Source organism: Romboutsia maritimum (assembly GCF_002251085.2).
In the GTDB taxonomy this organism is placed as follows: domain Bacteria; phylum Bacillota; class Clostridia; order Peptostreptococcales; family Peptostreptococcaceae; genus Romboutsia_B; species Romboutsia_B maritimum.
In genome coordinates, this window is the sequence record NZ_NOJZ02000006.1 from 1 (window position 1) to 115,343 (window position 115,343).

The window sequence follows — 115,343 nt, forward strand, 5'->3', positions numbered from 1 at the left end:
ATACTCCACCTGTGGATCCTAAACTAAAATAACCTATGATTGGTAAGTATATATTTATATTTCCTATGATATATCCTGCTGTGCAGGCTATTGTAAATCCTAACATATCAAATTTAGTTTCTTTTAATTCTTTTACTTTTATTAATTTTTTAGCTTCCTCTAGCTCTTTTCTATAAGCTATTCTCTCTTTTTCTACATCGATTTTAAATATAGATGGGAAAAAATTAACTGCTAGTATTACTATCAATACTCCAAATGGATAACCTATTGCATGACCTGCACCTATACTAGCTTCTGCATTTTTTATATATTGTTCACAAATTTCACTTGTAAGTTGTAATTCATTTACATCTTTAGGTATATCTGTTTCTTTAATTCCTGCCATTTTTAAAAACTTAACTTTCTCATTTGATGTCATTGAATTATAAATACTTACTCTCTCAGCAGCATGACTTCTCGCTGTTTCTATAGCTGCAGCTAATCCTGGAGAACTAGTTAATGCTCCTGTATAAACCCCTGATACTTCATAGGGATTTGAGTCTTCACTAAATAAAGTTGCTCCGTATGTTGTCATTGCGCTTACTAATGTTATTAAAAGGCCTAAAAAAACAAACTTTGAACCATACTTTTTAAGAACAATTCCCATATCTTTCGCTGCTAAAAGGCCAACTGCACAAACAAATAGTATTAAGAACATATCAAAGAAGTTTCCTGGTATTACGCCTGAATTAATTAGTTTTTGAGATGCTAAAAAAGACTTGTGTCCCTGTGGTATATTAGATGAATATTTAAATGCTGCCCATCCAATAAAAAGTCCTGTAAATAATGCTCCTGATATACCAAAACGAAATCTACCAAATTTTATTCTACCAAACAATAATCCCGTCACTATAGCTAGAAACATTAACATAAAAGGACTTAAAAATACGTCTGCAAACTCAAATTGCATAATATTCCCCCTTCACTAATTTAAGATTTTTATAACTTATCTTTGTTAAATTATTATAAATCTTTAATTAAATTGTAATGTTGCTATTATATATTTGTATAATATATAATAAGGTATATATCTATACATTGAAGTATATAAATATATCTTTAACAATCGCATACATCATTATAATGTTGTTTATTTAAGTCTAGCTATATCTTAAATAGACAAAATATTCACAATTTGAACATTATTTTACTTTTTAGTTTAATTTAATCTATTTTTATTTTTTTAGGGTAAATTTTATTAAGTTATAAATAGGGGGGTTATTAATGGAATTGCTACAGCTAAAATACTTTTTAACTGTTGCTAGAACAGAACACATGACAAACGCTGCAAAAGAATTGCATATTGTACAGCCTGCTTTAAGTAAAACTATTTCTTTATTAGAAAAAGAACTTGGTTTCAATTTATTTGATAGGAGAGGAAAATATATAAATTTAAATGAAAACGGCAAATTTTTCTTTAGTCGGGTTAATGAATCTTTATCTATTTTAGATGACTCTATAAAAGAATTAAAAGATAAGAATTGTAAAATACAAAAAGAAATCAAAGTCCTCGTTTTATCTGGCTCAAAATTAATAACAGACATAATCATAGAGTTCAAAAAAATTCATCCTGAAATAATACTAAATACAACCCAGAATTTATATAATACATCTTCTTATACTCACGATTTATGCATCTACTCTTCTGAAGAATTTCAAACCGATAAAGACTCAATTTTACTATTGAAAGAAAATATTTTATTAGGTGTTCCTATAGATCATCCACTTTCATCAAAAAAATCAATTAAATTATCCGAAGTACACAATGAAAAATTTATCACTCTTAATCATGGAAATTTTAAAAAAATTACTGATTCTTTTTGTAAATCAGCAGGATTCACTCCTAATATCACTTTTGAAAGTAATAATTCTTACGTTGTAAGAAATTTAATACAAGCTGGTCAAGGAATAAGCTTTATTCCTGAGAAGTCTTGGTGCTTTGATAAAGATAATTCTATTAAAATGATAAAAATCACTTCACCTAAATGCGTTCGAAATATAAATTTATCAATTCCTAACGATAGGTATTTATCTAAAGAAGTTATATTATTTAAAGATTTTTTAATAAACTCTTTGAAAAATCTTAATTAAATAAAATTAGCTACGCTTATAATAGCGTAGCTAATTTTTTGACTTAGTTAATTTTATTTTTCAACTACAATCTTAATGTATATTAATAAATATATATTTTACTGATTTATTTTTATGATTTCATTTATTCTTCATAATAATCTGGTGAATATTCATAATCCATTTCATTTTCATATTCTATACTTAATAAATCTATACTATAATCCATATACATATCCTCCTCATAAAATATACTCTTTAATTTTCAATTATGAAAGTTTTAATTTATATATTTCATATTTAAGATATTATATGCAAGTTAATAAAAAAAATTTACATAAATTACAATATTGTAGCCAAATTTATAGATTATATGCTAGATAAAATTCTCACTCTTGCATCTTCATCTAATTTATTGAACATAGATACACTATTAGCATCATCGTCTGTTATAGAATAAGCTTGTAAATAATCACTTAGTACTTTTAATGTTGCATAGTCACTTCTATTTATAAAATAATCATTTAAATTTCTTATATATTTTAAATAGCATTTATTAATTTTAACTTCTGCGTATGGTAAACTCGTTGACTTTCTTGAATCTTGGAATAGTTCTTTAAGTCTCATATAAGCACATGCTGAATCTTTCGTCAATGATAAGTCACTTAATCTTTCATCTAATGCTTCTTCTATATTTGAAATTGCCATTCTATTTACAAACATATCAATATAATAAGAACTCTTACTGTATTTAAATTGATAAAAATCAGTTATCATGGTCATAACAACGCTCCTTATATTTCATATCTGGTTTTATTCCTCTTAATATTATTTTCAATATTGTATGTTAATTATACATATTTAAAATTTAATTTTTAAAATAATAAGATGAGCTGTTTCAACGTATAAAAATTTGAAACAGCTCATCTTATTATTTATATTCTATAAAACTCTTCTAGCATTTACATATGCATTTGAGTAATAAGTATTATTTAATTTTGATATTATCACTTTACCTGCTCCAGATGAAGCATGTATTACATCATTATTACCCATGTAAATACCAACATGGCTTACATATCCATTATTTGAACCTTCAGTATCAAAAGCGATTATATCTCCTTTTTGTAACTCACTTCTATTTACATATTGACCAAATTTGCTTTGTTCTCTAGATACTCTTGGTATACTAACTCCAGCAGATTTTTTAAAAACATATTGTGTGAATCCTGAACAATCAAAACTACTTGGACCTTCTGCTCCCCATACATATGGTTTTCCTAAAAGCGTTTTTGCAAATTCTATAACTTTATCAGTTGTTTGACTTAAATTCGAATTTAAAGATCCTTGATCTGATAAATATTGACTTGATACATAACCTATCTTACCATTGTAATTTATTTTTGACCATCCATTTGATTGTGATATAAACCCTACTTCTGTTTTATAACTTAAACTTGATATTTTTGAATAATTTGTCCCTGGTCCTGTTCTAAAGTTTAATGAACTAGTATTTACTACTTTTGTTGATTTTACTGCATTATCTGTATATGTTGAACCTTGGTCTTTATCTTGTAAATACATACTTGACATATATCCTATCCTACCATTGCAATTTACCTTTGACCATCCATTTGATTGCGATATAAATCCTACTTCTGTTCCTTTTGATACTGAAGCTATTTTTGAATAATTAGTTCCAGCTCCCGTTCTAAAATTTAGAGAAGATGTCGTTACTACTTTTGTTGATTTTATAGTATTATCAGAATTATTTTCTGATTCATTTAACTTTGATACATAGTCTTTATGAACGTATCCTACTTTACCATTATATTTTACATTTATCCAAGAACCACTCGTTCCTAAATATTCTACTTTATATCCATTATTTAACTTACTAATTGATAAATAACTTGTACTTGGGCCTGTCCTAAAATTCACTAAATCTGCTGTTATTGTTCTATATTCTACACTTTTTGATTGTATGTTATTTTCATCTGCATAAGATATATTCATAGCCATAGGTACTAACATAGATGTAGCTAACAAATTGGCTGCGATTTTTTTTGTGTTAAATTCCATAAGTTTTATTATAGCCTAATAGACTATAAAATTCTCAACTCCTCTCTTTGTCGCTAATATTAACATAAGATTTTCTAAAATTTCATTATTAGAAAACCTTATGTTAATATTATTACAAATTTGTAACTTTTTGTCTATAAAAATCGCTTTTTGGGATATTTTACTATATTTTTTAATGTAAACCGTTATAAAAAATATATTTTTCATTATATCTTTTTGCATTTAATTAAAATTAATTTAGTTCTATGTATTTATGCATTTTTATTAAAATTAGTATATTACTAAATATCCATTTATTTTTGCTTAAATAGCTTAGTACTACATTTAATTAAGAAGGGATAAGAAGTTCATGTATAGAATATAAATTCATATTGAGTATTTTAAATTTTCATTTTAAAATGATTTTAATTAAGGAGGATTATTATGAATAATTTATCTAGTTATATTCAATTACTACCTATCCCTTGGATGAAACAAAAGCTAGAAAACATCTATAATATGAACTTATATGGTCATTTATATATCATGTTTGATAATGCTGACTATGTTAATTTAAATAGCTTAGTTTTAGAAAATTTATTAGAAAAAAATAATATCTGTATAGACAAACAACATCCTTTATATTTATATATTCCAATTGATATTAATAAATTTTACAAAGACCTTATACTTTTATGTAAGTCTTTATTTAAAGACAATATATACATTATCTTAGGCGGTTATAAAGAAGATCACCCATCATCAACAGATCTTGATTATATAGTTAAAGCATATATAAATTTTCCTGAATTAAAAGATACTATAAACTTTGCATATTTAATTGATAATTCAAAATGCTATGAAATTTTCACATCTCTATCTGATACTCAACAAATTTTAATAGAACCTTTTACAGCCTGTACGCTATGTGGTCCAACTTTAAATTATCATATTAAAAATGCTAATCCTAATAACACCTATCATATTTCATTTGTAAGCCTACTTAACGATTCTTTAAAAAGTAATTTTGTAGATTACTATATAAAAGGTTTAACAAATAATAATAATAATTTCAATTTTAATTTTTAGACTGCTTGCAGTCTTTTCTTTTTATGTGATAAGATAATTAGTGGTGCTTTTAAAGGAGGTATATATGAAAATCATATTAGCGGAAAAACCATCTGTTGCAAAAACTATAGCCTCTTTCTTAGGGGCAAAAAATAGACAAGATGGATATTTTGAAGGAAATGGATATATAATAACTTATGCTGTTGGCCATTTAGTATCTTTATTTGATATGAAAGACTATAATAAAGATAAATACTCTGGTTCATGGAAAATGGATAATTTTCCTTTTATTCCTCAAGATAAATTCAAATTTAAAATAGACAGCTCTAAGAAAAAACAATTTGATATAGTTAAAAATCTTTTACATAGAGAAGATATTGAATACATAATAAATGCAACAGATAATGATAGAGAAGGTGAACTTATATCCTTTTTAATATTTTTATTGGCTAAAAATAAAAAGCCTGTAAAAAGAATTTTAGTTAATGAATGGACTCCCCAAGATATAACTAGGGGCCTTAGCAATTTAAAAGATGATAGTGAAATGAGAAATTTACAAGCAGCTGGATATACTCGACTTATTACTGATTGGTTAATCGGTATTAATTTTACATCTATTGCAACTTTAAAATACGGAAATGGTAAATTACTTAATATAGGACGTGTAATACTTCCAACAGTTAAATTGGTTTACGATAGAGATATGGAAATACTAAATTTTATTCCTAAAACATATTATGAAATTGAAGGATATTTTAACTGTCAAAACGGTAAGTACAAAGGTAAATATATAAAAGGTAAAGAAAGTAAATTTGATACTATTGAAGAAGCAAATAAAATTATAGAAAGTATAACTTCTACTTCTGGTAAAATTTCAGATAAAAAAGTTACTTCATCTAAAGAATATGCACCCAAGCTTTTTAGTTTAACGTCTCTTCAAGGATATATAACATCAAAATACACAAACTTCACCTCTGACAAAGTTTTAAGTGTGTGTCAATCACTTTATGAGGGTAAAGGTAAAGGTGGTTATATAACTTATCCTAGAACGGATTCTGTATATTTAGAAGAAAGTTTAACTACAAAAGTTTCTCAAGCATTGGACAAACTAAAAGTAGGTCTTGAGTATGAAAACAAGATAAAATTCTCAAAATCTAAAAGGGTATTTGATTCTTCTAAGGTAGATAGCCATAGTGCCATAATACCTACTTATATTATTCCTAGTAAACTCTCTAATGATGAACAGATTGTGTATAATGCTATTAAAGATAGATTTATCGCAAACTTTATGCCACCCGCAGAATTTGAAAATACAGAAATCAAAACTAAAGTTGATTCTCATATTTTCTTAACTAAGGGTAAAGTACTTAAAACAAAAGGATATTTAGAAGTTTATAATAAAGAAGAAAAAAACGACTTACTTCCAATGGTAAATAAAAATGATATTGTCAATATTTTAGATATTAAAGCTTTAACAAAACAAACAACACCGCCTAAATCTTATACAGAAGATACTTTACTTAAAGCAATGAAAAACTGTGGTAAAAATGTATCTGAAGACGATACAACAGTTTTATCTGGGTATTCAATAGGGACATCTGCTACACGTGCTGATGTATTAAAGAAAATCCTTCAAGTCGGATATGTTGGAAAAAAAGGTAAATCTTATTTTATAAGTGATTTAGGTAAAAATCTAGTTGAAATATTTCCTGTAAAAGATTTATTTGATATTGATTATACAGGTAAACTTGAAAAAAGCTTAAGTGATATACAAAAAGGTAAATATACTAGAAAAGAATATTTAACTCATATAATGAATTTTGTATTCCAAAATGTTAATTTAATAAAACATGATTCTAATAAAAATATTAGTACAGAAAATTATATATATAATGCTAAAACAAAAAAATATTCTAAACAATCTCCAACTAATAAAGAAACTTCATCTAAATCAAATACATATAAAGATGAGTCACTTGGTAAATGTCCAATTTGTCAAAATGATATTATTGAGATTGATAAAGGATATATATGTACTAATTATAAAGAATGTAAATTTGGTATTTGGAAAAATGATAAGTTTTTAGAATACTATAAGAAAAAACCAAATAAAACTATGGTCAAAAGTATTTTAAAAACTGGACAAGCAAAAGTTAAATCGTTAACATCTAAGCAGGGCAATAAATTTGATGCTATTTTAAAATATACTAAAAAAGAAAATGGTTACTTTGGATGGGATATACAATTAGATAATGCTATAAAAAAATAAATCCTGTATTTTAGCCAAGTCAAAGATATAAATTCTTTTAAATTTTTATAGAACTTATATCTTTTGATCTTTGCTAGTTATACTATAAATTTATTTAATTTATACAAATTCTTTAACATTATCATGATATAAGTAATCAAGTATTTTTTTTGTATCAACACACTCGTTATTAAATTCTCTTATTTCATGATTTTTTATTGCTATTATTTTTTTTGCGACTTTACTAATAACACTTATATCGTGAGATGCTATTATTATAGTTATGTTATAATCCAAATTTAGCTTATTTAAAATATAATAAAATTCTTTTTTTTCATCATCACTAATTCCTACTACTGGCTCATCTATTATAAGTACCTTAGGATAATCTATTATATCATTACATAAAAAGAAGTTATGATTTTGAACTATTTTTAAATTTTTTATTACTTTATTTTTGTATTCTAGAAATTCAACTTCTTTTAAAATTTTCTCCAATTCTATTATGTCTCTATTTTTATTATGTCTATATAACCCTAATTTTCTTGATAAATTTCTTGGTATAGTTTCCCTAGTTGATATAAATTCTTTTACTGTCATAGGAAATGTAGCCCTAAACGAATGTGACTTTTGATTCATATAATTCATCTTATACCATTTATTAAATTCTTCTATCCTTTTACCAAATAAAAATATTTCTCCTTCTGTTGCTTTTTTTTCATTTATTATTAATCTTAAAAGTGTGCTTTTTCCTGCACTATTTGCTCCAACTACTCCTATATAATCCCCTCTCTTTATATCAAGATTTATATTTTCTAATATTATTTTATCATTTTTTAAAAAACTAACATTGTCTAGTTTTATCACTGTTTCCACATTAACACCTTCTTAAATATATACATAAAATAAAATTTATATATATAATTGTACCACATTTTTTTATTCTTTATCTTCATAAAAAGTTTCATCTATTTTATTTCTTGCCATTCTAACCAACTCCGAAAGTTTATAACCTCTTAATTTACATCCACATTTTGGACAATATTCTAACTTTTTAGATACCACTGCTCTACAGTTTTGCTCTGGACATCTAATTTTCATATTATTTTCAGAAACCTTCAGTCCACATCTTGGACATATTGTACCTGGTCTAGATGAAACTTCCTTACCGCATCTTGGGCATTTTAACATAACTATCTCCCCCCAAACATTTTTTAATCAAAAAATACTCCTTTATTAATCTATGCATTTGAAATCAAATTCGTTTCAAGTACATTAGATAATAAAGGAGTTTTTCTTTTAAAATCTAAATTGTCTAAAAGTTATCTAGGATTTTTTATTGAAGCTTGTGCTGCCGCAAGTCTTGCAATTGGTACTCTAAATGGTGAACAAGATACATAATTTAAACCAGCATTATAGCAGAATTCTACTGAAGATGGTTCTCCTCCATGTTCTCCACATATACCTAATTTTATTTGTGGCTTAGCAGATTTACCTAACTTAACACCCATTTCAACTAATTTACCTACACCATTTTGATCTAGTACTTGGAATGGATCTTTTTCTAATATTTCTTTATTTACATATTCACCTAAGAATTTACCAGCATCATCTCTTGAATATCCAAATGTCATTTGAGTTAAGTCGTTAGTTCCGAAACTAAAGAAATCTGCAACTTCAGCTATTTCATCAGCTGTTAAACAAGCTCTTGGTATTTCTATCATTGTTCCTATTGTATAATCTACAGTTACGCCTTCTTCTTTTATTACAGCGTCTACAGTTTCTTTTATTAAATCTCTTATAATCTTAAATTCTTTAACTTCTCCTACTAAAGGTATCATTATTTCTGGAATTACTTTTATACCTTGTTTTGTAGCTTCTATAGCTCCTTGCATTATTGCTTTTGCTTGCATTTGACTTATTTCTGGGTATGTCACACCTAATCTACATCCTCTATGTCCAAGCATAGGATTGAATTCATCTAAGTCAACTATTCTTTTCTTAATTTCACTTATTTCTATTCCCATAGTTTTAGCAAGTTCAGCTATAGTTTCATCATCATGAGGTAAGAATTCATGTAATGGTGGATCTAATAATCTTATATTAACTGGTTTTGAATCCATAACTTTAAATATTTCTATAAAATCTTCTCTTTGCATTGGTAGTAATTTATCTAATGCAATTAATCTTTGATCTAGTGTTTTAGATAATATCATTTCTCTAACAGCAGGTATTCTATCTTCTTCAAAGAACATATGCTCTGTTCTACATAATCCTATACCTTCTGCTCCAAATTTTATAGCCATACGAGAATCTCTTGGGTTATCTGCGTTTGTTCTAACCATCATAGTTCTATATTTGTCTACCCAAGTCATTAATTTATCAAAGTTTCCTGTTAAAGCTACTTCTGTTTTTTGAACTGATCCTACATATATACATCCTGTAGAACCATCTAAAGAAATATATTCGCCTTCTTTTATAACAATATCTTCAGTTCTCATTTCTTTGTTAAATTCATCAACTTTTATTTCTCCACATCCTGCTACACAACATTTACCCATACCTCTTGCAACAACTGCTGCATGAGATGTCATACCACCTCTAGCTGTAAGTATACCTTGAGCACGAATCATACCTTCTATATCTTCTGGTGATGTTTCTAATCTAACTAATATAGCTTCTTCGCCTCTTTCAGCTGCCTCAACAACATCTTCTGCGTTAAAGTATACTTTACCACTACTTGCTCCTGGTGATGCTGGTAAACCTTTAGATATAATTTTTGCTTCTTTTAAAGCTTTATCTTCAAAGTTTGGATGTAAAAGTTGATCTAATTGATTTGGTTCTATTCTCATTATAGCTTCTTTTTCATCAATTATTCCAGCTTCAACTAAGTCTACAACTACGTTTATAGCCGCTTTAGTTGTTCTTTTTCCATTTCTAGTTTGTAGTATATATAATTTTTCTTTTTCTATAGTAAACTCTATATCTTGCATATCTTTATAATGATTTTCAAGTATAGAAGTTATTTTCACAAATTCATCGTATGCACTTGGCATTACATCTTTAAGTGTTGATATGTTTTGAGGTGTTCTTATACCTGCAACAACATCTTCACCTTGAGCATTCATTAAGAATTCTCCAAATAATTTATTTTCTCCTGTAGATGGATTTCTAGTAAAGGCTACTCCTGTACCACTAGTTTCTCCCATATTACCGAATACCATTGACTGTATATTTACAGCTGTTCCTAATTTATGTGATATATCATTTAATTTACGATATACTATTGCACGAGGGTTATTCCAAGATTTAAATACAGCCTTTATAGCAAGCATTAACTGCTCTTTTGGCTCTTCTGGGAACTCTTCTCTTACTTCTTTTTTGTATATTTCTTTATATCTTCTCACAACTTCTTTTAAGTCTTCAGTTGTAAGATCTGTATCTATTTTATATCCTTTTGCTTCTTTTATGTCATCTAATACATTTTCAAATTTATACTTAGGCACGTCCATAGCTACATCAGAAAACATTTGTATAAATCTTCTATAACTATCATATGCAAATCTTTCATTTTGAGTAGCCTTTGCTAATGCTTGCACACTTATATCATTAAGTCCTAAATTAAGTATTGTATCCATCATTCCAGGCATTGAGAATACCGCACCAGAACGAACTGATATTAATAATGGATTTTTGCTACACCCTAAATTTTTGTCTAATTGTTTTTCTAGTCTTTCTAAATGTTCTTCTATTTCATTTACTATTTCATCGCTTATAACTTCATTTTTATCATAATAATCATTACAAGCTTCTGTTGTAATAGTAAATCCTGGAGGCACTGGTAAACCTATTTTTGTCATCTCTGCTAAGTTAGCTCCTTTACCTCCAAGTAAAGATTTCATTTCTTTTGAACCTTCATTAAAACTATAAACATATTTAGCTTCCATTACTTAAACCCCCGTTAATTTTATTTTGGTTTTTGTTTATATGTTAATATATTTTATATATATTATTTTTCACTATCTTTATATATTTTAATCCCATTTTCTTTTATTATATCTAAAATAATACCTGCTGTTTCTTCTATTGCTTTACTAGAGACATCTATAACTGGACAACCAATTTTTTTCATAACACTTTCTGAATAATCTAATTCTTGAAGTATTCTCTCTAAGTTTGCATAACTTGCATTACTTGATAAACCTAAAGCTTTAAGTCTCTCTTGTCTTATTGTATTTAGCTTCTCAGGAGTATTTGTAAGCCCTATAACTCTTTTTGAATTTATTTCAAATACTTCTTTTGGTATTGGAATTTCTGGAACAAGAGGTACATTTGCAACCTTTATATTTTTATTTGCTAAGTACATACTTAATGGAGTTTTAGAAGTTCTAGATATTCCAACTAAGATTATATCTGCTTTAAGTATTCCTCTAGGATCCTTGCCATCATCATACTTAACTGCAAATTCTATAGCTTCCACTCTTTTAAAGTATGTATCATCTAATTTTCTTATGATTCCTGGTTCTCTTTTTGGTTTTAATTTTGTCTTACTAGCAATTTCATTTAAAAGTGGACTCATTAAGTCTACTTTACTTAAATTTTCTTTTTCACAGTATTCTCTTGTGAAACTAGATAAATCTTCATCAACTAAAGTGTATACTATTATAGCTTGTTCATTTTTACCACTATTTAGTATATCTAATAAAAATTTCACATCTGTTACATAAGGGAATCTTCTTATTTCATAATCTTGCGTTATTCTAAATTGAGATATAGCTGCTTTTGTAACTTGTTGAGCTGTTTCTCCTACAGAGTCTGATATCACATATATAATTAAGTTCTCCATATATATTCCTCCTTAATTGTCTACAATTTCTAAAAATAATTTTGTTATATTAGTTTTAGAAATCCTTCCTATAACCTTCATTAGATTTTTGTCTTTTTCATCATATTCGACTACTGGTATGGAATCAACTTCATGCTCTATTATTTTCTTAGTAGCTAATAAAATACTGTCTTCTTTATGAGTCACAACTACATTTGGTGTTCTAGTCATTATCATCCCTATAGGAATTTTATTTATATCTGCTCCTCCTATAGTTGCTTTTAATAAATCTTTTCTAGAAACTATACCACATAAGTTTTCATTTTCATCTATGATAAATATACTTCCTACATCTGATAAAAACATAGTAACTATAACATCATATATATTTATATCCTTAGTTACCACTACTGGTAAACTCATTATTTCTTCGACTGTTTTTTCTTCTATTTTATTGCCTACTAAATTAATTTCGCTGATTCCCGAGTAAAAATATCCAACTTTAGGTCTTGCATCTAAAATACCTGTCATAGTTAATATAGCTAAATCTGATCTTAGTGTAGCACGAGTTACATTTAAGTTAGCGGCAATACTTTCACTTGTTATTGGCTCATTTTCTTTTACTATATCAATTATTTTTAATTGTCTTTGGTTAAGTTGAATAATAATCACCTTCTTTCATTGTGCTATACTTTTTCTTTCTTTATTCTTTATATAGTATATTATATATGCTTATGTGATATTCTGTAAATACATTTTTCATATATTTATCAACATTTTTTCTAAATAGGTATACTTATAATATATTTAGTGTACATTAATGGGGGTTAAATCATAATTTATTGTAGCTAATTTATTTATTTGTATATCTTATTATAATACATATTTATGTATATTAGACTATTTTTAGTTATTTTTTTACCTTTATTGTATTTGTATGTATAATATTAAAAAGCGAGGTATAATATGATTATTCCTCGCTTTTTATTCTATTATTTATTTTATTTATATACAATTTTAGATAAATCACAGATTTTTAACATTGTATCATATATTTGTCTAAGTAATCCTAATCTATTATTTTTTATAGATTCATCTTTATCCATTACCATAACAGTATCAAACATATTATCTACTAAAGGTCTTAATGAAGCAAATGCATCTAGTGCATCACTATACATCTTATCTTTAAGTAATAACTCTACTTTTGATTGTATCTTTTTAAATTCATTATATAAATCAACTTCAGCTTTTTCTTTTAATAAAGTTTCATCAACTTTAATAGAATTAGATTTTTGAGCTAATGTAGATACTCTGTTAAATGCAGTTAGCATTTCTACTAATTCATCTTTTTGTAACCATTTATTAAGTTCCACAGCTCTAAGATGCATATCACTTATATCATTTATATCAGAGCTTAATACAGCATCTATTACATCATATCTTATTCCTAATTCTCTGAATAAGTTCTTAATTCTTTCTCTAAAGAATTCAATTATTTGAGATGTAACTTCTTCTTTATTAAATTCTAAATTAGAATAGTTATCTAATGCATGTCCAACTAATTCTTGTAAGTTAACTTCTAGTTTTTTATCCATTAATATACTTAATATACCTAATGCTTGACGTCTTAGGGCATATGGATCCTGAGATCCTGTTGGTTGAATTCCTATTGCAAAGAATCCTGCTATAGAATCTAATTTATCAGATATAGATAATGCTATTCCTGGATTTGTTTGAGGAAGTATATCTCCTGCAAATCTTGGTAAGTAATGTTCAAATATAGCTTCACTTACAGCTTCATTTTCACCGCTTACTTTTGCATACTCTTTACCCATAATACCTTGTAACTCAGTAAATTCAAATACCATGCCAGTAACTAAATCAGCCTTAGCTAACTTAGCAGCTCTTTTAGTATCTTCTTTTTCATTAGATAACCCTAATGTATTAAGTATATCTTCGCTTAGTTTCTCTATTCTTAATGTCTTATCAAATACTGTTCCTAATTTAGCTTGGAATACAACTGTCTTTAGTTTTTCTATGTACGTTTCTAAGCTTTTTTTAGTATCTTCTTTATAGAAGAATAAAGCATCTTCTAATCTAGCTACTAAAACTTTTTCATTTCCAGCTTTTACTTTATCTATTCTATAATCATTACCATTTCTAACTGCGATAAAATTAGGTAATAATTTTCCATCTTTTGATACTGGGAAGTATCTTTGATGTTGTTGCATAGGAGTAGTTACAACTTCTTTTGGAAGTTTTGCATAATTTTCATCAAACTCACCATAGAAAGCTGTTGGATATTCAACTAAATGAGTTACTTCTTCAAGTAAATCTTCATCAAATTCAACTTCTCCTCCTAATGAATTTGCAACTTCTATACATTGTTTTTTTATAATTGCTTTTCTCTTATCTTGGTCTAATATAACAAAGTTTTCTTCTAATTTATTTAAATAATCTTCTAATGAATTTACTTCAAATTCACTTTGTCCTAGGAATCTATGTCCTTTTGTTACATTAGAAGATTTTATGCCCTCTAAATCAAATTCTAATACTTGATTATTTAATAATGTTACTAGCCATCTTATTGGTCTAGCAAATCTCATGTTTTTTCCTCCCCAACGCATAGCTTTAGGGAATGTAACTGATTTTACTGCTTCTGGTAATATTACTTTTAAAACTTCACTAGTTTCTTTACCTTCTTGTCTTATTGTTCCGAATACATATTCATCTTTACCTACCTGCTTAAAGTATACATCACTTTCTTTAAGATTTTTACTTTTCATAAATCCTAAAACTGGCTTAGTAAAGTTTCCATTTTCGTCAACTGCTATTTTCTTAGCAGGTCCTTTTACTTCTTCTTCTAAGTTACTTTGTGTTTCACTTATTCCTTTAACTATAAAAGTTAATCTTCTTGGTGTTCCATAAGTTTCTATATTATCAAAAGATATTCTATTTTCATTAAATAATTTAGTTAAATTATTTTTTACCTGATCTAATGTACTGCTAACAAATCTTGATGGTAATTCTTCAACACCAACTTCAAATAAAAGGTAGTTATTCATTATCTATCACCTTCCTTTAAAAGTGGGAATCCCATTTCTTCCCTTTGCTTTACAAAAGCTGCTGCAACATTTCTAGCCATATTTCTAACTCTTCCTATAAATGAAGCCCTTTGACTAACACCTATAGCTCCTCTTGCATCTAGTGTATTAAATGTATGAGAACATTTTAATACATAATCATATGCTGGTACTACAAGACCTTTGTCCATAAGTTTTAAGCCTTCTTTTTCATATATATCAAATAAGTTGAATAACATTTCTGCATCACATTCTTCAAATGCATATGTAGAGTTTTCATATTCAGCTTTTTTGAAAACATCTCCATAAGTTATATTATCATTCCATTTTAAATCATAAACACTATCAACTTCTTGTATGTACATAGCTAATCTTTCTAGACCATATGTTATTTCACCTGTTTCAAGTTCACATTCTATACCTCCAACTTGTTGGAAATATGTAAACTGAGTTATTTCCATACCATCTAGCCATACTTCCCAACCAAGTCCCCAAGCTCCAACTGTAGTTGATTCCCAGTTATCTTCAACAAATCTTATATCATGTTCACTTGGATCTATTCCTATCTCCTTTAAACTAGCTAAGTATAATTCTTGTATATTATCTGGAGATGGCTTTAATATTACTTGGAATTGGTGATGTTGATATAGTCTATTTGGATTTTCACCATATCTCCCATCAGCTGGTCTTCTAGATGGTTCTACATAACAAACCTTCCATGGTTCAGGACCTAAAGATCTTAAAAAAGTATTAGGATTCATAGTTCCAGCACCTTTTTCAACATCATAAGGTTGCATCATGATACATCCTTGCTTAGCCCAATAATTTTGCAATTTTAGTATCATATCTTGAAAATTCATAAGAATACCTCCTATATTTAAAATTCGCTTTGCTAATCGCTCTAACGCATCGAACTTACTTTATAATAGTTCTTGTTTAGTCGCTTTAATAATAATAAAGCCTTTCGTTTATACGAAAGGCCTCTTAACAGTTCTTTTCTAACTTTTAGAATATCAAATCCTACAAAATTTGTCAACATAGATGATATTACATCTATTTATATTATTTATTTTCCTTATCTTGTTCATCAAATTCTTTTATTAATTCATCCGTTATATCTTTATCATCCTTCTTTTTATCTACAACTACATCTTTTACTTCTTTCGCTGTATTAGTTAGCATTTCTTTTAACATGTTCAATTTTTCTTCGTTTAGTTCACCTAAATCAACTATAGTACCATCATCTTCATTTTGAACTTTTATACGATATTTGCCTATAACAGCAGCTGAAAGCCCTACTAATGTAACTAATGGTCCTAATGCTAACCCTATAACACCTACTGTTAATGGTATATTCATAACTATTTTATCATTTTTCTCAACTATAATTCTTATTACACTACTCTTTTTAATAAGATCTTTTAATTGTTGTTTTACTTCTTCTCCATCTTTTGAAAATACATCTTCCATTGTTTTTTTAGCTTGCTTAACTTTACTAGTATTATTCTTTTTTTCTAGAAGAATAATTGCTTCAACAACATCTCCATCACATTCTAAAAGCGCTTGTTTAGCTTCTGAGTAAGTAGCACTTGGTATTCTTTCAAATACAGCATCTACATCTTCAATAGTTATTTTATTAATCACCCTTATCAACTCCCTTATAATCTTGCATACTTTTTAATAAGTTTAATGATTTAAAATTAATATTGTCAATATAAACTTTTAAATACCTTTTCAAAGTATTTTCAAGTTCATACAATATATACTTTGATACTTTTGCTTTACTACATTTTAGTATGTCATTACTTAATATATATTCCATAAGCTTTATTGTTGTTAAGTCTATTTTAAAATTATGTTCAAAATGACTACTACACTTACTACATAATGTACCACCTTCATATACATTAAAAACTGAATTATTTAAATTTTTACTTTGACAGCTAATACATTTTGTAACAATAGGTTTAAATCCTATGTAATCTAAAAACTTTAATTCAAATGCTCTTGTTACAAATTTTTTGTCTATATTTTCTTGTGTATACAAATATAATGTTTGAGCAAGTAGTATAAATAATCTATTATTAGTTTGATTTTCTAACGTAGAGCCTTCTACTAATTTGGTGATGTAAGTAGCATATGAAAATGCTTCTAAATCATACGATAAATCATAAAAACTTTTTATTATGTCACTTTGAGTTATTCTATACATTGATCCTTGTTTTTTTAAAGTGTAATCAGAATATGCAAAAAGCTGTGATGATGATAGTAAGGAGCTTTTGTTACTTTTAGCTCCTTTAGCTATTACAGCTATTTTTCCAAGCTTTCTAGTAAACAAGGTTAATATCAAATCATTTTCTTTATATCTAATAGATTTAAGTACTATCCCCTGGGTGTTTAAGATTATCATAGTTATTTTCTATCTCCCTCATATCTTCATTTTCTTCATGCAAGTTTTTACAGTCACGCAAATATAGAAAAGCTTCTATACTTCCCGTCTTTTTAAAAACTTCCCAACAAATATTGTTCATTTTTAAAAAACCCCCTTCTTACGGTTATAATTATATTTTTAGTAAAAAGGGGGTAAATAATACATGAAGTTATTAAACAATTTTTGACAATAACAAAGTTATTGTTATGAAGTATACTATAACACCTGTTATATCAAGTACCGTAGATATTAATGGTGCTGAAATTATGGAAGGATCTACATCTAATTTTTTTAATAAAACTGGCATAAATGCCCCTATCATCGACCCAACTATCATATTTATAAATAAAGATATAGATACAACTAATATTATACTAATATCCTTTATAAATATAAAAGCAACTAATATTATTATTATGCTACATAATATTCCTATTATAAATCCTACTATACCTTCTCTTACTACACTGTTAAAATCTAAATCCTTATTAGATAATGCCATTACTGTAAGCGCTGATGATTGAGTACCAATATTTCCACCCATTCCTATTACTACAGGAATGAAAAATACTAATACGTCATACGTAGGATTCATTATAAAATCTAAATTTGAAAGTATTAAAGTAGATAATAACCCTCCTATTAATGTTATAATAAGCCATGGAATTCTAGCTCTTACAGAAGAAATTATTTGCTCTTTTGGATTAGGATTCACCTTTTCCACTGCTTCTCTTTCATGTTCAGAAGTTCCTGCAAATTTATACATATCCTCTGTTGCTTCCTCTTCCATTACATCAATTATATCATCTACAGTTATTATTCCTTTTAGCTTTTGTTGTCTATCTATAACTGGTATTGCTATTAAATTATACTTTGACACTAATCTAACAGCTTCTTCTCTATCTTCATCAACATAAACAGAAATTATATTTTCACTCATTAAATCTTCTACAATAGTTGCATCTCTAGATGTTATCAATTCTCTTAAAGATAAAACACCTACTAATCTATCTTCATTATCAACTACATAGATATAATAAATAGTTTCTGCATCTTCTGCATTTTCTCTCATATGTTCAATAGCTTCTTTAGCAGTTACATGCTTATTAATGGCAATATAACCAGTTGTCATTATACCTCCAGAAGATTCTTCTTCATAAAATAAAAGTTCTTTTACATCATCTGCATCTTCTTGACTTAAAAGTTCCATTATTTCTTCTCTTTCATCTTCTTCTAATTGACTCAATATATCCGCCATATCATCAAGAGACATTAATTCCAAAATATTTCTTTTATGATCTATATCTATTTTTGATATTATGGCACTAAAAAACTCTACATCACTTTCTTCTAATATCGATGCTGCCATATCTATTGGAAGAACTTCAAATAATTTTATTTTCATGTCTTCGTCTAGATGTTCCATTATGTCAAATATATCTATTATATGATATTCTTCTAATAATTCTCTTAAATCTAAAATTTTATTATTTTCAATTAAAATTTTCACTTCGCTCAACAAATCTTTGGAAGCATCCTCTTTCCTATCCATACAATCCACCTTTATTTATCAGTATATCCAAAATTACTTACGTAATTTTGTAAGTTTCTCCAGTTTTCTTTTACTTTAACCCATAACTGAAGATTTATTTGTGATCCTAAAAGCAGTTCCATATCTTCTCTAGCTGCCTTACCTATACCTTTTAATTTTCTACCATTTTTCCCAATTATAATACCTTTATGTGAATCTCTTTCACAATAAATCACTGCTGAAACATCAACAATTTCTTTATCTTTTCTTGATTTCATTTTTTCTATTTCAACAGCAACACCATGAGGTATTTCATCATGAACATAATGAAGAACTTTTTCTCTTATTAATTCTGATACTAATACTCTTTCTGGCTGATCAGTAATCATATAGTCAGGGAAGTATTTTGGCCCTTCTTCTAAAGAATTTTGTATTACTTTTAGTAATTCTTTTACATTTCTACCTTTTAATGCAGATATCGGTACTATTTCTTTAAACAATTTTTCTGAATGATACATTTTCATTAAATCAAACAAATCAGATTCTTCTAATTGATCTATTTTATTTAAAACTAAAACTATAGGAGTGTTTATATTTCTTAAGTCTTCTATTATCTTTCTATCTCCAGGTCCTATTTTTTTAGATTCATCTACAACAAATAATACTAAATCTACATTTTTGAATGCATCTGTAGCAGATTTCACCATAAACTCTCCTAGTTTATTTTTAGGTTTATGTATACCTGGTGTATCTAAAAATACGATTTGACACTTTTCATCTGTATATACTGCCTGTATTGTATTTCTTGTAGTTTGAGGTTTATCACTCATTATAGCTATTTTTTCTCCTACTACATTATTCATAAGAGTAGACTTCCCTACGTTTGGTCTTCCTACTATACTAACAAATCCTGATTTAAACATTTATGATTCTCCTAACTTCTTCTTGTGTAATTATTCTATTTCTTTAAAGTCACTTCCTGAAAAATAATTTGGTATTAAATCACTTATTTTACATTCAATTATTTTTCCTTGTGTATACCCAGTTATAATTCTTATATCTGGACCAAATTCTATTATTACCTGTCTACATATTCCACATGGATATGTTGATTCATCTTTTTCTGAATTATCACTAGCTATAGCTATAGCCTCAATTTCTTTTTCACCTTCTGATATAGCTTTATATATAGCAGTTCTTTCAGCACAATTAGTTCCACCGAAAGATGCGCATTCTATATTACAGCCAGTATAAACTTTACCATTCTTTGTAAGTAATGCTGCACCTACTCTAAATTTTGAATATGGGACATAAGAATTTTTTCTAGCATTTTCTGCTAATTTAAGTAAACTTTTATTATCCATATTATGCCTCCTATATATTTACATCATACTTTTTAATTTATATCTCTTTTTTAATATCTATAAATCTATATTATAAAAAATAGATATTAAATATTCTTATTTTCAATGTAATTTATTTTTTATTTATATTTTGGTTTAGTATATTACATTATAACATAAAAAAAGAAGTCTTGCAGACTTCTTTTCAAGCTGACGTCTACTATATAAGCTAATCTAAAACTAATTAAGTAAATCATCAATAAAAATTTCCTATTTGGAATACTAACATAGCCACTAAAACACCTAATAACGCTCCTGCTACAGTTTCCCAAAATGTATGTATCTTTCCTTCTATCCTACTTTGTGCTACTAAAACCGCCATTAAATACGCTAAAGTATACGCTACTACTCTCTCTGTCATAAATGTAATAGCTGTAGCCATCGCAAATGCTAAAGCTGCGTGACCGCTAGGCATACCTCCTTTTAAAGGAGTCCCTGTTGAAGTCATTGTTTTAACAACTACAACTGCAATTAATACTAATACTATACAAATTAAAGTTATATGGGGCTCTGACCTTCTAATTGTGTAAAGTAATGATGTAGATAAATCTGTTAATTCATCATAAAATAATATATATCCTACAATAACAGAATTCAAAGCTGCTATTAATACGCCTCCAGCTGCTACATCTTTTGCTATTTTCGCAAGAACATGATATTCATCAGTTATCATATCAATAGTTTTCTCTATGGCTGTATTAAACATTTCTGATATTACTACTAAACTTATAGAAAATATTAATATAAGCATTTCTACCTTGCTTAAATCAAAGAATAAACTACCTAAAAATACTAATACTGCTACAAAGTAATGTATCTTCATATTTCTTTCAAATTTAAAAGTATATAAAATTCCTTCTATTGCTGCATTAAAAGCTTTTACTAGTCCCTGGCGAGTTTTTCCTGTTTTCATAAAACTTACTCCCTTGTTATGCTTAACTTATTTAATATATGTTCTTCCTTTTCTCTCATTTCTTTAGTATTTTCTTCTGTATCATGATCATATCCTAAAAGATGGAACATACTATGACATACTAAAAAGCATACTTCTCTTTCAAAGCTATGATTATATTCTTGACTTTGTTCAAATGCTCTTTCTAAAGATACAACTATATCACCTAAAGATTCTTCTTCTAGCTCAACATCAAATTCTTCAGTTAAAAGAGGAAATGATAATACATCTGTTGGTCTATCTACACCTCTATAATCTCGGTTTAGTTCATGTATTTCTTTATTATCTACAAATGATAAACTAACTTCATAGCTATCATCATATCCTTCATAATCTAAGCATTCTACTATTATATCCTTTATTTTTTCTAATAATTCTTCACTAACCTTCATCTTATCTTGTCTATCATCTAATATCAATTCCATTTATTGCACCTACTTCTTCCTTAGTTTACTTATTTTTTGTATTACTTATTTTATCAAATTCTTCATATGCTCTTATTATTCTTTGAACCAATTCATGTCTTACAACATCTCGTTCTGTCAACATTATAGAGCCTATTCCTTGAACATTTTTAAGTATTTTTGTAGCTTGTAAAAGTCCACTTTTCTTCTTTTCTGGCAAATCAGTTTGAGTTAAGTCTCCTGTTACTACAGCCTTAGATCCAAATCCTAATCTAGTTAAAAACATCTTCATTTGTTCTGGTGTTGTATTTTGTGCTTCATCTAATATTATAAATGCATTATCTAAAGTTCTCCCTCTCATAAATGCTAAAGGTGCCACTTCTATAGTTCCTCTTTCTAGGTATTTATTAAATTTATCTGGACCTATCATCTCAAATAACGCATCATATAGTGGTCTTAAATATGGATCAACCTTATCTTTTAAATCTCCAGGTAAAAATCCCAAACTTTCTCCTGCTTCTACAGCTGGTCTTGTTAATATAATTCTACTTACTTCGTCTCTTTTAAATGCCTTCACTGCCATAGCAACTGCAAGATATGTTTTACCTGTACCTGCAGGACCTATTCCAAATGTTATATCATTTGAATTTATAAGATTTATGTACTCTTTTTGCCCCAAAGTCTTAGGTTGTATAGATTTTCCTTTTTGAGTTACAATAATTGTACCTTCTAAATCTTTTATTTTTTGTTCACTTCCCTCACATAATAAAGATAAAGAATAAGATATACTTTGCTTATCTAAACTATTTCCTCTAGATACAATTTTATGTAGTTCATTCATAAGTTTTATAGCTGAATCTACATTTTTTTCTTCACCCATTAAGACTATATTTCCTTCTCTTAATATCACATCTATGTTTAAAGTTTTTTCTATAAGTTTTATATTTTCATCGAGTTTACCAAACAATTCCTTTTCAAAGTTTTCTTCTGATACAACAAATTTTTTTTGTATTATCAATTGAATTCTTCCTCCTTAAGTCTTTGTTATTAATTTTGTTTGTTATCTGTTTTTCCAGTATCATTATTTTGCTCTTTAAATTCATTTCTTATATCATTTTTAGGTATTTTTTCAGGATTTGAAGGTAATACTTCTTCTTTATCCTTTGGAATACTTTGTTCTTTAAGAATTTGCTCTGCCTCTGCCTTACTTAAAGAATAAATTTTAGCTATATTTTCACTTGTTTGAACTGTCACTACATATTCTAACACATTTTTATTAACTTTGTAGTTGTGTTTAACATCAACTATTCTAGCAGCTGGCGGAATTTTATACTCCAAGTCTTTTAATGCTTGTTTTTCTAATTCTGTTTTAAGTTCTTTCTTATCTTTTTCTACTTTAATATCTTTAGTTTCATAAAAAATACTCTTATTTATTTTTAAAGGAAATGTATAATTGCCTAATTTCAATTTTATTTCTTTATTTTCTATTGAATAATCATTATATTTTATATTTCTTCTAATTGTAAATTTTTTATCATAAAAACTTATTGTATATATATTTTTACTATCTCCTGTTTTCTCTTTTTTAGTATTTAAATAGCTTGAACTTTTTTTAGATTCATAAAAAGTACTTGCCCAAACTTCAGGAATAGATTTTGTATTTGAACCATTAACTAAAACATCACCTTTTTGTACTATATCTCCAGTATCAACAGCAGAATTACCACTTCTTGGTATGACCCTCTCTATTATACCATCTTTCGAAGCAATTATATTACAATAATTTGACTCTTCAGTTGATTTTAATGATTCCGCTTTTTTAGTTATAGTTACAAATACATTAGTCCCCTTTACATTTATAGATACATATGCAACTTCATCAAACTTAGACATTACATGATCTCTTACTTCTTTTCTATCTATACTGTTTTTATATACCCCTGGTTTGAGTCCTACTTTATACAATTCCTTCCTTACTTCTTCCTTTTTTATACCTTCAGGTATTTGTATGTATATATCAGTTGTAAATTGTGATGTCATCATTAATAAAATCAAAGATGCCAGTGCACAAATCCACATTCCTTTATGCTTGTATATCCTTTTTACAACAAAAGGTATCCCTGTTTTTTGTTTAATTTTAACTTCAAATTTACTTCCTCTATATACTTTCTTAAAAGCTTTTATATCTAATCTGTCTACATAAAATTGAATTTTAGTTTGACTTATTCTACTTACATTATAAACATTTATTTTATTTCTTATAAGATGATTTAAAAAATGTTCAGTCCCTATTCCCTCAACAGTTATAATGTAGTATCCTCTTATATAGCTTATCACTTGTATCTCCTCCTAATCTATATATTCAATACTATATATAATTCCTTTTATCCCAATTTCACTATCTGTAATATATTTTAATAGTAATTTGTCTCCCGATATCTTTATTGACTTAATTTTTGTTTTTATTTTTATTAAGTTAGTATCATAAGTTATTATAGATAAGTAATTTTCTATACTAATAAATGTATTTCCTATAGTAGTCACAGTTGGTTGGTTTACTTGTAAATCCGTTGATATATCCACCATACATATACCTCCTTACTATATTTTATGTTTTTAATTTCCTTAAATTACTTTTTTTAAATTTTTATATCATCAGCCTGGAAACTTATAAAACTATTTAGAATAAACTACATATATATGTTTTAAATATTATTATAAGAAAGGATGAGTCTATGAAAAATATGTTTATAAGCATAGTTCAAAAATGTATATGTGTAGATTTCTTACTTAATGCATTATTAAGGTCAAATTCTTATAACTATTTCACATTATTGTCTACTATAAAAGAGGAAAATTTAAGAAACATAAAAATCATCTGTTATTTATATGAATATTTATTTAAAGATGTGTTAGTACTTGATAATATAAGTTCGATAAAGATTGATAAACTCCATGAAAATAGATTTAACTCACTATTAGAACTTTATTTAAAAATAATCTCAGAACTTAATACCATATACAACTATAACTTTAATTTTTTCTATCGACAAATTGTAAGAAGCCTTACAAACAGTTATTTTAACTTAGTTTCTTCTATTCATTATTTATGTTATACTCAACCTAGTGATAATCATTACAGAAATAAATTTAGTTTTTTTAAGCCAGATGAAAATTATGGTATTGGAAAAAAATCTAACGAACTTACTGTTGATGAAATGAGAAATATAGCAGCTATATGCATAAATATTTTTTTTGATTATTCATTATCAGATGAAGATATATATAATGGAGGGTATGAAGTTTTTTTTGAAAATGATACAGAAAATAAATTTTATCAATTTTTCTTTAAATGTAATGATATTTTTTTTAAAGTCAGAATATTAAGTAAAGATTATACTGTATTTTATATGTACCAATCTTTAGATAATCCTTTAGAAATTTCCCCATCCATTACTAAAGATGACGCTAAAGTTTTTGCAGATTCTTATCTAAAAGAAAAGTTAAAAGATGATTTTAATAAATTAATATTTGATAAAGACTACTTAAATATATATTCTTATATGAATATTCCCGAATCATATAAATTTAAATATAACTTTAAAGATGAAAATGCTAAAACAAATTTTAATAAAGGTATATATATATCCATAGATGCTAAAAACTTCTTTGTTCAGGAAATTTCATTATTATAACTCAATCAAAAATACTGAGAATTTTACTTCTCAGTATTTTAAAATGGTTAAGATTACTCATGTTCTATTACACCATAACCTCTAGTTTTTCTTTTGTACGCTATATTAATTTCATATGTATCCTGATTTCTGAACATATAGAAATTGTGTCCTAACAATTCCATTTGTAATATAGCCTCTTCTACGCTCATTGGTTTTACATTAAATTTTTTTCTTCTGTCAATAAATATTTCTTTTTCAAATGAATCTTCTTGTTCATTTATTTCTTCTTCCATTTCTATATTATCTAATCTTATACTTTTTTTACTTTGAGATTTATCTTTTAATCTATTCTTATATTTAACTATTTGTCTAGTAAGCTTATCATATACAATATCTATAGCTGAGTATAAATCAGGTTGAACTTCTTCAGCTCTTACTATAGGTCCTTTTATAGGTATTATAGTAACTTCTATTTTTTGTCTTTCTTTTTTTGCTCTCACTGTTACTTTTATTTCTGATTCAGGTTCAAGGTATTTCTCTAATCTATTTATCTTGTCATTTATATAGGATTTTATCCCTTCTGTTAACTTCATTTGTCTTCCAGATATTATTAATTCCATAATAACCTCTCCCTTCAAACCATTAGATGAAATTTCTAGTTAATGCTATATTTTTTATTTATTTTAACATTATTGTATATGAAAATATTCAAATTATATAGTCTATTTATTTTCTTCTTTATATGCTATCATTAAAATTAAAGGGTCTTTTTTAATACACTATTTATTCATTACCCATATAAAATAATTCAAAATTAAAGCACATAATAACCAAATTAAATATGGTACATTCAGATACATTGCTCTTTTGTCTAATTTACAAAATTTAAACATCATGATAATTACTACAAATATTAAAATAACCAAGTCTATTAATGCTGTAAATCTTAAATCTAATCCAAAAAATAATATGCTCCACATAAAATTTAAAAATAACTGTAACCAATAATAGAACATTGCATCTTTTACCTTAGCTGAGTCATAACCTTTTTTTAAGACTATATAAGATGATATTCCCATTAATATGTATAAAATTACCCAAACTACCACAAATACAAAACTAGGTGGTGCAAATCCCGGTTTTATAAGTTGTGAATAATATGTAGATGTGTCTATACCTGCTAGTTTAGTAGCTATTAGTCTACTGCTATAACCTACGAGTAATGGTATTAACACACATATTAAAAATTTTCTAATTTCTTTAACTGATATAATCAAATTTTTCCCCCTCTTTCAATTTCCTCTTTAGTTAATAAGTATGTACAAAAAGGAGTCATTATGATTATTTATAATATAAAAAGCCTAGAGAATATTCTCTAGGCTTTTAATCTATTGTAAGTTTTTTTTAATTAACTCATTTATAAGTTTTCCATCAGCTCTACCTTTTGTTTTCGGCTTTATAGCTGACATGATTTTTCCCATATCCTTCATTGAAGTAGCTCCTACTTCAGATATAGTATCTTTTACAATTTCATTTAGCTCTTCTTCGCTTAACTGTTGAGGTAGGTACTCTTTTAAAACTTGGATTTCAGCTTCTGTTTCTTTTACTAAGTCTTCTCTACTAGCTTTTTGGAATTCAACTAAAGCATCTCTACGTTGCTTCAATTGTTTAGCAATTATATCAATAATGCCTTCCTCTTCAAGTTCAACTCTATTGTCAACCTCAAATTGCTTTATAGAAGCTCTTATCAAAGTTACTACAGATTTTCTAACTGTATCTTTGTTTTTCATTGAAGACTTTAAATCTTCTTGTAACTTCTCTTTAAGGGACATTCCCCTCACCTCTTTATTCTTTTTACTATTTCTTAGCGTTTTTTCTTCTTGCAGCTTCAGCTTTTTTCTTACGTCTAACACTTGGCTTATCATAGTGCTCTCTTTTTCTAACTTCAGACATGATGCCAGACATTGCACATGAACGCTTAAATCTTCTTAAAGCGCTGTCTAATGTTTCATTTTCTCTTACTCTTACTTCTGACATTTCTTTTTCCCTCCCTCCGATAGCGCGAATTATGCTGGGACTGTAACTACGATTATATCTGCATAATATGCATTACAACCTCACACTTTTTTTATTATAAACTATGTTCTTATTTTTATCAAGTATTTTTCATCAAGATTAAAGCTAAATTTGGAATTTAAATTATTTTTGTTCTGCTTCATACATTGGTAATTTTTTTCCAGCCAATACATGGTAATGAATATGCTTTACTTCTTGACCTCCATCTTCTTTACAATTGTTTATAATTCTAAATCCAGTTTCACTAAATCCTTTTTCCTTAGCTATTTTATTTATAATACTATGAATATGTGACACAATTTCCATATCTTTATCTTCTATATCTAATACACTTTCATAGTGTTTCTTAGGTATAATTAATATGTGATATGGAGCTACTGGATTTATATCATTAAAGGCTAAAACCTTATCATCTTCATAAACTTTATCACATGGAATTTCTCCATTTATTATTTTACAAAAAATACAACTCATTTATAACACCTCCTATTCTATTATAAGAGTTATTATTTCTACACTTTACACCAAAATTCCTTCTACATATTCGTGTTTCACATCAGTTATCTTTACTTTTAATATTTTACCTTGTATATCTTTATCACTTTCTGCAACTACTCTTATATAGTTAGGAGTTAAACCTTCATACTTATTATCTGCTATGTTTTGTTCAAATAAAATTTCCACTTCAGTATCAATAAATTTGCTTGCAAATTTATTAAAGTTTTCTTTGCTTAAATTTAAAAGTTTTTCACTTCTAAATTGCTTCATTTGGGGATCTATTTGATTATCCATAGTAGCTGCTGGAGTTCCTTTTCTTGGTGAATACTTAAATATATGCATTTGAGAAAGTTCTATGTCCCTTAAAAATTCATATGTTTTGTTGAACTCATCATTAGTTTCTCCAGGGAATCCTACTATTACATCAGTAGTTATTGCTACATTAGGTATTTTTTCTCTTAATCTCTCAACTATTGCCTTATATTCTTGTGTAGTATATCTTCTATTCATTCTTTTTAAAGTTTCATCACATCCACTTTGTAAAGATAAATGATAATGTGGACAAACTTTTTTCATTTCAGTAACTTCTTTTACAAATTCGTCTGTAAATAAAATTGGCTCCACTGAACTTAATCTAATTCTTTCAATTTTTTCAATTTCATTTATTTCTTTTATTACATCTAGTAATCTAATTTCTCTATCTCTTAAATCTTTTCCATAAGATGCTACATGTATACCTGTTAAGACCACTTCTTTATACCCATTATCAGCTAATTTTTTAACTTCTGATACTATACTTTCAATTTCCCTACTTCTAACTCGACCTCTAGCATGTGGAATTATACAGTAAGTGCAGTATCTATCACATCCATCTTGTATTTTTAAAAATGCTCTAGTTTTGCCGTTGGTCTGGCTAATTTCTATTTCTTCAAATGCTTTTACCTTCATTATATCATCAACTGTACTAGACTTTTTAGTTGAATCTATTTTTTTTATTTCTTCAACTATTTTTCTTCTATCGTTAGTACCCATTACTAAATTTACTTCTTCTATTTCAAGTATTTCTTCCGGCGATACTTGAGAATAGCATCCTACTACTGCTATTATTGCGTTAGGATTTTTCTTTTTAACCCTTCTTATATACTGACGTGATTTTCTATCACTCATATGTGTTACTGTACATGTATTTATAACATAAACATCTGCATACTCTTCACTATCTACTTGTTTATATCCATCTTTTTCAAACAACTCAAGCATAGCTTCTGTTTCATATTGATTTACTTTACATCCTAATGTGTAAAAAGCTACTTTTTTCAATTTATTCATCTCCTCCTAGGTCACTTAGTTCATATAAAGCTATGGAAGAAGCAACAACTGATGCTGTTTCTGTTCTTAATATCCTAGGTCCTAGAGATACTACCTTTGCTCCTATGTCTTGGATTTTTTGTATTTCTTCCTCTGCAAACCCACCTTCTGGCCCTACAAATATTCCTATACTATTTACGCTAGCATTTTTTATTGCGCTTTTTATTGATATTGTTCTTTCATTTTCATATGGGCATATATTCACATCGTTATTTTCCATTTCTTTTAATGCCTGTTCAAAAGTAATAACACCATTTAATTTAGGTATTTTTCCTCTTTTACTTTGCTTTGCAGCTTCATATATTATTCTTTCCCAACGATCAATTTTCTTGTCTTCTTTTTTATCATCAACTTTTGCAACACTTCTTTTCGTTTGAACTAATATTATTTCATCCACACCTACTTCAGTAAGTTTTTGAAGTATCATTTCCATCTTAGGACCTTTAGGTAGTCCTTGGTATAGTCTAACTTTTAAATCAGATTCTCTATTTATATTTACTTTTTCAAGAATATGTAAGCTAACATTATCTTTATCTATATCTGTTATCTTGCATATATATTCATTATTTTCTTTATCACAAATTTCTAATTCTTCTCCAATTTTACATCTTAAAACTTTAGAAATATGTTTTACATCTTCTCCTTCAATAACACAAGTTCTATTTTCTATATTAATTTTATTTTTCTCAACAAAAAATCTATCCATATTTTCACCTACTTAAGTTTAGAAACTATTGCTGCCCATTCACCTAGTCTTTGAACTTCTACTATTTCAAATCCATTTTCTATTAAGCTTTCTTTTACTTCATCAACTTTTGCTAATATTATACCTGAAGATATAAACACTGCATTTTCTTTCATAAAGTTGTGAACATCTTTTGCTAATATTTTTATTATATCCGCAATAATATTTGCTACTACTACATCTGCTTTATCTTTTACAACATCCATTAAATTTCCATGTCTTACTTCTACTGAATCTGATACATTATTTTCAGATACATTTTCTCTAGATACTTTTACAGCCACCTCATCTAAATCAACTGCTAAAACTTCTTTAGCTCCTAATTTTGCTGCTGCTATAGCAAGTATTCCACTTCCACAACCAATATCAAATACTTTAGAATCTTCTTTAACGTATTTTTCTAATTCTCTTATACACATTGAAGTTGTCTCATGAGTTCCTGTTCCAAATGCCATACCTGGATCAAGTTCAATTATTAAATCTTCTTTTTCTTGCTTATAGTCTTCCCATGTAGGTTTTACTACTATTCTATTACCTATTTTAGTAGGTTTATAATACTTCTTCCATTCATTAGCCCAATCAGATTCATTAACTTGGTCTAAAGTTACACTTCCTTCTCCTATATCTATACCAAAACCTTTTAAGTTTAAAACTCTTTGTTTTATATTTTCTACAACTTCTGGTACGTTTCTTTCTTCTGATATGTAAGTTTTTATTAAAACTCCATCATTTCCACTTTTTTTAAAAACTTCTTCTTCTACATAATCCCAATCTAGTTCATTTTTCTTTTGGAATAAAAAATCTTTAGGATCTTCTATCATTACTCCACCAGTTCTTTCTTCATCTAATATATTAGTTATAGCTTCTACAGCTTCTGTAGTAGTTTTTATAGTAACTTCAATCCACTTCATATGTAAATACCATCCTTCGCTTTAATTTTCCTATTTTTTCGTAACTTTTATTATATCATAATTATTATCTTTTATAATATTGTTTTATACTCTTTATTTACTTATTATTTATATTTCTATTCTTTAAACATTTTATTACAATAAATAAATCTTATTTATCTTATATTATTTTATTTTTTATAAAGAACTATTTTTTTATAAAAAACATATATTATATTAATCTTCTATACTTTTTAAAAGGAGTTGTATATATGATTAAGAATAATTCAAAATCACAAGATGAATTTTATAATTATATCCTCCAGTATCTAAATAAATACGTAGAAGTTTACACTTATTTTAGCAACAATCTTTTATACGGAAAGGTTATTGAAGTAACACCATTTTATATCACTATTAGTAATGAACATACCATTAAAAACAGTTCATCAAACAGTGAAATTTCAACATTTTATTTACCTCTAAATTCTATAATAAGCATTAAAAAATTATAACAATAAAAAAAGATTATTTAACTGACAACTATCGGTTGTCAGTTTTTTTGATAAAAAATTAGCTGTCTCAAAATAAAATTTAAAATTTCATCTTGAGACAGCTTTTATTTTTTATTTCTTTTTTAATAAATCCTCTAATTTTTTGGTTAACCCACGTTTTTTTTCATGAACTTCTTCGCCACACTCTTTAGCAAATTGTCTTAATATATCCTTTTGCTTATCATTTAGCTTTTTAGGTACATCAATTACAACTTTTACGTATTGGTCTCCTCTTGAATTTCCTCTAATTCTAGGTATACCTTTTTCTCTTAATCTAAAGATTGTTCCTGTTTGCGTTCCTTCTGGTATCGTGTATGAAACCTTTCCATCTAATGTAGGTACTTCTATCTCATCACCTAAAGTAGCCTGAGCAAATGTTATTGGCATCTCAATATAAACATCATTTCCCTCTCTAGTAAATATAGAATGTGATTTTACACTTATTACTATATAAAGATCGCCTCTTGGTCCACCTTTTGAACCTAATTCTCCTTGACCACTTAATTTTATCATTTGTCCATCATCTATACCTGCTGGTATATCAACTTCAATAGTTTTAACTTTTCTAGTACTTCCTTTTCCACTACACTTATTACATGGAGCTTCTACTATTTCACCTTCTCCATTACATGTACTACAAGGTCTTGAACTAGCTATGTTACCAAATGGAGTTCTTTGGACAGTTCTCACTTCACCTGAACCATTACATGTAGGACAAGTCTTTTTAGATGTTCCTGATTTAGCACCAGTTCCATGACATTCACTACATTCTTCACTTCTGTTTACTTTCATAGATGCTTTTTTACCAAAAGCAGCTTCTTCAAAAGTTATAGTTATACTTTGTCTTATATCTGCTCCTCGTTCTGGACCTCTTCTTCTAGCTCTACCGCTACTAAATCCGCCTCCAAACATATCTCCAAATATATCTCCAAATATATCTTCAAATCCTCCGAAACCTTGACCACCAAATCCACCTTGGCCTCCAAATCCACCTTGACCATTTAAGCCATCATGCCCAAATTGATCATATGTTTGTCTTTTAGTTTCATCAGATAATACTTCATAAGCTTCATTTATTTCTTTAAATTTTTCTTCTGCTTCATTATCTCCAGGATTTCTATCTGGATGATACTTCATAGCTAATTTTCTGTATGCTTTTTTTAGTTGTTGTGCATCTGCATTTTTATCAACACCTAGGATTTCATAATAGTCTCTTTTCGTACTCAAGTTTGTCACCACCTTAATCTTACAAAACAATAGCTTGTAGAATATCTAACTACAAGCTATTATTAATTATTTAAATAAATAAATATTCTATATTAATTATATACAACTATGTCTAATTTTGTAACCTATTTTTCGTCATTTACTTCTTTAAAATCAGCATCTACTACATTATCATCTTTTGGTCCTTCACTTTGACCTTCTTGTTGTTGTTCAGCACCTGCTTGTTGATACATTTCTTGAGATACTTTATGGAATTTATTCATTACTTCATCCATAGCTTTTCTTATTTCTTCACCTGTAGAATCTTCTTTGTCTTTTATTTCTTTTAAATCTGCTATTGCTTTTTCTATAGCACTCTTATCATCAGCACTAACTTTATCACCAAGTTCATTTAATGTTTTTTCTGTTTGGTAAATTGTAGATTCTGCTTGATTTAAAGCTTCTATTTTATCTTTCTTTTGTTTATCTGCTTCAGCATTCATTTCTGCTTCTTTTACTTTCTTTTCTATTTCATCCTCAGATAAATTAGTTCCTGAAGTTATAGTTACTTTTTGTTCTTTTCCTGTTCCTAAATCTTTAGCAGTAACATGAACTATACCATTAGCATCTATATCAAATGTAACTTCTACTTGAGGTATTCCTCTTGGAGCTGGTGGTATATCTGTTAATTGGAATCTTCCTAAAGTTGTATTGTCATAAGACATACTTCTTTCACCTTGAAGAACATGTATATCAACAGCTGTTTGATTATCTGCTGCAGTTGAGAATACTTGAGACTTCTTAGTTGGTATTGTAGTATTTCTTTCTATTATCTTAGTGAATACATTACCTAATGTTTCTATACCAAGAGATAATGGAGTTACATCTAATAATAATAAGTCGTTAACTTCTCCTGTTAAAACTCCTGCTTGTATAGATGCTCCTGCTGCAACACATTCATCTGGATTTATACCTTTATGAGGTTCTTTTCCTATAAATTTCTTAACAGCTTCTTGCACAGCAGGTATTCTAGTAGATCCCCCTACTAATAATACATCATCTATTTCAGAAGTAGATAAACCTGCATCTTGTAATGCTCTCTTCGTTGGTTCCATAGTTTTTTCTACTAAACCAGCTGTTATTTCTTCAAATTTAGCTCTTGATAAATCTATATTTAAATGTTTTGGTCCTTCAGCTGTAGCAGTTATAAAAGGTAAATTTATGTTTGAAGACATTGTTGAAGATAATTCTTTTTTCGCCTTTTCAGCAGCTTCTTTTAATCTTTGAAGAGCCATATTATCATTTTTCAAGTCTACACCTTCAGCTTTTTTAAATTCAGCAGCTAAATAGTCTATTACAACTTGGTCGAAATCATCTCCACCTAGCCTATTGTTACCTGCTGTAGCTAAAACTTCAAAAGTACCATCACCTATTTCAAGTATAGATACGTCAAAAGTACCTCCACCTAAGTCAAATACTAATATTTTTTTATCTTGGTCTAATTTATCCATACCATAAGCAAGAGCCGCTGCAGTTGGTTCATTTATTATTCTCTTAACATCAAGTCCTGCTATTCTACCTGCATCTTTAGTTGCTTGTCTTTGAGCATCTGTAAAGTAAGCTGGAACTGTTATAACAGCTTCTGTTACAGGTTGACCTAAGTAACTTTCAGCATCTGCTTTTAATTTTTGTAAAGTTATTGCTGATATTTCTTGTGGTGTAAATTTCTTTCCATCTATGTCTACTTTGTAGTCTGTTCCCATATGAGTTTTTATAGATGTTATTGTTCTATCTGCATTTGTAACAGCTTGTCTTTTAGCTGGTTCTCCTACTATTCTTTCTCCATCTTTAGTGAAAGCTACTACTGACGGAGTAGTTCTCATACCTTCGTTATTAGCTATTATTTGTGGTTCTCCACCTTCTAATACAGCTACACATGAATTAGTTGTTCCTAAATCTATACCTATTACTTTTCCCATGATTAAAATCCTCCTTGAGTATTTTATTTTATTTTAGTTATATTACTTTCTATATTTAAAGTTAGCGAGAAACTACAACCATAGATGCTCTTATTGTTTTAGTTCCAAGCTTATATCCTTTTTGGAATACCTTAATTATTTTATTTGATTCTACCCCATCTACATCTTCTTCCATAACTGCTTGATGTAAATTTGGATCAAATTCAACATTTTCAGTTTCAATTTCTTCTACTCCAAACTTAGCTAGAGTATCTTTAAGTTGTTTATATACAAGTTCTATACCTTGATACATTGTATCTTCCTTATTTGTACAAGCTTCTAATGCTCTTTCCATATTATCTATAACTGGTATTAACTCTGTTACTAACTTTTCATTAGCAAATAGTCCTATAGTTTCTTTTTCTTCTTGAGTTCTTCTTCTATAGTTTGAATACTCAGCTTGAACTCTTTGATATTTATCATTAGTTTCTTCTATTTCATTTTTTAATTTTTCAACTAATTGTGCATTTATATATGTTATATTTTCTTCTTGATTAGAATTTTCTTCAACTGTTTCAGTTTCTTGTTCTTGAGTTTCTAAATTTTCACTATCCAGATTATCTTTATCTGTTTTCAGTTCTTCTTGTTCCATGTTCTTTCCTTCCAAGATATCACACCTCTCACTTCATTTTTTTCGCTAAAACCTACTTTTTATTCAGTAATAAACTCATATAGTTTACTATAGAATAAATTCTCGCGTAGTCCATCCTTGTAGGACCAATAAAACTTATACGTCCTACTAAATCTTTATCTATGTTATATGTTGCGGTAACCACACTACAATCTTTAGCCAACTTACAGTCATTGTCACTACCAATTATTATATTTACATTGTCCTTTTGTATTCCTTTAGATTTAACCATACTAGCTATAGTTTCTTTTTCTTCTAACATATTTAAAAACGACTTGGCTTTTAATACATCATTAAATTCAGGATAACTAAATATATTAGTTGCTCCATTTAAAGAAACTAAAAAATCATCTTCTGATATATTAAAGTTTAATGCATCTATAAGCTCATCTATAAAAACTGAATACTCGCTTATTTCATATTTTATAAATGCTATTAGTCTATCATCTAAGTCTACTATGCTCTTTCCTGAAAGTTTCTTAGTTAGATTATCAGAAATTAGATTCAGCTTAGATTGTTCTAAATAAACATTAGTAGAAAGGTTCGCCTTCTTTATATCACCTTTATCTGTTACTACTATTAATAAAATATTACTTTCATCCATATGAACTAATTGTATATATTTTATAACTCTCTGATTTACTAAACTTTTAGTAACAGCTACTGTTGTATAATTAGTAAGTTGAGATAATAACTTAGAAGTTTCATGAATCAATTCATTTATATGGCTTACATTTTCTTCTACACATTGTTCAATTAACTTCTTATCTAACTCATTTAATTCACTTTTATTCATAAGTAAATCAACATATAGCTTGTATCCCTTTTCAGAAGGTACTCTACCTGCTGATGTATGAGGTTGAATTAAATAACCTAATTCTTCAAGATCAGCCATCTCATTTCTAATAGTAGCAGCACTAACTCCAAGATCATGTTTTTTAGATATCGTTCTTGATCCTACAGCTTCTGCTGTTTCTATATAATCTTTGACTATAGCTTTGAGGATTTTTAATTTTCTTTCATTTAATTCCACCTTTAAGGCCCCCTCGCTGTTAGCACTCATTTATTTCGAGTGCTAAAAAGATTATATATATTATATATCATGATATTTTTATTTTGTCAACACCTTTTAAGCTTTAATCTATAAATTCTATAAAAATACTATTTGATATTTCCCTACCTTTTTGAGTTAATTTTATTCCACTTTTATCTTCTAGTATAAGTTGTCTTTCCCTTAATATGGCCAATTGTTTATTATATTTTTTTCTAAAATCAATATTAAATTCATTTTTAAAATCATCAAATTTTATACCTTCATTCATTCTAAGACCCATAAATATTTTTTCTTCTATTTTATCTTGAACACTTAAAAGTTCTTTACTTAATATAGGTTTTTTATCACCCGATAATAACTCATTGTATTCTTGTATCGATTCTACATTATTATATCTGATATTATTTACATATCCTGATGCCCCTGGACCTAGACCTAAATAATTTTTACACTTCCAATATAATATATTATGTTTGCATTCATATCCTTCTTTTGCATAATTAGATATTTCATATTGATTGTATCCTTTTGATTTTAAATAATCTATTGTATAATTATATAAATTTATATCTGTATCCTCATCTATAATTTCAAATTCTTTTCTTTCATACATATTATATAATTCTGTTCCCTCTTCTAATATAAGTGAATATGCCGATATATGTGAAGGATTTAGTTTTGTAACTTTTTCTAACGTTTCTTTCCATTCATCAATATTTTGATTAGGAAGACAATACATTAAATCTATGTTTATATTTTTAAACCCAACATCAATAGCCTGTTGATAGTTTTTTACAAATTCTTCATAAGTATGTATTCTTCCTATAGCCTTTAAATGATAATTTTGTGTAGCTTGCAACCCTATGCTAATACGATTAATTCCTATTTCTTTCATTATTTTAAGCTTTTCTAAATTAAGAGTTCCTGGATTACACTCCATTGTTATTTCTGCATCTATTCTTATTTTAAAATTTTTTCTTATATTATAAAAAATTTCTTTTATTTCTTGTGAATTTAAAATACTCGGAGTACCCCCTCCTAAAAATATACTATCTATTTGCTTATCTTCCAATTCTCCTTTATAAATCTCCATCTCTTTTTTTAAATTATTTAGATACAATTTTTTTGACTTTTCATCTATTTTATATGAATTAAAATCGCAGTAATTACATTTTTTCACACAAAAAGGTACATGTATATATAGTCCTATCATATTTTTTCCTCTTTCTATTTCTAATTATTTTAAAATATATTTTAATTTATTCCCAATATACTAACTTTACAATCTTTAATTTAACATGTTTATATTTTTTTAACAATTTAAAAATTAAAAATCTCCACTTAAATTTAAGTAGAGATCTTTAATGCTATATATATTTAATTATTTTAAGTTCTTTTTATACGAATAAACTGGAAGCCCTATTAATGTTATCATTATTCCTCCCAATGAAATAGCTGTTGATGTTATTATTTGATTAAATACAACAAATAATCCTCCAAGTATAGCTATTATCGGAATTACTGGATATAATGGAACTTTATATGGCCTATATAAATCTGGTTTTTCCTTTCTAAACTTCATAACTCCTATAAAGGTAAGAACATAAAATATCCATACTGTAAATATAGTTAAATCTGATAATAAGTTAAATTTACCCGATAATGCATATATACAAGATAATATTGCTATTAACCATACAGAATTATAAGGAGATCCTCCTTTATTCACTTTTGATAAAATTTTATCACCTGGTAAAGTTCCATTTTTAGCCAATGTATATGGTACTCTTGGAGCAGTCAATAAGTATCCATTTAAACTACCAAATACAGATATCATAATACCTATTGTTATTATTTTTCCTCCGATTGATCCAAATAGTCTTGTAGCTACAAGACCTGCTGGTGATACAGCTACTGCAAGTTCATTAGCCGGAGCAACCCATAAATAAGCTATATTTATTAAAATATAAACTAACATAACTATAGATAATCCTCCAACTATAGCTTTAGGTAAATCTTTGCCTGGGTTCTTCATTTCTCCAGCTATAGTACCTACATTAATCCATCCTTCATATGCAAATAATGTTGCTATTAATGTTTGCCCTAATGCACTTGATACTGTTGCTTTTGGCCCTACCATTGGAGTAAAAATAGCTATGCTATTACCTTTTATAAATCCAAATACTATGATTAATACTAGTGGTATCAGTTTACAGATTGTAGCAATAGTTTGAATTTTTCCTCCTAAAGATGAACCTACTGTGTTTAAAATAGCTAAAAATAAAATTACACCTATAGCAATCGGTAAAATTACAGTTAAATTTTCAGGGTTTTGTCCTAAAAGTTCAGCTGCTTGCTTAGAAAATATTACAGCCAACGCCGCTGTTGTCCCTGGGAAAAATAAAAAAGTTTGCATCCAGCCTGCTAAAAACCCCATTTTTTTTCCATAAAATTCTTCAATATGAACCATCATTCCACCAGTTTTTGGTATAGCAGCTGAAATTTCAGCTGCTGTAAGACCTCCTGTTATAGTTACAAGTCCACCTATAATCCATGCTATAATTCCTAAACCAGGAGCACCATCTGTAGCTGCATAAATTGCTTGCGGTTTAAAAAATACACCTCCTCCTATAACCAATCCAACAACAGTTGAAAGAGCTGCCAAAAATCCGATATTCTTTTTTAGATCATTATTCATAATCAACCTCCTAACGACCTATGAATAAAAATTTATCATTTTTTAATTTTATAACTTTATTATTCTCAGGTTGTATTTATTCAAATTTAATTTTTTATGTATTTTAATTTTATAACTTATGATAACCCAAAAAATAAAAACGCACTAGAAATTTTATAAATTTCTAATGCTTTTTTCTATTTTTTTCATTTTACTCATCTAATTTTAATACAGACATAAATGCCTTTTGAGGAACTTCAACTGACCCTATTTGTCTCATACGTTTCTTACCTTCTTTTTGTTTTTCAAGAAGTTTCTTCTTACGAGATATATCTCCTCCGTAACATTTAGCAAGAACGTCTTTTCTAAGAGCACTTATTGTTTCTCTAGCAACTACTTTATTTCCAACAGCTGCTTGTATAGGTACTGCAAATTGATGTCTTGGTATTTCCTTCTTTAATTTTTCACACATAGCTTTTCCTCTATAATAAGCACGACTTTCGTGTACTATGAAACTAAGTGCATCTACTTGCTCTTTATTTATTAAAACATCAAGTTTAACAAGCTTAGAAGGTTGATATCCTTTTACTTCATAATCTAAAGATCCATATCCTCTTGTTCTTGATTTTAAAGCATCAAAGAAATCATAAACAACTTCATTAAGTGGAAGATCATAGTGAAGCATAACTCTTTTATCATCTATATATTCCATGTTTATCATAGTTCCACGTCTTTCTTGACAAAGTTCCATTACAACACCAACATAATCTTTAGGTACTATTATATCACCCTTAACTATTGGCTCCTCTATCATTCTTATTTCTGATACTTCTGGTAGATTTGCAGGATTTTGTATCATAACAACTTCATCATCAGTTTTAGTTACTCTATATATAACTGATGGTGCAGTTGTTACTAAGTTAAGGTCATATTCTCTTTCTAATCTCTCTTGTATTATTTCCATGTGTAAAAGACCTAGGAATCCGCATCTAAATCCAAACCCTAATGCAGCTGAAGTTTCTGCTTCAAACTCAAGCGCAGCATCATTTATTTGCATTTTTTCAAGTGCATCTCTTACATTTTCATATTTTTCGCCTTCTCCTGGATATATACCACAATAAACCATAGGTGTAGCCTTTTTATATCCTGACATTGGATTCTCTGTTGGATTATTAGCATCTGTTATTGTATCTCCCACATGACAACTTCTCATATCTTTTATACTTGCAGCTATATAACCAACATCTCCTGCTACTAATTCATTAAGTTCCTTTTGACCTGGAGCCATAACACCAACTTCAGTTACTTCAAAAGTCTTATTAGTATTCATCATTTTTATAGTCATACCTTTTTTAACTGTACCTTCAAATACTCTAACATAAGCTATAACACCTTTATAAGCATCATAATAAGAGTCAAATATTAAAGATTTTAAAGGTCCTTCTTTGTCTCCCTTAGGAGCAGGTATTTCTTTAACTATCGTTTCTAAAACATCTTCTATATTTAAACCACTTTTAGCTGATATAAGTGGAGCTTGACTTGCATCTAATCCAATTATATCTTCTATCTCTTGCTTTATTTCATCAGGTCTAGCACTTGGAAGATCTATTTTATTTATTACAGGAACTATTTCTAAATCTTGATCTAATGCTAAGTAAACGTTAGCTAATGTTTGAGCCTCTACACCTTGCGCTGCATCTACTACTAATAATGCCCCTTCACATGCAGCTAAACTTCTCGAAACTTCATAGTTAAAGTCTACATGTCCTGGTGTATCTATAAGATTTAAATAATATTCATTTCCATCCTTAGCTTTATAAACTAATCTTATATTCTGTAACTTTATAGTGATCCCTCTTTCTCTTTCAAGATCCATGTTATCTAATAACTGATCTTTCATCTCTCTATCACTAACAAGTCCTGTTTTCTGTATTAATCTATCCGCTAAGGTAGACTTCCCGTGGTCTATATGCGCTATTATACTAAAATTTCTAGTTCTACTTTGTTTATTGTCCACCTTGTTTCCTCCTTTTTATTATTATCATAGCTTTTATTTTATAATATATCCTCTTTTATGTAAATAAGAGTTATTTTATAAACATAAAAAAGGATTATGTCAAAATGAAATTTTCATATTTTGACACAATCCTTTTTATAAATTATTTTTTGAATTTTTCAATAGTAGTATTTGTAATTTTATTTAAATTTTTATAAATTTCATTTGCTACATTTTTCGTTTTATTTATATAATTATTTAAGTTATATCCTTCTTTACTTAACATATTTTGTGCATTTTTATCTACTATAAATACACATATTGCAATATTAAAAGACATCATCATTATAAATATAATTCTAATTAAAAATTTAAACTTTTTTTTCTTTATTTTTATTTCTTTATTTTTATCTAATCTGCTCATAATAGACTCCTATATTTAGCCTATTGATTTTGTTTAAAGTACTCATCTAAAACACTAGCAATATATTTTGCAGTTGCTCTTGATTCTTGAATACTAGTTGAATTACTTCCTACTTCTATTAACATGTGATTTTTTGCTACAAACTGATTATATTTACCATATTTTTTTTCTACTAAAGGCAATGCAATCCCAGGATACTTTTTATTTGCCAAATCTGTTATATTTTGAGCTTGTGTCTTTATTTGACTTGCATTAGTGTTTCTAGCTCCTATTACGAATAAGAATTTAGCAACTCTTTCTCCATTTATAGTTGTTGTATATTCATCATGATATGATTTTTTCATAGAAGAATCAGCTAAATCTCTACCATCTCTATGTAAATCAATTGCTATGTCTATACTATTATATTTAGGTATTATCTCTTGTATTGTTTTTAAACTGCTTTGATAAGAACTATTATAAGATGGATAGTCATGATATTTAGTACTATGTACTACTCCCCACCCTTTTTTGCTTAATTCAGTAGTCAATAAATTTCCAACTGACATTACAGAATTAGTTTTATCTTTTGAATGATAATTTCCCTCAGGTGAGTTTGAGTATGTCTCACATCCATGTGTGTGATATATTAATATCCTTGGCTTTTTATTTGTTACTAATAAATCATCTTTATATTGTGAATCAGTTATCTGTTGCTCTTCATTAGGTGAATTTGAGTTTATTTTCGGTATATTTTCTTCCCCTACATAAACTTTTATATAATCTTTTTTATTTTCTTTTTTATTTATACTACTATTATTTTCCTTTTTGTTATTATTTTGACTTATATCTTCACTCTCTTTTTTACTACTTTCTGGATATGAAGAATTTATTAAAAATCTCATAAATTCTTCTTTATTTATAGAATAAGATATACTAGGTAAAATACAAATCAACACACAGGCTGTAGTTATAGCCTTTATGCGCTTTTTAAACATTATTTCTCCTCCTTATTTGGTGATCCTACCTGGATGAAGCGACCTATTTAATCCTTCACTTATTATTATTGATAGATTTTCAATAGTTTCATCTATATCTTTAGGTGTTACTATTAAATTTTTATCATACGGATCTAGAGAATCCTTTATAAGTTGGTATTTTTCTTCTTCTTTTAATTTTTTTAACATATTATAAAAATTTTCTGATTCCTCTGATTGAGAAATCAAATTATCAATAGCTAAATCTAATACATCATTAGTTAAAGTTGCTGCATCTACCACTGTAGGTACTCCAATAGCTATTACATCTACACCCAGATAATCTTTGTTTAATGCCTTTCTCTTATTACCTACTCCACCTCCTGGAGCTATTCCCGCTGTTGAAACTTGAATTGTTGAATTAACCCTTTCCATCTTTCTTGATGCTAATGCATCTATCGCTATTACTCTATCTGGCTTTATTTTATCTACTATAGATTTTACGATTTCGCTAGTTTCTATTCCTGTAAGCCCCATAACACCAGGGCTTAAACCTGATACTTCTGTAAAATCATCATCATAATCCTTATTATAATTTTTGAAAATATGTCTAGTCACTAAAGTTTTAGATACACTTTTAGGACCTAATGCATCTGATGTTATGTTCCAATTTCCAAGACCTATTACTAAAGTTTTTTTAGTCTTATCACTTCCTAAAATATCTACTAATTCATCTTTTAAATATGTGATTATTTCTTCTCTTGATTCATCATCATCAAACTTCATTAAATTACTTTCTAAAGTTACATATTTACCAATCCCCTTATTCATTATTTTAGAGCCTTGCTCATCTATAATTTCAACTTTTGTTACTGTGCATTTATCTAGTTCTTTCGTTTCAATTTCTACTCCAGGTATTTCACCACTATTTTGATCTTCTTGATACATTTCTCTAGCTTCTAGAGCCAAATCTGTTCTTATATTAATCATCATAACCTCCAAGTATAAATTAAATGATATATATAAGTGTTAACAATTTTTAGTATTTTATAACAAAAAAATATATTTTTACAAATCTTTGAATATTTTATTTGTATGTTGTAAATTATTTTTATATAGGTTATAATCTAAAAAGTCAAAAGTAATAGATATTCAAAAAATAATAGATATTATATAAGGTTATAAATAATTATCCTTGATTTTTAGATTTATTTCTGTTAAAATCTAATATGTTGACGATGAATATACTAATTAAATACACGAGGGGGTGAACTAAGATGGCAAACATAAAATCAGCTAAAAAGAGAATAAAAGTTATCGATAAGAAAACTGCTTTAAATAGAGCAAGAAAATCTCAAATAAAAACTGCTATAAGAAGATTCGAAGAGGCAGTAGTTGCAGGAAACAGAGAAGAAGCTGTTGCAAGATTTGAATATGCTCAAAAGAGAATATCTCAAGTAGCTTCTAAAGGGACTATACACAAGAACGCTGCAGCTAGAAAAGTAGCTAAATTAGCTCAAAAATTAAACGGTATGAACGCTTAATACTCGTTTATATTTCTGGATAGATACTAGCCCTTGATTTTTTTCAAGGGTTTTTTATTTTCTATTAAAAAACCACCTCAAAACATTTAGTTTTTGAAGTGGTTTTTTAATATTTTTTTCTTTTATACAATTTTTCTTTGACAATATCTACTTATTAACATTTCTAAAGCTAAAGTATCCCTTACTAATCCATTTTTTATCTTATAATCACTTTCTAATATATAATTCAACATATCTATAATAATATCATTATTAAAGTTATTCGCTTGCTTCAGCGCTTTTCCAACTACAAATGGATGAACTTTTATTTTTTCAGATATTATTTTGTTTGAATATCCCTCCGTTTGTAATTCTCTAACTTGAATAACAACCTTAAACTGCTTAGCTATCATAGCAAATATTCCAAGAACAGATTCTCCTTCTTGTATCATATCATTTAAAATTTTCATAGCACTAGAGGAATTCTTTTCTCCTATATAGTCTATTAACTTAAAAATATCATTTTCAACTTTCTTTTGTGAAAGTTTTTCTATCACTTGATTTGTAACTTTTTGTTCTTTACCTACAAATGAACTTATTTTGTTTATTTCATTTTGTAAATCAGATAAAGTCTTTTCACTACTTTTATCTCTATATCCTTCTAAATCTATAAAATGCATTACTTGTGCGTTATCTATTACAACTTCACTGTCTTGAAACCTTTTCTTTACCCATTTAAATAAATCCATATCCGAAAGCTTATCACAATTAAAGACTAATCCATTTTTATCAATTTTTTTTACTAAAGATTTTCTTTTATCTATATCTCCATATACTACGAAAACTAAAACCGTTGTATCTGGGATATTATTCAAATGTTCTATTAAATATTTTTCTTCTGCATCATTAAAATTTTTCTTCTTTCCTTTTAATAGTTCAAAATCTTTTATTATTACTATTTTTTTATCATCCATAAAAGGAAGTGTCTCTATTGAACTTATAACTTGGTCTAGTGTGATTTCTTTACCATCTATTACATCTAAGTTAAAATCAATCATAGACTCATTTAAGCTATTCTTAAGTACCTTTACTGCATTTTCTATAAGATAATATTCTCTACCATAAAAAAGGTACATATTTTCAAATTTTCTATCTTTAATATTGTTTATAATATCCCTGTAGTTCATTCGTTTGCTCCTTCATAACCTTCAATTCTTTATAAATCATATATGAAAATACAATACCATAATAAATTATAACATATTGTATTTTAGGATTTTCTACTTCAACATAAGTAAAATCCAATCTACTAAGTATATTTAATAAAAAGTAGATAGAATCCATTATTATTATATTAAAATAAGCCACTACTTTTGCTACCCATACATTTATATTAAATAAAATTATACTTATAATACTTAAATACATTATAACACCTATAAATGGAACTATTATTAAATTACCTAAAATAGAATTTATAGTTACTAACTTAAAATTATAATATATTATTGGTAATGTTAGTATATTCGCACATAATGTAATTGATATAATTTCTATTTTTAAAATATTATTTATATAGCCATAGAAATATATTATAGACAATGTAGCTAAAAAAGACAATTGAAAACTTATATTATGTATAATATATGGATTATTTATTATAAAAAATATTCCAATTAGAGATAAAGTTGATATTCCATCCTTTTTTTTATCATAAAATATAGACAAATATAAAGCTATAATAAATAATATAGATCTTACTATAGATGGTGATACTCCGACCATAATACAATATAAAGATAATATTACTGATAGTATTATTAATTTATAAAATTTATTTATACTTCTTATAATTAATATAACTAGTGTGCAAAGTATTCCTATATGGAGTCCTGATATGGCTATTATATGACTGGTTCCCGTTTTACTAAATATTTCTTTATCTTCCTGTGTTAAATTTTCTTTAGCTCCTAATAATACTGAATTTAAAAAATCCGAATTTTTTTTGTACAAATATCTAAAATTTTTTATAAGTTTAGATTTTAATTTTCCTAGATTTGTATATAAAAAACTTTCACCGATTACTTCATATTTATTTATATATATAAGGCCTTTATATCCACAACTCTTTATATATTTACCGTAATCAAAATCTTTAAATTTCATATCTTCTAAATTTTTTAACTTACCTATTACTCTTACTCTTTTTCCTATTGCTATTTTTTTATTTTTACTATAATCATTAACTAAGAACTTACTCACTTTATATTGATGATATTTTTCTTTTTCTATTTTATCCATTACTATACCTTCTATGGTTATAGTTTTATCAGTGTATCTATTGTTTAGAGGCTCTTGATTAGTCTTTATAAATGCTACAAATAATATAAGAACAAATATTATTAGTAATGGTCTTCTCATCTTTCCTCCTAAAAATCTTTTTTCTATTATTATATTCTTATTTTTGAATATTTAATCAAAAGCACTTGATATCAAAATACTTTCCTTGTTATACAGTCAAATACTTACGAAAACATATTTTTTAATCACTTATTTAATAATATAAAAAAGGAGTCATATAAAAATAATTAAAAACCTTTTATATGACTCTTTTACTTATTTTATTATTTCATTTTATCCCATCTATTTATAAACGTACTCATCATAAAAGCTATTATGATTCCTAGATATCCATACGTAGAAATAAATTTCAATACTTTATTTTCCATATTTTGAACTTCATTCTCATACTCTACTTCCTCAACAACTTCTACTTTTATTTCCTTAGTTGACGATTGACCATAACTATCAGTCACTTCATAACAAACGTTATAAGTTCCTAATTTTTTAGTATTTACTGTATTTTTAGTAACAACAATCTTTTTAGTTAAATCATTTCCTTCTTTATCTTGAGCTGTTACACCTTTTAATAAACTAAATTCTTTATTTAATAAAATAGTTTGATCTTTAGCATTAATAACAGGTTTATTTATTATATTTTCAACTACTGAATTAGTTACATTTAATACTAGATTAGTTATAGTTAATTTATCATTTTCTAAATACGAACTTGTATCTTTATTTTTGTTAAACAATAATGTAAATCTAGGATCATCTTCTTTAGTTAATCCTTTAGCTACATTAACATTAGATTTTGCAAGGCTTGTTATAATCTTTGTAGTTTCATAAGAATTAAATATATCTTCAGAGTTATAAATATTATTATCTTCATTTAAATCAATTTCATTTTTAGACGTTTTAACTTTCATAGTTTTTAAATTAATACTATCTCCAGATGTTAAATAATTCAACTTTATATTTGTTGCTTCAAATTCACTCTTATCTTCTTTATTAAAATTCGCATAAGATGTATCTATAATAAAAACTCCATTATTACCTATTACATAACCTTCATTATTTTTTATCATTATAGCTGATTGCTCATTTATTCCTATACCACATTTCTTGTTATTATTCTTTAAAGTAGATATAACTCTTCCTAATCTTCCTCTATTATCAAAATCCGAATCCACTATAATATCATTTGATAAATTTCCAAATCCATCTACTATTAAACCATTATTAAGAAATTCTTGATTTCCAAATTTACTATCTTTTAAATATTCATAACTATTTCCTTTTCCTATCATAATTTCTGACTGAATATTACTTCCTAGACCTACTCCTAAAATTAATCCACTGCTTGACTTTAATTGTTTTATAGCAGTTATATTGTTTTTATTTTGTAAAAACATATTATTATATCCTTGAATATTTCCATCTAATAAAATTAGTGAATCACATTTATTTAATATATATTCAAACTTTTCATTAGATAAGTCTTGTAATCCATTAATAAATACAGGCTCAAATCCATTTAAAGCATATTTACTTATATATTCCGACTTATTATCTATATCTTCATCAAGAAAAGCTATTATACCTATTTTAGGCGTTTTTCCTCCTGATGATATTCTCAACTCTTTATTTATAGTATCATTTTGTAATATACTTTTATCTTCACTTTCACCATTTCCTCCAGCTAATATAAATTTATCATCTTTCATAATTTTATTTCCACTAGAATCACATACATCATCTTTATAATATGGTTTTATATAATCACCTTGTTTAAATTGATATTTTAAATTAAATTCTATATAATTTTCTTCTTCATTCCAATTTATACTTTCATCTTTTAAATTTATTGTTTTTTGTAATTCGTTACCATTGTATATTTCAAGCTTATAAAGAATTTCTGATGCCTTAGTAGCTTTATTAGTATAATTACTCATAATTTCATTGAATCTAATTCTGACCTTACTAGATTCATTCTCAGGAACATATATTTTTCCTAGAGGATTAATTTCATCTTCTTTTGCATTTTGTGAATTTAAATCACTCGCTATATTTTCATCCACATCAGTTACTATACTTTTATACTTTATACTTATATTTTCTCCAGCTTTTACGTTTAAAGGCTTCTTTAAAATTACTTTTGCAATTTTATTATCTATCCACTGTACTGTGTTTTCTTTATCTTCAAAATCAATTTTTTTATTCCCTAAATAAAATTCATCAATAAAATCATTTGCATCAGATAAATTTGTAGTATCTCTGCTAAGATTTTCATCAAATGATATAATTAATGACTTTAACATACCTGACTCTAATTCTACTAATTTAGATTTAGGTCCCTTAGTATCTTTAATACAAACATAACAACTGCCATAAGAAGTTATTTCATACCCACGCGTTATTACATATCCTATTTTTACCTTGCCAGGATTTTGCGGTGTTATCTCTCCACTATTTTTATTTATAGTAGCTATATCCGTATCATAACTAATCCAATGAATTTGTTCATTTTCTTTCAATTCATTATAGCCATCTAGCTTATATGTTCTTCCTATTAATAACACTTCTTCTAAACCTGATAAATTATTTCTTTTATCTGATTTTATAGAATCCATAGCTAGAGTAAATATTTCACTATATATATTAAAACTACTTACATTTTCTTCCTTAATTTTTATAAGCGTTACAACAGCCTCTTTTTCTTCTTTGCTTAAATTTTCAAATCCCATTACATTTATCTTATTATATACTTTTATAATTTCATCTAATGAAAGTTCTTTACAATTATTTTTTGTATATACAAAATTCATTATCATACTTAATTTCGAAGTGAATATATATGAATCTTTAAAATTATTTTTTTCTTTAATTTCAAATAATTCTTTAGATATATCATCTAGATTCATATCATCTTTAATTTTATCCCATCCAGGTTTTTTAAATTTATCTAAAATTTCTTTTACTTTTTCCTTATTCTCAGCTAAATTCAATTGATTCATGACGTCTATAATTTCACTATTTTCACTTTCCTCAATTGATTTATTAGCCTCAGAAATTCCTAATATTCCACTTTCACCTATAGATGCCACATAAATATGATTATCATCTTTTGATGAATCTGATTTTTCCCCATCTAAAATATCTACTTGATTCTCACTAAAAGATGTTACTATATCTTCAGTATCTTCTAGGGTAATAATTTTCACTTTACTTTCATTTTCTTTATTAAGATTTAATATATCTTCATAAGTTAAACTTTTCAATTTATCCTTTATTGTAAACATATTATACTTTGAATAAAATAATATATATTTTGTTATATTTTCTACTTTATCTGGTTTTGAAAATTCTATTGATTCTTCACTTTGTATAGGATTATCTTTTAATATTTTTATATTCTTAGGAGAATATTCATTATCCTCATTAACTAATTCATTTTCCGTTTCTTGAGCCATTGTATACATTTGTTTTATCATACTTGTTGATGATGATAAAAATAATCCTAACACCACAAGAATGGACATTGTTTTTTTAATTTTCATCTTTTCCCTCTTTTTATCTTTTTCTACCTCTTTTTATATTATATATACGTATCTTACTTAATTATATTAAATTTTACATTTTTTTTAAATAGATTTATTATAATACTCTAATTCATAATGCTTATTAAGCAAAAAAACTGTATCAAAATAAAAAATTTTGATACAGTTTTTATACATATTCATTTATATAATTATCTTTTTTAGTGAAAATAGCACTAAATACTTTAATTATATTATCATTTATGTTATTTTCATTTATATTATTTAAAATGCAAGCTTCTTCAATATTTATATAAGAAAAAGCTAATTGCGTTATAATATTTATATCAAATGATATATCATGATTAGATTTTACTTTTTTGGCACTAACTAAACCATTTTTAATCATAATTTCAAATACCCCATTATTTTCTTCTATAAAATCGTCTTTTATAAGAACGTTAACTGAATTATTTACTTTTGTGTCAATAATTAATGTGTTTATATATTCCTTGAAATTTATTATTCTTCCCATCATAAATGGTTTTAATCTAATTTTGCATGTCTTAGGATTATCTAAAACAAATCTTATTTTATCATTTATTGGTGCAGTTATAATTACTTTCCTACATTGAGTATTATGATTATATATAAACTTTAACATAGATTTTAATGAATCTATATTTTTGTAAAAAATTTCTCTTACAAACATTTTGTCATCTTGTAAAAAATAAATTATATATCCTTCACTTTCATGTATATATATATGTCCTTCCTCACTCTTTATTTCTTCAAATAAATTTCTATAATACTTCTCATCTCTTGCTATATTTCCATTAACATCTTTTAAAAAAGACTCTTGTATGTCAATTAAATTATATACATTAGAATCATCTACTTTTTTTATTTTCCCAATAATCTTAAATTTTTTCAAATCATCTATGTTAATTTCATATTCTAATTGATCATAACAATGCTCATATCCATATTTTCTATATAATCTATAGTCTATTGGCATAAGAATTGATACAAGTTGTCCTCTATTATATAGTTCTCTTAACGTAAAATCCATAATATTTTTCATGTATCCCATTCCTCTAACTTGAGGAAATGTAGATACTCCCACTACATATGAAGTATCATATACTTTATTATTTAATCTTATTTTGTATTGGTTTAATTGTAATGATGAAACTATATCATCTTGATCATTTACAACAACAGTATTACCTCTACTATATTTATTCTTAAAATAATATTCCATAAATTTAGGTCCATCATTAAAGCAATAATTCCAAATTTCTTTTATGCTACTTTTCTCATTTTCTCTAGCATATCTTATGTTCATACTATACCTCCCTAATAGTATATTTTTCAACAAATTTACATGGATGATAAGAAAGTTTTGCTTTTCTAAGACCTTCTATCCCTAAATCTTCTTCTCTATTAACAAAATCAACATCACTAAATTCATTTTGTAAGAACTGTTGATTTATAAAAGGATATAATCCTCTTATATCTGGATTTGCCTTTTCTATATGAATTAATGCCATATTTTTATTTAAGTATTCTCCTATAGTAAATGCTTCTAACTTTTCATCAATATATATTCCAGCTATTTTTATTTTATCTTTTAATTCATCATAATCATTAAATATTTTATTTATAGCTAAAAACTCATCATCCATTCCTTCGTTGAAATCATTTTGTTCTTCTTTGTTATTTGTCCAATCTTTAACAATTTCTAAACACTCATCAAAATTCTCCTTATTCAATAAAGTGTATTTGTATCTTCCTTCATACTCTTTTAAAAACGAATTTATGTGATTTCTCTTTTTTTGATTCTTTCTCCCAGCTAAAGTTCTCAGACCCTCAGCTTCATATATATAATCAAATAAATCTCTCTCCTGTATATATTCAAACCTACTTGGATATTTTTCTTTAAGTATATCTACAACCTCTTTAGTAATACCTCTAAAGTAAACTTTTTTATTTTTATTTTCAAAACAATTTAATACAAAATCAATAACTTCATCTAATTTGTCCTTATAAGCTAATGGTAAAATAGAAAAACTATCTCCTTCATATTCTCCCACTATAATTGCAAAATCATCTCCTATATAATATCCCGTTTTATAAGCATGTTGCCACATATATAATGTAGTAAAACAATACTCACAAGCCTCATAATCTACCATATCAAAGTAAGCATCTAATTTTTTTTTTGCATTTATATCTATATTTTTAAATAACATAAAATCCTCCTGTTGCTTTTGCTATATTTAATACTTTATTATAAATATTAATTTATTATTTCTCAATCAATAACGCTTATTCATAAACTTCTATCTCATTTTATTATCAAAGTAAAATTTTAACTGAATTAAATAAAATTTTATGGTTAAAATATAAGTCATATCTCTTTTATATTACCCATCTTATATTTTATATAAACATGAAAAGAATGGAGTGGTTTTTAGATTGAAGTTTTACAAGTATTTACCAATAATTATTATAATATCACTTTTGATAGGTTGTGACAAAGACAAACTTCTATCTATTCATATAATTGATGTAGGTCAAGGCGATAGTATTTTGATTCAAACCCCAGGTGATAAAAATATTTTGGTCGATGCAGGAGACGAAAATAGCGAACGTGTTGTTAAAAGTTATTTAAAAAGAAATAAAGTCAAATCATTAGATGTAGTAATTGCAACTCATCCAGATAGTGATCACATAGGAAGTCTTGACAATGTAGTTAATGATTTTAACATAAAAAACATTTATATGCCTGAACAATCTACAAACAGCGAGTCATTTAAAAATCTTATATCATCTTGCAATGATAAAAAGTTAAAAATAAACTATTTATATAAAGGTGATAGTATTTCAATTGAAAATAACCTAAATTTACTTGTTTTAAATCCCTCTTTCATCCAAAATGACAACAACTTAAATTCCATAGTTTTTAATTTGACATTTAAAAATAAGTCTTTTTTATTTACTGGAGATGCTGAATATGAAAATGAATTAGACATTATAAATTCTTTTGACATTGAAAATATTGATTTTTTAAAAGTAGGACATCATGGAAGTAATTCTTCTACTAGCTTAGATTTTATAAAGTCAACAACTCCAGATATTGCAGTTATATCTTGTGGATATAAAAATCAATATGGTCATCCTCATAAAAAAACCTTAGACACACTAAAAAATAATAATGTTTTAACTTATAGAACTGATATAAACGGCGATATGATTTTTTATAGCGATGGCCAAATAATATTTTCAAAAAAAAATTACAAACTCATTTCTTAACAGTCAAAATAGCTGTCTTAAAATCAAATCTTAAGACAGCTATTTTTAATTTATTTATTTAATAAATCATTTATAACTACTGACGCTATTATTAAGCCTCCTACAGATGGTACAAATGATATACTTCCTGCAGTTAATTTTTTACCATTCATGATTTTTTTGCTTAATTCTACAGGTTGTTCTGTAGAATAAACTACTTTTAATTTTTTTATCCTTCTATCTCTTAATTCTTTCCTAATAACCTTAGCCAAAGGACAAGTATGTGTTTTATGTATATCTGTGACTTCAATTTTAGTAGGATCTAATTTGTTACCCATCCCCATAGAACTTATTATATTTAAATTTTTAGCTTTACAAGTTTCTATTAAGTGAATTTTAGAAGATACCATATCTATAGCATCTACAACATAGTCATACTCTTGTGATAGCATTTTATTGCTTGTTTCTTCATTGTAAATATCTCTGATTGCTTCAATTTTTATATCAGGATTAATATCTAAAATTCTTTCTTTCATAACTTCTACTTTAAATTTTCCTACTGTTGAGTGAAGTGCTGGAAGTTGTCTATTTATATTTGTTATATCTACATCATCAAAATCTACTATAGTTATTTTACCTACTCCTGCTCTAGCTATAGCTTCAGCTACAAAACTTCCTACCCCTCCTACTCCAAAAATTATTACATTTGATTTCTGTAACTTTTCTATTCCTTCATCTCCTATTATTAAACTCGTTCTTGTTTTAAAATTCTTTTCCATCTTCACCGTACTCCTTAAGTCATTTATTTAAAACTAACAGAATATATTTTTATATAAAAACCTAAATTTTTTAAGGAGGTTTTGTTTTGAAAAATATAATAACTCTGTTAAAATTTTTTATTATAATAAGCATATTAATTTTTGTTAACTTACTATTTTATAAACCAAATAGTGTTAATCTATTTTTTACATCTTATGCTAAAACTTGTAAACTTAATGATAATTATAATTTAATTTTATCTATTTTAAAAGATTCTAATAAAATTAATCTTCTACCTTATGCAGATTATATAGAATTAAATAAGATTACTTCAATACCAAATGATACTGAAGGTAAAATTGCTTTTACCTTATCTTTACCTCAACAACTTTCTTTTATAGTCATTTATGAAAAAATAGATGAAAATAATTATAAATTTGAAGCTTCTATTGATAACTTAGCTTCTATTAACAATTTTTATTTCTATAAAAACTTTTTAGTCATTGAGCAAAGTGAATCCAAATGTTCTAAACAAAGAGATTTTTTTCAAGTATTTCTTAAAAAAAATAACAACTACATATCTGTATTTAATAAAAATATATACAATGAAAAAATTATAAATCAACACGCTTCTCAAGATTTGATTAAAGAAATTGAAACTTGTTCAATAGATTTTTTAGATGGAGACTCTCCTCGAATCCTATGCATTTATACTTTAACTAAATATAAAAGTTTTTATACATTAAGCCAAGAACAAGAATTTAGAGAAATAAAAAAAACTACTAACAAAGTAGTTTATGAATGGGATTTTAATAATCAAAGTTTTAAAATAAATTAAACAATTGGCGGGAATGTGTGGGAATCGAACCCACCCAAGAAGCTCCTAACCCCTCATACTAGTTTTGAAGACTAGAGGACACACCAGCACCCATCCACCCCCAAAGCTTTAATTATATTATCATTTTCATGATAACATCTTTTTTAAATTTTTTCAATAATTTTAAATACTATCAATTTACAATTCTAACTATTTCTCATCAAAATTAACTTTTAAATAAAGTAAAAACAGTGTATTTATATAATGCTCTAGTAAATACACTGTTTCTTTTAAATTTTTATCCTAATATTTGGATTTCTATAGTTTGTCTTCCCCAACTATTAACAGAAGACTCATCACCCATATATATATCTATTTTATTTCCTTTTATAGCACCTCCGCAATCTTCTGCTATAAAGGTTTTATTAAGGCTAGGTATATATACTTTAGATCCATAAGGTATTACACTAGGGTCAACTGCTATTGTGCCCCATTTTGGAATAGTACCTGTTGATGTCACTGAGTGCCCTGTATATGCTGTAGCAACTACACTAATTGTTTTATCCGTTCTTGGTGTAGATTTTACACTAGCTGTAGTAATAGTTCTTGTATTTTCTCCTCTTGAAGATGCAACTTGAACTTCTTCCTTAGTACCTTTTTTTACTATTTTATTTGAAGGTTTAATAGAAACTAATTCTTCTACAAATTTTTTCTCAACTTTTTTCCCATTATGATATATAACTTTATATACTAATTCATTTTTACCCATTCTTCCTTCATTTTGTACACTTGTTTTTCCTTTATCTAAATCACTATCTTCTACAATATCTACTTCAAAAGGTACTTCTTTACTTTCTTTTATAGTTTTTTCTTCTACATCAATGACTTCTACCTTTATTCCGTTCGATAGTTTAGTATCTAGTTTTAGATTAACTATGTCATTTTCATCATATTTTACCTTTTCTTCTTCTAGAAGTTCTCCAACATTTGTTTTAAATGTAGATAATATTTGTTTTTTCCCATCTACAACTAATACCACTTCTTTATTCATCTTTGAATACCCCGTTGTTAAAATCCCTACTGACAATATACCGGCCAAGGCCGAGAGTTTAATTTTTTTAGATTTGCTTAAATTCATATTTTTTCCTCCTATACTCTTCTTGTAAAGTATTTTTGTTGATTTCTGCTTTTTTATGTAACTAAATTGTAACTATTATTTTGCTCATTGTCAAATTGACAAAAAAACAAAAGTATGCTTATTTAGTATTTTCAACACTTTAAGCATACTCGATTTTGTTACTTCACTGTTACTATTTTGTTTCTATTTTGTTTCTATTTTGTTTCTTTTAATTTTTATCTAATTCAAATTTATAATCTTTAATTCCATTTGATAAACTGTATATATTTTTAAATCCATTTAGTAATAAAACTTTTCCTGCACTCAAACTTTGACTTCCTATTCCACAGTATAATACAATATTTTTGTCCTTATATTTTTCTAGAAATTCCAATTTATCTGGTATCTCATTAATAGGGATATTTATAGCTCCTGGTATATGCTCTTTTGAATAATTTTCTACACTTCTTAAATCTATAATTAAATCAATTTTTTTATTTTCTATCATTTCTTTTAATTTACTTGATTTTATTTTAATTACAGTCAACTTAAACACCTTACTTTTTTATACATAGTATTCATATTTCCACAAAAAAGTTACATAATTATCTTTATTCTTAATAAAAAACAAAAAATTCACTTCACTTATATCGTCAACGACCTTTAAAATCAGGTCCGTTGATCAAGTTTAAAGGTTAGAAATTAAAAAAGACTAGAATTTTTATTCTAGTCTTCTCTATTTAACCTTTTATATATTAGGTATTTGCCAATCAATAGGCTCTTTTCCTAACTCTTTAAGTATATCATTTACCTTCGAAAAATGCTTACATCCAAAAAATCCCCTATTTGCAGATAATGGACTTGGATGTGGTGATTCTAAAATAAAATGTCTATTTCCATCAATAAATTCTTTTTTCTTCCTTGCATTAGCTCCCCATAAAACAAATATTACAGGATCCTTACGCTCATTTAGTAATTTAATTATATTATCCGTAAATATCTCCCAACCTTTGTTCTTATGAGAATTGGCTTCATGCGCCCTAACAGTTAAAGCTGTATTTAATAATAAAACCCCTTGATCAGCCCATGGCATTAAGTATCCATTATTAGGTATATAGCAACCTAAATCATCTTTAAGTTCTTTATACATATTTAATAAAGATGGAGGTGTTTTCACATCAGGTTGTACAGAAAAAGCTAAACCATGTGCTTGATTTTCACCATGATACGGATCTTGACCTAATATTAATACTTTTGTCTCTTTATATGATGTATGTTTTAAAGCTTCAAATATATTATGCATATTTGGATAAATAGTTTTACTTTCATATTCTTCTTTTAAAAATCTTCTTAATTCTAAATAGTATTCCTTTTCAAATTCTCCTTTTAGTAATTCATCCCAATCATTATTTAATTTCACCATATTTCCACCTACTTATTTATCTTTTTTTAATATTATACCTTTACTTTACTATTATGTCTTCTTTAGGCTTATTTTTTTCATTTGTTATTATTTTTATATTAACCTTATTAGGTATACACACTATACTCTGATTAGGTTTATGTATAATTCCAGCATGAACACATACCTTATCTGGACAAGATGCTTTTGCAATTTCTACTCCCTTATCATGAATTTTAACTACATTATATCCATTTTTAGTTTCTATTGTAAATTCTTCTTTAGAATCTATAGAAACCTGTTTATATAACTTATTATTTACATAAATCTCTATAAACTCCCCTTTTTTATAACTTATATATTTATTTATTCCTAAACAAATAATAATTATAAAAGAAATTATCATAATAAGAATAATATCTTTTTTCTTCATACTTATCCCCCTAAAAAACTGTGTTATAATTAAATATAACATAGTTTATTGGGGGAATCATTATGAAAACAAAAAAAATTATACCTATCTGTATTTTAATAATCCTACTGTTTACTTCAGTTTATTTTTTTCAAAATAAAACTACTATGCAATCAAAAACTTATTACTATTTAGGTACTGTTAATGAAATAACCATTTTTGATAAAAATAAATCTGCATCTAAAAAACTTTTAAATAATTGTGATTCTATACTAAAAGATATAGATAATAAAATGAGTACGCACATTCCTGGAAGTGATGTATTTAATATAAATAAAAATGCAGGTTCCAAATTTATCAAAGTATCTAATGATACTTTTTCAGTTATTAAAACAGCTATAAAATACTCTAAAATTTCAAAAAATAACTTCGATATAACAATAGGTCCTTTAGTTAACTTATGGTCAATCGGTACGGATAATGCAAAAGTCCCTTCTAAATTTGAAATTGAAGATAAATTAAATCTAGTGGATTTTAATAAAATTACTTTAGATGATAAAAATTCATCTGTTAAATTAAATTTATCTAACATGAAAATAGATCTTGGTGGTATAGCCAAAGGTTATGCTGCTGATAAAATATGTTCGTATTTACTAAAAAATGATGTTCATAGTGCTTTAATAAATTTAGGTGGAAATGTATATGCATTAGGTAATAAACTTGATAATACTGATTTTACAGTTGGAATACAAAATCCAACAATACCTAACGGCAATTCAATTGGAAATATTAAAGTATCTAATAAATCTGTCGTTACATCTGGTATATATGAAAGATACATAGAAAAAGATGGTCATATATATCATCATATGTTAAGTCCATTTACTGGATATCCATTTAAAAACGAATTAAGTAGCGTTACCATAATTTCAAATAAATCTATGATATGCGATGCTCTATCTACTTCTGTATTTGGACTTGGTTTAAAGGAAGGTTCTAAATTAATAGAATCATTGAATAATGTAGAGGCTATTTTTATAACTAAAGATAAAAATGTTCATGTTACATCTGGTTTAAAAAATAAATTTAATCTAACTAACAATAATTTTAACCTAATTAATTAATAAAATTCCCATTAAGCTATTACTACAAATATTTTACTTGTAGTTAGTTAAATGGGAATTTATTTTTGAGAATTTATTTATACATATTTATATATATCTGTCATATCAGCTTTTAATCTTTCTACATTTAATGATTCATTATACTTTTCTAAACCATTATCATCTGCATTATCTATAATTTCTATAGGTACAGTTATAATAAACTTAGTTCCTTTATTAAGCTTACTTTCAACACTTATCTCTCCTCCAATTAAATTTATCATTGATTTTACCATAGATAAACCAATTCCACTTCCATATATATTACCTATATATCCCTTATTTACATCATTAAATCTATCAAAAATAAAGTTTATTTTATCCTCTGGTATTCCTATTCCTGTATCCTCAATAATAACTTCTATTATATCTTTCTTATATATAATATTTGTATTTATCGCTCCTCCAGGTTTAGTAAATTTAATAGAATTTGATAGTATATTTAAAAGTATTCTTTCTATAGCATTTTCATCAACTGCCATAACTAATTCTTCTATATCTGTATCAAATATCACATCAATTTCCTTTGAACTAGCATAACTAACTACCGATATTACTATATTTTCAATAATAGAAACAATATCCCTATTTTTCTTTCTTATTTTATAAAATCCAGATTCCATTTTTGTAAAATCAATTAAATCATTTATAATTTTTAATAATCTATAGCTATTTTGCATAGTTAAATCTACATGTTTTTTTACATATCCTTTTCCATTTAATATCTTATTTTTTTCATTTAATCTTCCTAATAGCTGAGTACTTGTAAAAATTAGATTTAAAGGAGTTTTTAATTCATGAGACATATTTATAAAAAATTGCATTTTTATAAGATCATGCTTTTTTCTCTCCATTATCTTCTTTTTTAAGCTTTCTAGTTTCTTAATTTCTTCTAAACTTTTTATTATTGTAAGCTTTTGAGTCTTATTATTTAATCCAAATGGTATACTTGCTACTTTAGCTTCAATTACTTTATTGTGTATATCTAAATACTTTACATATTCATAATCAGATACTTTATTTTGTTTTACTTTTAGTACACCTTCTTTTATTAATTTTTTATAATCTGGATGTACCTTCATTAAATCTTTTCTACACATACCTAACTCTAATTCATCTAAATTTCCCTTTATACCAAAAATATCTTTAAACTTCTTATTTATATATATATATTTATTAGTCTCTAAATCTTCTAAGTAAATTCCTTCTGGAACATTGTTTAAAAGTTCTTTATATATATCATTTGTTTTTTTTAGAATGTTTTGAGTATTTATATACTCAGTCATATCAACATAACTTACAATCGTAAATTTTTTATCTCCTTCATGATATAATGTTGTTTTAGACTCTATCCATCTTATGTCTCCATCACAATTAATAATTCTATGTTTAGATAAACCACCATCATAAAGTTCTTCATTACAACATGCTTTTCGATTTATGTCTATTATATTCTTGTATTGCTCTTTATCATCAGGATGTATAACTTGTCCAATATAGTCTGCTTCACTTAAATTATCATCATATATTTTGTTTAATTTAAATCTATCAAGAAAAGATTTACATGATCCACTATATTTTATTATATTATATGATTCATCTGCTATAAAAACTGGTGTTTTTATATTAGTTATTAAATCTTCATATTCTTGTTTTAATTCAACTAAATCATTTAACATTTCTCTTTCATTAGATATATTAACAACAAGGCATATACACCCTCCATTTGTATTATCTGGAGAATACGTGCATCTATATACTTGGTCATTAGTAGTTATTATCTCATTTTCTAATATACGTTTCCTCGCACATACCATAGAAACACTTTCAATAAATTCATAACAATTTAAAATATTTTTATTTATAGAATAATCAATATTATTTTCATAATTAATAATATTCCTAAACGCATTATTAAAATATATTACATTTAAATTTTTATCAAATTTAATTAATCCATTTGTTGTAGACATTAATATTGAATTAAGAAACTCTTCTTTATACATAAGAGTTTGATTAATATCATACTGCACTTTGTTAATTCTTTTTAAAATTCTATTTGCATTTTTATGTAAGCTAGATTGTCTATTAATCTTTTTATTAGCCTCTATTATTTTTATATATGGATGTATTAAGCTTGTTTTTATAATCAAGTTATAAACTAGGTACATCTGTACAGCACTTATTATATCTGTAACTACATCTCCTCTTATATTTATGTAAGAAAATTTACTTTTTAATATCAAATATGAAAAATATACTATTTTCAAACATAAAATTTTAATTATCAGTAAAAGTTTTTCCTTTTCTGAATCTCTATTTTCAATATAATTCCTACATTTCTTTAAAATAAATAATAATATAATTATATTTATAATTAATACTAAACTACTCATATTAATATAAATATTTAAAACTTTAATTGTATTAACTTTGAATCCTATTAGTAAAATACTCAATAAAATAACTTGATGTATAAATTTTTTAATTATTTCATTTTGGGTTAGATTTTCTTCATATAAATAGTTAATAGAAAATAAAAAAGTTAAAGTTTCTATTATATTAATAATTATATAGCTTTGATTTAACTTAAAAGCGTCTTCAATCATTAATACACTCAAAACTTCATAAATACTAGATATTGCATATGCTACACCTATAAAAGTTATATATTTCAAGTTTTGATCATTCTTTTCCAATATTAATGCTAATATAAGTATACTCATAGCACTTCTTATACTCATTATAAGCAAACTATGTAAATATTCATATTTGTAACTCATTACAACTAAAGTAATAAAAGTTATTATATAAAAAGAATTTCCCAATTTAGACATTATTCTTCCCCTTAAGTCTAAAATATTCATGTATAATCTCCTAATCTTAATAGTATATATCTGAAAACTCTATTTTAATTTTTTCATCTATATTATAAATTTTTCTATCTTCTTGATTCTCTTTACAATTCAATTCCTTTATCGGAATATTTATTATAAATTCTGTCCCTTTATCTTCCTCACTTATTGCACTTATATTTCCACCATGTAATTCAACTAAATTTTTTACGATTGTTAAACCTATTCCACTTCCTTCTGTATTTCTAGAAAGAGTTTTATCTACTTGACCAAATTCTTCAAAAATTAATTTTAATTTATTTTTAGGTATCCCAACTCCAGTATCTTTGACACTTATACTTACTAAGTCTCTTTTATTATATATATTTACGTATATATCTCCTCCGTTTTTAGTAAACTTAATACAGTTTGATAATAAATTTAAAATTATTCTCTCAATTTCTGATTTATCTATATACATATTTATTTCTTCAGACTCTGTATCAAATAAAATACTTATATCTTTTTTACTTGCATATCTTTCTACTTTCATAAATAAATCTTCTATTACCGTTACAATGTTATGTTTTGATAACTCCAACTTGTAAAGTCCAGATTCCATCTTTGTCAAATCAATAATATTATTAATTAATCTTTGTAATCTATATGAACTTTGTCTAACTAGTTCAACATGAGATTTAACATTGTCATTATAGTCTTCAATTTTACCATTTTTATAAAATGAGTCTATAAGCTGATTTGAACTAGAAATAACATTTAATGGTGTTTTAAGTTCGTGAGACATATTTGCAAAGAACTCCGTTTTTATTTTATCTGTATTTAATCTTTCTAATAATTCTTGTTCTGCTAATTCAGATGTTTTCTTATTAGTTAAATCTTTTATTATAAGCATTACATATTTATTTTCATCTATAGCAAATGGTATGGCATTCATATCAACTTGAACAATTTCATCTTTAGTAGTTATAAGCTTTTGTTCTAATAAGATTATATACTCATTCTCATTAAGAACACTTTTCATCTTTAAATCAAACTTTCTTGTTTCATTAAATTTTAATTTAATAAAACTTTTTACATTTTTAGATTTGATATTATCTATTGATTTATGTCCTAACATATCTATAAGAGATTTATTTGCATAATCTATATTTAAATTTTCATCTAATAAACAAATTCCATCTGGTAAAATATCTATAAATCTAGAATAAGACTTTTGGCTCTCCTTCAATTTCATCTGTCCAATTTTTCTCATAGTAACATCTCTTATAGCCACTATTGTCTTATTTTCACCATTTTTAATATATTCAGAGAAACTCATTTCAACATATATTTTTTTACCATCTATAATATACATTTCTTCTTTATTCTCTTTTTTACCATCTATACAAAAATCGATTTCATTTAAATTTTCTTTAAATATTTCTCTACAAGCTTTATTTGCATAAATTACATTTCCATCTTGCAGTACTACTATACCATCACCTATACTCTCTAAAAAATTCTCATATCTTGCATTAGCTTCTATTATTTTTTGCTCAAATTCCTTTTTCTTAGTTTTATCTATTAAAATACACAAAGCCCCTTCAGTTTCATTTTTTATAACAAGAGGAGCAAATATTGCTTGATATGACTTATTGTTAATAGCATAAATATAATCTTCTGTATTTGATTTATTATCAAATACATAATCTATATTATTTAATAAGTCATCATAATTTTTCAACTTTGGTTTTAAATCCAGCTCTATTTTATAGTCTTTACTACATAAATTGTATCCAAATATAGATTTAAACGTTTTATTTGCATACTTTATTTCTTTTTCTTTACTAAACACTATAATAGAATTCACTGATGCGTCTAATGTGGATTGTAATTTTGACTCTTTATCAATCAGTAATTCTTTTAGTCCTTGTATTTTTTCAGTTTCTGTCATTAACTTTTCATTATTTTCTTTTAAATCTTCAGTTTTTTGAATTAATTTTTCATTTATTACATTTAATTTTAAATATGGTTTTCTTACATTTTTATATGCTATGTATCTATACAGATAATACATAGATATATTAGTTAGCATCTGACTTAAAATATCTTCTATTAATAAATTCCTTATGAAAAAATGTAATGCTATTGGAACTCTTGATATCATTAATATAATTATAGTTTTTTTAAAAAAGTATTTCTCTTCATTGTCTAACTCACTACTATTTACTTGTATCTGTTTTAAAAGATATATTGATATCAATATTATAGCAATACTTATAAATATTTCTAGTATATAATATTTAATTTGAACTGTTGTACTATCTAACGAATTAATAAATAGTACTGTTGAACTTAAAAATCCAAATGTTATCAATATAGATAAACTCATATCTAACATTAAATTTTTAAGCTTTTTTAAATAATTAAAACTCACAAATATTCCTATTATAGGAAACATATCTGTTAATCCTGATAATATAAATTTGATGTTTAGTGAATTTGTTATATTATCAATCAAATTCAAACTTATAAATACATCAATAATTTCTATTATTCCTGTAACTCCTAAAATTGATCCTAGTACTTTAGAAAACTTGTCAATATTAAACTTCATCGTATTAAGTACTATTATACTTATAGATATTAAAAATGCAGAATACATAAAGTGCATCAATATAGCGTATTTTCCAATATCTTCTATTAAAAATAACGGTATCATAGCTAATAAACATATACTTATAGCTATAAGTTTAGTATTTTTTTTTGCCATACATTCTTTCTCCATAAAAGGTACTTCACATTTCAAAATTCCCCACCCCCTTGTTTATTCCTACATAAATTATACTATACTTATACAAATAATTTCTATTTTATATGATCCATTTTACCTAAAAATACCAAGAAGAGTGAATATATACTCAACTTGGTATTTTTTAATCATATTACATTATTATATCATTTTTTATATCCTTTATTTACTAATTCCAGGAAAATAAAATTCTTTTATCATCAATTCTTTTTGTTATTTTATTTCTATCAAAATTTTCTAATATAATCATACAATTTTTTCTACTAGATTTAATTAAATCTCTATATTGTCCTAAAGTTATTTCTTTATTAATATTTAAAAATTCAATTAGGTCTTTTTTAATTTTCTCGTACATAGTTTTATGTAAAATATGTTCATCATCTAATTTTATAATTTCATCATATATCATATATTCTAAAACTTCTTTATAATAAGCATCTTTACAAACTTCATCTATCCTTAAAATTTTTGATAATCCTGAATTTTTCACCAATTTTTCTATCTGTGTTTTTATTTCTATTTGCTTATTATTTAGATTAATTTTAAATTCATATAAAGAAATATAATTATCTATTACTTTTATAATTTCTTCTTTACATAAGTTTGCTAATAAAATATCCACTTCTCTTGATTTTAAAGTTATATTTAACTTTGATCTTATTTCTTCTTTTAACATACCTTTTCTTAATCTATATTTTTTATGATATTGATTTAAAATAGCAATCATATGTTCTTTTATTTTATTGTATTGAGTAATATGTATGTACATATTGTTTATTAGAATTACTTTTGAATCTAATATTAACTTATCTAAAGCATCTATTATAATATTATCATTCTCTTTTCTATAAATCATCATATTCTTTATAGTGCAATTTTCATTTGTATTATTCTTTAAGTACTCTTCTAAAATATCTTTTAATTCACCTTTTTCTTTCATTTTAAAAGTTTCTATAACTTTATCATCAAAACGTTTATGCTTTTTCTTTGCAATATCAACTATTATACCCCCACCTATAGTTTCCATAGGTGAATAGCTTCTAACAACAAATTCATCTCCTTTTTTAGCGACTATACTTTCTTCTAGTCTTAATTGAAGATATCCTATTTCTCCATTATTTATAACTTCTTTGTCTAATGGTACTGCTCTACAAAGTATTTCTCTAGTTCCATGATATAACCTTAGTCTATCCCAATGCTTTATCTTTTTATCAGAATGGTTTACCATAGAAATTTTCACATCCAGCATATGTGTTTCTTCTAAAGAGCTGTTCAATGCAAGTACATCTCCTCTTTTTATATCTTCAACCTTCACATTTGATATGTTTATTGCTGTTCTTTGACCTGCATATGCTGTTTTTACATTTTCCCCATGAACTTGTATGCTTCTTATTTTAGTTTTAATTTGTTTTGGGTAAATTACCAAACTGTCATCTATTCTAATTTTACCTTCAATCAAAGTTCCTGTTATTACTGTTCCAAATCCTTTAACTGAAAATACTCTATCTATATTTAATCTTGCTGGAAAATCTTCATTTCTTCCATCAATTTCATTGCTCAACTTATCTATTTCGTTAACTAATTTATCTATTCCCCTTCTAGAAATAGAATCAACCTCTATTATTTCTGATTCTTCAAGAAAAGTTCCCTTTATTTTTTCTATTATTTCTTCTTTTACAAGATCTTTAAACTCTTTATCTACATTGTCACATTTAGTAAGTACTATTATTCCATTTTTTACATTCAAAAATTTTAATATATCCAAGTGTTCTATGGTTTGTGGCATAACTCCTTCATCTGCTGCTATCACAAGTAATACCATATCTATACCACAAGCTCCTGCTAACATATTCTTTATAAATTTTTCATGACCCGGTACATCCACTATTCCTGCTCTTTTTTTATTTGGTAAATCAAAATAAGTAAAACCTAAATTTATAGATATTCCCCTTTTTTTTTCTTCATCTAGTGTATCTGTTTCTCTACCTGTAAGGGCTTTTATTAGAGTTGTTTTTCCATGATCTATATGGCCTGCTGTGCCTATGATTATATTTTTCATTATGATACCCCCTATTAAGGCTTTTATCTTAATGCTTTTCCTAATTCTTTAACTATATCATCAAATTCATCTTCAAAAATAGTTCTAATGTCTAATATATATTTATTATCACTCACTCTCGCTATTATATGAGAATCACTTAACCTTAATTTTTTTTCCAAAGTTGATACATTTATATTTTTAGGAACAATAGATATGATTTTAGATTTTATAGCTTCAAGAGGCATAGAACCTCCTCCTACCTGAGAAAATCCATCTTCTATTTTTATTTTGGCATCTAAATTTAATTTTTTAATTTTTTCTAATAAACAACTTGCTTTTTTTTCTAATTCCTCTATTTTATATGTTAACATTTTTAAGATAGGGATATTTTTTATTGCTTTTTCTTCATCTAAATACATTCTTAAAGTAGATTCTAATGCACATATTGTAAGCTTATCTACCCTTAGTGCTCTTGTTAGTTGGTTTTTTTTCATTTTCTCTATAAATTCTTTTTTCCCTATTATTATACCCGCTTGAGGTCCTCCTAACATTTTATCTCCACTAAAAGTAACTACATCTACGCCTTTTTTTATTGAATCTAAAACTGTTGGTTCATAAGTTAGCCCGTACTTAGATAAATCTATAAATACCCCACTTCCTAAATCTTCAATTAAAGGTATATTATGTTTTCTACTTAACTTATACAATTCTTCAAGTTCTACACTTTCACTAAATCCTAAAATTTTATAGTTACTTGTATGTACCTTCATTATTGCAGCTGTTTTTTCAGTTATAACTTCTTCATAATCTTTTAGGTGTGTTTTATTAGTAGCTCCAACTTCAACTAGATTTGCTCCGCTTAATGTCATTATACTTGGTATTCTAAATGAACCTCCTACCTCTACTAATTCACCTCTAGAAACTATAACTTCTTTTTCCTTTGCCATTGTACTTAATACTAAAAGTACAGCTGCTGCATTATTATTAACAACTAAAACATCTTCTGCTCCTGTCAATCTCTTAATAGTATTAGTCAAATGAGTATATCTAGAACCTCGTTGTCCCTCATCTAAATTATATTCTAAATTAGAATACCTAGATGCAGTTATCCATAAATCTTCTTTTATACTATCACTAAGTAAAGATCTTCCTAAATTTGTATGTATAACTATACCCGTTCCATTTATAACCTTTTTCAAAGAAAGCGAATAATTTATTTTTAATATAAATAAAGAATCTTCTATTATTTCATTTAAATCAATTTTAATCTTATTTGTTTCTTCATCATTAAAATTGATAATTAATTGTCTTTTAGTATTTATAGCTTCCCTTACTGATTCTAATACTAATGATCTTGGATATTCTATTAAAGCTGATACTATTTTAGAATTCCCCAAAATTTCATCTACTGAAGGTAGCATAGCAAATAATTCTTTTTTATTCAAAATAGTTATCCCCCTTTTTCTTAAATAACAGTAATATAATTATTCTCCTTTTGCTTAACCGATCCTATTATCTTAGCCTCTATAGATCCATTTTTTTTCATATCTTCTACTAGAAGCTCTGCTAGTTCTTCTTTTACTGAAACTAAAAGTCCTCCAGATGTTTGAGGATCATATAAAATATCTTCAATTGCTCCGTCTACATCTTGAATATTTACATCTGTATAAATATACTGCTTATTTCTATACATTCCTGCTGGTATAATACCCATATTAGCCATTTCAATTGCTCCGTCTAAAATCGGTACTTCCTTAGAATCTATATGAATACTTACGTTTGATGCCTTAGCCATTTCTAAAGCATGTCCAAGTAATCCAAACCCAGTTATATCTGTAACAGAATTCACTTCTATATATTCAAAGCTCATTGCTGCATATTTATTTAAGTGAATCATTACTTCTATAACTTTATCACTTATACTTTTTTCTACTAATCCTTCTTTCATAGCTGTATTAAGTATGCCCACTCCAACTGGCTTGGTAAGTATTAACTTATCACCTGGTTTAGATGTAGCATTTGAAAGAACTTTATCTGGTTTTACAATTCCAGATACAGATAAACCATACTTTGGTTCTTTATCATCCACAGTATGACCACCAACTAAAAGTGCTCCACTTTCTTTTACTTTATCAAATCCACCCTTCATAATTTCAGCTAAAACATTCATATCATGACAAGACGGAAAACATACTATATTCATTGCTACTACAGGTTTTCCTCCCATTGCATATACATCTGATAATGAATTTGAAGCTGCTATTTGTCCAAACACATATGGATCATCTACCATAGGTGTGAAAAAATCTAAAGTTTGAATCAATGCAATTTCTTCGTTTAATTTATATACAGCAGCATCATCTGCTGTATCCAATCCTACTAATAAATTTTCTGTATTAATTTTATTCTTAGGAAGTTGAGATAAAACTGATGCCAGAACCTCTGGACCTATTTTAGCTGCTCAACCTCCTGATGTTGTCAATTCTGTAAGCCTTTTTAATGTCTGCATAAAAAGACCTCCTTTCCATGCTTATACATACCTATAATAACATATTTTTTAGTAATTTATAAAAAATTAATTTACACTTATAAAGTCCTTTATATTATCAAATTTCTTATCTCCTATTCCATTTACATTTTTTACTTCTTCTACAGATTTAAACGATTTATTTTCTTGTCTGTATTGCACTATTTTATTTGCAGTAGCCTCTCCTATACCAGGTAAAGTATCTAGTTCTTGTACTGTCGCTGTATTTATATTAATTTTATTATTTTTATTTTCGTTTTCTTTATCCATTTTACTTAAATTAGTATCTTCATTAGAAATAATATCATCATCAGATTTAATATCTTCTCCAATCTTAGGTATTATATAATGTTTTTCATCTTCTACTTTCAAAGCCATATTAACTTTATTTAATTCTGCATCTTTTGTAGGTCCATCCAACTTTTCAACTGCATCTGCAAGTCTCTTCCCACTTTCTAATGTAACTACTCCTGGCTTATTTACTTCTCCACTAACAAATATAGTTATCATTTTTTTTGGTTGGTTTTTTATAACATTTTCAGATTTTTTATCACTAACATTTACATCTAGATTTGTAGTACTTTCTTTATTTTCTTCTTTACTGTTACTTACTACATATACATTTTCTCCAAAGTTAAAATCATTTTTAAATAATATCATTGTAATTGAAAAAATCAATATTACGGAAAAAATACCTATTTTTATAAATTTTTTCAAGTTTTACTCACTCCTTTCTTTTTATTATTAACCAAAATATGTTATACTAACATATGAGTTTAGAATTTGGAGGTTACAAATGAAAAGAATTTTATCAACTTTGATAGCATTTCTTATGACCTTATCCACACTTTTAGGTTCGTCAAGTACATCATTTGCAGATAATGATATTCCATCTATATCTGCTCAATATGCAGTTTTAATGGATTATGAAACAGGTGAAATTTTATACGATAAAAATGGATCCCAAAAACTTTATCCAGCTTCAACTACAAAAGCATGGACAGCATATTTAGTTTTAAAAAATGTTCCTGATTTAAACAAAAAAGTAGAAATCAAGAACATACCTCCTGTAGAAGGATCTAGTATGTACTTAAAAGATGGTGAGTCTTTTACAGTTAAAGAGTTATTAGAAGGTTTTTTAGTTCATTCTTGTAATGATATAGCTGTAGTACTAGCCCAATATGTTAGTGGTTCTGTCGAGAAATTTGTAGATTTAATGAACAAAGAAGCCCAAGCCATAGGTGCAAAAAATACACACTTTAACAATCCTCATGGTTTGCCTGATGAAAATCACTACTCTACTGCTTATGATATGGCTTTAATGGCTAGGGTAGCAATGAATAATAATATATTTAGAGAAATAGTAAAAATGAAGTCTGTTTCATTTAAAGCAACTCAGGCTTATCCATATGAAAGATATTTTGTAAATACTAATAAGTTTTTAAATTCAAATGAAAAAATCAATTATAAAGGTAAACAAATAGACATAAAATATGACATAGTTGATGGTATCAAAACTGGGTATACAGATGATGCTGGTAGATGTCTTTTGTCTAGTGGCGTTAAAGATAATATGAGACTTATTGCAACTGTGTTTAAAACTAAAGGTAATGATTTATACCTTGACTCAAGAACTTTGCTTGACTATGGATTTGATAATTTTTATTCTACAACTATAGTTAATAAGGATAACTATATAGGAACTAAAAAGGTAATGTTTACAAAACAAAATGAATTTGTTTATGAACCAAAATATAGCTACAAAGTAGTTCTACCTAAAGGTACAAAAGAAAATGACTATACAACAAAAGTTAATTTAAATAAAGTAAAATTACCAATTAAAAAAGGTGATAAAGTCGGTACTCTAGAAGTATTTAAAGGAAAAGAACTAAAAAATACTATAGAATTAGTAGCTACAAGTAATCTTAATAGTATTTTTTCTTTTATTACTGAAAATCAAGTTGTAATAAATGGCATTAAAATTGTTGCGATTGCTTTAGTTAGTTTGATTACAGTAACTATAGTTCTTGTTATAATTAGAAAGAAAAAAAGAAGAAAATCTAACAAAAACATTTACTCAAAAAAGAGAAACATATATAAGAAAAAAAGAAAAAGAAGATAATTTTAAAAGATAGACTAAATTGTTATTTATATTAATTTCGTCTATCTTTTTATTTATAAATCACTTTAAATTTTTTTTAATTCCTTTATTTAATATATTTTCATAATTTATAAATTCATATATATCCTCTTTAAATACTGATGAAAATTCTTTTAGTTCTTTTATACTAAGTTCTTCTATAGATTTTTTATTATCCTCACAGTAAATAACTATTTGTCCAACTATTTTATGAGCATCTCTAAAAGGTACTTTATTCTTAACTAAATAATCTGCAACTTCAGTAGCATTTAAAAATCCACTTTTAACTGCTTTTTTCATTTTTTCTTCTTTTACCTTTAAAGTATCTATCATTTTTTCCATGATATCCAAGCTCATTTCTAAAGTTACTACACTATCAAAAAATCCTTCTTTATCTTCTTGCATATCTTTATTATAAGCTAATGGTAAACCTTTCATTGTGGTGAAAAGTCCCATTAAATTGCCATAAACCCTTCCAGTTTTACCTCTTATAAGCTCTGCTCCATCAGGATTTTTCTTTTGAGGCATTATACTACTTCCTGTTGTATACAAATCATCAATTTCAATAAAATCAAATTCTTGGCTACTCCAAAGTATCAACTCTTCACTTAGTCTACTTAAATGCATCATAATTATAGAAAAATTACTCATTAGTTCTAACAAATAATCTCTATCGCTTACTCCATCTATATAATTTTCTACAACTTTTTTAAATCCTAATTTTTCGCATGTTATATTTCTATCTATATCATGTGTTGTTCCTGCTAATGCTCCACATCCTAAAGGACATTCATCTAGAATTTCTAATGCATTTTTTAATCTTTTTTCATCTCTATCAAGCATACTATAATATGCCATTATATGATGTTTAAATGTTATAACTTGAGCTCTTTGAAGATGTGTATATCCTGGCATTATTACAGGATTTTTATATGCTACTTTTTTTATTGTATCTTTTAATTTAATCGTTAAAACTAATATACCTTCAGCTTTTTGCTTTGCATACATTCTCATATCAGTTGCTACTTGATCATTTCTACTTCTCGCTGTGTGTAGCTTCTTTCCTACCTCTCCAATTTTTTGGATTAAATTAATTTCTATAAAACTATGTATATCCTCATAATTTCCATCCATAATTAACTTCCCATTTTCTATATCGTCATTTATTTCCATAAGCGCATCAGTTATTTTAATGCCTTCTTCTTTAGTTAATAAATTACATTTAACTTGCATATACACATGGGCTATACTACCTTGTATATCTTTTTTATACAGTACCTTATCATAATGAAAAGATTTATTAAACTCTTCCATTAACTTATTTTCATTTTTTCTAAATCGCCCACCCCATAATTTCATTCTTTTTCACCTCTTTATAATTTTTAATGCTTTTTTAATATTATTTACCAATATTTATATTGTTAAACTTACTGATACGTAATCTCCTCCTAAGTTCTCCTATTTTTGTACAAGCTCGTAATAAATTTAACACTAATTTTAAATTTAAAAGTGCAAAAAAATTTGCTCAATTGCAAATTTTCTTGCTATCTGCTATGGTTATTACTAAATACGTACTATTTTTTTTATTTACATTAATATTTTTCTAATCTTTATAATTTTCAATCTATTCAGCACATATATTTTTGTGAATTTACAAACATTTAAATAATTGGCATGTGTTTTGCTTTAAATATAATTTATCTTTTTATAAATTTCATCTTGGAAGTTTTTTAATTATAAGTTTAAGGGGGATTTTATATCTAATGAAAGAGAAAACCAGAAGAAAAGCCACATTGTTTGATGCTATGATTCCAATATTTTTCTTAGTTTTATTCTTAGCAATATCCATATTAAAATACGGTGCTTCGCCGCATGTGCCTCTCGTTGGTGGCGCTATTGTAGCTGCATTAGTTGCAGTTTTTAGACTAGGTTATGATTGGAATGAGCTTGAAGAGAGCATGTTCTCAACTATCAAAATGGCAATGCAAGCAATCTTAATAATCATGATTATAGGTATATTAATAGGTACCTGGATAATAAGTGGCGTTGTTCCATCTATGATTTACTGGGGACTTGAAATACTTTCTCCTGGTATATTCTTAGTCGCAACAACATTAATTTGTTGTATTGTATCTTTAGCAACGGGGTCTTCTTGGAGTACTATGGGTACTGTGGGTGTAGCACTTCTTGGTATTGGTCAAGGTCTTGGGATGCCAACTCCACTAATAGCTGGTTCTATAATATCTGGAGCTTATTTTGGAGATAAACTATCACCATTATCTGATACTACTAATCTAGCACCTGCTATGGCTGGTACAACTTTATTTGAGCATATAAAATATATGCTTTACTCCACTATTCCTTCACTAATAATTTGTTTAATATTATATGGTATAATTGGTTTAAAATACAGCGGTCAAGATTTAGATTTATCTCAAATAGAATTAATAAGAACTACTTTACATGACTCATTCAAAACGTTGTCGCCAGTTTTATTTATACCTCCTATAGCAGTCATAGCTTTAGTTATATTTAAAGTTCCTGCTATTCCAGGTCTAATATTTGGAGCATTATTAGGATTTATATTCGCTATAATTTTCCAAGGAGCACCTATTAAGGATATATTAGATGCTGCACAGAATGGTTTTACATCTACTACAGGAATTAATGCTGTCGATGAACTTTTAAATAAAGGCGGTCTTATGAATATGATGTCTACAGTATCATTAACTCTTTGTGCCTTATCTCTAGGTGGTATACTGGAAAAAACAGGTATGCTTGAGGCAATAGCTACATCTATACTAAAACTTGCTCGTGGAGTATTTGGTACTGTATTTTGTACAATGCTTACATGTATGTTAACTAATGTAATGGCAGGTGAACAATATCTTTCAATCGTTATCCCTGGTAGAATGTTTAGAGATGAATATAGAAAAAGAGGATTACATCCTAAGATGTTGTCAAGGGCACTTGAAGATAGCGGTACAATGAGTTCTGCTCTAGTACCATGGAACACATGTGGTGCCTATATACACACAACATTAGGAGTTAGTGCTTTTCAATACTTCCCTTATGCATTCTTAAATTTAATAAATCCACTTGTATCTTTATTCCTTATTGCTATTGGATTTAAAATTGCAAGAATCGACCCTAACGAAATTGAAATTGAAAAATCAATTACTGAATAAAAAACAATTTCATTATTTTCACTAACATCTTAGATATTTTTACTACATTCACTTAAATCACAATTTTTAGTAAAAAAATATTACTAATAAGAAATTCTTATTAGTAATATTTTTTTAGCTTATATTAATATATAATTTCTTTATAAACATATTTACTAGTAGCTGCTGACATTAATCCTCCATAACTTAAAAGAAACTGTACTTTATCACCAACATCATATCTATTTATACTATCCGTTACATCTAATATCATATGATCTGAGCTTGCTCCTAAAATATCTATGTGTTCATCGATTGAACTTATTGAATCTATATTTATATCTTGCTTTCCAATTGCAACTATTGCTCTTTTTCTTATACCCCTATCTTCATACACTGGTTTATTTCCAAATGCATCTACTCCAATTTCACCAATTGGAATTGATGGTTTTTCTTTTATTTCTACAATCTCACATACCAGCTTAAATCCATCTCTATTAGCTCCCTCAATATCTTTTCCATATGCAGTTTCTTTTCCTAAAGCAATTGCTTCTCCTAATCTAAGGTTCGTTATTCCTTTAGGCATTTTATCAGAATTTAATAAAAATAATGAACTAGAATTTCCTCCAGATATAAACTCTAAATTTATATTATGTTTTTGTTCAATATTCCTAGCTATATTAACCAATCTTCCTAAATTTTCCTGAGAAGGTATTATAGCTCCATAACAAGTTAAGTTAGTTGCTAAGCCTATTAATTTTATATTTGATAATTTTAAAATTTCATCTATTGAATTTAATAGTTCATTTTCATCAAAATAACCTTCTCTTAAATCTCCTAAATCTACCATTACTACTACTTTATGAATTATATTTCTTCTTTTGGCAGCTTCATTTAACTCTAGTACAGTTTTTAACTCTGAATTAAAACTAATATTACTATATTGTATTACATCTTCTACTTCACTTAACATTGGAATTCTTATTAATATTTTAGGTAGACTTATATCTTTTAGATTCTTTAGGTTTTCTATTCTAGAATCAGCTATATAATTTATATCTTCTTTAGCTAATTCTCTAACTACATCTTTTATAGCACAATAAACCTTTGTTACCATTGCTACATCTATGTTATTTTTATGACAAATATCAGAAACTATCTTAGTGTTTTCTCTTAACTTCTTTATATTTATCTCTAACCTAGGATACATGATTTATCCTCCTCTAAATTTAAACTTTTTAACATAAGTCTTAGAGATGCATTTTCATATTTTTTAGATAGGACTCCTAAAGATGCCATAATATAATCATTGTCTACTAATATTTTTGTGTTTTCTTTAGGGAATAATAAATCTTTATTTTTATTATATTCAGTTATATATCTCATGATTTCTATTCTATTTGGTAGTCTAGTTAATGCTCCTCCAGTTCCTACAATATATTTTACTTCAGTCAAATCTTTTCCCTCTGCAATTTTACTTTTTCCACTTGTCCCATATACACATCTTATTCTTCCTGAATGTCTTAGTGTGGCTCTAATTACAGCTTCCTTTGTAAGTCTTTCTACAAATTTTATTTGATTTACACTTTTAGGTATTGGTATATATTCTTCCATAATTTTATCTATATTTATTTTCAACTCTTCTTCTAAATTTTCTTTACCAATCAAATTAACTATATTCTCCATATTTACATAAACACCTAAATCGCCTTCTACACTTCTTTTCGCAGTTGGCTCTGGATTTACTAAAATTCTGCTTATACCTTCATTTCCTTCTGTAACTGAATGTAAATCTGTTGTAGCTCCTCCTACATCTATAGTTATTAAATCCCCTATATATTTATATAACAGTTTTGAAGCTTCCATAACTGCTCCAGGAGTAGGTGTTATATTTTCATTTACCATATCTTTTATATGTTTCATTCCTGGTGCATTAGTTATATGCTCTTCAAAAACATCTTGTATTATTTTTCTAGTTGGTTCTATATTTAATAAATCTATTTTAGGATAAACATTTTCTGCTAAATAAAGTTTATAATTTGTATCTTCAAATATTAATTTTATTTCTTCTTGATTTTCTACGTTTCCTGCATATATAATGGGTATCCCTAAATTTATACCTGCAATTAATTCTGCATTATATATTGCTGTATCTCTTTCTCCATAATCGACTCCTCCTGCTATTAATATTATATTTGGAGAAATATTTTTAATTTCTTTTAAATCTGTTCTTCTTAACTTTCCAGCTGTCACTTTATGAATAACTGCCCCTGCACCCAACGCAGCTTCTTTAGCTGCTTTTGCAGTCATATCATATACTAAACCATGAACGGTCATTTTTAAACCACCTGCAGCGCTAGATGTAGCAAACATATCATCATATTCAATAGATTTTACACCTAAATTTTTGCACAATTCTTTTATAGCTCCATTTAAACCATTCCTTACATCTCCGCCTTCAAATACAGTTGTTGGTGCTTGACCCTGGCCTATAAAGCCAGGGCTATCTGTGTTAATGTTATTGAAAGCATTTACAACAGTTGTTGTACTTCCTATTTCAGCAACTAACACATCAATTTTCATATTATTTTTGCTCCATTTCTCTTCTTTTTTCAACTAAGAAAGTAGCTACATTAATACCTTTACTATTTCTTCCAAATCCAGCATCAACTCCCTGTTGAACTGCTATTTCAGGTGTAACTTGAGTTCCTCCACAAGCTATCATAATTTTATCTCTTATTCCTTTTTCAATGCAATATTCATTTAATTTTTTCATGTTTTTGTAATGAATATCGTCATGACTTATTATAGTAGATGCAAGTATTGCATCAGCATTTAATTCTATAGCAGCATCAACTAATTTTTCAACTGGAACTGATGTACCTAAGTAATGACATTCTATTCCAAATCTTTCTATACCACCATGTTTTATATCTATTATCTCTCTAAGTCCTACAGAGTGTTCATCTTCTCCTACTGTAGCACACACTATTTTCATTGGTTTTGCTTCAATATCAGCTCTTATTTCATCATCTGTTAATACTTTTGGTTCTTCTGGTATTACAAGTTTATCTATATCAACATCAAATGGAACTTTTCCTTTTAGCTCTATTCTAGTTCCTTCAGCTGAGTGCATTACTTCTCTATGGATTACTTCAACTTCTTCTAAATTCATTTTTTTAGCAAATTCTATTGCTGCAAATTCAGCTGTTCTTATATCAGTTGGAAGCATCATAGTTATCATAACTATACCATCAGCACACCATTCCATTTCTGGTTTTATTTTACTAGTTTCTCTATATTCTTTAGTTTCTTCTAATCTAACATTTACATTATCCACTTCATCTAATTCGTCTATATAAATTATTTTATCTGGATCTTCAAAAGTACATCCTCCGATTAATTTTGATGGGTCTTCTGCACAAGTCCCATCATATTGAGCTACATTATTATATCCATAGTGAGCTGTAACAGGAGCTAAGTAATCTTCATCTCTTTCATAAACAGTTCCTACTCCAACTCCACCATTTATCTTTCTAGATATTCCATCCCCATTTCTTTCAGGATAATTTCCTGAATCAACGAAAAATCCATCTTCTACAGCTTTGAAGTATCCTCCTACTTCAAGAATTTCTTCCATATAAAGAACTGCTCTTTCTTTTAATTCTCTTGCATTTGTTCTTAAAAGTCCTACATCTTTTAATTCTATCATTTCCATTAGTCCATCCATACCAACTAGCGCTTGTTTTGCTGTATCACAAGCTTCTATATTATACATATGCCATGGAACATTTCTACCTTCATCTGGTGTTATTGTTGATTGTATATCCGCTCTTGTTAAAACTGAAGTTAATAAGTTTAGTACATGTGTAACAGTTGCTTCTCTTGTTGAAGATTCCATATATTTAGTGTTCATTTGAGCTCTCATTTTGTATTCATCAAAAATTTCTCTTAGTGCAACAGCATATGGTAAATCCATTTTTAAACAAGGTGCTGGGGGTGCTGTTGGAGGAACTGTTGATAAACATATATTATCTTTCTTTATACCAACCTCATAAGAAAATACTGAGTTTAGAGCATGTTGTACCATAAGTTCTGGCATTACTTTCCACGCTTCTCTTGCTGTTGCATTGGCATTATGAGCTCCATCTATTTGAGCCATATCTGCAAATGCCATTATATTTTTAGCTTCACAAGCATCAACGAAAGATCTTATCATATTTATATTTCTATAAAGTACGTTATATTGAGGGTCTTGGTGAGCTCCATTTATTCCTTCTTCAGCAAACATAACAGCTACTTCTGGTCCTGCAACTCCACTTACATAAGAATGGTAATTTATAGGTCTTCCAACTTCTTCTTCTATAAAATCTAATGCCTTTCTTTGAGCTCTTACTTGTTTTCTAGTTATAGGAACTCCACCTATACCTTGTGGTGTTCCTTCTATAAGACCATCAAAGTGAGATTGACCTGCAGTTCTTATTACCATTAAATGATCTGCCCCATGATATGCTGCCATTCTCATTCTTCTAATATCATCTTCAAATCTACCAGATGCAATTTCTGTAGTTATTACTGGCAATGGCTGTGGATCTATATAGTTGAAATATTTAGCAGATGGAAGTGCTGTACTATCCTTTAGAGGTGTTGAACAATCTGAGTATTCAAAAGGACCCATTTTTAGTCCCTTTTGAGGCTCTCTCCATGTCCATCCTCTTCTTTTAGGTCTATATTTATCTAAATCTTTTAATATATATTCTATATCTAATTTTTTATTTTCTTTTAACATTTCGCAGCCTCCTTACTAAATAAACTAACTACTTCATCCCATCCTTCTCCATTAACTAACATAAGACCAGCTTCTCTTATACTGATATCTTTTTCTTTTGCTAATTTATAAACTACATGACCTGCTCCTTTACTTATAAGCCCTCTATCAAGAACACCTTCTATTATTGGTTTAGCTTCTAGTGATGAAAATCCCATTCTTAAAAGGACAGATCTTTCTATAGATGGAGTTGTATTCTTTTTCCCTAACTCTAACATAGGTTGCATAATTTGATGAGCTAATTCCCAAAATTTATCATGTATTTCTTGATCACTTAGATTTTGTAGATGTTTTCTTCTTTCTGTAAAATCATCTTCTCTCTTTTTCATATACATTCCCTCTCCCTATTAAAAATCTATAAATTTTTCACCCTTATTTCATCAACTGCACTAATAACAAATTCTTTACTGCTCTTTGTATCTTTAGCTAAGAATTCTATATCACTATCGTTCAATTCAGTTACATTATTGTTTACTAGACAGTTTCTTATATATGATTTTCTAATTTTATCAAGATTTATATCTGTAGCTTTTAATAAACTTGGATGTGATGGTAATATTAAATTTTCACCTGGAACTTCATCATCTGGGTTTCCAAATTTAATTTCTATTCCATTTTCTCTAGCAAAAGTGAGTTGTGGACATATATGTTTACCAGCACCAGTATATTCTGTTTCTTGAACTACTATTATCTTATCTTCATCTAACTCTTGTGCTAATGCAAATGCTGCTGTTAGAGATGTATTTCCTGCTGGACCTCTTTCTATACCTTCTAATTGAGCTAATAATTCTGTTATATAAAACACTTCACCTTGTTTTACCATTACATATCTATCCATATATCTAAGAGGTCTTGCTGCTGATCTTGGTACATCTGATCTATCAGGCCAAGTGCAAAATGGTATACCAAATCCTGTGTGTCCTGTAGTAAATGATTTTTTATTGAATTGATTATCACTTGCCATATGAAGTCCTTTTAAATCAACACTTGCTCCTACTACTTGAGTATTTAAAGCACCTGCTTTTATTAAACCTCTAGCAGTTCCTGTTAGGTTCCCTCCACCTGCATTTGTACAAACTACAACATCTGGATCTTTTTTATATTCTTTTCTAAATTGATTAGATATTTCATGACCTAATGTCTCTACTCCTGCTATTCCAAAAGGAGAATATAATGAAGCATTAAAATATCCAGTTTCTTCAAGCATTGCTAAAAATACATAAAATAATTCTGGTCCAACTGTTAATTGAACTACTTCGGCTCCGTAAGCTTCACATTTTCTAGCCTTTTCTATTATTTCTGGTTGACCTATACCTTTACTGTCGTAGCATTCTTGAACTATTATACACTTTAATCCTTGCATTGCTGCTTGAGATGCTACTGCTGCACCGTAATTTCCACTTGTAGCTGCTATTACACCTTTATATCCCATTTTCTTTGCATGATAAACTGCGGTTGCAGCTCTTCTTGCTTTAAAACTTCCAGATGCATTGCAAGCTTCATCTTTTACAAATATTCTTGCTCCTTTTCCTTTTGGAGCTACTTTTCTAGCTAATTTTGTTAAATTTTTAAGTTCTATTATAGGTGTATTACCTACTCCATATTGAGACTGTATTCTTTCTATTTCATCTAAAGTATATCCTGTTTCACTCATCATTTTTTCATAATCAAAAGATACACTACCAGATTCAAATACTGTATAATCTATTCCTATAGCATTTTTCATTATTTCATTATTTCTTCCCATTACAGCTTCATAACTCATATCCCTAGTCATTTAAACCACCTCCAAATAGAATTTCTTTTGCTTGTAAGCCTATTTGAAGTAACTCTGGTATGCATTTACCATAATCATGTGTATAGTAAGGATTTACTTTTACTAAGTTTCCATTTACTTTTCTTCCTGTTATAGTAGTTATTTCTACTAAATCTCCAATATTTGCATCTTTATTTAAAAATCCTTTTACCCACATTTCTAAAGGAACTTGTTTAGTGTCATCTGGCACTTGTGGTGCTCTATCTTTGGAATCTAGCACTACATTATGTACTATTACCCAATCATTTTTCTTTGCAACCATACTAATACCCCCTTGTTATATTTCTAATTAACTTATTTATTCTAAGCTTCTACTTTTTCCTCAATTTCCACTTCTATTAACTCTCTTACATCTCCCATCATTGCTCTTGGTACTGGTATATCTAACATAGTTTTTAATCCTGATCTTGCATTTATTATATGAGGTATAGAGTTAACACACATAGCTATTGTACCTATTCCTCCTGGTATTTCTGGTGTTATTTGTAGATTTATATTCGGAGTCCCTTGTATAGTTATATAATCTCCTGTATTTTGACCTTCTAAATGAGGTAATATTTGTTGAGGATGTTCCATTTCTATTTTAACTTCATTATCTACGTATCCATATCCACATTGTCTACAACCTGCAACATTACCTGCTTTAACTTCTGCATAATTAGATTTTCTATAAACTGAACTCATTATTGGTTCTCTTGTTTGATCTACTTTATTTAAATTCCATCCAATTCCTTTAGTTATCATATTTATTGATTCAATAAATCCTACATGACCTGCTATAGATCCATCTTCTGCACCTTTTTCAAATGCTTCTTTAGTTATACCTACACCTTGTTCTATCATAACTGCTTTTCCAAATGGAGATAAATCATTTACTCTAGATGCTTTTATATGATTAACTTCTTCACAAGTCCCAGATAATGCTAATATTAATAAATCTAAAACAAATCCTGGATTTATCCCTGTTCCTAATACGCTTACATTATTTTCTTTGGCTATCTTATCTAATTTTTCTGCTAATTCCGGTTCTTGAGCCATTGGATAAGCCATTTCTTCAGCTGTTGATATAACATTTATTTTCTTTTCTAGCACAAATTTTATTTTATCAAAAGCATTTCTTGTAAATGAATCCGTAGCTAATAACGCAACATCTATACGTTTTTCAGTAAATACTTCTTCTGGATTAGAATTAATTATAACTTCTGGTCTATCTAACTTTTCTACACCTAAAACTTCGTACATACTTTTTCCAGCTCTTGCTTTATTTCTATCACATACACAAACTATATCTATTCCTTTTTTATTTAATAACATTCTTGCCATTCCACTTCCCATTGCACCAAATCCCCATAACCCAACTCTAACATTTCTCATAAATCATTTTCCCCCTTTTCAATTTGTTTGTTTTATATTTATAGCAAATCTTATGCCATATACTTATTTATTTTTTTGTTTATATTTTTTATATTTTACATATCGCTAATAAGAATATATTCACAATAAAATTTTTTATTATGATTATATTCTTTATGATTAAATTTTCTGACATTTCTCACTTTTCAATAAAAAAAGAGCAATAAATCTTGCTCTTAATGCAAAATTTTTTGCTCTTTTTATATACTAATTCCTTCTTATATTATACTTTTTTATTTTATACTGTAAGTTTTGCCTACAAATTCCTAAGATAGCTGCTGCTTTTGTAACATTATCTCCAGAACGCTCTAAAGCCTCATTTATGTATTTTTCTTCTATATCAGCTACAATCCAATCAAGAGGTCTCGATTTAATATCTATAAAATATTGATCCCCATTTTTCCCACTATCATATTGATTTATATTTATCATATCTTTATTTAATATATTCTCATCATCCATCATACTCATACTTGAATAAATTGTATTTTCTAGTTCTCTTACATTACCTTGCCAATAATGTTGTTTCAAATATTGTTTAGCATCTTCAGATATCCTTTTAATATTTTTATCTAATTTTTGATTATATTTATCTATAAATTTATTAGCAAGTAAAATTATATCATCTCCTCTTTCTCTTAATGGTGGTATTTGGATATATATTACATTTAATCTATAGTATAGGTCTTTTCTCAATTTTCCTTCTTCTAAAATTTTATTTGGATTTTCATTAGTTGTTGCTATAATTCTAACATCTACAGGTATATCTTTTGTTCCACCTACTCTTCTTACATATCCCTCTTGTAATACCCTTAGTAACTTAGCTTGAAGTTGAAGTGGCATAGAGTTTATTTCATCTAATAATAAAGTTCCTTTATTAGCTTGTTCAAATAATCCTGGTCTATCAATTGCTCCTGTAAATCCACCCTTTGTAGTTCCAAATAAAATTCCCTCTAACAAACTTTCAGGAAGTGCTGCACAATTTTGTGCTATAAATGGTTGTTTTTTTCTACTGCTACCATAATGAATTGATTGACTTATAAGTTCTTTACCTGTTCCAGTTTCTCCATATACTAATACTGCTGCATCACTCTTTGCAGCTTTTTGAGAAATCTTCAAAGATTTTTTTATTGTGTCACTAACACCTATTATATCATCAAAATTATATCCTATCTTTTCTGGTATATGTGACTTAGATATTTTTATTTCTTTTAGTTTTAAAATTTGCTCTGATAAAGATTGTATTTGAGTCATATCCTTTGATATTTCTAAGGCTCCAACTAATTTATTACCTACTATAATTGGCATTGTTGTATTTATAGTTGTAATTTCTTTGCCATCTTTATTTAAATACTTCTGTACATTATCCTTAATTATACATTTACTATCTAATACTTCTAATAATGTACTATTGTTTACCTTCATATTCTTTACAACATCAAAAAAAGATTTATTTACTATATCTTCTTTATTCATACCCTCTAATTTTGCCATAGAATTATTGTATACTATAGTCTTTCCATTTTTATCAATGAAATGAATTCCCTCATCTATGCTTTCAATTATCTTATTAATAACTTCAACATATATATTTTCTTTCATTTCGCCCCTCCTCGTATTAAACTTTCACCTAATACTCAAATCATATTTACGACGATTTACCCTTAAAATAAATATACCAAAAATTTCACCCTTTAATTAATTATATAACATATTCTCTTTATATTCCTTCTTATTTAAATTATGGTATAAAAAAACAGCCAAAATAATTTTAAACTTTTTTGACTGTTTTTATATAAAAATATATTGTTTTAAATACTATTATAATTTATTTATTATCCAAATATTTTAGTAGTTAATGAACATCCTGTACAAGTTGCTGCTATACCACCTAAAGCTGTTTCTCTTAATTCCATTGGAAGAGATTTACCAACTTTATACATAGCATCAACAGTTTCATCAAAAGGAATTATATTTAATATTCCTGCAAGACATAATTCTGCTGATATTAAAGCATTTGCAACTCCTATAGCATTTCTACCTTGACAAGGTGCCTCAACAAGTCCTGCAATAGGGTCACATACAAGTCCCATTACATTTTGTAAACAATGAGATGCAGCATGTAAAGCTTGTTCTACAGTTCCACCCATCATTTCAACTACACCAGCAGCAGCCATTGCAGCAGCAGCTCCAGTTTCAGCTTGACATCCACCTTCAGCACCAGCAACAGTTGCATTTCTAGTTATAATAGCACCTATTGCAGAAGCTGCAAATAAAGCATCTATCATATCTTCATCATTTAATCCATATTCTTTTCCTATAGTTACTACTGCTGCAGGAAGTATTCCACAAGATCCTGCCGTAGGTGCTGCAACTATAAGACCCATAGAAGCGTTTACTTCCATAGTACCCATAGCTGCAACTAAAGCTTTATTCATTAATGTACCACAAACCGATTTCCCATTATTTCTGAATGTAGTTAATTTTTTAGCTTCTCCACCGATTAATCCACCAACTGATTTTATATCTTCTTTAGTAGCTCTTTCAGTAGATGATTTCATTATATTTAAACTAACTCTCATTTTTTCTCTTACTTCTTCTTTAGATAATCCTGAAAGTTCAGCTTCTCTCTCTAAACATATTTCATGCATAGACATTTCATATTTTTTACATTTTTCTAATAATTCTGCTCCACTTGTAAAGTTAAATTTCATAATTTTTCTCTCCTTACTCATTAAAATTTGTCTAAAACTACAGCTTTAGCTACAACTTCAAATTTCTTTAATTGATCTAAAATATCTGCTTCTAATTTTTCATCTGTTTCTATAGTAACAAATGTATAGTCAGAACCTACTGGGCTATTTGTTGACATTGTTGCTATATTTTTATTATTATGAGCAAGAAGTCCAGTTACAAACGATACTGCTCCTGGAATATCTTTTATTTCTAATATTACAGCTGGTCTTGACCCATTAAAATCCAATCCTAATCCATCTATTTCTGTAAGTTTTATATTACCTCCACCTATAGAAGCTCCTCTTACAGTAGACTTAGATCCATCAGCTAAAGTCATTTCCATCTTTACACTATTAGGATGTTCGTTTTCTCCTAGGTCAGTTTTTATAAACTCAAACTTAATTCCACTTTCAGTTGCTATGTCAAAAGAGTTTCTTATTCTAGCATCGTCTGGTTGAAATCCTAATATTCCACCTACTAATGCTTTATCAGTACCATGACCTTTGTAAGTTTCTGCAAAAGATCCATGAAGTAAAAACTTCACTTCTTTTACTGGTTGTCCTGCTATTTTAGATGCAGCTTTCCCTAATCTTGCAGCTCCTGCAGTATGGGAACTGGACGGTCCTATCATATTAGGCCCTACAATATCAAATACACTATAATCTTTAGCCATTATATTACCTCTTTCTTCTTCTTTAAATGTCTTGTTTAGCTTAATTTTAAAAAATATTTTAAAATCAAGTCAAAACAATATTCCATGTCATATCATATTTATATATCTAGAAGATTTAAATTAAATTTTTTATTAGTTTATATAAATAGTATCTAACTTAAACTATCATATATACATATAACTAATATATACATAAATTATTTTATCACATTATTATTATATATAAAAATTCTTCTTAATAAAATACTTTTTTTTAATTTTATTAAATTAAACTATTCCAAATTTGTTTTATTGTTAGTTTTTTTGTAAATAATTCCACTTTATTTTACTTTTTTAGCGTTTTTTGTATATTTATGTATTTTATTTTTATAACCAATTTAAAATGGCCAGTTTTTACTGGCCATTTTGTAATTAATCTTTAATTTTAAATTATAATACAGCTATTACTTCTATTTCAACTTTAACGTCTTTTGGTAATCTTGCAACTTCAACACAAGCTCTAGCTGGTTTATTGTCTCCAAAATATTCAGCATATACTTCGTTTATTGCTCCAAATTCGTTCATATCTTTTATAAACACTGTAGATTTAACTACATGTGAAAAATCTGCTCCAGCTTGAGCTAATATAGCTTTAACATTTTTTAATGATTGAGCAGCTTGAGCTTTTACATCTCCTTCAACTATTTCCATAGTTTCTGGTACAAAAGGAACTTGCCCAGATACAAATAACATATTTCCAGCTTTTATAGCTTGAGAGTATGGCCCTATAGCTTTTGGTGCATTGTCTGTATGTATTATTTCATGTTTCATATTGTAATTCCTCCTTATTAAATAAACCTTTTTCTATGCATATAGCATATGTCATATATAATTATACTATTATGCCTTACACATTGTATACATTTTTTTACAATGTAAACTAAAAACTATTTAGTCCTTAGTTTACATTATAATATACCATATCACGATATTTTATGAATCAAATTACATTTCTATTATTTCAAATCCTGCTTCTTCTATACTTGTTTTTATTTTTTGTATATGATTATGATCAAATGTTTCTAATATAAATTCAGCTTTTTGCTTACCTAAGCTACGTCCAGTTGCTAATGTAGATTGGTTAGCGCTTAATATATTTGCATTATTTTCACCTATTATTTTAGTTAACTGTGCGAATCCACCTGGCTTATCTACTATTATTGTACTGAAAGAATATCTTCTTCCTTCTTTAGCTAAACCAGTTCCTATTACTCTATATAATGTATTAACATCAACGTTACCACCTGATATTACACAAACTACATTTTCATCTTTTGCAGGTACATATTTTTTACTTAATAATGCTGCAGTACTTACTGCACCTGATCCTTCAGCTACAACTTTTTGATTTTCCATTAAGAATAACATACCTTGTGCTATTTCATCTTCTTCAACAACTACAACTTCATCAACTAATTCTTTTATTATTTCAAAAGTCATATCTCCTGGAGTTTTAACTGCTATACCATCTGCTATTGTAGTATCTTTAAATGCAGATGTTACTTTTCCATTTTTGATAGATTCTTGCATTGAAGGTATATTTGCTGTTTGAACACCTATTATTTTAACATTTGGATTTAAAGCTTTAGCTGCAACCGCTATTCCAGATATTATACCCCCTCCACCGACTGGGCATAAAATAGTGTCGACTTTGTTATCTAATTGTTCAAATATTTCAAGAGCTATAGTCCCTTGTCCTGCTATAACATATTTATCATTAAATGGATGCAAGAATGTTGCTCCACTTTCTTTTTGAATTTCAACAGCTTTTGCATAAGCATCATCATATACTAAACCAGTTAAAACTACTTCTGCTCCATATCCTCTAGTTGCAGTAACTTTTGCAAGCGGTGCAGTTGCTGGCATTACTATTGTTGCTTTTATACCTGTCATTTGTGCTCCTAATGCAACGCCTTGAGCATGGTTTCCTGCACTTGATGCTATGACACCGTTTGCCTTTTCTTCATCAGTTAAACTTGCTATTTTATTACATGCTCCTCTTAATTTGAAAGATCCTGTTTTTTGAAGATTTTCACATTTGTAGAAAACCTTTGCCCCTGTTTGCTGGCTAAGTTTAGCACTTTCTAATATATCAGTTTTCTTAACTATATCTTTTAAAGTTTCTTTAGCTTCTCTAACATCTTGTATGGTAACCTTTGTCATTTTAACTCACTCCTGTAAAAACAAATTTTTTCTTTTAATTAATTTTGTTTCTTAACAATTATTATTCTATATGTTTTTTTTACAAAAATCAACATGAAAACGGTTTTTCGTAATTTTAAGATTTGTCTAAAAACAACAAAAAATTAAACAATTACATGTTTTAGAAATAAAAACTTCTTTTTTTGTTAAATAAATTATTTAATTATTATATCTATTTTTAATAATCAAAAGCAATGCACCTTTGATTTTTCAATATGTAACTATTATTTCAATTTCTTATTTCTTAAAAATTTTATATAATTTAGTTTTTAATACTAAATTTACAAGTTTAACTCTTTTATAATATTTTTGAATTAAATTATTTTAATTTATTCATTTTTTCAATAAATTGTATATTTAAAGCTTTTATTATATAATTTTCCTTAAACTAAAAAAGAGTTCATATCAAAATATAAAAATTTGATACAAACTCTTTTAAGTTTCTAATTACTTAACTACTATATTAACTAGTTTTTTAGGAACTGCAACTACTTTAACTATAGTTTTTCCTTCAACTAAAGACTTTATTCTTTCATCTTCCATAGCTATCTTTTCCATATCTTCTCTTGATATATTAGGAGCTACACTTAACTTACCTCTTACCTTACCATTTACCTGAACTACTATTTCAACTTCATCTTTAACTAAAGCTGATTCGTCATATTTTGGCCAATTTATATCAAATATACTTTTATCTTTGCCTATCATAGTCCATAATTCTTCACCTATATGAGGAGCAAATGGAGCAAGTATAGTAATTATAGTTTCTATACCTTCTTTTATAACTCCGTCATTTTTATCATCTAACTCTTTATATTTATACATTTCATTTATTAATTCCATAAGAGCTGATATAGCTGTATTGAATCCAAATTTTTCACTTAAATCTTCTGTAACTTTTTTAAGTGTTGCATGTATTGTATATCTCATAGCTTTATCTTCTTTAGTTAACTCACCTATTTCAGCATTAGACTTAGTTACTTCACTTAACTCATCAACTAATCTATATACTCTATTTAAGAATCTAAAGCATCCTTCAACACCTTGTTCTGACCAATCTAAATCTCTTTCTGGTGGTGCTGCAAATAACACAAATAATCTAGCCGTATCTGCTCCGTATTCATCTATTATTTCTAAAGGAGATACAACGTTACCTTTAGATTTACTCATTTTTGTACCTTCTTTAAGAACCATACCTTGAGTTAAAAGGTTTTTAAATGGCTCGTTAAAGTCTATCATACCCATATCTTTAAATGCTTTAACGAAGAATCTAGAGTAAAGTAAATGCATTATAGCATGTTCTACTCCACCTATATATTGATCTACAGGCATCCATTTATTAGCAGTTTCTTTACTAAATGGCTCATTTTCATTTTTAGCATCTACATATCTTAAATAATACCAAGAAGAGTCAACGAAAGTATCCATTGTATCAACTTCTCTTCTAGCTGGCTTTCCACAATGTGGGCAAGCAGTAGTCATAAACTCTTTTGAAGTTGTAAGTGGAGATTCTCCTTTTCCTGTAAACTCAACATCTGTAGGTAAAAGAACTGGTAAGTTTTCTTTCTTAACTGGAACTACACCACAGTCTTCACAATAAACTACAGGTATTGGACATCCCCAATATCTTTGTCTTGAAAGTAACCAGTCTCTTAATCTATAATTAACTGTTTTCTTTCCTATTTTCATTTCTTCTATTTTATTAACTATTCCTTTAAATCCTTCTTTAACATCTAATCCATTGAATTCTTCAGAATTTATCATTTTATCATCTTCATCTATAACTTGTATAACATTTAAATCATATTTTTCAGAAAATTCCTTATCTCTTTCATCATGAGCTGGAACTGCCATTACTGCTCCAGTACCATAGTCAGCAAGTACATAGTTTGCTATCCATAAAGGAACTTTATTACCATTTAAAGGATTTACAACATATCTTCCTATAAACATTCCTTCTTTTTCAGTTTCTGTAGAAGTTCTTTCTATTTCAGTCATAGTATGCATCTTTTGAATAAAAGCATTTACATTAGCTTCATATTCAGTTCCGTCTACTAATTCCTTAACTAATTCATGTTCTGGAGCTAATACCATATAAGTAACTCCATATGTTGTATCTGGTCTAGTAGTAAATACAGTTACTGATTTGTCAGTACCATCTATATCAAAAGTTATTTCTGCACCTGTGCTTTTTCCTATCCAGTTTTTTTGCATTGTTTTAACTTTTTCTGGCCATCCATCTAAAGTATCTAAGTCATTAAGTAATTCTTCTGCATATTGAGTAGTTTTAAAGTACCATTGTTCTAAATCTTTCTTTACAACTACACTATCACATCTCTCACATTGTCCTTGAACAACTTGTTCATTTGCTAAAACTGTTTCACAAGAAGGACACCAGTTAACAAAAGATTTTTTCTTGTATGCTAGTCCATGTTCTAAAAACTTTAAGAATATCTCTTGTGTAAACTTATAGTATTGAGGAGTTGAAGTTGCTACCTCTCTATCCCAGTCATAGCTAAGTCCAAGTAACTTTAACTGACCTTTCATATCTTCTATGTTTTCCATAGTCCACTTATGTGGATGTATTCCATGCTTTATAGCTGCATTTTCTGCTGGAAGACCAAATGAGTCCCATCCCATAGGATGTAACACATTGTATCCTTCCATTTTCTTAAATCTAGCTACTACATCCCCTATAGAATAATTTCTTACATGACCCATATGTATTTTCCCTGATGGATAAGGAAACATCTCTAATGTGTAATAATTTGGTTTTGTTGAATCTTGAGTGTTAGTTTTGTATTGATTATTATCTTCCCACATTTTTTGCCACTTAGCTTCAACTTCATTTGGTTTATAAACGTTCATTTTTTCCTCCTTAAATTTAATTATTTATAATTTAATATATAATAGTTATTTTATCCATTAAGTGATAAATTTAACTTCTCAAAAATAAAAAAATCCCCATCTCCTAAACTTACGTTTAGGGACGAGGATATATCTTCGCGGTACCACCCTAATTAGTCTATTACTAGACTCTCTCATGCAGTCTTTATACCAACTACGGTTTAAATAGATATACCTAGCAAGTTCAAAGCTATATTTTATTAGTTTACACCAAACACTAACTCTCTGAAAAAACATATACTTTTACTACTCTAGTCTATTTAATAATTTTTTAATTTTAAAATATAATAATTTATCTTATCATCTTTATGCTAAAGTGTCAACATCTACATAAGGAGCATCTTTCCATAATTTTTCTAAATTATAGAACCCTCTATTTTCCTCATCAAATATATGAACCATAATATCTCCATAATCAAGAAGAACCCAAGTTTGAGCTCCATGTCCTTCTTTTCCTCTTGGTTCTATTCCAAGCTTAGTTAATTCATCTTCTACATTATCAGCTATAGCTTTAACTTGTCTTTGAGAAGATGCCGTAGCTATAACGAAATATTCACACAAGCTTGAAACCGCTCCTACATTTATAATAGATATATCTTGTCCTATTTTATCATCTATTGCATCATATATAACCTTTGTGATTTGTTCTACTGTCATATTGATTCCTCACTTTCATAATTTTAAGCACATTTTATTATTATACCATAAAAATTCTACTATTAACTATTGTATTTTTATATTGTTTATTATATGTATATTCTTAATCTATTATAAAGTTTCTTTCATTAAATAATTTCTTGCGCTTACAGTTCGAGGATGTATTAATTGTTCGTTATCTATCACAAATTTTATAGTATTATTAAAAGAAGTTAAAAGTGCTTTGTCAAGTTCTCCACCATAAGTTAATTTTCTTAATGTTTCTGCTTGTGGAAATTTTCTTCCCTCTTCTATTAAGTCTGCTATGTAAATTATTTTTTCTAATAAACTCATATTTTCTCTTCCTGTAGTATGATATTTAACTGAGTTTATTACATCTTCATCTTCTATTTCAAACTCATATGTTGCAATATATGAACCTATTATGCTATGTGATAATGCTAAATTATCTTCTTCTAATTCATCTAAGTAAATTTCATATTTATTGATATAATCTTCAACTTCACTAAGTTCTAAATATTTTGCACAATCATGAATAATTCCTGCTAAATAAGCTTTGTCTTTGTCACAATTATATATTTCACTTAATCTCACAGCACAATTAGCTACATTTAATGAATGACTAACTCTTCCCTTAGGTAACATCTCATCTAATCTCTTTTTTATATTTTCTAAATTCATCTACTCATCTCCATATCATATAATTTATTTTCATATATATATTTCTCTACACTTTCTGGTACTAAATATCTAACTGATTTATTCTCTCTTAACTGATTTCTTATATACGTAGAAGATATATCTAATGATGGCACATAAACACTTAAAATTTTAGCATTGTATTTTTTTATAAGTTGTTCTATCTTTTCTTGTGCTTTTAATACACTTATTCCTGGTCTAGTAGCTGCTATAAATGTTGCTAATTTAAAATTTTCTTGTACATCTTTCCATTGTTCAATGTCACATATGGCATCTGCTCCAGTTATAAAATATATTTCTATATTTTTATATATTTTTTTTAATTGTCTCAAAGTATCTACTGTGTATGTCCTTACATTTCTGTTTACTTCTAAGTCTAAAACTAAAAAGTCTTTATTATTAACCGTTGCAAGTAATACCATATTATATCTATCATACTTGTTTGTTATGTCTTCTGGTTTATGAGGAGGATTTCCCGATGGTATAAAAAGTATTTTGTCTAATCCATACTTATCTCTAATAAATTCTGCCGTTGCTAAATGTGCATAATGAATTGGATTAAATGTCCCTCCCATTATACCAATCCTTGTAGTTTTATTATTTTTTTTGAACTGTTCTAGTTTACTAGTATTTTCTACCTTACAATCATTAACTAGATCGTTAATCCTCATAGTCTGTCTCCTTTATACCAATTATATTATTATTGTATCATTATTTTTTGTTTCTTAAAGGTAATAAATTGTTTTTTTTAGTATATAATCATATTTATAACGCAAAAAAAAAATTTTAAAATAAATTTTTAACTTATTATATTTATATTTTCTTATTAAAGTAAGTTTTTGATGTTTTTTATTAATGCTTTATTAATATTATTTACAAAATATTAAAAGTTTCTAAATTTATATAATTTAACATTGTTAATATAATTACATAAAAAAAAGGAGATTTATACATGGCTATAATTACTAAAATCGAAGCTCAAAAGAAAAATACTGAGAGGGTTAACATATACGTAGATGACGAATTTTTCATAGCTATTTTTAAAGAGCTTGTTTTTACTTTTAATTTAAAAAAAGGTATTGAAATAGATGAACAACATTTACAATCCATATTAAAAGATGAAATGTATATAAAAGCTAAAAACAAAGCATTAAATATTCTATCTAAAGCTGACCAATCAGAAAAAAAAATCAGAGAAAAACTATCAGTTGATTTTGAAGAAGATACAATTGATAGTGTTATTGATTTTTTAAAAAAATACAACTTTATAAATGATTCTATATTAGCACAAAAAATTGTAAATACTAATGTGAATTTAAATAAATGTGGTAAAAATAGAATTAAGCAAAATTTATATAACAAAGGTTTAAATAAAAATTCTATTAACGAGGCTGTATCTGAAATAGATAATGATGTGGAATTTGAAAATGCTATGTATTTAGCAAAAAAAAGATATGAAAGAGTAAAAAATGAAGATAAAAGGAAAATATATCAAAAAATTTCTCAACATCTTATTTACAAAGGATTTAGCTATGATATTGTAAAAAGCGTATTGAATAAACTTTTAAATTTTGATGAATCTAATATTTAATTTATTATGATATAATGTTAAATGTACATTTCGGATTATGATCCAGGAGGAATTTTTTTATGAAAATAGTTGTCGGAATACTAAGCTTTTTATTAGGTTTATATAATGTTATTCAACTATACAAACAAGATAGAATGAACTAAATAAATTAAATTTTATAATTTAAAAAGGAGTAGAATCAAAATTATTTTTTGAAACAACTCCTTTTTTTCCGAATTATATTGCTAAAAACAATATGGTAATCTTATGTTTATAAATCCATTTAATCTTTTAATTACTTATAATAATTATTGAACAAATCAACTAACCTTCCATTTGATTTGAATCCTAATTCTGATAAACTTCTATCTATAATATTTAAAACATAAACTATATTTTCTAATCTAGCATTTTCTCCCATGTGTCCTATTCTTAAAATCTTATCTATATATTGTCCTAAAGATGTCGCAATAAGAGTATTGTATTTTTCTAGCATATAATTAGTTAATTTTAAAGCTCCTATTTCCTCTGGTATTTTTACTGCTGTAACAGTATTTGAATATCCTTTATCTAAAAACAATTCTAAACCATAATCTTTTATAGCATTTCTTATAGCTATAGCTATTTTTTCATGTCTTTCTAAAACATTTTTAACTCCCTCTTCTATTATGTTATCTATTGCCTTATCAAGCCCTAGTATATCATTTATTGGCATGGTATAAGGAAAAGACTTATTTGTATAATAATCTACCCATATTAATAAGTTACAATAAAATCCAACTATTTTACTTTTTCTACTTATCATAGATTTTTTTGCATCTTCACTTACACTTACTATAGTAAGTCCTGGAGGTGCAGAAATTGATTTTTGTGATCCTCCTAATGCTACATCTATTCTCCATTCATCTACATCTATATTTTCTCCCATCATAGCAGCAACAGAATCTACTACTGTTAATATTCCATGACTTTTTAAAATAGGGCATATTTCTCTTAAATTATTTAATACTCCCGTTGGAGTATCACAGTGCACTATTGTAGCGTATTTAAAATCATTATCTTTTTCTAAAAAACACTTTAATTCATTAATGTTTATATCTTTTGTATAGTCACTTGAAAAATATACAGCTTCTCCACCATACATAGTTACAAAATCAGCAAAACCATTTCCAAATATTCCATTATCAATTACTAAGACTCTATCTCCCTTTTCTGTCAATGATGCACAAGCAGCCTCAAGTCCTAAAATACCTTCTCCAGATAAAATATAAACATCATTTTTAGTATTTAATATAGAAGCAATCTTATCACATGTATTTTTATAAAAATGAAAAAAATCATTATCTATATCTGGATTTGTAGCTTGTTGAACTCTCGCTAATCGTACATTTTCTCTAACATTAGTTGGTCCCGGTGTATAAACTACTTTATTATTCACAATAAAATTCCCCCTTTTGTTTATTCTAATATAATTATATATTACTAATAAATTTCATTATACAATTTATTGTTATTTTTTAATTGTATCAATACATTTATCCATTATTTCTCAGGAAATTCTTCATATAAAATCTATTTTTAATAATATTAGACATTTTAATAATAAATTTACACTCTTGAAGTTACAAATTCTTCTAATAAACAGTACTTCTATTTTTAAAATTTTTAATTAGTTCATTTTTTTATCTTTAATATAATATTTTTTTAACTTAATGTTAAAATATATATAAGTTTAAATTTTTATTAATTTTTAAAATATAATAAGGAGAAAAATATGATAGACTTAATTTTGCTTGGTTGTGGAGGAAATATGCCCATGCCTAATAGATTTTTATCTTCTTTATTTATAAATTACAGAGGAAGAAAAATCCTAATAGACTGTGGCGAGGGTACTCAGGTTTCTATGAAAATGAAAAATTGTGGTTTTAAAAATATAGACTTAATATTTATAACCCATTTACATGGAGATCATATTATCGGTATTATCGGACTTTTATCAACTATAGCTAATAGCTCAAGAACTGAAGATTTAACTATAATTGGTCCTGTAGGTATAATAGAAGCTATGAAAGCAATTAGAGTTTTAGTTGAATACTTACCATATAAAATAAATATAATTGAAAATCCAGTTGGAAAGTTTTCATTAATAAACAATGAATTAAAAAACATCGAAATATCATCTATAGAATTAGATCACTCTACTGAATGCCTCGGGTATAGTCTATATTTTAAGAGAATCCCTAAATTTAATATAGAAAAAGCCATTGCTAATAATGTTCCTAAAGAATTATGGCAAAAACTTCAAGAAGGAAAAGAAATAATTTTTAATGGTAAAAAATATAGCCCAAATATGGTACTTGGTGACGACCGTAAAGGGCTTAAAATAAGTTATATAACTGATACAAGACCACTTTTATCTATCCCAGATTTTATTAAAGATAGTGATTTACTTGTTTGTGAAGCTATGTACGGAGATGACTTAGATATTTCAAAAGCTGTTAAAAATAAACATATGACATTTAGAGAAGCAGCTAATTTAGCACGCTTAGGAAATGTAAATAAACTTTTACTTACTCACTTTAGTCCATCTCTAGATTATCCTGAAAATTATATAGAAAATGCAACTAGCATATTTAAAAATACTATTATAGGAAAAGACCAACTTGAATTAAACTTAAACTTCAAAGATTAATATAAGAAGTTTAAATGTAAAACCCCTGATAATTATATAAGTTTATAAACACTTTTATTAATATCAGGGGTTATTTTTAATAAAACATAAAAATTATAAAAAGCACCTGTTCTCACAGATGCTTGTAATTTATCTTCTAGCTGCTCTTTTAGTTGGTTTACCTTTTTTAGTAACATTCTCATCTTTAACTCTAACTTTAGCTTGAGTTTGGCCTGGGAATATTATTTTAGGCTCTTCATTGTTTTTCTTATATATAGTAAATTTAAAACCTATAGCTTGAACAAATTCAGCTCTTAATGCTTCACATACTGCATTAGCAGTTTCTTTAGTATCAAGTCCTGCATTTTCAAGTATTGTAATTTTAACTATTTCTCTACTTTTTAACATTCCATCAAGTTGTTCTAAAAAACTTTCAGTTACACCATCTTTACCTATTTGAGTAATAGGCTTTAAAGTGTTTGCTATAGATCTTAAGTATGCTCTTTGCTTACCTTTTAACATATTGTCACCTCTTATTTCTTTTCCTAGTTATAGAATTCAAATTCTATTTCGTAAATTTTAACTGTATCTCCATCTTCTATTCCCATCTCTCTTAGTCTGTCAAATACACCTTGACTTTCCATAGCTTTTTGGAAATATTGAGTAGATTCCATATCCTCAAAGTTAACAGAGTACATAATTCTTTTAAGAGATTTACCTTTAACAACATATACTCCATCTTCTATCTCTATGCTTAAACCACCATCTTCATTGCTTTCATCTAATTCTGGTCTATACATTTCTTCTTCTGTAACTAATTCTACGTCTTCTACTTCTTTTAATATAGTAGAAACATAAGATATAACTTCATCTATACCTTGACGTGTAGCTGCTGACATTTTAAAGACTTTGTATCCTCTATTTTCTAATTCAGATTTAAAATCTTCAAATATACTTTCATCTTCTAATATATCAATCTTATTAGCTACTACTACTTGTGGTCTTGAAGCTAACTTTTCATTATAAAATTTAAGCTCATCATTTATTTTATCAAAATCTTCTAATGCATCTCTACCTTCTACTCCAGAAATATCTACTACATGAATTAATACTTTTGTTCTTTCAACATGTCTTAAGAAATCATGTCCAAGTCCAATCCCTTCAGCAGCTCCTTCTATAAGTCCTGGTATATCTGCCAAAACAAAACTCTCTCCAAACTTAGTTTGAACAACTCCTAAATTCGGAGTTAACGTTGTGAAATGATAGTTTGCTATTTTTGGCTTTGCCTTAGTTACAACTGATAAAAATGTAGATTTACCTACATTAGGGAATCCTAAAAGTCCAACATCTGCTATCATTTTAAGTTCTAATGTTATCCATCTTTCATCTCCATCTGTTCCTGATTTTGCGAAAGCTGGAGCTTGTCTTACTGCATTAGCAAAGTGTTGATTTCCTTTTCCACCTCTACCACCTCTAGCAATTACCGCTCTATCGCCTTCAGCTTTTAAGTCTGCTAAAACAAGACCTGTTGCTTCATCTCTTATTACTGTACCAGCTGGTACTTTTAAAACTAAATCGTCTCCGTTTTTTCCAGCTTTTCTTTTCTTACTTCCATCTCCACCTGACTCAGCAAGATACTTTCTTTGGTACTTAAAATCCATTAAAGTTCTTAATCCTAAATCTACTTCAAAGATTACACTTGCACCACGTCCACCATCTCCACCATCAGGTCCTCCTGCTGGAACGTATTTTTCTCTTCTAAATGCTACCGAACCATTACCACCGTTACCGGCTTTAACAAAAATTCTAGCTTTATCTATAAACAAATTAATCACCTACTTGATTAAAACTTTTTTATTATTTTATCCTAAAAAGATATTTAAATTCTTATAAATGTCCACTTATAAGAAAAAGGAGTGCATCAACACTCCTTTTTAGTATATTACTCAGCAACTGCTACTGGATATATACTTACTTTCTTTCTTTTCTTATCTTTTCTTTCGAATTTAACTGTACCGTCTATTAATGCGAATAAAGTATCATCTCCACCTTTACCTACATTAGTTCCTGGATGTATTTTAGTACCTCTTTGTCTTACTATTATACTTCCTGCAGTAACTAGTTGTCCGTCGAATCTCTTAACACCTAATCTTTTAGCAACAGAATCTCTACCATTTTTAGAAGATCCTACCCCTTTTTTAGATGCAAGTAACTGTAAGTTCATGTTTAACATTTGGAGTCACCCCCTACTTTTTTAAGATTTTTATATTTTTTGGGTATTCCCGTTTAATTTCTTCAATAGCTAATTGAAAATGATTTAATAATAGTTGAGAATTTGCTAGATGCGCATCTTTAACAATACACTCTATATGGCCTTCTTTTCCTATTACACTTTCAAATTCAACTTTCTGTAATTTGTCTAAAGAATTTATGACTGCAACTGCATTAGATGTAACTGCAGCACACACTATATCATAACCTATTTCAGCATAATCAGCATGTCCCTTTAAACAAAAACCTTGAAGCATAAAGTCATCATTATAATAATATTTAACTTTTATCATTATAATCCACTAACTAAGCGTTTATTTTTTCTATAACTATCTTAGTGTATGGTTGACGATGTCCTTGCTTTCTTCTGTAGTCTTTCTTAGCTTTATACTTGAAAACTATTATTTTCTTAGCTTTACCTTGTTCAACAACTTTTGCTTGAACAGAAGCACCTTCAACAACTGGAGCTCCAACTACTAACTCTCCGTTTTTAGTGCAAGCTAATACTTCATTTAAAGTTACAACATCACCTGCGTTAGCTTCTAACTTTTCAACGAATAATACATCACCTTCAGCAACTTTATATTGCTTTCCACCTGTTTTTACTATAGCGTACATTAAATACACCTCCTCGGTCTCAAACTCGCCATAAAAGGTACCTCATAAGAAGATTTAAACCTGTTCTGTGCGGCATTACAGTTATTAATAATACTACTATCTTGTCGATTTGTCAACTAGCTATTATAAATAATATTTATTTTTTCATGATGCATCTCGTCATCAGATTGTAGCAATACAATTATACCATATTTTTTGCTTATTTTTTGAATTATATCCATAAATTTATCTTTTATAAGTATATAATTATTTATATTTAATTCTATAGTTATATTTTTATAAGATGTATGCTCACTTATTCTCATTATTTCTTTTTCTATGTCATCTAATATATATTTAATTGACTTTATAACTGCATCTCCTTCACAAGACAAGCATTTAGTCAAATAGTAATCATTTACTGAATTTTTTTCTCTTTTTCTTGCAACTTCCACTAACCCTAATCTAGTCATTCCTAAAACTTCAGACTTTCTTTTGTCTTTTTGTAGCTCACTATTTAAAGTTTCTATCAAATTATCTTTATACTCTTTTTTATGCATATCTATAAAGTCAATTATTATAATTCCACCTATATCTCTAATTCTTAGCTGCCTAGCTATCTCTATAGCAGCTTCTATATTGGTTTTATAAACAGTTTCATCAAGTTTTGCACTTCCTGTAAATTTGCCTGTGTTAACATCAATCACTGTAAGTGCTTCCGTTTTATCAATTATTAAATATCCACCACTTTTTAACCAAACTTTTTTATTAAGACATTTTTTAATTTGTCCTTGTACTCTATATAAATCAAATATATCTTTATTTTCTTCTAATGTTACTTTTTTTACGTACTCATTATTTATAGATTTTAATATAGTTTTTATTTCTTCATATTTTTGTATAGTGTTTACAACTATTTTATCTACAGATTCATTCATATTATCTTTTATATATTTTGTAGCTAAGTCTAATTCTTTATATAACAATTTAGGTCCAATACCTAACTTATACTCTTTACATATTTTTTCATATTTTTGTTTTAGACTTTCTATATCTTCCAATAGTTCTTCTCTATCGCATCCTTGTGCTTCCGTTCTTATTATCAAACCTAAATTTTCTTTATTAATAGAGTTAACAATTTTCTTTAATCTAAATCTTTCTTTTTCATTAGTAATTTTATTTGACATAGTGCATCTATCATTTGAAGGTATATAAACTAAATATCTTCCAGCCAAACTTATTTCTAAATTTAGTTTAGCACCTTTAGTCCCTATTCCTTCTTTAGCTATTTGAACTAAAACTTCTTGTCCTGATTTAATTTCTTTATTTTTATATAAAGGAAGATATGCTAATTTTTCAAATCCCACATCTACAAAACATGCTTCTATTCCTGGTTTTACATTCTTCACGATACCTCTATATATATTTGATACTACCTTGCTTTCTATGTTGTCTTCTATAAGTAGTTCCATCAATTTATCATCTTCTAATATTGCTGTTTTTTGAGATGATACTAAAGATTCTATTATTATTTTTTTCATTAATTCACTTCCTTTGCTTATATATTAACTATAATATCAAAAAGGTGGGTAAATACCCACCTTTAAATCTTCTATATATAATTTTTTAATTACATAGGAGAAACTAATTGCCCATCTTCAACTACATATAAATCTCTTCTTAATATATCTACATCTAAAGGATCCATTTCTAATTCTAATAAATCTAATATTTTAGGTATAAATATGTTGTTATTTAAATTAGCCTTAGAACCTGTAGCTATAGTAGCTGTAAAAGTAAGTGATTTATCTTCTAAACTTAATAAGTCAAAGTTTTTTATCATTGGTCTTATGTTAGATTCCACTATTTTACCTTTTTTATTTTTCTTAGTTATCATTATTTCTTCTTGATTCATAAAATCTACTATTTTGGATTTTATAAATTCTTTGCTTAATGCTCTCTGTAATTCTATATCGAATAAATATTCACCATATTCTATTGTAGAAGCTAAAGATTCAGTTTGACTAGTTATTTCCTCAGCTTTAATAAACTCTATCCCCGGTGGAAGTTGTTCATTAATTCTGTTTAAAAATTCTTCTGTAGTTAAGTCGTCTTCTATCTCAATATCTACATATTCTCCCTGACTTTCAGTTCCTAATGCTAGTGCATTTCCATAACTCATTTTGGGATGAGGGTTAAATCCTTGTGAATAAGATAATTCTATTTCAGCTCTTCTAAATGCTCTTTGTAATAATCTTTGTACATCAAGGTGTGATATATATATCATATCTCCCTCTTTTTTAAATTTAACTCTTATTATTTTACTCATAATTAACATAACCCCTTTCCTATGTCATGTGTATTTATTCCACACCCATTACATTTATGTCTACAGTCAGGAGATATTGTATATTGTTTTGCTTTTTCATTTTCTCTTTCTAAGAACTTCTTAGTAACACCAACATCTATATGATCCCAAGGGAATACTTCTTCATATTCTCTTTCTCTATTAGCATAAAACTCTATACTTAAATCATTTTTCTCTATAGCGTCTTTCCATGTATCTAAATTAAAGTGTTCTGACCACCCATCAAACTTCGCTCCAGACTTAAATGCATCATATATAACTTTCCCTATTTTTCTGTCTCCTCTAGCTATAACAGCTTCCATTAAACTAGTTTTTGAATCATGGTAGTTATATTTTATGTCTCTATTTTTTAACTTTTTAACTAAATGTCTTTGCTTTTCTATAACATCTTCTGTTTTATCTTGTCCATGCCATTGGAATGGTGTAAATGGTTTAGGTACAAATGTAGAAGTACTTACTGTAACTCCAAAGTTTCTTGTTAGTTTTCCATTATGAACATTTCTGTATGTATCTATAACATCATAAGCAAGTTTAGATATTCCATCTAAATCATCGTAAGTTTCAGTTGGAAGACCTATCATAAAGTAAAGTTTAACATTATTCCATCCCATTTCAAATGCTTTTCTAGTAGCATTTGATAAGTCTTCTTCTGTTACACCTTTATTTATTACATCTCTTAGTCTTTGAGTACCTGCTTCAGGTGCAAATGTTAAACCTGATTTTCTTACTTGTTGTATTTTTTCAGCTATCTCCATAGAGAAATTATCTAATCTTAAAGATGGTAAAGATATACCTATATTCTTAGGTGTATATTCTTCTACTAAATAATCTGTAAGCTCTGATAATTGACTATAATCACTTGTACTTAAAGAAGATAATGATATTTCATCATATCCAGTATTCTTAACTAAAGCAGCAAGAATTTCTTTAAGTCTTTCTACACTTTTTTCTCTTATCGGTCTATATATCATCCCTGCTTGACAGAATCTACATCCTCTTGTACATCCTCTGAATAATTCTAAAACTATTCTATCGTGTACAGTATCTATGTAAGGTACTATTAATCTATCTGGGTAATCTACATTTTCTAGATTTTTTATTATTCTTTTCTGTGGCTTAGATGGTACATCTTCTCTATTTGGCACAACTTCTTTTACAGTCCCATCTTCATTATATGAAACATCATAAAAACTAGGTATATAAACACCTTGTATCTTAGATACTTGATATAAAAAGTCTTCTCTTGTAGTCTTATTTTTCTTCCATTTTTTGTACTCTGATATTACTTCTAGGTTTACTTCTTCACCTTCACCTAAAATTACTATATCAACAAAATCAGCTAATGGCTCAGAATTATAAGCACAAGGTCCTCCTACTAATATAAATGGATCATCTAATTTTCTTTCCTTTTTAAACAATGGTATATTAGCTAAATCTAATATATTTAATATATTTGTATATGAAAGCTCATATTGAAGTGTAAATGTTACAAAATCAAAGTTAGTTATCGGCTCTCTTGACTCTAATGCGAATATTGGAATATTTTTTTCTATCATTATATTTTCCATATCAATCGCAGGAGAATATACTCTTTCACAAAATACTTCTTCGTCTTTATTTATTACATGATAAAGTATATGACTTCCTAAATGACTCATTCCAACCTCATAAAGGTCTGGGAAGCATTGTGCATATCTTATTAAGTTTTTATTTGTAGTATCTTTATGAATCGAATTTATTTCATTTCCAAGATATCTAGCAGGCTTCTCAACCTTCTTTAGTACTCTCTTTAATTCTACCTTATTCATTTATTATTGAAACCTCCAATAAATTTTATTGTTTTATAAGCATAAGTATTATTATACACGATATAATATTATGTATCAAAAGTTTATTAAAATATCTCTTTGTAGTTTTTCCAATTTATTTCATAATTATATGATTAATTCTTTTTATTTTTTATAAAAATTCATAATAACTATTAATATTAGTTTTCTAATGATTTATAATTAAACTATGCATAAATCATTTTTTTGTTTGAAGCATAACTATGTGGGTATAATCTTTATATCACGTTAATTTTAGGAGGAATCGTAATGAGTGGAGTATTTAAAATAAAAAAGGATATCTACTTTACAGGTGTTGTAGACAAAGATTTAAAAGTCTTTGATATAATAATGGAAACTGAATTCGGAACTACTTATAACTGCTATTTAATCAAAGACGAAAAAACTGTTTTATTTGATACTGTAAAGCCAAATTTCAAAGAAGAATTTTTAAACAATATATCAGAAGTTACTGATATTAAAGATATAGACTATGTTGTAATTCATCATACTGAACCTGATCATGCTGGTAGCTTAAAATATATCTTAGACTTAAATCCTAACATAGAAGTTTTCTGTACTAAAGCAGCTAAATTATACTTAGATGAACAAATAAACAAACCATTTAAATGCCATGTTATAAAAGATGGAGAAACTTTAAACATAGGAAAGCGAAATATTAAATTTATAACAGCACCTTTCTTACACTGGGCAGATACTATGTTCACTTATATCGAAGAAGATAAAACATTATTTACTTGTGATGCATTTGGATGTCACTTTGCAAGTGTAGATGCTGATGCTGTTGAAAGTGAAGACTATTTAAAATCAACTAAGCACTACTACGACTGTATAGTTAAACCTTTTGCTAAGCACGTATTAAATGCTATAAATAAAGTTGTTGAACTTAATATCGATTTTGATACTATATTAACTTCTCACGGTCCAATGCTTACTAAAGATCCAATGGCAGCTGTTAAAAGATATCTAGATTGGTCAACTGAAGTTATCAATACCTCTAATCAAAATCAAATTGCTGTATTCTATTTATCTGCTTATAATAATACGTTAGTAATGGCTAAAAAAATAGAAGAAGGATTAATTTCTCAAGGAGCAAAAGTAACATTATACGATTTAGAAAATATAAATTTAAAAGAAATGCATGATGCAGTTGTTATGTCTAAAGTTATATTACTAGGTTCTCCAACAATTAATAGAACAATGGTTAAGCCTATGTGGGATTTATTCTCTGTTATAGATCCAATGGCTAATCAAGGTAAAATTGCTGGAGTATTCGGATCTTATGGCTGGAGCGGAGAAGGAATAACTATGGCTGAAGCATTACTTAAATCTATGGCTTTTAAAATGCCACTTTGTACTATAAAGAAAAAATTCTTCCCTTGTGATGAAACTCTAAATGAATGTTTTAATTTAGGAGTGGAATTTGCTAAACTAGTGAAATAATTAATATATAAACAAAAAGGTGAACTCTAAAATATGAGTTCACCTTTTTGTTTATATATTAATTTCTTTGAATCTTAGTTTTTCTAACTTCCCTCCAAGCAAGCTCTCCTCTATCTAGCGCTTTTATAAAAATTTCCGCTGACGCTAAATTAGTTGCTATAGGTACATGATATACATCACATAATCTAATTAGAGCTTGTATATCTGGTTCATGTGCCTGAGATGTAAGTGGATCTCTTAAAAATATAACTAAATCAATATCTTGAGTTACCAATAAAGACCCAATCTGCTGATCTCCTCCTAAAGGTCCTGAAGCTAGTCTATTAATTTTTAGCTTAGTTTCATCCATGATTCTCTTTGCTGTTGTTCCAGTTGCATAAAGTTTATATCTACTCAATATAGATTCATAACCTATACAAAATCCTACAATTGTATCTTTCATTTCATCATGTGCTACTAATGCTACATTCATATATACCTCCGTTATGCGTTAAAAGTTTATCTTCTTCTTTCTCATACATACATTTAATACCAACCCTAAGTTAGCTAAAGATGTTAATAAAGAACTTCCTCCATAACTTATAAACGGAAGGGTTACTCCTGTTACAGGAATTAAAGCTACCGTCATCCCAATATTTTGTATTACTTGATATGCAAACATACTCATTACTCCAACAACAATTAGAGTTCCATAAAAATCTTTTGCTTCCCGCGCTATAGAAAGCATTCGAATTAAGAAAAATGTATATAGACCTATTACCAATGCCATACCTAAAACACCTAATTCTTCACCTATTACAGCAAATATAAAGTCACTTTCTTGAACAGGTAAGAATCCTTCTTGGTTTTGACTCCCATTATACAGTCCTTTTCCTGTAAATCCACCTGAACCTATCGCTATCATTGATTGAATTACTTGATAATTTCCCTTAAGTGTTGGATCTTCAGGACTTAAAAATGCTTCTATTCTTTCCTTTTGATGAGATGCCATCACCATATACATAAGAGGCATTGATACTAACAGTATTATTATACCTCTTTTTATCAATTTCAAATCAAGTCCTGCTGTAAATAACATCCCTACTATTATACAACTAAATACTATTGCCGTTCCTAGATCTGGCTGTGCAAACAATAATCCTAAAAATGGAGCTGCGTAAATTAGTAAAGGAAGTATTTCTTTTATATTATTTAGTTTACCTCTCTTTGATTCAACTATCTTTGCATAACTTAATATAAAAGTTAATTTAACTAACTCTGATGTTTGAAAATCTAACGGTCCTAAACTCAGCCAAGATCTAGCCCCACCCCTTTCAGCTCCTATCACTGGTACTAAAACTATAGCCAAAAGTACTAAACTTACTATATAAAACGCTTTATAATACTTCCCTAAAAAATTATAATCAAATAATAGTATTGCTATTATCATTCCTACACCTAATATAAATGCTATTACTTGTTTATATATTTGTCTAAAACTTCCTGTTTCATTTGCATGTGTTGCACTACTTAATATCATAAGCCCAAATGAGAATATTACTAAAACTGTAATTATAAGTTTCCAATCTAACTCTTTTATTAACTTAATTGTCGACTTGTAATTTATCAAACTATCACCGTCTTTCTAACCTTTAAACTTAAATAAAGGGGCATACATCTATAAAGATGCCCCCCTTTGAAAATCATATTAAATCTTTCTTTCTTTTATATACTTTAATGGTATATTCGCAACTAATGCAGATACCGGCATATCTTCTTGATCTCCTCTTGATTTAGACATTTTTATTTCTAAACCATCCTCATCTATTTCTGCATAATTAGATATAACTCTTAATATATCAGATTTAATCATGTCTAAGAATTGGGGAGAACAATCCACTCTATCATGAACTAAAACTAACTTTAATCTTTCCTTTGCTACAGACTTGCTAGTTTTAGCTTCGTTAGAAAAAACTTTAAATATATCTAACATGGATAATCCTCCTTCACTACTTGGCCATACCAAACATTTTTTTTATCTTACTAAAGAAGTTACTTTCAGGTTCAACTTCTACTAATGGTATATCATGTCCTAAAATCCTTTTAGCTATATTCTTATATGCCCTTCCAGCACTAGATTTACTGTCTAAAATTGCTGGCTCTCCTTTGTTAGTTGATACAATTATACTTTCATCATCAGGAACTAAGCCTAATAATTTTATAGCTAAGATTTCAATTATATCTTGCTTGTCCATCATATCACCACGTCTAACCATATCTTGTCTAATTCTGTTAATTACCAACTGAATATCCTTTATTTCATTTGCTTCTAACAATCCTATTATTCTATCTGCATCTCTTACAGCAGATACCTCTGGATTTGTCACTACTATAGCTCTATTAGCTCCTGCTATAGCATTTTTAAATCCTTGTTCAATACCAGCTGGACAATCTATTATAATATAATCAAATGATTCTTTTAGCTTTTCACATAGATCTGACATTTGATCTACAGAAACTGCATTTTTATCTCTAGTTTGTGCTGCTGGTAATAAATATAAATTTTCAAATCTTTTATCTTTTATTAATGCTTGTTTAAGTCTGCAAGTACCTTCTACTACATCAACTATATCATATACTATTCTGTTTTCAAGACCCATAACTACATCTAAGTTTCTAAGTCCTATATCTGCATCCACTACAACTGTTTTTTTGTTTTCTAGGCTTAGAGCAGTTCCTAAGTTTGCTGCGGTAGTAGTTTTTCCAACCCCACCTTTACCAGATGTTATAACTATAACTTCGCTCATAAAATACTACCCCCTATGGATTCCTCGTTATTTTATTATTTTAGGCAAATAACTTTCTATTATGATTCTTCCTTTGCTCACAAAGGCTATTTCTGGCATAACTTCTTTATCTTCATCATAGGATTGTTCATCTTCATCATCATCAGGTGCTTCTGCAATATTTTCTGATATTTGTAAAACCTTTGGACTCAGATGATTAGCAACTACATATGCCTTATCATTCCCATTAGCTCCTGCATGTATAAATCCTTTTACACTTCCCATAACTGTAACATTTCCTCCAGCTACAACTCTTGCTCCTGAACTTATATCTCCCATAACCACAGTATTTAAAGTTGAGTTCACTTGTGAGCCTGGTTTCATATCAGTCATTACAATTATATCTCCATCAAATTCAACATTTTCTCCAGATCTCAAGTTATTTATATATTTAGTTCTAAAATTATCAACTTCTCTTTTTATTTCTTCTTCAATGAACTCAACATCAAATCTAGATACAATATCATCTTTGATTTGTATAATTTGTATATCGCTTAAACAGTTACAGTTAATAGCACATATTTTAGCTCCATTAAAAAAACCTATAGACGTTTCTAGCCTATCTATTAAACTTTCTTTTATTTCATCAAAAGATGCAACTCTTTTAATATTTACTATTAGCCCTCTCTTACTGCCTTTAAACTCTACTAGTTCTTCAGCTGTAAATTCTTTTAAAGACATAACAACCTCCAGAGTGATATATAATTTTATATATTCTTCATTATAATTTCAAATCCTCTTATTTTTTAATTTGAGAAGTGAAATTTATACCTTTATTCTCCTTAGAAGTCGAGCTGTCAGAACCTTCATTTTGATTTGATTCTTCTTTATTTTTACTCTTCGTATCATCCTTTGTTAATCCAAAATACTTTCCTATCATCTCTCTTACTGGTAAAAGAGCAAAACTACTTTCCTCTCCTTGAGGTATCATAGCCACAACAGCTATTTCAGGATTATCCGCTGGAGCAAATGCAACAGACCATGCAAATGAACCATAATTTGACTTATATTGATCTATCTTATCATCACTTAATTTCGGGTTCAATTCTTTTATAGCTTTTCTTAAATAAGTTGCATTAACCTTGTCACTATCTTCTAGTTTAACACTTACTCCCTCTTTAAGCTCTTCTTCAAGTTTTTTTCTTTCTTCTTCTTTTAAATCTTTACTTTTTAGTTGATCTTTAATTTCTTCTTCTTTTTCCTTAGTTAACTTTGCTTCTTTTTCCTTTTTTAAACTACCTGCTAATTTTTTTGCATCATTTACTGAAACACCATAAGCAGATATATTTTTTAATAAATATTCATATTCATTAGCTGTTGGTATCTTACCACTTTTTTCAGCAGTTCCTGTTTTAGCTGCGACAGTCACTCCTAAATTTGCAAATAAAGTCTTAGACCCACTGACTGTAGTAACTCTTTTCATACCTTCTACTAAATGTTTTAAATTATCATTATTTTTAAAAGGTATTTTTTTTGAACTATTAGTATCTATATCTACAGATGAATAATCATTAGATATACTTCTATCTATAACAGATAAATCCACTAAGTTACCTCCATTTGCTATAGATGCAGCATATCTTACCATCTGAGCAGGTGTGTATGCATTTTCCCCTTGTCCTATTGCAAGGTTAAATGTATCTGCAGTACTCCACTTAGCAAAGTTAAGATAACTAAATACTATATTATCTGCTAAACTTTCTACTTTATTTTCTTTTACTTTTAATTTTGTAAGTCTTTCCATAGCTTCTACTCTACCTGGAGTCTTATCTTCGGCAGCCCAACTAACTATTTCTTCTATTCTTTCGTTGTATTTTTCAGGATTTTTAGCTTTAGTTATATCCGTAAAAACATTTTGCATCTCTTTACTCAAATAATTTCTCAATGTCGCTTGAGTTGTAATTAATTTTTGTTCCTTACTAGGTACACTTCCTGCTCTTTCTTCTATTTCATTAGACAAGCCAGTACGTTCATTTAATCCAAATAATTTTGCATATTCAAGTATTTTATCCGCACTCATTGATTCACTCGGATTTTTTCCACCTGTCCAATTTTTACCTGTAGCAATAGTATAGAAATATATATTACAAGATTCTTGTATTGCTTTATATAAATTTGTTGATCCATGATTCTTTTTAAATTTATGCCATACATAATCACCAAATGGTCTATTACCTAAATAAACAACTCCTGGATCACTTATTGTGTAATTAGGATCTAATCCATTCTCTAATGCTGCCATACCAGTTATCATTTTAAAAGTAGATCCTGGTTGGAACACACCTTGAGTTGATAAGTTCAATAACGAACTTGGTGCTAATAAATCATTTTTATTTTCTGGCTGTAAAGCTTGATAATCTTCATAAGATATTCCTGTTACAAATTTACTAGGATCGAAATCAGGATAACTAGCCGTTGCTAATACATCACCTGTTTTAACATCAATAGCCATAACAGCTCCTGATTTTGCATTAGGTGCCGTACCTGAAACGGTCTTATTTCCAAAATCACTTTCAAAAGTTCCTCCGCTTCTAGCAACTTCTAATGTTCTTTTCAATGAACTTTCTGCTACTTCTTGTAAATCTTTATCAATGCTAAGATATACAGTCTCACCTGATTTAGGCTCAGAAACTTCTAGTTCTTTAGTAACTCTACCTAAAGCATCAACTTGAACCTTTTTATATCCATCAGTCCCTTTTAACTTTCCTTCATAGCTAGATTCAATTCCAGCAGTACCAATCATATCTCCCTTAGAATATTTTTTTTCAGTTTTTGATAAATACGAGTCTTCTTGAGTAGAAGACATTTTTCCCATATATCCTATTACATGTGAAGCAAGTGATCCATTTGGATAATATCTTACAGGTTCTATAGAAACCGATACTCCAGGTAAATCTATAGCACTTTCTTCAATCTGAGCAATAGTTGATTCACTTATATCTTTTGCAATTGTAACTGGATTATATTGAGAGTATCCTTGAGATTTTATTAAATCCCTTACAACCAAGATTTTTCTCGCATCTGCATCACTCAATCTAGAATCAATTTTATAAATTGCATCCTCAGTTCTTATTTGTTCAAAAGCTTTTTTTGCACTTACATTAAGATCATCAATTTTGTATCGTCCTAGCCAGTCATTCTTATTTTTTTCTTCTGTAAATATCCACTTTTTCACAAGAATAGGTGGATAATATCCATTTTCATTTAATTTAGATTGTAGTTTTGAAGAATCTAATTTTTTTTCTTCTTGAGATAATAGACCTTCATCAACTAGCTTATCAACCAAATAATAAAAACTTTCTTTTGCGTTCAATTCATCAGGTATACCATTATTTTTTTTATACTCTCTTATATTTTTATCAAAAGTATAGTAATACTTTCCGTTTTCTGTATATATGGGAAACTCATCTATATATTCTTCATTATTTTCTTCTAATAATTTAATTATTTTAAGAGATATATCATTTGCCATAGATTTCCCATCAGAATCTGTCCTATTAATTCCATCTCCTGATACTTGAACTGTAAATAAATTTTTATTTCCAGCTAATAATCTTCCAAATTTGTCCCTTATTTCACCACGAGCAGCTTTTACAGGAAGTTCCTTATACGTCTTATTTTCTGCTAATTCTTTGTAATGTTCATATTTGAAAGTTGTCATATAAACTATTCTCAATAAAATTATTACAAAAACTACTAATATAATATTTTTCATTATGATAAATCTATCATTTTTTTTATTTTCTTCCATGCACTCACCAACTAATCTTCTTTAAGTTTTAATACTGATTTTTTAGATAATCGATACAATACTAAACTAAGTAAACTATTCATTAATGGTATCATAATGATTCCTTTAAATGCTAATACCAATATACTGTAGCTTTTATAAACTAATGTAACTGCAAATATGTTAACCATAGAATCAAATAAACTAGTAATAAAAACTAATGCAAATATAGTTATAGAACTTTCTTTATATATTTTATCTCTTAGATGGCTAATACTATACGCTATAGCAAATAGTATCAACGAATTAACACCAAATACCCCACCTACAGTTACATCCTTTATAAACCCTAATATACCTCCTATTATACCTATTTCTAACTCATCTAGATATAAAGAAATTATAGTTATATATATAAGTATTAAATTAAAACTTACACCAAATACATTAATATAATTTGTGATGCTATTTTCAACGCTTACCAATAAAATTCCTAAAAGACAAAGTAAAATTCTCTTCATTTTTTATAATCCCCTTTATCCTATATTCCTTGGTTCAACTACTGTAACATCATCGACATTTTTAAAATCTGCATAAGGCTTAACAATAACATATTTTAAAGACTTATTTTTATCTTCAATGACCTTATCAATTTCTCCTATTGGTATTCCCTCTGGGTATAGCCCTAAACCAGATGTTAAAACCACATCTCCAGGCAATACTTTATAAGATGAATCAAACATATATCCTTGTAAATAGCCTTTATTTTTATAAGTATCTTTATTTTCTATATTGGTATTCTGAGTAATAACACCTTTAAAATTAGAATCTTTCAATAATTTAAAGCTTACAGATGACTTAGTATCTAATAGCGAAATTGCTTTGCTATAGTTTTTAGAAACCTCATAAACTACTCCAACTAATCCACTTCCGTTCATTACTATACTTTCCTTTTTAACACCTGAATTACTTCCAGCTCCTACTACAAAACTTTCATACCAATTACCATCATTCTTTCCAACAACACTAGCTGATATGCTATTAGCTTGATATTTTTCATCAATAAAATTCAAAGATTTTTTAAGAGAATCTAAAGATTCAACTTCATCTATTTTTTTATTTAAATTTTCTATTTCTGCTTGTAATTTTTCATTTTTACTTTGTAAATTTTCTATTTTATTAGCATTATTTTTAAAGTTTAATAAGTCTTTAAAATTACCTTGTAAAAACGTAAATCCATTGTTAAATCCTCGTTCTAATGTAGCTGTTGCATCTAAAACAACACCTGTATTTAACGGATTTTTACCTGAAAATCTTCCAATTGATATTCCTACAATTCCAATTAAAGTGATAGCAACTACTCCTGTTGCTACCACTTTAAAATTAATTTTCTTTTTTTCTTTTTTATTTTTATCAAATTTCAAGTCTATCACCAACTTTATTACTTTCTAGTATTCATCATTAATACTTTTTCAAATATTTCTTGATCTTCTACTGATTTTCCAGTTCCTAAAGCTACACAATCTAATGGATTATCTGCTATTTGTACTGGCATACCAGTTTCTTGTTTTACTAATTTATCAAGTCCTCTAAGTAATGCGCCCCCTCCAGTTAACATTATTCCGTTTTCCATTATATCTGATGCTAATTCTGGTGGAGTTTTCTCTAAAGTTGATTTTATTGCATCTACTATTGAGCTTATAGGTTCTTTTAATGCATCTCTTACTTCTGTTGAAGATATTTCTACAGTTTTTGGTAATCCTGAAATTAAATCTCTACCTCTTATTTGCATATTAGTCTCTTGATCATCCTTAAATGTAGATCCTATGCTTATTTTTACATCTTCAGCTGTTCTTTCACCTATCATAAGGTTGTACTCTTTTTTAACATAACTTACTATAGATTCATCAAATTCGTCTCCACCGATTCTTATAGATTTCGCAGTTACGATTCCTCCTAAAGAAATTACTGCAATTTCTGTAGTACCTCCACCGATGTCAACTACCATATTACCTTCTGGCTCTTCAACTCTAAGACCAGCTCCTATTGCAGCTGCCATAGGTTCTTCAATAAGATATGCATCCTTTGCTCCTGCTTGTCTTGCTGCTTCTTCTATAGCTCTTTTTTCAACTTCTGTTACTCCGAATGGTACACATATTGCTATTCTAGGACTTACAACTCCTTTTTTAGCTGCTGCTTTTTGTATAAAATAGCTAAGCATTGATTGAGTAACATCAAAATCAGCTATAACTCCATCTTTCATAGGTCTTATAGCTACTATATTTCCAGGTGTTCTACCTATCATTCTTTTAGCTTCTTCTCCTACAGCTAAAACTTCCTTACTATCATCTCTTATTGCAACAACAGATGGTTCTCTGACTACTATACCTTGTCCTTTTATATAAACTAAAGTATTTGCCGTACCTAAGTCTATCCCCATATCTTTTGTCATTTTATTGAATCCAAATATTGATCCAAATCCTTTTTTCTCTTTTTTTTCTTTCTTTTCCTTAGCCATTTTATTGCTCCTTCCTACTATATAAAAATCAAATTATCATATTTTCTTTAAAACTAAAATATAATCCATCACCTATGATTATATGGTCTATCACTTCGATTCCTATTAATTCTCCACATTTTATAAGTCGTTGTGTGACATCTTTATCCTCTTTAGAAGGTTCGATACTTCCTGATGGATGATTGTGCATTAATATTATTTTATTACTACTTCTTTTTATAGCTTCTCTAAAAACTTCTCTTGGATGAACCAATGACGAATTTAAAGTTCCTACAGATACATCTATGTCCGATATTATCTCATTTTTCGTATTTAAAAGAACCACCTTAAAAACTTCTCGTTTTTGATATCTCAAACTCTCCATATAATACTTGTAAATATCCCATGGATTCTTTACTCTGTATTTTATTGGTTTATAACTTGCAACTCTTATACCTAGTTCTAAAGCTGCTTTTATTTGAGCTGATTTAGACAGACCTATTCCTTGTATTTTGCATAATTCTTCTAAGGTCATCTCTTGTAGATATCTTATTCCTTGTAAGTCTTTATTTATTATATAGTTAGCTAATTCAATAGCATTTTTTTGTTTAGTACCTGTTCTAATAATTATAGCCAATAATTCTGCATTTGATAGGCTTTTAACACCATGAACAAGCATTTTTTCTCTAGGTCTTTCTTCTAATGCCATTTGCTTTAATGTCTTTGACTCATCCAAAGACTTTTTCAGCTAAATCACCCTCCATAAAAAAGATTTA

The 115,343-nt window shown here is 27.4% G+C and carries 106 protein-coding genes, 1 tRNA gene and 2 other annotated features (1 of these 109 running past the window's edge); of the genes, 14 read left to right on the top strand and 93 right to left on the bottom strand.

Annotated features, from left to right (window positions below):
* Nucleotides 1-949, bottom strand: a 949-nt coding sequence (locus tag CHF27_RS05010) for an aspartate-alanine antiporter-like transporter (protein ID WP_115975969.1), incomplete at its 3' end; no start/stop codon positions are given.
* Between the two features lie 314 nt (nt 950-1,263).
* Between CHF27_RS05010 and CHF27_RS05015 the strand changes: the two genes are divergently transcribed.
* Entirely contained in the window at nt 1,264-2,130 is an 867-nt protein-coding gene (locus CHF27_RS05015) for a LysR family transcriptional regulator (protein ID WP_095406368.1), read from the top strand.
* Nucleotides 2,131-2,478: 348 nt separating this feature from the next.
* On the opposite strand, the gene CHF27_RS05020 is transcribed toward CHF27_RS05015, so the two are convergent.
* The gene (locus CHF27_RS05020; protein ID WP_095406367.1) at nt 2,479-2,892 is read right to left on the bottom strand and encodes a hypothetical protein; all 414 of its coding nucleotides are present in this window, start codon (nt 2,890-2,892) and stop codon (nt 2,479-2,481) included.
* Nucleotides 2,893-3,051: 159 nt separating this feature from the next.
* On the bottom strand, nt 3,052-4,191 hold the full coding sequence (locus CHF27_RS05025) for a C40 family peptidase (protein ID WP_095406366.1): 1,140 nt from the start codon (nt 4,189-4,191) through the stop codon (nt 3,052-3,054).
* Nucleotides 4,192-4,614: 423 nt separating this feature from the next.
* Between CHF27_RS05025 and CHF27_RS05030 the strand changes: the two genes are divergently transcribed.
* Nucleotides 4,615-5,259: a hypothetical protein gene (locus CHF27_RS05030; RefSeq protein WP_095406365.1), complete on the top strand. Its 645-nt coding sequence runs from the start codon at nt 4,615-4,617 to the stop codon at nt 5,257-5,259.
* Between the two features lie 64 nt (nt 5,260-5,323).
* Nucleotides 5,324-7,507 carry a type IA DNA topoisomerase gene (locus tag CHF27_RS05035; RefSeq protein WP_095406364.1) on the top strand — a complete coding sequence of 728 codons (2,184 nt, stop codon included), beginning with the start codon at nt 5,324-5,326 and terminating at the stop codon, nt 7,505-7,507.
* A 99-nt stretch (nt 7,508-7,606) separates the two neighbouring features.
* Here CHF27_RS05035 and CHF27_RS05040 read toward each other — a convergent pair whose 3' ends face one another.
* From CHF27_RS05040 to CHF27_RS05125, 18 genes are all read right to left on the bottom strand, one after another.
* Nucleotides 7,607-8,362: a metal ABC transporter ATP-binding protein gene (locus CHF27_RS05040; RefSeq protein WP_095406363.1), complete on the bottom strand. Its 756-nt coding sequence runs from the start codon at nt 8,360-8,362 to the stop codon at nt 7,607-7,609.
* A 63-nt stretch (nt 8,363-8,425) separates the two neighbouring features.
* The gene (locus tag CHF27_RS05045) at nt 8,426-8,677 is read right to left on the bottom strand and encodes a zinc ribbon domain-containing protein (RefSeq protein ID WP_095406362.1); all 252 of its coding nucleotides are present in this window, start codon (nt 8,675-8,677) and stop codon (nt 8,426-8,428) included.
* Nucleotides 8,678-8,808: 131 nt separating this feature from the next.
* The gene (gene ppdK / locus CHF27_RS05050) at nt 8,809-11,433 is read right to left on the bottom strand and encodes a pyruvate, phosphate dikinase (protein ID WP_095406361.1); all 2,625 of its coding nucleotides are present in this window, start codon (nt 11,431-11,433) and stop codon (nt 8,809-8,811) included.
* 62 nt (nt 11,434-11,495) lie between these two features.
* The gene (locus CHF27_RS05055) at nt 11,496-12,332 is read right to left on the bottom strand and encodes a pyruvate, water dikinase regulatory protein (RefSeq protein WP_095406360.1); all 837 of its coding nucleotides are present in this window, start codon (nt 12,330-12,332) and stop codon (nt 11,496-11,498) included.
* A gap of 12 nt (nt 12,333-12,344) precedes the next feature.
* The gene (locus CHF27_RS05060; RefSeq protein WP_095406359.1) at nt 12,345-12,983 is read right to left on the bottom strand and encodes a helix-turn-helix transcriptional regulator; all 639 of its coding nucleotides are present in this window, start codon (nt 12,981-12,983) and stop codon (nt 12,345-12,347) included.
* 329 nt (nt 12,984-13,312) lie between these two features.
* Entirely contained in the window at nt 13,313-15,379 is a 2,067-nt protein-coding gene (glyS, locus tag CHF27_RS05065; protein WP_095406358.1) for a glycine--tRNA ligase subunit beta, read from the bottom strand.
* A complete protein-coding gene (gene glyQ, locus CHF27_RS05070; protein WP_095406357.1) occupies nt 15,379-16,257 on the bottom strand; it encodes a glycine--tRNA ligase subunit alpha in 879 nt (292 codons plus the stop codon). Before glyQ ends, glyS begins: the two co-directional genes overlap by 1 nt.
* Before the next feature lie 202 nt (nt 16,258-16,459).
* On the bottom strand, nt 16,460-17,041 hold the full coding sequence (locus tag CHF27_RS05075; protein ID WP_095406356.1) for a DUF4342 domain-containing protein: 582 nt from the start codon (nt 17,039-17,041) through the stop codon (nt 16,460-16,462).
* The gene (recO, locus tag CHF27_RS05080; protein WP_095406355.1) at nt 17,034-17,807 is read right to left on the bottom strand and encodes a DNA repair protein RecO; all 774 of its coding nucleotides are present in this window, start codon (nt 17,805-17,807) and stop codon (nt 17,034-17,036) included. The genes CHF27_RS05075 and recO overlap by 8 nt, the downstream gene beginning before the upstream one ends.
* Nucleotides 17,773-17,928, bottom strand: a complete 156-nt coding sequence (locus tag CHF27_RS05085; protein ID WP_095406354.1) for a YqzL family protein — start codon at nt 17,926-17,928, stop codon at nt 17,773-17,775. The genes recO and CHF27_RS05085 overlap by 35 nt, the downstream gene beginning before the upstream one ends.
* Before the next feature lie 72 nt (nt 17,929-18,000).
* Nucleotides 18,001-19,380 carry a magnesium transporter gene (gene mgtE / locus CHF27_RS05090; RefSeq protein WP_199533613.1) on the bottom strand — a complete coding sequence of 460 codons (1,380 nt, stop codon included), beginning with the start codon at nt 19,378-19,380 and terminating at the stop codon, nt 18,001-18,003.
* 11 nt (nt 19,381-19,391) lie between these two features.
* Nucleotides 19,392-20,282 (bottom strand): GTPase Era, encoded by an 891-nt coding sequence (gene era, locus CHF27_RS05095; RefSeq protein ID WP_095406352.1) that lies wholly within the window; start codon nt 20,280-20,282, stop codon nt 19,392-19,394.
* 30 nt (nt 20,283-20,312) lie between these two features.
* Entirely contained in the window at nt 20,313-20,723 is a 411-nt protein-coding gene (locus CHF27_RS05100; RefSeq protein WP_095406351.1) for a cytidine deaminase, read from the bottom strand.
* Nucleotides 20,724-20,958: 235 nt separating this feature from the next.
* Complete coding sequence (locus CHF27_RS05105) at nt 20,959-21,675, bottom strand: diacylglycerol kinase (protein ID WP_095406350.1); 717 nt, start codon at nt 21,673-21,675, stop codon at nt 20,959-20,961.
* 5 nt (nt 21,676-21,680) lie between these two features.
* Complete coding sequence (ybeY, locus tag CHF27_RS05110) at nt 21,681-22,139, bottom strand: rRNA maturation RNase YbeY (protein WP_095406349.1); 459 nt, start codon at nt 22,137-22,139, stop codon at nt 21,681-21,683.
* A 25-nt stretch (nt 22,140-22,164) separates the two neighbouring features.
* Nucleotides 22,165-23,136, bottom strand: a complete 972-nt coding sequence (locus tag CHF27_RS05115) for a PhoH family protein (RefSeq protein WP_095406348.1) — start codon at nt 23,134-23,136, stop codon at nt 22,165-22,167.
* A 29-nt stretch (nt 23,137-23,165) separates the two neighbouring features.
* Nucleotides 23,166-24,455: a sporulation protein YqfD gene (gene yqfD, locus CHF27_RS05120; RefSeq protein WP_095406347.1), complete on the bottom strand. Its 1,290-nt coding sequence runs from the start codon at nt 24,453-24,455 to the stop codon at nt 23,166-23,168.
* A 12-nt stretch (nt 24,456-24,467) separates the two neighbouring features.
* Complete coding sequence (locus CHF27_RS05125; RefSeq protein WP_199533614.1) at nt 24,468-24,704, bottom strand: YabP/YqfC family sporulation protein; 237 nt, start codon at nt 24,702-24,704, stop codon at nt 24,468-24,470.
* 149 nt (nt 24,705-24,853) lie between these two features.
* Here CHF27_RS05125 and CHF27_RS05130 point away from each other — a divergent pair, with 149 nt between their 5' ends.
* Entirely contained in the window at nt 24,854-25,813 is a 960-nt protein-coding gene (locus tag CHF27_RS05130; RefSeq protein ID WP_095406345.1) for a hypothetical protein, read from the top strand.
* A 53-nt stretch (nt 25,814-25,866) separates the two neighbouring features.
* Here CHF27_RS05130 and hpf read toward each other — a convergent pair whose 3' ends face one another.
* The 8 genes from hpf to prmA form a co-directional block, all read right to left on the bottom strand.
* Nucleotides 25,867-26,415, bottom strand: coding sequence for a ribosome hibernation-promoting factor, HPF/YfiA family (gene hpf, locus CHF27_RS05135; protein ID WP_095406344.1), 549 nt, complete (start codon nt 26,413-26,415; stop codon nt 25,867-25,869).
* Between the two features lie 159 nt (nt 26,416-26,574).
* Nucleotides 26,575-27,072 (bottom strand): TspO/MBR family protein, encoded by a 498-nt coding sequence (locus CHF27_RS05140; RefSeq protein ID WP_095406343.1) that lies wholly within the window; start codon nt 27,070-27,072, stop codon nt 26,575-26,577.
* Between the two features lie 111 nt (nt 27,073-27,183).
* Entirely contained in the window at nt 27,184-27,627 is a 444-nt protein-coding gene (locus tag CHF27_RS05145) for a GatB/YqeY domain-containing protein (RefSeq protein ID WP_095406411.1), read from the bottom strand.
* A gap of 25 nt (nt 27,628-27,652) precedes the next feature.
* Complete coding sequence (rpsU, locus tag CHF27_RS05150; protein ID WP_021125460.1) at nt 27,653-27,832, bottom strand: 30S ribosomal protein S21; 180 nt, start codon at nt 27,830-27,832, stop codon at nt 27,653-27,655.
* 162 nt (nt 27,833-27,994) lie between these two features.
* Nucleotides 27,995-28,345 (bottom strand): histidine triad nucleotide-binding protein, encoded by a 351-nt coding sequence (locus CHF27_RS05155; RefSeq protein WP_115975972.1) that lies wholly within the window; start codon nt 28,343-28,345, stop codon nt 27,995-27,997.
* A 45-nt stretch (nt 28,346-28,390) separates the two neighbouring features.
* Nucleotides 28,391-29,689: a tRNA (N(6)-L-threonylcarbamoyladenosine(37)-C(2))-methylthiotransferase MtaB gene (gene mtaB, locus CHF27_RS05160; RefSeq protein ID WP_115975990.1), complete on the bottom strand. Its 1,299-nt coding sequence runs from the start codon at nt 29,687-29,689 to the stop codon at nt 28,391-28,393.
* Between the two features lies 1 nt (nt 29,690).
* A complete protein-coding gene (locus CHF27_RS05165; RefSeq protein WP_115975975.1) occupies nt 29,691-30,443 on the bottom strand; it encodes a 16S rRNA (uracil(1498)-N(3))-methyltransferase in 753 nt (250 codons plus the stop codon).
* 8 nt (nt 30,444-30,451) lie between these two features.
* On the bottom strand, nt 30,452-31,393 hold the full coding sequence (gene prmA / locus CHF27_RS05170; RefSeq protein ID WP_115975978.1) for a 50S ribosomal protein L11 methyltransferase: 942 nt from the start codon (nt 31,391-31,393) through the stop codon (nt 30,452-30,454).
* Nucleotides 31,394-31,644: 251 nt separating this feature from the next.
* Here prmA and CHF27_RS05175 point away from each other — a divergent pair, with 251 nt between their 5' ends.
* Nucleotides 31,645-31,887, top strand: a complete 243-nt coding sequence (locus CHF27_RS05175; RefSeq protein WP_115975980.1) for an ATPase — start codon at nt 31,645-31,647, stop codon at nt 31,885-31,887.
* Between the two features lie 111 nt (nt 31,888-31,998).
* Here CHF27_RS05175 and dnaJ read toward each other — a convergent pair whose 3' ends face one another.
* The 10 genes from dnaJ to gpr all read right to left on the bottom strand — a co-directional run bounded on the left by dnaJ (nt 31,999) and on the right by gpr (nt 43,878).
* Nucleotides 31,999-33,153, bottom strand: a complete 1,155-nt coding sequence (gene dnaJ, locus CHF27_RS05180; protein ID WP_115975983.1) for a molecular chaperone DnaJ — start codon at nt 33,151-33,153, stop codon at nt 31,999-32,001.
* Between the two features lie 125 nt (nt 33,154-33,278).
* Nucleotides 33,279-35,111, bottom strand: a complete 1,833-nt coding sequence (dnaK, locus tag CHF27_RS05185; RefSeq protein WP_115975986.1) for a molecular chaperone DnaK — start codon at nt 35,109-35,111, stop codon at nt 33,279-33,281.
* A gap of 61 nt (nt 35,112-35,172) precedes the next feature.
* Nucleotides 35,173-35,742, bottom strand: coding sequence for a nucleotide exchange factor GrpE (gene grpE, locus CHF27_RS05190; protein WP_243444952.1), 570 nt, complete (start codon nt 35,740-35,742; stop codon nt 35,173-35,175).
* Nucleotides 35,743-35,794: 52 nt separating this feature from the next.
* On the bottom strand, nt 35,795-36,814 hold the full coding sequence (gene hrcA, locus CHF27_RS05195; RefSeq protein ID WP_095405759.1) for a heat-inducible transcriptional repressor HrcA: 1,020 nt from the start codon (nt 36,812-36,814) through the stop codon (nt 35,795-35,797).
* Nucleotides 36,815-36,917: 103 nt separating this feature from the next.
* Nucleotides 36,918-38,048 carry a radical SAM family heme chaperone HemW gene (hemW, locus tag CHF27_RS05200; protein ID WP_095405758.1) on the bottom strand — a complete coding sequence of 377 codons (1,131 nt, stop codon included), beginning with the start codon at nt 38,046-38,048 and terminating at the stop codon, nt 36,918-36,920.
* Nucleotides 38,049-38,216: 168 nt separating this feature from the next.
* The gene (locus CHF27_RS05205; RefSeq protein WP_095405757.1) at nt 38,217-39,533 is read right to left on the bottom strand and encodes an APC family permease; all 1,317 of its coding nucleotides are present in this window, start codon (nt 39,531-39,533) and stop codon (nt 38,217-38,219) included.
* Between the two features lie 190 nt (nt 39,534-39,723).
* A complete protein-coding gene (lepA, locus tag CHF27_RS05210; RefSeq protein ID WP_095405756.1) occupies nt 39,724-41,529 on the bottom strand; it encodes a translation elongation factor 4 in 1,806 nt (601 codons plus the stop codon).
* A gap of 142 nt (nt 41,530-41,671) precedes the next feature.
* Entirely contained in the window at nt 41,672-41,932 is a 261-nt protein-coding gene (locus CHF27_RS05215) for a hypothetical protein (RefSeq protein WP_095405755.1), read from the bottom strand.
* 20 nt (nt 41,933-41,952) lie between these two features.
* Nucleotides 41,953-42,909, bottom strand: a complete 957-nt coding sequence (gene spoIIP / locus CHF27_RS05220) for a stage II sporulation protein P (protein ID WP_095405754.1) — start codon at nt 42,907-42,909, stop codon at nt 41,953-41,955.
* A 12-nt stretch (nt 42,910-42,921) separates the two neighbouring features.
* Nucleotides 42,922-43,878 carry a GPR endopeptidase gene (gene gpr / locus CHF27_RS05225; RefSeq protein WP_095405753.1) on the bottom strand — a complete coding sequence of 319 codons (957 nt, stop codon included), beginning with the start codon at nt 43,876-43,878 and terminating at the stop codon, nt 42,922-42,924.
* A 287-nt stretch (nt 43,879-44,165) separates the two neighbouring features.
* Here gpr and rpsT point away from each other — a divergent pair, with 287 nt between their 5' ends.
* Nucleotides 44,166-44,432, top strand: a complete 267-nt coding sequence (gene rpsT / locus CHF27_RS05230; protein WP_095405752.1) for a 30S ribosomal protein S20 — start codon at nt 44,166-44,168, stop codon at nt 44,430-44,432.
* A 122-nt stretch (nt 44,433-44,554) separates the two neighbouring features.
* Here the strand turns inward: rpsT and holA are convergent, their stop codons facing one another.
* From holA to CHF27_RS05255, 5 genes are all read right to left on the bottom strand, one after another.
* Nucleotides 44,555-45,598, bottom strand: a complete 1,044-nt coding sequence (holA, locus tag CHF27_RS05235; RefSeq protein ID WP_095405751.1) for a DNA polymerase III subunit delta — start codon at nt 45,596-45,598, stop codon at nt 44,555-44,557.
* Nucleotides 45,567-46,832, bottom strand: a complete 1,266-nt coding sequence (locus CHF27_RS05240) for a ComEC/Rec2 family competence protein (protein WP_095405750.1) — start codon at nt 46,830-46,832, stop codon at nt 45,567-45,569. Before CHF27_RS05240 ends, holA begins: the two co-directional genes overlap by 32 nt.
* Nucleotides 46,833-47,035: 203 nt before the next feature.
* Entirely contained in the window at nt 47,036-50,311 is a 3,276-nt protein-coding gene (locus tag CHF27_RS14365; RefSeq protein ID WP_199533615.1) for an immunoglobulin-like domain-containing protein, read from the bottom strand.
* Between the two features lie 169 nt (nt 50,312-50,480).
* Nucleotides 50,481-51,638: a GNAT family N-acetyltransferase gene (locus tag CHF27_RS05250; RefSeq protein WP_095405749.1), complete on the bottom strand. Its 1,158-nt coding sequence runs from the start codon at nt 51,636-51,638 to the stop codon at nt 50,481-50,483.
* Nucleotide 51,639: 1 nt separating this feature from the next.
* The gene (locus CHF27_RS05255; RefSeq protein WP_095405748.1) at nt 51,640-52,545 is read right to left on the bottom strand and encodes a DUF2156 domain-containing protein; all 906 of its coding nucleotides are present in this window, start codon (nt 52,543-52,545) and stop codon (nt 51,640-51,642) included.
* 226 nt (nt 52,546-52,771) lie between these two features.
* Here CHF27_RS05255 and CHF27_RS05260 point away from each other — a divergent pair, with 226 nt between their 5' ends.
* Nucleotides 52,772-53,608 carry a ComEC/Rec2 family competence protein gene (locus CHF27_RS05260; protein ID WP_095405747.1) on the top strand — a complete coding sequence of 279 codons (837 nt, stop codon included), beginning with the start codon at nt 52,772-52,774 and terminating at the stop codon, nt 53,606-53,608.
* A gap of 50 nt (nt 53,609-53,658) precedes the next feature.
* Here CHF27_RS05260 and CHF27_RS05265 read toward each other — a convergent pair whose 3' ends face one another.
* A complete protein-coding gene (locus CHF27_RS05265) occupies nt 53,659-54,366 on the bottom strand; it encodes a tRNA threonylcarbamoyladenosine dehydratase (RefSeq protein WP_095405746.1) in 708 nt (235 codons plus the stop codon).
* 86 nt (nt 54,367-54,452) lie between these two features.
* Between CHF27_RS05265 and CHF27_RS05270 the strand changes: the two genes are divergently transcribed.
* Nucleotides 54,453-55,184, top strand: coding sequence for a hypothetical protein (locus tag CHF27_RS05270; RefSeq protein ID WP_095405745.1), 732 nt, complete (start codon nt 54,453-54,455; stop codon nt 55,182-55,184).
* A gap of 5 nt (nt 55,185-55,189) precedes the next feature.
* Here the strand turns inward: CHF27_RS05270 and CHF27_RS14175 are convergent.
* The 5 genes from CHF27_RS14175 to CHF27_RS05290 all read right to left on the bottom strand — a co-directional run bounded on the left by CHF27_RS14175 (nt 55,190) and on the right by CHF27_RS05290 (nt 58,115).
* Nucleotides 55,190-55,286 (bottom strand) — tRNA-Sec (locus CHF27_RS14175).
* A gap of 175 nt (nt 55,287-55,461) precedes the next feature.
* Entirely contained in the window at nt 55,462-56,301 is an 840-nt protein-coding gene (locus CHF27_RS05275) for a 3D domain-containing protein (RefSeq protein ID WP_095405744.1), read from the bottom strand.
* Between the two features lie 208 nt (nt 56,302-56,509).
* A complete protein-coding gene (locus tag CHF27_RS05280) occupies nt 56,510-56,827 on the bottom strand; it encodes a rhodanese-like domain-containing protein (protein WP_095405743.1) in 318 nt (105 codons plus the stop codon).
* 201 nt (nt 56,828-57,028) lie between these two features.
* Nucleotides 57,029-57,703 carry a uracil-DNA glycosylase gene (locus CHF27_RS05285; protein ID WP_095405742.1) on the bottom strand — a complete coding sequence of 225 codons (675 nt, stop codon included), beginning with the start codon at nt 57,701-57,703 and terminating at the stop codon, nt 57,029-57,031.
* A 40-nt stretch (nt 57,704-57,743) separates the two neighbouring features.
* Nucleotides 57,744-58,115 carry a NusG domain II-containing protein gene (locus CHF27_RS05290; protein WP_095405741.1) on the bottom strand — a complete coding sequence of 124 codons (372 nt, stop codon included), beginning with the start codon at nt 58,113-58,115 and terminating at the stop codon, nt 57,744-57,746.
* A gap of 62 nt (nt 58,116-58,177) precedes the next feature.
* On the opposite strand from CHF27_RS05290, the gene CHF27_RS05295 reads away from it, so the two are divergent.
* Nucleotides 58,178-59,218, top strand: a complete 1,041-nt coding sequence (locus tag CHF27_RS05295; RefSeq protein ID WP_095405740.1) for an FAD:protein FMN transferase — start codon at nt 58,178-58,180, stop codon at nt 59,216-59,218.
* A gap of 77 nt (nt 59,219-59,295) precedes the next feature.
* Here the strand turns inward: CHF27_RS05295 and CHF27_RS05300 are convergent, their stop codons facing one another.
* From CHF27_RS05300 to CHF27_RS05325, 6 genes are all read right to left on the bottom strand, one after another.
* Nucleotides 59,296-62,094, bottom strand: a complete 2,799-nt coding sequence (locus tag CHF27_RS05300; RefSeq protein WP_158534726.1) for a sensor histidine kinase — start codon at nt 62,092-62,094, stop codon at nt 59,296-59,298.
* A gap of 46 nt (nt 62,095-62,140) precedes the next feature.
* Nucleotides 62,141-64,900 (bottom strand): sensor histidine kinase, encoded by a 2,760-nt coding sequence (locus CHF27_RS05305; protein ID WP_095405738.1) that lies wholly within the window; start codon nt 64,898-64,900, stop codon nt 62,141-62,143.
* Between the two features lie 172 nt (nt 64,901-65,072).
* Nucleotides 65,073-66,962 (bottom strand): selenocysteine-specific translation elongation factor, encoded by a 1,890-nt coding sequence (selB, locus tag CHF27_RS05310; protein ID WP_095405737.1) that lies wholly within the window; start codon nt 66,960-66,962, stop codon nt 65,073-65,075.
* 23 nt (nt 66,963-66,985) lie between these two features.
* A complete protein-coding gene (gene selA, locus CHF27_RS05315; RefSeq protein ID WP_243444954.1) occupies nt 66,986-68,365 on the bottom strand; it encodes an L-seryl-tRNA(Sec) selenium transferase in 1,380 nt (459 codons plus the stop codon).
* Between the two features lie 44 nt (nt 68,366-68,409).
* Nucleotides 68,410-69,453 (bottom strand): selenide, water dikinase SelD, encoded by a 1,044-nt coding sequence (gene selD, locus CHF27_RS05320; RefSeq protein ID WP_095405735.1) that lies wholly within the window; start codon nt 69,451-69,453, stop codon nt 68,410-68,412.
* 66 nt (nt 69,454-69,519) lie between these two features.
* Entirely contained in the window at nt 69,520-70,188 is a 669-nt protein-coding gene (locus CHF27_RS05325) for a helix-hairpin-helix domain-containing protein (protein ID WP_095405734.1), read from the bottom strand.
* Nucleotides 70,189-70,267: 79 nt separating this feature from the next.
* On the opposite strand from CHF27_RS05325, the gene CHF27_RS05330 reads away from it, so the two are divergent.
* Nucleotides 70,268-71,593 carry a D-alanyl-D-alanine carboxypeptidase family protein gene (locus tag CHF27_RS05330; protein WP_095405733.1) on the top strand — a complete coding sequence of 442 codons (1,326 nt, stop codon included), beginning with the start codon at nt 70,268-70,270 and terminating at the stop codon, nt 71,591-71,593.
* A 60-nt stretch (nt 71,594-71,653) separates the two neighbouring features.
* Here the strand turns inward: CHF27_RS05330 and argH are convergent, their stop codons facing one another.
* A complete protein-coding gene (gene argH / locus CHF27_RS05335; RefSeq protein ID WP_095405732.1) occupies nt 71,654-72,970 on the bottom strand; it encodes an argininosuccinate lyase in 1,317 nt (438 codons plus the stop codon).
* Between the two features lie 404 nt (nt 72,971-73,374).
* Here argH and nhaC point away from each other — a divergent pair, with 404 nt between their 5' ends.
* Complete coding sequence (gene nhaC, locus CHF27_RS05340) at nt 73,375-74,799, top strand: Na+/H+ antiporter NhaC (protein WP_095405731.1); 1,425 nt, start codon at nt 73,375-73,377, stop codon at nt 74,797-74,799.
* Nucleotides 74,800-74,923: 124 nt separating this feature from the next.
* Here the strand turns inward: nhaC and orr are convergent, their stop codons facing one another.
* From orr to nadD, 16 genes are all read right to left on the bottom strand, one after another.
* Nucleotides 74,924-75,988 carry an ornithine racemase Orr gene (orr, locus tag CHF27_RS05345; RefSeq protein ID WP_095405730.1) on the bottom strand — a complete coding sequence of 355 codons (1,065 nt, stop codon included), beginning with the start codon at nt 75,986-75,988 and terminating at the stop codon, nt 74,924-74,926.
* Nucleotides 75,973-77,361, bottom strand: coding sequence for a GlmL-related ornithine degradation protein (locus CHF27_RS05350; RefSeq protein ID WP_095405729.1), 1,389 nt, complete (start codon nt 77,359-77,361; stop codon nt 75,973-75,975). The genes orr and CHF27_RS05350 overlap by 16 nt, the downstream gene beginning before the upstream one ends.
* Before the next feature lies 1 nt (nt 77,362).
* Entirely contained in the window at nt 77,363-79,567 is a 2,205-nt protein-coding gene (gene oraE / locus CHF27_RS05355; protein WP_095405728.1) for a D-ornithine 4,5-aminomutase subunit OraE, read from the bottom strand.
* Nucleotides 79,561-79,935, bottom strand: a complete 375-nt coding sequence (locus tag CHF27_RS05360) for an ornithine aminomutase subunit alpha (RefSeq protein ID WP_095405727.1) — start codon at nt 79,933-79,935, stop codon at nt 79,561-79,563. Before CHF27_RS05360 ends, oraE begins: the two co-directional genes overlap by 7 nt.
* 26 nt (nt 79,936-79,961) lie before the next feature.
* Nucleotides 79,962-81,383, bottom strand: coding sequence for a 2-amino-4-oxopentanoate thiolase subunit OrtB (ortB, locus tag CHF27_RS05365; protein WP_095405726.1), 1,422 nt, complete (start codon nt 81,381-81,383; stop codon nt 79,962-79,964).
* On the bottom strand, nt 81,376-81,684 hold the full coding sequence (gene ortA, locus CHF27_RS05370; protein WP_095405725.1) for a 2-amino-4-oxopentanoate thiolase subunit OrtA: 309 nt from the start codon (nt 81,682-81,684) through the stop codon (nt 81,376-81,378). The genes ortB and ortA overlap by 8 nt, the downstream gene beginning before the upstream one ends.
* Before the next feature lie 41 nt (nt 81,685-81,725).
* Nucleotides 81,726-82,796, bottom strand: a complete 1,071-nt coding sequence (ord, locus tag CHF27_RS05375; protein ID WP_095405724.1) for a 2,4-diaminopentanoate dehydrogenase — start codon at nt 82,794-82,796, stop codon at nt 81,726-81,728.
* Between the two features lie 246 nt (nt 82,797-83,042).
* On the bottom strand, nt 83,043-84,437 hold the full coding sequence (locus CHF27_RS05380) for a sigma-54 interaction domain-containing protein (RefSeq protein ID WP_095405723.1): 1,395 nt from the start codon (nt 84,435-84,437) through the stop codon (nt 83,043-83,045).
* A gap of 233 nt (nt 84,438-84,670) precedes the next feature.
* Nucleotides 84,671-85,549, bottom strand: a complete 879-nt coding sequence (gene sdaAA / locus CHF27_RS05385) for an L-serine ammonia-lyase, iron-sulfur-dependent, subunit alpha (protein WP_095405722.1) — start codon at nt 85,547-85,549, stop codon at nt 84,671-84,673.
* Nucleotides 85,550-85,569: 20 nt separating this feature from the next.
* Nucleotides 85,570-86,244 carry an L-serine ammonia-lyase, iron-sulfur-dependent subunit beta gene (gene sdaAB, locus CHF27_RS05390; RefSeq protein WP_095405721.1) on the bottom strand — a complete coding sequence of 225 codons (675 nt, stop codon included), beginning with the start codon at nt 86,242-86,244 and terminating at the stop codon, nt 85,570-85,572.
* Between the two features lie 429 nt (nt 86,245-86,673).
* Nucleotides 86,674-87,054: a RidA family protein gene (locus CHF27_RS05395; RefSeq protein ID WP_095405720.1), complete on the bottom strand. Its 381-nt coding sequence runs from the start codon at nt 87,052-87,054 to the stop codon at nt 86,674-86,676.
* A 174-nt stretch (nt 87,055-87,228) separates the two neighbouring features.
* Nucleotides 87,229-88,446, bottom strand: a complete 1,218-nt coding sequence (gene ilvA, locus CHF27_RS05400; RefSeq protein WP_095405719.1) for a threonine ammonia-lyase — start codon at nt 88,444-88,446, stop codon at nt 87,229-87,231.
* 486 nt (nt 88,447-88,932) lie between these two features.
* The gene (leuS, locus tag CHF27_RS05405; protein ID WP_095405718.1) at nt 88,933-91,353 is read right to left on the bottom strand and encodes a leucine--tRNA ligase; all 2,421 of its coding nucleotides are present in this window, start codon (nt 91,351-91,353) and stop codon (nt 88,933-88,935) included.
* 114 nt (nt 91,354-91,467) lie between these two features.
* Nucleotides 91,468-91,661, bottom strand: a binding site (T-box leader).
* Nucleotides 91,662-91,698: 37 nt separating this feature from the next.
* Nucleotides 91,699-92,049, bottom strand: a complete 351-nt coding sequence (rsfS, locus tag CHF27_RS05410) for a ribosome silencing factor (protein ID WP_095405717.1) — start codon at nt 92,047-92,049, stop codon at nt 91,699-91,701.
* A 111-nt stretch (nt 92,050-92,160) separates the two neighbouring features.
* Nucleotides 92,161-92,730: a bis(5'-nucleosyl)-tetraphosphatase (symmetrical) YqeK gene (gene yqeK, locus CHF27_RS05415; protein ID WP_095405716.1), complete on the bottom strand. Its 570-nt coding sequence runs from the start codon at nt 92,728-92,730 to the stop codon at nt 92,161-92,163.
* Entirely contained in the window at nt 92,727-93,419 is a 693-nt protein-coding gene (gene nadD, locus CHF27_RS05420; RefSeq protein WP_095405715.1) for a nicotinate-nucleotide adenylyltransferase, read from the bottom strand. Before nadD ends, yqeK begins: the two co-directional genes overlap by 4 nt.
* Before the next feature lie 281 nt (nt 93,420-93,700).
* Between nadD and recX the strand changes: the two genes are divergently transcribed.
* Nucleotides 93,701-94,339, top strand: coding sequence for a recombination regulator RecX (gene recX, locus CHF27_RS05425; RefSeq protein ID WP_095405714.1), 639 nt, complete (start codon nt 93,701-93,703; stop codon nt 94,337-94,339).
* Between the two features lie 274 nt (nt 94,340-94,613).
* Here the strand turns inward: recX and CHF27_RS05430 are convergent, their stop codons facing one another.
* Nucleotides 94,614-95,756, bottom strand: coding sequence for a pyridoxal-phosphate-dependent aminotransferase family protein (locus CHF27_RS05430; RefSeq protein ID WP_095405713.1), 1,143 nt, complete (start codon nt 95,754-95,756; stop codon nt 94,614-94,616).
* 336 nt (nt 95,757-96,092) lie between these two features.
* Here CHF27_RS05430 and CHF27_RS05435 point away from each other — a divergent pair, with 336 nt between their 5' ends.
* Nucleotides 96,093-97,010, top strand: coding sequence for a ribonuclease Z (locus CHF27_RS05435; RefSeq protein WP_095405712.1), 918 nt, complete (start codon nt 96,093-96,095; stop codon nt 97,008-97,010).
* Between the two features lie 129 nt (nt 97,011-97,139).
* Here CHF27_RS05435 and CHF27_RS05440 read toward each other — a convergent pair whose 3' ends face one another.
* The 8 genes from CHF27_RS05440 to CHF27_RS05475 form a co-directional block, all read right to left on the bottom strand.
* Nucleotides 97,140-97,511 (bottom strand): YhbY family RNA-binding protein, encoded by a 372-nt coding sequence (locus tag CHF27_RS05440; RefSeq protein WP_095405711.1) that lies wholly within the window; start codon nt 97,509-97,511, stop codon nt 97,140-97,142.
* 23 nt (nt 97,512-97,534) lie between these two features.
* Entirely contained in the window at nt 97,535-98,815 is a 1,281-nt protein-coding gene (gene obgE / locus CHF27_RS05445; protein WP_095405710.1) for a GTPase ObgE, read from the bottom strand.
* A 116-nt stretch (nt 98,816-98,931) separates the two neighbouring features.
* Nucleotides 98,932-99,222, bottom strand: coding sequence for a 50S ribosomal protein L27 (gene rpmA, locus CHF27_RS05450; RefSeq protein WP_095405709.1), 291 nt, complete (start codon nt 99,220-99,222; stop codon nt 98,932-98,934).
* 13 nt (nt 99,223-99,235) lie between these two features.
* Nucleotides 99,236-99,553, bottom strand: a complete 318-nt coding sequence (locus tag CHF27_RS05455; protein ID WP_095405708.1) for a ribosomal-processing cysteine protease Prp — start codon at nt 99,551-99,553, stop codon at nt 99,236-99,238.
* Nucleotides 99,554-99,566: 13 nt separating this feature from the next.
* Nucleotides 99,567-99,878, bottom strand: a complete 312-nt coding sequence (gene rplU / locus CHF27_RS05460; RefSeq protein ID WP_095405707.1) for a 50S ribosomal protein L21 — start codon at nt 99,876-99,878, stop codon at nt 99,567-99,569.
* Between the two features lie 11 nt (nt 99,879-99,889).
* Nucleotides 99,890-99,965 (bottom strand) — a sequence feature (ribosomal protein L21 leader region).
* A 29-nt stretch (nt 99,966-99,994) separates the two neighbouring features.
* The gene (locus tag CHF27_RS05465; protein WP_095405706.1) at nt 99,995-101,398 is read right to left on the bottom strand and encodes an Rne/Rng family ribonuclease; all 1,404 of its coding nucleotides are present in this window, start codon (nt 101,396-101,398) and stop codon (nt 99,995-99,997) included.
* Between the two features lie 89 nt (nt 101,399-101,487).
* On the bottom strand, nt 101,488-102,186 hold the full coding sequence (locus CHF27_RS05470) for a TIGR03936 family radical SAM-associated protein (RefSeq protein ID WP_095405705.1): 699 nt from the start codon (nt 102,184-102,186) through the stop codon (nt 101,488-101,490).
* 2 nt (nt 102,187-102,188) lie between these two features.
* The gene (locus tag CHF27_RS05475; protein ID WP_095405704.1) at nt 102,189-104,033 is read right to left on the bottom strand and encodes a TIGR03960 family B12-binding radical SAM protein; all 1,845 of its coding nucleotides are present in this window, start codon (nt 104,031-104,033) and stop codon (nt 102,189-102,191) included.
* A 288-nt stretch (nt 104,034-104,321) separates the two neighbouring features.
* Here CHF27_RS05475 and CHF27_RS05480 point away from each other — a divergent pair, with 288 nt between their 5' ends.
* A complete protein-coding gene (locus CHF27_RS05480; RefSeq protein ID WP_095405703.1) occupies nt 104,322-105,515 on the top strand; it encodes an FprA family A-type flavoprotein in 1,194 nt (397 codons plus the stop codon).
* A gap of 58 nt (nt 105,516-105,573) precedes the next feature.
* On the opposite strand, the gene CHF27_RS05485 is transcribed toward CHF27_RS05480, so the two are convergent.
* The 11 genes from CHF27_RS05485 to CHF27_RS05535 all read right to left on the bottom strand — a co-directional run.
* On the bottom strand, nt 105,574-105,987 hold the full coding sequence (locus CHF27_RS05485) for a methylglyoxal synthase (protein ID WP_095405702.1): 414 nt from the start codon (nt 105,985-105,987) through the stop codon (nt 105,574-105,576).
* Nucleotides 105,988-106,005: 18 nt separating this feature from the next.
* The gene (rodA, locus tag CHF27_RS05490) at nt 106,006-107,124 is read right to left on the bottom strand and encodes a rod shape-determining protein RodA (RefSeq protein ID WP_095405701.1); all 1,119 of its coding nucleotides are present in this window, start codon (nt 107,122-107,124) and stop codon (nt 106,006-106,008) included.
* A 78-nt stretch (nt 107,125-107,202) separates the two neighbouring features.
* Nucleotides 107,203-107,487, bottom strand: a complete 285-nt coding sequence (gene minE, locus CHF27_RS05495) for a cell division topological specificity factor MinE (protein WP_095405700.1) — start codon at nt 107,485-107,487, stop codon at nt 107,203-107,205.
* A gap of 16 nt (nt 107,488-107,503) precedes the next feature.
* A complete protein-coding gene (minD, locus tag CHF27_RS05500; RefSeq protein ID WP_095405699.1) occupies nt 107,504-108,301 on the bottom strand; it encodes a septum site-determining protein MinD in 798 nt (265 codons plus the stop codon).
* 27 nt (nt 108,302-108,328) lie between these two features.
* Complete coding sequence (locus CHF27_RS05505; RefSeq protein WP_095405698.1) at nt 108,329-109,021, bottom strand: septum site-determining protein MinC; 693 nt, start codon at nt 109,019-109,021, stop codon at nt 108,329-108,331.
* A gap of 58 nt (nt 109,022-109,079) precedes the next feature.
* Nucleotides 109,080-112,091: a penicillin-binding transpeptidase domain-containing protein gene (locus tag CHF27_RS05510; RefSeq protein WP_095405697.1), complete on the bottom strand. Its 3,012-nt coding sequence runs from the start codon at nt 112,089-112,091 to the stop codon at nt 109,080-109,082.
* A gap of 11 nt (nt 112,092-112,102) precedes the next feature.
* Complete coding sequence (gene mreD, locus CHF27_RS05515; RefSeq protein WP_095405696.1) at nt 112,103-112,591, bottom strand: rod shape-determining protein MreD; 489 nt, start codon at nt 112,589-112,591, stop codon at nt 112,103-112,105.
* Nucleotides 112,592-112,606: 15 nt separating this feature from the next.
* Nucleotides 112,607-113,503: a rod shape-determining protein MreC gene (gene mreC, locus CHF27_RS05520; protein ID WP_243444953.1), complete on the bottom strand. Its 897-nt coding sequence runs from the start codon at nt 113,501-113,503 to the stop codon at nt 112,607-112,609.
* 8 nt (nt 113,504-113,511) lie between these two features.
* A complete protein-coding gene (locus CHF27_RS05525) occupies nt 113,512-114,588 on the bottom strand; it encodes a rod shape-determining protein (protein ID WP_095405694.1) in 1,077 nt (358 codons plus the stop codon).
* A 28-nt stretch (nt 114,589-114,616) separates the two neighbouring features.
* Nucleotides 114,617-115,276: a RadC family protein gene (gene radC / locus CHF27_RS05530; protein ID WP_095405761.1), complete on the bottom strand. Its 660-nt coding sequence runs from the start codon at nt 115,274-115,276 to the stop codon at nt 114,617-114,619.
* A gap of 44 nt (nt 115,277-115,320) precedes the next feature.
* Nucleotides 115,321-115,343: the 3' end of a Maf family protein gene (locus CHF27_RS05535; protein ID WP_095405693.1), read on the bottom strand. The gene runs 562 nt beyond the window's last position; the window shows 23 of its 585 coding nt (coding positions 563-585); the start codon falls outside the window, past its right edge; its stop codon occupies nt 115,321-115,323.

Coding starts and splice junctions, on each gene's coding strand:
- CHF27_RS05015 (WP_095406368.1), top strand. CDS start 1,264: ATGGAATTGCTACAGCTAAAATACTTTTTAACTGTTGCTAGAACAGAA.
- CHF27_RS05020 (WP_095406367.1), bottom strand. CDS start 2,892: ATGACCATGATAACTGATTTTTATCAATTTAAATACAGTAAGAGTTCT.
- CHF27_RS05025 (WP_095406366.1), bottom strand. CDS start 4,191: ATGGAATTTAACACAAAAAAAATCGCAGCCAATTTGTTAGCTACATCT.
- CHF27_RS05030 (WP_095406365.1), top strand. CDS start 4,615: ATGAATAATTTATCTAGTTATATTCAATTACTACCTATCCCTTGGATG.
- CHF27_RS05035 (WP_095406364.1), top strand. CDS start 5,324: ATGAAAATCATATTAGCGGAAAAACCATCTGTTGCAAAAACTATAGCC.
- CHF27_RS05045 (WP_095406362.1), bottom strand. CDS start 8,677: ATGTTAAAATGCCCAAGATGCGGTAAGGAAGTTTCATCTAGACCAGGT.
- ppdK (WP_095406361.1), bottom strand. CDS start 11,433: ATGGAAGCTAAATATGTTTATAGTTTTAATGAAGGTTCAAAAGAAATG.
- CHF27_RS05055 (WP_095406360.1), bottom strand. CDS start 12,332: ATGGAGAACTTAATTATATATGTGATATCAGACTCTGTAGGAGAAACA.
- glyS (WP_095406358.1), bottom strand. CDS start 15,379: ATGAATAACTACCTTTTATTTGAAGTTGGTGTTGAAGAATTACCATCA.
- glyQ (WP_095406357.1), bottom strand. CDS start 16,257: ATGAATTTTCAAGATATGATACTAAAATTGCAAAATTATTGGGCTAAG.
- recO (WP_095406355.1), bottom strand. CDS start 17,807: ATGATAATCTTAAACACCCAGGGGATAGTACTTAAATCTATTAGATAT.
- CHF27_RS05085 (WP_095406354.1), bottom strand. CDS start 17,928: ATGAACAATATTTGTTGGGAAGTTTTTAAAAAGACGGGAAGTATAGAA.
- mgtE (WP_199533613.1), bottom strand. CDS start 19,380: ATGGATAGGAAAGAGGATGCTTCCAAAGATTTGTTGAGCGAAGTGAAA.
- era (WP_095406352.1), bottom strand. CDS start 20,282: ATGTTTAAATCAGGATTTGTTAGTATAGTAGGAAGACCAAACGTAGGG.
- CHF27_RS05100 (WP_095406351.1), bottom strand. CDS start 20,723: ATGGATAATAAAAGTTTACTTAAATTAGCAGAAAATGCTAGAAAAAAT.
- CHF27_RS05105 (WP_095406350.1), bottom strand. CDS start 21,675: ATGAAAACAGGAAAAACTCGCCAGGGACTAGTAAAAGCTTTTAATGCA.
- ybeY (WP_095406349.1), bottom strand. CDS start 22,139: ATGGAATTGATATTAGATGATAGACAAGATAAGATGAAGGTTAGTGAA.
- CHF27_RS05125 (WP_199533614.1), bottom strand. CDS start 24,704: ATGGTGGATATATCAACGGATTTACAAGTAAACCAACCAACTGTGACT.
- CHF27_RS05130 (WP_095406345.1), top strand. CDS start 24,854: ATGAAAAATATGTTTATAAGCATAGTTCAAAAATGTATATGTGTAGAT.
- hpf (WP_095406344.1), bottom strand. CDS start 26,415: ATGGAATTAATAATATCTGGAAGACAAATGAAGTTAACAGAAGGGATA.
- CHF27_RS05145 (WP_095406411.1), bottom strand. CDS start 27,627: ATGTCCCTTAAAGAGAAGTTACAAGAAGATTTAAAGTCTTCAATGAAA.
- rpsU (WP_021125460.1), bottom strand. CDS start 27,832: ATGTCAGAAGTAAGAGTAAGAGAAAATGAAACATTAGACAGCGCTTTA.
- CHF27_RS05155 (WP_115975972.1), bottom strand. CDS start 28,345: ATGAGTTGTATTTTTTGTAAAATAATAAATGGAGAAATTCCATGTGAT.
- CHF27_RS05165 (WP_115975975.1), bottom strand. CDS start 30,443: ATGGATAGATTTTTTGTTGAGAAAAATAAAATTAATATAGAAAATAGA.
- prmA (WP_115975978.1), bottom strand. CDS start 31,393: ATGAAGTGGATTGAAGTTACTATAAAAACTACTACAGAAGCTGTAGAA.
- CHF27_RS05175 (WP_115975980.1), top strand. CDS start 31,645: ATGATTAAGAATAATTCAAAATCACAAGATGAATTTTATAATTATATC.
- dnaK (WP_115975986.1), bottom strand. CDS start 35,111: ATGGGAAAAGTAATAGGTATAGATTTAGGAACAACTAATTCATGTGTA.
- grpE (WP_243444952.1), bottom strand. CDS start 35,742: ATGGAACAAGAAGAACTGAAAACAGATAAAGATAATCTGGATAGTGAA.
- hemW (WP_095405758.1), bottom strand. CDS start 38,048: ATGATAGGACTATATATACATGTACCTTTTTGTGTGAAAAAATGTAAT.
- CHF27_RS05205 (WP_095405757.1), bottom strand. CDS start 39,533: ATGAATAATGATCTAAAAAAGAATATCGGATTTTTGGCAGCTCTTTCA.
- CHF27_RS05215 (WP_095405755.1), bottom strand. CDS start 41,932: ATGAGCAGATTAGATAAAAATAAAGAAATAAAAATAAAGAAAAAAAAG.
- spoIIP (WP_095405754.1), bottom strand. CDS start 42,909: ATGTTTAAAAAGCGCATAAAGGCTATAACTACAGCCTGTGTGTTGATT.
- gpr (WP_095405753.1), bottom strand. CDS start 43,878: ATGATTAATATAAGAACAGATTTGGCTCTAGAAGCTAGAGAAATGTAT.
- rpsT (WP_095405752.1), top strand. CDS start 44,166: ATGGCAAACATAAAATCAGCTAAAAAGAGAATAAAAGTTATCGATAAG.
- holA (WP_095405751.1), bottom strand. CDS start 45,598: ATGAACTACAGGGATATTATAAACAATATTAAAGATAGAAAATTTGAA.
- CHF27_RS05240 (WP_095405750.1), bottom strand. CDS start 46,832: ATGAGAAGACCATTACTAATAATATTTGTTCTTATATTATTTGTAGCA.
- CHF27_RS14365 (WP_199533615.1), bottom strand. CDS start 50,311: ATGAAAATTAAAAAAACAATGTCCATTCTTGTGGTGTTAGGATTATTT.
- CHF27_RS05250 (WP_095405749.1), bottom strand. CDS start 51,638: ATGAACATAAGATATGCTAGAGAAAATGAGAAAAGTAGCATAAAAGAA.
- CHF27_RS05255 (WP_095405748.1), bottom strand. CDS start 52,545: ATGTTATTTAAAAATATAGATATAAATGCAAAAAAAAAATTAGATGCT.
- CHF27_RS05265 (WP_095405746.1), bottom strand. CDS start 54,366: ATGGAAAAGAATTTTAAAACAAGAACGAGTTTAATAATAGGAGATGAA.
- CHF27_RS05275 (WP_095405744.1), bottom strand. CDS start 56,301: ATGAATTTAAGCAAATCTAAAAAAATTAAACTCTCGGCCTTGGCCGGT.
- CHF27_RS05285 (WP_095405742.1), bottom strand. CDS start 57,703: ATGGTGAAATTAAATAATGATTGGGATGAATTACTAAAAGGAGAATTT.
- CHF27_RS05290 (WP_095405741.1), bottom strand. CDS start 58,115: ATGAAGAAAAAAGATATTATTCTTATTATGATAATTTCTTTTATAATT.
- CHF27_RS05295 (WP_095405740.1), top strand. CDS start 58,178: ATGAAAACAAAAAAAATTATACCTATCTGTATTTTAATAATCCTACTG.
- CHF27_RS05300 (WP_158534726.1), bottom strand. CDS start 62,094: ATGTCTAAATTGGGAAATTCTTTTTATATAATAACTTTTATTACTTTA.
- selB (WP_095405737.1), bottom strand. CDS start 66,962: ATGAAAAATATAATCATAGGCACAGCAGGCCATATAGATCATGGAAAA.
- selA (WP_243444954.1), bottom strand. CDS start 68,365: ATGCTACCTTCAGTAGATGAAATTTTGGGGAATTCTAAAATAGTATCA.
- CHF27_RS05330 (WP_095405733.1), top strand. CDS start 70,268: ATGAAAAGAATTTTATCAACTTTGATAGCATTTCTTATGACCTTATCC.
- argH (WP_095405732.1), bottom strand. CDS start 72,970: ATGAAATTATGGGGTGGGCGATTTAGAAAAAATGAAAATAAGTTAATG.
- nhaC (WP_095405731.1), top strand. CDS start 73,375: ATGAAAGAGAAAACCAGAAGAAAAGCCACATTGTTTGATGCTATGATT.
- orr (WP_095405730.1), bottom strand. CDS start 75,988: ATGTATCCTAGGTTAGAGATAAATATAAAGAAGTTAAGAGAAAACACT.
- CHF27_RS05350 (WP_095405729.1), bottom strand. CDS start 77,361: ATGAAAATTGATGTGTTAGTTGCTGAAATAGGAAGTACAACAACTGTT.
- oraE (WP_095405728.1), bottom strand. CDS start 79,567: ATGTTAAAAGAAAATAAAAAATTAGATATAGAATATATATTAAAAGAT.
- CHF27_RS05360 (WP_095405727.1), bottom strand. CDS start 79,935: ATGAAAAAGAGAGAAGATGATTTTACAGAAAGAAGAAAACATCTACAA.
- ortB (WP_095405726.1), bottom strand. CDS start 81,383: ATGACTAGGGATATGAGTTATGAAGCTGTAATGGGAAGAAATAATGAA.
- ortA (WP_095405725.1), bottom strand. CDS start 81,684: ATGGTTGCAAAGAAAAATGATTGGGTAATAGTACATAATGTAGTGCTA.
- ord (WP_095405724.1), bottom strand. CDS start 82,796: ATGAGAAATGTTAGAGTTGGGTTATGGGGATTTGGTGCAATGGGAAGT.
- CHF27_RS05380 (WP_095405723.1), bottom strand. CDS start 84,437: ATGAAAGAAAATATATATGTTGAAGTTATTAATAAGATAATTGAAAGC.
- sdaAA (WP_095405722.1), bottom strand. CDS start 85,549: ATGAAATTTAACTTTACAAGTGGAGCAGAATTATTAGAAAAATGTAAA.
- sdaAB (WP_095405721.1), bottom strand. CDS start 86,244: ATGGCTAAAGATTATAGTGTATTTGATATTGTAGGGCCTAATATGATA.
- CHF27_RS05395 (WP_095405720.1), bottom strand. CDS start 87,054: ATGAAACATGAAATAATACATACAGACAATGCACCAAAAGCTATAGGG.
- ilvA (WP_095405719.1), bottom strand. CDS start 88,446: ATGACAAAGGTTACCATACAAGATGTTAGAGAAGCTAAAGAAACTTTA.
- leuS (WP_095405718.1), bottom strand. CDS start 91,353: ATGAACGTTTATAAACCAAATGAAGTTGAAGCTAAGTGGCAAAAAATG.
- rsfS (WP_095405717.1), bottom strand. CDS start 92,049: ATGACAGTAGAACAAATCACAAAGGTTATATATGATGCAATAGATGAT.
- yqeK (WP_095405716.1), bottom strand. CDS start 92,730: ATGAATTTAGAAAATATAAAAAAGAGATTAGATGAGATGTTACCTAAG.
- nadD (WP_095405715.1), bottom strand. CDS start 93,419: ATGAGGATTAACGATCTAGTTAATGATTGTAAGGTAGAAAATACTAGT.
- recX (WP_095405714.1), top strand. CDS start 93,701: ATGGCTATAATTACTAAAATCGAAGCTCAAAAGAAAAATACTGAGAGG.
- CHF27_RS05435 (WP_095405712.1), top strand. CDS start 96,093: ATGATAGACTTAATTTTGCTTGGTTGTGGAGGAAATATGCCCATGCCT.
- CHF27_RS05440 (WP_095405711.1), bottom strand. CDS start 97,511: ATGTTAAAAGGTAAGCAAAGAGCATACTTAAGATCTATAGCAAACACT.
- rpmA (WP_095405709.1), bottom strand. CDS start 99,222: ATGTTAAACATGAACTTACAGTTACTTGCATCTAAAAAAGGGGTAGGA.
- CHF27_RS05455 (WP_095405708.1), bottom strand. CDS start 99,553: ATGATAAAAGTTAAATATTATTATAATGATGACTTTATGCTTCAAGGT.
- rplU (WP_095405707.1), bottom strand. CDS start 99,878: ATGTACGCTATAGTAAAAACAGGTGGAAAGCAATATAAAGTTGCTGAA.
- CHF27_RS05465 (WP_095405706.1), bottom strand. CDS start 101,398: ATGAAAAAAATAATAATAGAATCTTTAGTATCATCTCAAAAAACAGCA.
- CHF27_RS05470 (WP_095405705.1), bottom strand. CDS start 102,186: ATGAGTAAAATAATAAGAGTTAAATTTAAAAAAGAGGGAGATATGATA.
- CHF27_RS05475 (WP_095405704.1), bottom strand. CDS start 104,033: ATGAATAAGGTAGAATTAAAGAGAGTACTAAAGAAGGTTGAGAAGCCT.
- CHF27_RS05480 (WP_095405703.1), top strand. CDS start 104,322: ATGAGTGGAGTATTTAAAATAAAAAAGGATATCTACTTTACAGGTGTT.
- CHF27_RS05485 (WP_095405702.1), bottom strand. CDS start 105,987: ATGAATGTAGCATTAGTAGCACATGATGAAATGAAAGATACAATTGTA.
- minE (WP_095405700.1), bottom strand. CDS start 107,487: ATGTTAGATATATTTAAAGTTTTTTCTAACGAAGCTAAAACTAGCAAG.
- minD (WP_095405699.1), bottom strand. CDS start 108,301: ATGAGCGAAGTTATAGTTATAACATCTGGTAAAGGTGGGGTTGGAAAA.
- CHF27_RS05505 (WP_095405698.1), bottom strand. CDS start 109,021: ATGTCTTTAAAAGAATTTACAGCTGAAGAACTAGTAGAGTTTAAAGGC.
- CHF27_RS05510 (WP_095405697.1), bottom strand. CDS start 112,091: ATGGAAGAAAATAAAAAAAATGATAGATTTATCATAATGAAAAATATT.
- mreD (WP_095405696.1), bottom strand. CDS start 112,591: ATGAAGAGAATTTTACTTTGTCTTTTAGGAATTTTATTGGTAAGCGTT.
- CHF27_RS05525 (WP_095405694.1), bottom strand. CDS start 114,588: ATGGCTAAGGAAAAGAAAGAAAAAAAAGAGAAAAAAGGATTTGGATCA.
- radC (WP_095405761.1), bottom strand. CDS start 115,276: ATGGCATTAGAAGAAAGACCTAGAGAAAAAATGCTTGTTCATGGTGTT.